Origin of the sequence: Pantoea ananatis LMG 2665, assembly GCF_000710035.2 — a bacterium.
GTDB classification, from domain to species: domain Bacteria; phylum Pseudomonadota; class Gammaproteobacteria; order Enterobacterales; family Enterobacteriaceae; genus Pantoea; species Pantoea ananatis.
Genome location: NZ_JMJJ01000009.1, coordinates 57,672 through 173,014 on the forward strand (window position 1 = coordinate 57,672; position 115,343 = coordinate 173,014).

At 52.6% G+C, this 115,343-nt stretch carries 98 protein-coding genes, 1 tRNA gene, 1 other RNA gene and 2 pseudogenes (1 of these 102 only partly in view); 62 read left to right on the top strand and 40 right to left on the bottom strand.

All coding sequences use genetic code 11. The features are described from left to right. Positions 1-29: 29 nt before the first annotated feature. The gene (locus EL29_RS18240) at positions 30-1,016 is read right to left on the bottom strand and encodes an iron-containing redox enzyme family protein (protein WP_028716104.1); all 987 of its coding nucleotides are present in this window, start codon (positions 1,014-1,016) and stop codon (positions 30-32) included. 642 nt (positions 1,017-1,658) lie between these two features. On the opposite strand from EL29_RS18240, the gene EL29_RS18245 reads away from it, so the two are divergent. The 4 genes from EL29_RS18245 to psrA all read left to right on the top strand — a co-directional run bounded on the left by EL29_RS18245 (position 1,659) and on the right by psrA (position 5,092). Beyond that, complete coding sequence (locus EL29_RS18245; RefSeq protein ID WP_014332946.1) at positions 1,659-1,847, top strand: YjfB family protein; 189 nt, start codon at positions 1,659-1,661, stop codon at positions 1,845-1,847. Between the two features lie 333 nt (positions 1,848-2,180). Continuing rightward, positions 2,181-2,396 carry a YdgH/BhsA/McbA-like domain containing protein gene (locus tag EL29_RS18250; protein ID WP_013023962.1) on the top strand — a complete coding sequence of 72 codons (216 nt, stop codon included), beginning with the start codon at positions 2,181-2,183 and terminating at the stop codon, positions 2,394-2,396. A 307-nt stretch (positions 2,397-2,703) separates the two neighbouring features. Next, positions 2,704-4,026 (top strand): methyl-accepting chemotaxis protein, encoded by a 1,323-nt coding sequence (locus EL29_RS18255; protein WP_028716105.1) that lies wholly within the window; start codon positions 2,704-2,706, stop codon positions 4,024-4,026. Positions 4,027-4,192: 166 nt separating this feature from the next. Then, positions 4,193-5,092 carry an L-proline-binding transcription factor PsrA gene (gene psrA / locus EL29_RS18260; RefSeq protein ID WP_014332944.1) on the top strand — a complete coding sequence of 300 codons (900 nt, stop codon included), beginning with the start codon at positions 4,193-4,195 and terminating at the stop codon, positions 5,090-5,092. Here psrA and EL29_RS18265 read toward each other — a convergent pair. The 7 genes from EL29_RS18265 to EL29_RS18295 form a co-directional block, all read right to left on the bottom strand. Further along, a complete protein-coding gene (locus EL29_RS18265; protein WP_014594946.1) occupies positions 5,067-5,873 on the bottom strand; it encodes a substrate-binding domain-containing protein in 807 nt (268 codons plus the stop codon). The genes psrA and EL29_RS18265 overlap by 26 nt on opposite strands. Before the next feature lie 15 nt (positions 5,874-5,888). After that, a complete protein-coding gene (locus EL29_RS18270) occupies positions 5,889-7,190 on the bottom strand; it encodes an MFS transporter (protein WP_014594947.1) in 1,302 nt (433 codons plus the stop codon). Positions 7,191-7,691: 501 nt separating this feature from the next. After that, the gene (locus tag EL29_RS18275) at positions 7,692-9,071 is read right to left on the bottom strand and encodes a carbohydrate porin (RefSeq protein WP_014594948.1); all 1,380 of its coding nucleotides are present in this window, start codon (positions 9,069-9,071) and stop codon (positions 7,692-7,694) included. Positions 9,072-9,254: 183 nt separating this feature from the next. Next, on the bottom strand, positions 9,255-9,557 hold the full coding sequence (locus EL29_RS18280; protein WP_014332939.1) for a PTS lactose/cellobiose transporter subunit IIA: 303 nt from the start codon (positions 9,555-9,557) through the stop codon (positions 9,255-9,257). Positions 9,558-9,568: 11 nt separating this feature from the next. Then, entirely contained in the window at positions 9,569-10,951 is a 1,383-nt protein-coding gene (gene gmuD, locus EL29_RS18285) for a 6-phospho-beta-glucosidase GmuD (protein WP_013023970.1), read from the bottom strand. A 12-nt stretch (positions 10,952-10,963) separates the two neighbouring features. Next, positions 10,964-12,301 (bottom strand): PTS cellobiose transporter subunit IIC, encoded by a 1,338-nt coding sequence (locus EL29_RS18290; protein ID WP_013023971.1) that lies wholly within the window; start codon positions 12,299-12,301, stop codon positions 10,964-10,966. Positions 12,302-12,313: 12 nt separating this feature from the next. Next, positions 12,314-12,628, bottom strand: a complete 315-nt coding sequence (locus tag EL29_RS18295) for a PTS sugar transporter subunit IIB (RefSeq protein ID WP_013023972.1) — start codon at positions 12,626-12,628, stop codon at positions 12,314-12,316. Positions 12,629-12,918: 290 nt separating this feature from the next. Between EL29_RS18295 and EL29_RS18300 the strand changes: the two genes are divergently transcribed. Beyond that, entirely contained in the window at positions 12,919-13,875 is a 957-nt protein-coding gene (locus tag EL29_RS18300; RefSeq protein ID WP_014594951.1) for a LacI family DNA-binding transcriptional regulator, read from the top strand. 6 nt (positions 13,876-13,881) lie between these two features. On the opposite strand, the gene EL29_RS18305 is transcribed toward EL29_RS18300, so the two are convergent. The 4 genes from EL29_RS18305 to EL29_RS18320 form a co-directional block, all read right to left on the bottom strand. Further along, entirely contained in the window at positions 13,882-15,015 is a 1,134-nt protein-coding gene (locus EL29_RS18305; RefSeq protein WP_019104662.1) for an ROK family transcriptional regulator, read from the bottom strand. A gap of 215 nt (positions 15,016-15,230) precedes the next feature. Then, complete coding sequence (gene dnaC, locus EL29_RS18310; RefSeq protein ID WP_013023975.1) at positions 15,231-15,971, bottom strand: replicative helicase loader DnaC; 741 nt, start codon at positions 15,969-15,971, stop codon at positions 15,231-15,233. Then, complete coding sequence (gene dnaT, locus EL29_RS18315) at positions 15,971-16,507, bottom strand: primosomal protein DnaT (protein WP_019104663.1); 537 nt, start codon at positions 16,505-16,507, stop codon at positions 15,971-15,973. The genes dnaC and dnaT overlap by 1 nt, the downstream gene beginning before the upstream one ends. A gap of 172 nt (positions 16,508-16,679) precedes the next feature. Continuing rightward, positions 16,680-17,285 (bottom strand): hypothetical protein, encoded by a 606-nt coding sequence (locus EL29_RS18320; protein ID WP_019104664.1) that lies wholly within the window; start codon positions 17,283-17,285, stop codon positions 16,680-16,682. 210 nt (positions 17,286-17,495) lie between these two features. Between EL29_RS18320 and EL29_RS18325 the strand changes: the two genes are divergently transcribed. The 10 genes from EL29_RS18325 to EL29_RS18370 all read left to right on the top strand — a co-directional run bounded on the left by EL29_RS18325 (position 17,496) and on the right by EL29_RS18370 (position 27,693). Next, on the top strand, positions 17,496-18,056 hold the full coding sequence (locus EL29_RS18325) for a DNA-3-methyladenine glycosylase I (protein ID WP_026020892.1): 561 nt from the start codon (positions 17,496-17,498) through the stop codon (positions 18,054-18,056). 115 nt (positions 18,057-18,171) lie between these two features. After that, a complete protein-coding gene (locus EL29_RS18330; RefSeq protein ID WP_028716106.1) occupies positions 18,172-18,834 on the top strand; it encodes an OmpA family lipoprotein in 663 nt (220 codons plus the stop codon). A 160-nt stretch (positions 18,835-18,994) separates the two neighbouring features. Then, a complete protein-coding gene (locus tag EL29_RS18335) occupies positions 18,995-19,978 on the top strand; it encodes a LacI family DNA-binding transcriptional regulator (protein ID WP_028716107.1) in 984 nt (327 codons plus the stop codon). A 68-nt stretch (positions 19,979-20,046) separates the two neighbouring features. After that, positions 20,047-21,072 carry a LacI family DNA-binding transcriptional regulator gene (locus tag EL29_RS18340; protein ID WP_028716108.1) on the top strand — a complete coding sequence of 342 codons (1,026 nt, stop codon included), beginning with the start codon at positions 20,047-20,049 and terminating at the stop codon, positions 21,070-21,072. 137 nt (positions 21,073-21,209) lie between these two features. Then, positions 21,210-21,959 carry a sugar phosphate isomerase/epimerase family protein gene (locus tag EL29_RS18345; protein ID WP_014332930.1) on the top strand — a complete coding sequence of 250 codons (750 nt, stop codon included), beginning with the start codon at positions 21,210-21,212 and terminating at the stop codon, positions 21,957-21,959. Positions 21,960-21,968: 9 nt separating this feature from the next. After that, a complete protein-coding gene (locus EL29_RS18350) occupies positions 21,969-22,922 on the top strand; it encodes a sugar kinase (RefSeq protein ID WP_028716109.1) in 954 nt (317 codons plus the stop codon). Between the two features lie 33 nt (positions 22,923-22,955). Next, positions 22,956-24,236 carry an MFS transporter gene (locus EL29_RS18355; RefSeq protein ID WP_013023984.1) on the top strand — a complete coding sequence of 427 codons (1,281 nt, stop codon included), beginning with the start codon at positions 22,956-22,958 and terminating at the stop codon, positions 24,234-24,236. Positions 24,237-24,307: 71 nt separating this feature from the next. After that, the gene (ghrB, locus tag EL29_RS18360; protein ID WP_013023985.1) at positions 24,308-25,282 is read left to right on the top strand and encodes a glyoxylate/hydroxypyruvate reductase GhrB; all 975 of its coding nucleotides are present in this window, start codon (positions 24,308-24,310) and stop codon (positions 25,280-25,282) included. 81 nt (positions 25,283-25,363) lie between these two features. Further along, a complete protein-coding gene (locus EL29_RS18365; protein ID WP_028716110.1) occupies positions 25,364-26,614 on the top strand; it encodes a valine--pyruvate transaminase in 1,251 nt (416 codons plus the stop codon). Between the two features lie 167 nt (positions 26,615-26,781). Then, positions 26,782-27,693 carry an EamA family transporter gene (locus EL29_RS18370; protein ID WP_028716111.1) on the top strand — a complete coding sequence of 304 codons (912 nt, stop codon included), beginning with the start codon at positions 26,782-26,784 and terminating at the stop codon, positions 27,691-27,693. Positions 27,694-27,750: 57 nt separating this feature from the next. Here the strand turns inward: EL29_RS18370 and EL29_RS18375 are convergent, their stop codons facing one another. Beyond that, positions 27,751-28,689 carry an amidohydrolase family protein gene (locus EL29_RS18375; protein ID WP_028716112.1) on the bottom strand — a complete coding sequence of 313 codons (939 nt, stop codon included), beginning with the start codon at positions 28,687-28,689 and terminating at the stop codon, positions 27,751-27,753. A 531-nt stretch (positions 28,690-29,220) separates the two neighbouring features. On the opposite strand from EL29_RS18375, the gene EL29_RS18380 reads away from it, so the two are divergent. Next, positions 29,221-30,135: an Rpn family recombination-promoting nuclease/putative transposase gene (locus tag EL29_RS18380; protein ID WP_080695309.1), complete on the top strand. Its 915-nt coding sequence runs from the start codon at positions 29,221-29,223 to the stop codon at positions 30,133-30,135. A gap of 186 nt (positions 30,136-30,321) precedes the next feature. Here the strand turns inward: EL29_RS18380 and ibpA are convergent, their stop codons facing one another. Continuing rightward, a complete protein-coding gene (ibpA, locus tag EL29_RS18385) occupies positions 30,322-30,738 on the bottom strand; it encodes a small heat shock chaperone IbpA (protein WP_014332924.1) in 417 nt (138 codons plus the stop codon). Between the two features lie 282 nt (positions 30,739-31,020). Here ibpA and EL29_RS18390 point away from each other — a divergent pair, with 282 nt between their 5' ends. Continuing rightward, positions 31,021-31,383 (top strand): YceK/YidQ family lipoprotein, encoded by a 363-nt coding sequence (locus tag EL29_RS18390; protein ID WP_013023991.1) that lies wholly within the window; start codon positions 31,021-31,023, stop codon positions 31,381-31,383. Here the strand turns inward: EL29_RS18390 and EL29_RS18395 are convergent. The 6 genes from EL29_RS18395 to dnaA all read right to left on the bottom strand — a co-directional run bounded on the left by EL29_RS18395 (position 31,364) and on the right by dnaA (position 39,896). Then, complete coding sequence (locus EL29_RS18395) at positions 31,364-32,617, bottom strand: YidR family protein (protein WP_028716114.1); 1,254 nt, start codon at positions 32,615-32,617, stop codon at positions 31,364-31,366. The two genes, EL29_RS18390 and EL29_RS18395, sit on opposite strands and share 20 nt — an antisense overlap. A gap of 109 nt (positions 32,618-32,726) precedes the next feature. Further along, positions 32,727-33,536 carry a sugar-phosphatase gene (gene yidA / locus EL29_RS18400; RefSeq protein WP_013023994.1) on the bottom strand — a complete coding sequence of 270 codons (810 nt, stop codon included), beginning with the start codon at positions 33,534-33,536 and terminating at the stop codon, positions 32,727-32,729. A 191-nt stretch (positions 33,537-33,727) separates the two neighbouring features. Then, entirely contained in the window at positions 33,728-36,136 is a 2,409-nt protein-coding gene (gyrB, locus tag EL29_RS18405) for a DNA topoisomerase (ATP-hydrolyzing) subunit B (protein WP_028716115.1), read from the bottom strand. 17 nt (positions 36,137-36,153) lie between these two features. Continuing rightward, positions 36,154-37,239: a DNA replication/repair protein RecF gene (gene recF / locus EL29_RS18410; RefSeq protein WP_014332921.1), complete on the bottom strand. Its 1,086-nt coding sequence runs from the start codon at positions 37,237-37,239 to the stop codon at positions 36,154-36,156. 145 nt (positions 37,240-37,384) lie between these two features. Beyond that, positions 37,385-38,485 carry a DNA polymerase III subunit beta gene (gene dnaN / locus EL29_RS18415; RefSeq protein WP_028716116.1) on the bottom strand — a complete coding sequence of 367 codons (1,101 nt, stop codon included), beginning with the start codon at positions 38,483-38,485 and terminating at the stop codon, positions 37,385-37,387. Between the two features lie 4 nt (positions 38,486-38,489). Next, positions 38,490-39,896, bottom strand: coding sequence for a chromosomal replication initiator protein DnaA (dnaA, locus tag EL29_RS18420; RefSeq protein WP_014332919.1), 1,407 nt, complete (start codon positions 39,894-39,896; stop codon positions 38,490-38,492). A 596-nt stretch (positions 39,897-40,492) separates the two neighbouring features. Here dnaA and rpmH point away from each other — a divergent pair. The 7 genes from rpmH (at position 40,493) to EL29_RS18455 (ending at position 46,078) form a co-directional block, all read left to right on the top strand. Continuing rightward, positions 40,493-40,633: a 50S ribosomal protein L34 gene (rpmH, locus tag EL29_RS18425; protein ID WP_000831330.1), complete on the top strand. Its 141-nt coding sequence runs from the start codon at positions 40,493-40,495 to the stop codon at positions 40,631-40,633. Between the two features lie 14 nt (positions 40,634-40,647). Further along, a complete protein-coding gene (rnpA, locus tag EL29_RS18430; protein ID WP_013023999.1) occupies positions 40,648-41,007 on the top strand; it encodes a ribonuclease P protein component in 360 nt (119 codons plus the stop codon). Next, the gene (yidD, locus tag EL29_RS18435; protein ID WP_014607035.1) at positions 40,971-41,228 is read left to right on the top strand and encodes a membrane protein insertion efficiency factor YidD; all 258 of its coding nucleotides are present in this window, start codon (positions 40,971-40,973) and stop codon (positions 41,226-41,228) included. Before rnpA ends, yidD begins: the two co-directional genes overlap by 37 nt. Before the next feature lie 2 nt (positions 41,229-41,230). Next, positions 41,231-42,877: a membrane protein insertase YidC gene (gene yidC, locus EL29_RS18440; protein ID WP_013024000.1), complete on the top strand. Its 1,647-nt coding sequence runs from the start codon at positions 41,231-41,233 to the stop codon at positions 42,875-42,877. An 89-nt stretch (positions 42,878-42,966) separates the two neighbouring features. After that, positions 42,967-44,331: a tRNA uridine-5-carboxymethylaminomethyl(34) synthesis GTPase MnmE gene (gene mnmE / locus EL29_RS18445; protein ID WP_028716117.1), complete on the top strand. Its 1,365-nt coding sequence runs from the start codon at positions 42,967-42,969 to the stop codon at positions 44,329-44,331. Between the two features lie 239 nt (positions 44,332-44,570). Further along, the gene (locus EL29_RS18450) at positions 44,571-45,161 is read left to right on the top strand and encodes a malonic semialdehyde reductase (protein WP_022623752.1); all 591 of its coding nucleotides are present in this window, start codon (positions 44,571-44,573) and stop codon (positions 45,159-45,161) included. Positions 45,162-45,334: 173 nt separating this feature from the next. After that, on the top strand, positions 45,335-46,078 hold the full coding sequence (locus EL29_RS18455) for a 4'-phosphopantetheinyl transferase family protein (RefSeq protein WP_015701322.1): 744 nt from the start codon (positions 45,335-45,337) through the stop codon (positions 46,076-46,078). A 39-nt stretch (positions 46,079-46,117) separates the two neighbouring features. Here EL29_RS18455 and EL29_RS18460 read toward each other — a convergent pair whose 3' ends face one another. Then, complete coding sequence (locus EL29_RS18460; protein ID WP_028716118.1) at positions 46,118-47,431, bottom strand: NCS2 family permease; 1,314 nt, start codon at positions 47,429-47,431, stop codon at positions 46,118-46,120. Positions 47,432-47,580: 149 nt separating this feature from the next. On the opposite strand from EL29_RS18460, the gene yieH reads away from it, so the two are divergent. Then, the gene (gene yieH / locus EL29_RS18465; RefSeq protein WP_014607031.1) at positions 47,581-48,243 is read left to right on the top strand and encodes a 6-phosphogluconate phosphatase; all 663 of its coding nucleotides are present in this window, start codon (positions 47,581-47,583) and stop codon (positions 48,241-48,243) included. Between the two features lie 2 nt (positions 48,244-48,245). On the opposite strand, the gene EL29_RS18470 is transcribed toward yieH, so the two are convergent. Further along, positions 48,246-49,241 carry an acyltransferase gene (locus EL29_RS18470; RefSeq protein WP_028716119.1) on the bottom strand — a complete coding sequence of 332 codons (996 nt, stop codon included), beginning with the start codon at positions 49,239-49,241 and terminating at the stop codon, positions 48,246-48,248. 281 nt (positions 49,242-49,522) lie between these two features. Between EL29_RS18470 and glyQ the strand changes: the two genes are divergently transcribed. Both glyQ and glyS read left to right on the top strand, forming a co-directional pair. Further along, positions 49,523-50,434, top strand: a complete 912-nt coding sequence (gene glyQ, locus EL29_RS18475) for a glycine--tRNA ligase subunit alpha (protein ID WP_028716120.1) — start codon at positions 49,523-49,525, stop codon at positions 50,432-50,434. A gap of 9 nt (positions 50,435-50,443) precedes the next feature. Continuing rightward, entirely contained in the window at positions 50,444-52,513 is a 2,070-nt protein-coding gene (gene glyS, locus EL29_RS18480; protein ID WP_028716121.1) for a glycine--tRNA ligase subunit beta, read from the top strand. 229 nt (positions 52,514-52,742) lie between these two features. On the opposite strand, the gene EL29_RS18485 is transcribed toward glyS, so the two are convergent. Further along, positions 52,743-53,483, bottom strand: coding sequence for a MipA/OmpV family protein (locus tag EL29_RS18485; protein WP_015701319.1), 741 nt, complete (start codon positions 53,481-53,483; stop codon positions 52,743-52,745). A gap of 592 nt (positions 53,484-54,075) precedes the next feature. On the opposite strand from EL29_RS18485, the gene EL29_RS18490 reads away from it, so the two are divergent. Then, on the top strand, positions 54,076-54,636 hold the full coding sequence (locus EL29_RS18490) for an Ail/Lom family outer membrane beta-barrel protein (RefSeq protein WP_024472027.1): 561 nt from the start codon (positions 54,076-54,078) through the stop codon (positions 54,634-54,636). Positions 54,637-54,757: 121 nt separating this feature from the next. Here the strand turns inward: EL29_RS18490 and EL29_RS18495 are convergent, their stop codons facing one another. Next, on the bottom strand, positions 54,758-55,369 hold the full coding sequence (locus EL29_RS18495) for a glutathione S-transferase (RefSeq protein WP_014607026.1): 612 nt from the start codon (positions 55,367-55,369) through the stop codon (positions 54,758-54,760). Positions 55,370-55,405: 36 nt separating this feature from the next. After that, positions 55,406-56,329, bottom strand: a complete 924-nt coding sequence (gene fdhE / locus EL29_RS18500) for a formate dehydrogenase accessory protein FdhE (RefSeq protein WP_014607025.1) — start codon at positions 56,327-56,329, stop codon at positions 55,406-55,408. Between the two features lie 496 nt (positions 56,330-56,825). Between fdhE and fdhD the strand changes: the two genes are divergently transcribed. The 3 genes from fdhD to EL29_RS18515 all read left to right on the top strand — a co-directional run bounded on the left by fdhD (position 56,826) and on the right by EL29_RS18515 (position 59,750). After that, positions 56,826-57,599, top strand: coding sequence for a formate dehydrogenase accessory sulfurtransferase FdhD (gene fdhD / locus EL29_RS18505; RefSeq protein ID WP_246870856.1), 774 nt, complete (start codon positions 56,826-56,828; stop codon positions 57,597-57,599). Positions 57,600-57,861: 262 nt separating this feature from the next. Then, positions 57,862-58,479 carry a superoxide dismutase [Mn] gene (gene sodA / locus EL29_RS18510; protein WP_019104682.1) on the top strand — a complete coding sequence of 206 codons (618 nt, stop codon included), beginning with the start codon at positions 57,862-57,864 and terminating at the stop codon, positions 58,477-58,479. Positions 58,480-58,787: 308 nt separating this feature from the next. Then, positions 58,788-59,750, top strand: a complete 963-nt coding sequence (locus tag EL29_RS18515; RefSeq protein ID WP_028716122.1) for a VirK/YbjX family protein — start codon at positions 58,788-58,790, stop codon at positions 59,748-59,750. A gap of 7 nt (positions 59,751-59,757) precedes the next feature. Here EL29_RS18515 and EL29_RS18520 read toward each other — a convergent pair whose 3' ends face one another. The 5 genes from EL29_RS18520 to EL29_RS18540 form a co-directional block, all read right to left on the bottom strand. Further along, positions 59,758-60,120 (bottom strand): YibL family ribosome-associated protein, encoded by a 363-nt coding sequence (locus tag EL29_RS18520; protein WP_013024016.1) that lies wholly within the window; start codon positions 60,118-60,120, stop codon positions 59,758-59,760. A gap of 102 nt (positions 60,121-60,222) precedes the next feature. Then, the gene (gene mtlR, locus EL29_RS18525) at positions 60,223-60,825 is read right to left on the bottom strand and encodes a mannitol operon repressor MtlR (RefSeq protein ID WP_014594981.1); all 603 of its coding nucleotides are present in this window, start codon (positions 60,823-60,825) and stop codon (positions 60,223-60,225) included. Positions 60,826-60,832: 7 nt separating this feature from the next. Then, complete coding sequence (gene mtlD, locus EL29_RS18530; protein ID WP_028716123.1) at positions 60,833-61,981, bottom strand: mannitol-1-phosphate 5-dehydrogenase; 1,149 nt, start codon at positions 61,979-61,981, stop codon at positions 60,833-60,835. Positions 61,982-62,074: 93 nt separating this feature from the next. Further along, entirely contained in the window at positions 62,075-64,009 is a 1,935-nt protein-coding gene (locus EL29_RS18535) for a PTS mannitol transporter subunit IICBA (RefSeq protein WP_014607019.1), read from the bottom strand. A gap of 435 nt (positions 64,010-64,444) precedes the next feature. Further along, positions 64,445-65,161, bottom strand: a complete 717-nt coding sequence (locus tag EL29_RS18540; RefSeq protein WP_015701314.1) for a DUF3053 domain-containing protein — start codon at positions 65,159-65,161, stop codon at positions 64,445-64,447. Positions 65,162-66,178: 1,017 nt separating this feature from the next. Between EL29_RS18540 and EL29_RS18545 the strand changes: the two genes are divergently transcribed. Continuing rightward, positions 66,179-66,472, top strand: a complete 294-nt coding sequence (locus EL29_RS18545; RefSeq protein WP_014607017.1) for an HTH-type transcriptional regulator — start codon at positions 66,179-66,181, stop codon at positions 66,470-66,472. A 114-nt stretch (positions 66,473-66,586) separates the two neighbouring features. Here EL29_RS18545 and tnaB read toward each other — a convergent pair whose 3' ends face one another. The 4 genes from tnaB to EL29_RS18565 form a co-directional block, all read right to left on the bottom strand. Then, positions 66,587-67,834: a low affinity tryptophan permease TnaB gene (gene tnaB, locus EL29_RS18550; protein WP_014607016.1), complete on the bottom strand. Its 1,248-nt coding sequence runs from the start codon at positions 67,832-67,834 to the stop codon at positions 66,587-66,589. Between the two features lie 112 nt (positions 67,835-67,946). Then, a complete protein-coding gene (tnaA, locus tag EL29_RS18555) occupies positions 67,947-69,365 on the bottom strand; it encodes a tryptophanase (protein WP_028716124.1) in 1,419 nt (472 codons plus the stop codon). A 265-nt stretch (positions 69,366-69,630) separates the two neighbouring features. Beyond that, positions 69,631-69,708 (bottom strand): tryptophanase leader peptide, encoded by a 78-nt coding sequence (gene tnaC / locus EL29_RS23460; protein WP_104933743.1) that lies wholly within the window; start codon positions 69,706-69,708, stop codon positions 69,631-69,633. Positions 69,709-70,119: 411 nt separating this feature from the next. Further along, complete coding sequence (locus EL29_RS18565) at positions 70,120-70,713, bottom strand: HD domain-containing protein (protein WP_013024024.1); 594 nt, start codon at positions 70,711-70,713, stop codon at positions 70,120-70,122. 59 nt (positions 70,714-70,772) lie between these two features. Here EL29_RS18565 and EL29_RS18570 point away from each other — a divergent pair, with 59 nt between their 5' ends. The 19 genes and pseudogenes from EL29_RS18570 (at position 70,773) to EL29_RS18660 (ending at position 95,759) form a co-directional block, all read left to right on the top strand. Continuing rightward, entirely contained in the window at positions 70,773-71,237 is a 465-nt protein-coding gene (locus EL29_RS18570; protein WP_013024025.1) for a MarR family winged helix-turn-helix transcriptional regulator, read from the top strand. A gap of 93 nt (positions 71,238-71,330) precedes the next feature. Then, on the top strand, positions 71,331-71,759 hold the full coding sequence (locus EL29_RS18575; RefSeq protein WP_013024026.1) for an organic hydroperoxide resistance protein: 429 nt from the start codon (positions 71,331-71,333) through the stop codon (positions 71,757-71,759). Between the two features lie 260 nt (positions 71,760-72,019). Next, complete coding sequence (gene eptB / locus EL29_RS18580; protein ID WP_014607014.1) at positions 72,020-73,711, top strand: kdo(2)-lipid A phosphoethanolamine 7''-transferase; 1,692 nt, start codon at positions 72,020-72,022, stop codon at positions 73,709-73,711. Between the two features lie 124 nt (positions 73,712-73,835). Continuing rightward, positions 73,836-73,912 (top strand) — tRNA-Pro (locus EL29_RS18585). Positions 73,913-73,945: 33 nt separating this feature from the next. Further along, positions 73,946-74,075: non-coding RNA, RtT sRNA (locus tag EL29_RS18590), on the top strand. Between the two features lie 881 nt (positions 74,076-74,956). Further along, the gene (dppA, locus tag EL29_RS18595) at positions 74,957-76,567 is read left to right on the top strand and encodes a dipeptide ABC transporter periplasmic-binding protein DppA (protein WP_014594987.1); all 1,611 of its coding nucleotides are present in this window, start codon (positions 74,957-74,959) and stop codon (positions 76,565-76,567) included. Positions 76,568-76,770: 203 nt separating this feature from the next. Next, a complete protein-coding gene (gene dppB / locus EL29_RS18600) occupies positions 76,771-77,790 on the top strand; it encodes a dipeptide ABC transporter permease DppB (protein ID WP_014607013.1) in 1,020 nt (339 codons plus the stop codon). A 9-nt stretch (positions 77,791-77,799) separates the two neighbouring features. Continuing rightward, entirely contained in the window at positions 77,800-78,702 is a 903-nt protein-coding gene (dppC, locus tag EL29_RS18605) for a dipeptide ABC transporter permease DppC (protein ID WP_013024030.1), read from the top strand. A 12-nt stretch (positions 78,703-78,714) separates the two neighbouring features. Next, positions 78,715-79,701 carry a dipeptide ABC transporter ATP-binding protein gene (dppD, locus tag EL29_RS18610; RefSeq protein ID WP_013024031.1) on the top strand — a complete coding sequence of 329 codons (987 nt, stop codon included), beginning with the start codon at positions 78,715-78,717 and terminating at the stop codon, positions 79,699-79,701. Further along, positions 79,691-80,719 (top strand): dipeptide ABC transporter ATP-binding subunit DppF, encoded by a 1,029-nt coding sequence (gene dppF / locus EL29_RS18615; protein WP_028716126.1) that lies wholly within the window; start codon positions 79,691-79,693, stop codon positions 80,717-80,719. The genes dppD and dppF overlap by 11 nt, the downstream gene beginning before the upstream one ends. Positions 80,720-81,558: 839 nt before the next feature. Continuing rightward, positions 81,559-82,146: a cellulose biosynthesis protein BcsO gene (gene bcsO, locus EL29_RS18620; RefSeq protein WP_013024033.1), complete on the top strand. Its 588-nt coding sequence runs from the start codon at positions 81,559-81,561 to the stop codon at positions 82,144-82,146. Next, on the top strand, positions 82,137-82,940 hold the full coding sequence (gene bcsQ / locus EL29_RS18625; RefSeq protein WP_014594990.1) for a cellulose biosynthesis protein BcsQ: 804 nt from the start codon (positions 82,137-82,139) through the stop codon (positions 82,938-82,940). Before bcsO ends, bcsQ begins: the two co-directional genes overlap by 10 nt. Positions 82,941-82,994: 54 nt before the next feature. Beyond that, positions 82,995-85,100 (top strand): UDP-forming cellulose synthase catalytic subunit, encoded by a 2,106-nt coding sequence (bcsA, locus tag EL29_RS18630; protein WP_013024035.1) that lies wholly within the window; start codon positions 82,995-82,997, stop codon positions 85,098-85,100. Beyond that, entirely contained in the window at positions 85,097-87,928 is a 2,832-nt protein-coding gene (gene bcsB, locus EL29_RS18635; protein WP_029571471.1) for a cellulose biosynthesis cyclic di-GMP-binding regulatory protein BcsB, read from the top strand. Before bcsA ends, bcsB begins: the two co-directional genes overlap by 4 nt. Positions 87,929-87,939: 11 nt before the next feature. Beyond that, positions 87,940-91,746, top strand: a complete 3,807-nt coding sequence (locus EL29_RS18640) for a cellulose biosynthesis protein BcsC (protein WP_028716128.1) — start codon at positions 87,940-87,942, stop codon at positions 91,744-91,746. After that, positions 91,746-92,192 (top strand): cellulose biosynthesis protein BcsD, encoded by a 447-nt coding sequence (bcsD, locus tag EL29_RS18645; RefSeq protein ID WP_013024038.1) that lies wholly within the window; start codon positions 91,746-91,748, stop codon positions 92,190-92,192. The genes EL29_RS18640 and bcsD overlap by 1 nt, the downstream gene beginning before the upstream one ends. A 9-nt stretch (positions 92,193-92,201) precedes the next feature. Beyond that, positions 92,202-93,008 (top strand): annotated as a pseudogene (locus tag EL29_RS18650) (family 8 glycosyl hydrolase); the annotation flags it as partial. Then, positions 93,007-94,005: pseudogene (locus EL29_RS18655) on the top strand (dicarboxylate/amino acid:cation symporter); the annotation flags it as partial. The pseudogenes EL29_RS18650 and EL29_RS18655, both read left to right, overlap by 2 nt. Before the next feature lie 245 nt (positions 94,006-94,250). After that, entirely contained in the window at positions 94,251-95,759 is a 1,509-nt protein-coding gene (locus tag EL29_RS18660; RefSeq protein ID WP_013024042.1) for a M16 family metallopeptidase, read from the top strand. 4 nt (positions 95,760-95,763) lie between these two features. Here EL29_RS18660 and EL29_RS18665 read toward each other — a convergent pair whose 3' ends face one another. The 3 genes from EL29_RS18665 to kdgK all read right to left on the bottom strand — a co-directional run bounded on the left by EL29_RS18665 (position 95,764) and on the right by kdgK (position 98,492). Then, positions 95,764-96,636 carry an alpha/beta hydrolase gene (locus EL29_RS18665; RefSeq protein WP_014607005.1) on the bottom strand — a complete coding sequence of 291 codons (873 nt, stop codon included), beginning with the start codon at positions 96,634-96,636 and terminating at the stop codon, positions 95,764-95,766. A gap of 435 nt (positions 96,637-97,071) precedes the next feature. Then, positions 97,072-97,383 (bottom strand): VOC family protein, encoded by a 312-nt coding sequence (locus EL29_RS18670; RefSeq protein WP_028716129.1) that lies wholly within the window; start codon positions 97,381-97,383, stop codon positions 97,072-97,074. Positions 97,384-97,559: 176 nt separating this feature from the next. Then, complete coding sequence (kdgK, locus tag EL29_RS18675; RefSeq protein ID WP_014594997.1) at positions 97,560-98,492, bottom strand: 2-dehydro-3-deoxygluconokinase; 933 nt, start codon at positions 98,490-98,492, stop codon at positions 97,560-97,562. Positions 98,493-98,760: 268 nt separating this feature from the next. On the opposite strand from kdgK, the gene pdeH reads away from it, so the two are divergent. Both pdeH and EL29_RS18685 read left to right on the top strand, forming a co-directional pair. Then, positions 98,761-99,534: a cyclic-guanylate-specific phosphodiesterase gene (pdeH, locus tag EL29_RS18680; RefSeq protein ID WP_024472018.1), complete on the top strand. Its 774-nt coding sequence runs from the start codon at positions 98,761-98,763 to the stop codon at positions 99,532-99,534. Positions 99,535-99,597: 63 nt separating this feature from the next. Continuing rightward, a complete protein-coding gene (locus EL29_RS18685; RefSeq protein ID WP_014594998.1) occupies positions 99,598-101,655 on the top strand; it encodes an AsmA family protein in 2,058 nt (685 codons plus the stop codon). On the opposite strand, the gene ppiC is transcribed toward EL29_RS18685, so the two are convergent. After that, positions 101,656-101,937 (bottom strand): peptidylprolyl isomerase PpiC, encoded by a 282-nt coding sequence (gene ppiC, locus EL29_RS18690; RefSeq protein ID WP_013024048.1) that lies wholly within the window; start codon positions 101,935-101,937, stop codon positions 101,656-101,658. 147 nt (positions 101,938-102,084) lie between these two features. Here ppiC and rep point away from each other — a divergent pair, with 147 nt between their 5' ends. After that, positions 102,085-104,106 (top strand): DNA helicase Rep, encoded by a 2,022-nt coding sequence (gene rep / locus EL29_RS18695; RefSeq protein ID WP_026021045.1) that lies wholly within the window; start codon positions 102,085-102,087, stop codon positions 104,104-104,106. 16 nt (positions 104,107-104,122) lie between these two features. Here rep and gppA read toward each other — a convergent pair whose 3' ends face one another. Further along, positions 104,123-105,607: a guanosine-5'-triphosphate,3'-diphosphate diphosphatase gene (gene gppA, locus EL29_RS18700; protein WP_014594999.1), complete on the bottom strand. Its 1,485-nt coding sequence runs from the start codon at positions 105,605-105,607 to the stop codon at positions 104,123-104,125. A gap of 7 nt (positions 105,608-105,614) precedes the next feature. Beyond that, the gene (gene rhlB, locus EL29_RS18705; RefSeq protein WP_013024051.1) at positions 105,615-106,907 is read right to left on the bottom strand and encodes an ATP-dependent RNA helicase RhlB; all 1,293 of its coding nucleotides are present in this window, start codon (positions 106,905-106,907) and stop codon (positions 105,615-105,617) included. A gap of 117 nt (positions 106,908-107,024) precedes the next feature. Here rhlB and trxA point away from each other — a divergent pair, with 117 nt between their 5' ends. From trxA to rfbA, 8 genes are all read left to right on the top strand, one after another. After that, positions 107,025-107,357: a thioredoxin TrxA gene (gene trxA / locus EL29_RS18710; protein WP_006121430.1), complete on the top strand. Its 333-nt coding sequence runs from the start codon at positions 107,025-107,027 to the stop codon at positions 107,355-107,357. Positions 107,358-107,698: 341 nt separating this feature from the next. Beyond that, positions 107,699-108,958, top strand: a complete 1,260-nt coding sequence (rho, locus tag EL29_RS18715) for a transcription termination factor Rho (RefSeq protein WP_006121431.1) — start codon at positions 107,699-107,701, stop codon at positions 108,956-108,958. A gap of 278 nt (positions 108,959-109,236) precedes the next feature. Further along, positions 109,237-110,325 carry a UDP-N-acetylglucosamine--undecaprenyl-phosphate N-acetylglucosaminephosphotransferase gene (wecA, locus tag EL29_RS18720; RefSeq protein ID WP_014595000.1) on the top strand — a complete coding sequence of 363 codons (1,089 nt, stop codon included), beginning with the start codon at positions 109,237-109,239 and terminating at the stop codon, positions 110,323-110,325. A gap of 23 nt (positions 110,326-110,348) precedes the next feature. Then, positions 110,349-111,398 (top strand): ECA polysaccharide chain length modulation protein, encoded by a 1,050-nt coding sequence (gene wzzE, locus EL29_RS18725; RefSeq protein WP_013024053.1) that lies wholly within the window; start codon positions 110,349-110,351, stop codon positions 111,396-111,398. A gap of 10 nt (positions 111,399-111,408) precedes the next feature. Further along, positions 111,409-112,539, top strand: coding sequence for a non-hydrolyzing UDP-N-acetylglucosamine 2-epimerase (gene wecB, locus EL29_RS18730; RefSeq protein WP_013024054.1), 1,131 nt, complete (start codon positions 111,409-111,411; stop codon positions 112,537-112,539). Continuing rightward, positions 112,536-113,795, top strand: coding sequence for a UDP-N-acetyl-D-mannosamine dehydrogenase (gene wecC / locus EL29_RS18735; RefSeq protein ID WP_013024055.1), 1,260 nt, complete (start codon positions 112,536-112,538; stop codon positions 113,793-113,795). The genes wecB and wecC overlap by 4 nt, the downstream gene beginning before the upstream one ends. Continuing rightward, on the top strand, positions 113,792-114,862 hold the full coding sequence (gene rfbB / locus EL29_RS18740) for a dTDP-glucose 4,6-dehydratase (RefSeq protein WP_014595002.1): 1,071 nt from the start codon (positions 113,792-113,794) through the stop codon (positions 114,860-114,862). Before wecC ends, rfbB begins: the two co-directional genes overlap by 4 nt. 18 nt (positions 114,863-114,880) lie before the next feature. After that, positions 114,881-115,343 carry the 5' portion of a glucose-1-phosphate thymidylyltransferase RfbA gene (gene rfbA, locus EL29_RS18745; protein WP_013024057.1) on the top strand. The gene runs 419 nt beyond the window's last position, so only the first 463 of its 882 coding nucleotides appear in the window; it begins with the start codon at positions 114,881-114,883; its stop codon lies beyond the right edge, outside the window.

Here is a 115,343-nt window from a genome sequence, read left to right on the forward strand (position 1 = left end):
AAGCGCCGAGAGCAGGACAGGAAACATAGTCAAATCCCGAAGTAGTCGACCCGCTGCCGAGGAATATAGTTACCTTCTTTCGAATAATACTCCTCAATTTCAAGGCACTGAAGATCGATGGCATGCTTGATATCGTGTAGGGCATTCAGTATGAAGGACGTTTCTTCCATGTTAGCCAGGGTAACAAGATGCAGATGATCGTCCAGAAGACGTGAATGGCCTAATTCATAATCAATTTGAGAGTGTTTGAAGAAAGGTTCAAGAGTTCCAGGCTGAAGATCGTAATGGCTATTAATGTCCTGAATGGCATTTTTCACCTCAGTCTCGTCAAAATCGTGAGACTCGATCACTTTTGCAATCAGAAAGACCGTCGAGGGATGTGTTATGAACAGCGCCTTCATCATATTAATCAAATTCAGTGTTGAAACGAGCGGAATGGCATTTTCAACTTCTTCCTGCTTCATACCCAATTTAATTAGAGTTTCTAATATGAATGATTCGTGGCCAGTTTCCTGTAGCTTATAAGTCATCAGTACAGACTGAAGTTCAGGGTTGTCTGTACTCTTAATGGCGACGTTAATGATGTCCGGAAAGGCCTTAATGTAATGCCAGGTTTCTATGAAGAAGCCTGTCAGAACGTTACGGTGCGTATCGCCATAAAGAAATTTATTGAACAGATGCGTTTCTTCAACCTGCTCGGCCCACATTTCACATGCCTGAATTGTTTTTTCAAGGATGTCTTCATTGTGCGGTTTTTTTTCGTTTCTGAGCATCCCAATATCGCTAAGAGAAGTCACCATCTCCTCAATGCGCTGAACGGGAACGTTGGTTTTTTTAGCAATGTCAGCGATGGTATTATGGCCGGTGCAGTAACCACGTATTTTATAAAAATCTTGCGCATCCCCTTGTTCTACTTCGTATAGCCCACCCGTGAAGCGAAGGTAGTGCTCACCATCTTCGTTAGTGGTCCAGAGGTTATGAACAAATTTGGGTGAGGTTTGATAATTTTTTTGCATGGCATTTTTTCCTTCAGCGCGGACAGCAGGGCCGGTGCAAACGACCGGCCCCGATTTTTATATGCATGGGTTAGCCGCAGGTTGCGCCGCCCAGTTTTTTCGTGGATTTCTTGCTAACTTTTTTCAGTTTCATGGTTAGTTCCTCTGTTTAGGATCGGTAAGCCTGATAACAGGCGTTCAGATTGTTTACATAAACTGATGTTTTGGTAAAGTTACTGTACGTTTTTTTGTTGGAAATATTAGACATACTTCTCATTTATGCAGGATTCTGACTGGTTGAATCGCAGTAATTCTGCGCATCAGGTCGCGTTGGGATAAGGATGACTTTTGGTGGAGGTGATGCTGCCGGGACGGGGTTGAAGACAGGCAAGGTCGACAGGGGTTCTTAACTCGACGCGGGGCGCGGTCAGGAAGGCATGAGCGTGGGATGAAACGAGACGAGAGTTGACGACATGTATCATTTCCGTCTGAGGGTTAGCGCGAATCATTGTTCTGTCGGCGTCCAGAGGTCGTGCTTAAAAAAACACCGACCATCCTCAAGTTTATCTCATCATTGCCGATACTTTATGCGCAACTGGCGAAATCCGTCGCCGGTATTATGTGACCCCCATTCGGGGCTCAGTCAACATAAGGAGCAACTGCATGGATATTCAGCAACTCACAACGCTGTCTGCAGGGTTGGAGCAATGGCAGGCACGTGGTGAAGCCAATGCGACGCTGTTAAAGAAAACCCTGAACCAACAGGCAGATACCATCACGACACTGGTTGAAGGCGTCACCGCGCTTCCTGCTAACCCGGCGGTAGGGCGCAATATCAACACCACCGCCTGACGGATCCCCCGGGCGGCTTTTGTTGTGTCGCCCGTTTTAAATGCACCACGCAATCAATTGTTTTGCGTTGAGTGTGCCCGGCTAACCGCCTTCTCAACGCCTCCATGACAAGCAACTCATCCCTCATCCGCTTTCTAAAACCTGCTATGGCAACCATTACCCATGTTCTTCAGTCAATCCGGCAGAACCAAAAGCAGCAAAGCGCTATCAGTGCGATAGATAGCATGATCACAATAACGGCACTTATTGTTAACTATGTATTAATAACAGTGGTTATCATTATCCCCATCGAAAGCGAACCGCTTTCCCGCTTACAAGATAAGGAACAGGATTATGAAAACCATGAAAACACTTTCACTTGCCGCCGTTGCTGCGCTCTCACTGATGTCAGCTTCCGCTTTTGCACAAACCGTTACCGCCACCGGTTCAACGCTCGATGGCACAGAAGCGAAAATTGCTGCCCAGGCTGAGCAGCAGGGCGCACAGTATAAAATCATCGAAGCCAATACCAACGATCGTGTTCACATGACTGCTGAGCTGTATAAATAACAGCGTTATGTTGAGCAAAGCGAAAGAGCTGCCTGATGGCAGCTTTTTTTTTGGGCTTTTATCGCGGACGATGAGAACGTCTTCTTTCGCCGATAGCGCGATTGACCTGAAGTGCACATGTTTCTCAGCACAATGACAGTTTTCCCCTTTTAACGCGGTCATCAGGCAGCGCTGCGTCCGGTATTCAGCCCTGTATCGAAGTTATTAACCTTGTCACAATCTGTTGCTTGTTTATTCGCCATTGTCTCAAGCCCGTTCTTTATCCTGCCGATAACTCATCCAGACCACTCAATATGGCAGTATAAAAATGACAATATTAAAAAAACTATTTTCTGTTTTTCCTAAACACCAGCATAAACACGCCGCCGATTCGCTCAGAGCACTGGACGATGCGGTTCCGATCATCGAATTTACCCCAGATGGCATCATTCTTCGCGCAAATGCCCTGTTTCTGAGCAAGATGGGTTACGACGCGAAAGAGATTGTGGGTCGTCACCACAGTATGTTTTGCCCGCCATCAATGGTGAACTCAGCCGAGTACCGCCAGTTCTGGCTGCGCCTTGCCAGCGGCAAGAGCTTTAGTGGTAAATACCTGCGCCTGGGCAAAGACAGCCATCCGGTCTGGCTGGAAGCCAGCTATGTGTCAGTAAAAGACAAACATGGCCGCGTCATCAAGGTGATTAAGCTGGCAGCAGATATCTCCGAGCGTATCAGTGAGGCACAGCAGCAGGATGCGCTGGTGCAGGCCATCAGCCGTTCAATGGCGGTCATCGCGTTTAATAAAGCCGGTGAAGTGCTGGAGGTAAATGAAAACTTCCTCAAAGCAACGGGCTACAAGGCAGACAAGGTACTGGGCAGGCATCACCGGATGTTCTGCTCTGAGGAGCTGCGTAACAGCCAGGAATATCAGCAGTTTTGGCAGCGTCTGAATCAGGGAGAATTTTTCTCTGGGCAGTATCCGCGGCTCAATCGTAATGGCGAAACTATCTGGCTGCGCGCAACCTATAATCCGGTTTTTGATGCAGAGGGGCGGATGTACAAGATTGTCAAATTCGCCAGTGACGTCACCGAGCAGGTATTGCAGAACCAGCAGGAAAATGAGGCGGCTCAACACGCGTGGAAGATGGCGCAGCAAACCCGCGAAAGCTCGGTAACGGGCGCGGATGTGATTGAAGACAGCGTCAGAACGATGGCCGAAATTGCGAAAGAGATGAACAGCGTATCCGCAGATGTCTTTGGCTTAAACGGACAGTCGGATCGTATTGCTGATATGGTACATACCATTCGCAACATCGCCGAGCAGACGCGTTTCATCGCCCTGAATGCGGCAATAGAGGCGGCCAGGGCCGGCACGTCCGGACGCAGTTTCGCCATTGTGGCAGCTGAAGTCCGGACCCTGGCGGCCCGAATTAATGAAGCAACCGAAGAGATAGGGCGCGTGGTGTCCAGCAATAATCAGCTGGCCAAAAAGGTGCTGGAAGATATCGAAAATAACCTGAAAAACACGGCTCGCGGCGTTAATTTGATGCGTCAGGCCGGAGAGGTGATAGCCAGCATTCAGAGTAATTCAGCGCGAGCCGAGGAAGCGGTCAGAAACGTGTCTCGTTCAGCGTCGCCGCGTGTCGCGTAGTTTTTGTTATGCCGGATCGCCTGTTTGCACAGGCGATCCCCCTTTTGACCTGCCGTTTTCTGTTACCCGTCCCGTCAACATTTCACTTTGTTTGCCGCCATTCGATAAGGCACTATGAGTTCCCTCTGTCTTTGCTTCTCCATCGTTGAAAGGAACGTCAGCCGCTATGCCCGTTAATTTCGATCTTAACGATCTCTATGCGTTTCGCGCATTGGTCGAATATGGCAATTTCCGTATTGCAGCGGAATCCATCTGCCTGTCTCAGTCGGCGCTGAGCCGCAGGATCGAGAAGCTTGAAACGGCACTGGGAATCAGGCTGTTTGACAGAACCACTCGCCGGGTCACGCTGACGCTTTATGGTCAGACGTTTGCCGCACGTTCAGAGCAGCTTCTGATCAACTTTGAAGAAGTTATGGCGGATATCAGTAAAGTCAGTCAGGACAGAACAGGCCTGGTGACGGTGGCCACAGTGCCGTCTGCTGCCTATTACTTTATGCCGGATGTGATCCGCCGCTTTCAGGCCCGCTATCCCAGAGTACGTGTCAAAATCATTGACAGTAGCGCAGGCAACGTCATAGAGGCCGTCACCAGCGGTCAGGCAGATTTTGGCATTTGCTTCTCGGGTAATCCGCCGCCTGACACTGAATTTTTACCGCTGGTTGAGGATGTTTACGTGGTTGCCTGTCGGCACGATCATCCTCTTGCCAGCCGTAAAAGTCTGACGTGGCAAGAGTTTTATCAGCAGGATTACGTGGGGCTGGATAAAACTTCAGGCAATCGTAACCTACTTGATTCCGCGCTGGGCCATGTCGTTCCCGCGCGTCCGAGTATCTGCGAAACCCGGCATGTCACAACCATGTTAGGGATGGTTGAAGCGGGAATCGGCATTGCTGCCGTTCCCGCGATGTCGATGCCGTCATCAGGCCATTCGGTGCTGGTTCATCTGCCGCTTACCGATCCGGTAGTGAAACGCACCGTTGGCCTGATCCGGCGCAGCGGACGCATTCAGTCCTACATTGCCGCTGAACTGGAAAAGCTAATTACTGAACGGTATCACTCTGCTTAGCAGGCTGCTGCGCTTTGACCGAGTGCAGGCCCGTGGCATGGACCACTTCCTGAGCCGGAGCTGACGCCAGGAAATCAAGTAGCGCTTTGCCTTCCTCTGGATGCTCAGCTTTGGCTGGCACGGCGCCGGCAAATCGGGTGATGTACTGCACGTCGTCAGGCAGTTCGCCTACAAAGGTCACGCCCGGCACCGGCAGGAGCTCACTCACCTGCTGGAAGCCCAGCGCATAGTGGCCTTTTGCCACTTCAGACGCCACCGGAATGCGCTCCACTTCGTGGGCTTTGCCTTTGACCTTGTCTTCAATGCCTAACTTTTTAAACAACTGATTGCTAACGTATTGACCGCTGGCGCTGTCGGAATAGGCAATGGATTTAGCATTCAGCAGGGTTTTACGCAGTGTGTCATCCGTTTTGATATCGGGTTTGGCATCTCCCTTCTTCACCACAATGCCGATCGGCGAATCGGCCAGCTCAACGCGTGAACCTGGTTTGATCCACCGGTCTTTTTCCAGCTGACTGAGCGCATCGCCCACCATAATCACCACGTCGGCTTTTTCCCCGCGCGCCAGTCGGTTGGGGATCGCCTGCGGGGTTTTGCCCATGGAAGGCCCGGACACCAGAATAATTTTATCGCCACTTTTCGCTTCAAACTGAGGCGTCAGTTTTTCCAGCGCGGCTTTGAAGCCGCCAGAAATCATCACGGTCACATCTTTTGCCAGCACCGCGGTGCTGACCGACGAAAGAACCAACGTGGCAAGGAGTGAACGGTAAATTATTTTCATTATGTAAGCCCTGACTTAATGTTTAACGGCGGTTTGCAGATTGACCGTGCTGCGACGGTACAGGTACAGCGTTGCCAGTAAGGCGCAGACGGCAGCGAAGCTCATCCAGTAACCCGGAGAGGCTTTATCGCCGGTGTACTCAATTAATGCTGTTGAAATCACCGGCGTGAATCCGCCAAAGATGGCGGTCGCGAGGCTGTAAGCCAGTGAAAAGCCTGCTACTCGCACCTCAGCTGGCATGATCTCGGTAAGTGCCGGAATCATCGCGCCGTTGTACAGGCCATAAATAAATGACAGCCACAGCAGGACAGTGAGCATCATAGAGAAGCTGGGGGCAGCAGCCAGCATCGTCAGGGCAGGATACGCGGTCGCCAGCGCGATCAGCGTCATGCTGACCAGGACGGGTTTACGTCCAAAACGGTCAGACAGCGCCCCGCCAACCGGCAGCCACAAAAAGTTAGAGATGGCGACCAGCAGCGTAACCAGCAGGCTGTCCGAGGCGCTGAGCATCAGCACTTTCTTGCCGAAAGTAGGCGCATAAACGGTGATCAGATAGAACGCGGTGGTGGTCATCGCCACCATCAGCATGCCGGCAATCACAACCTGCCAGTTGGCCAGAAGGGTTTTAAACACGTCGCGCATCGCCAGGTGATGACGACGGGCGTTAAATTCCTGGGTTTCTTCGAGCTTGCGGCGCAGAAAGAAAATGAAAGGCACAATCATGCAGCCAAACAGGAACGGAATGCGCCAGCCCCACTCACGAATCGCGCTCTCTTCCAGCACGGCATTCAGGGCAAAACCCATCGCGGCGGCAACCATAATGGCAACCTGCTGGCTACCGGACTGCCAGCTGGTGTAAAAGCCTTTACGGCCCGGCGTGGCGATCTCAGCCAGATAAACGGAAACGCCGCCCAGTTCGGCTCCGGCAGAGAAACCCTGTAACAGGCGGCCGGTTAACACCAGCATCGGTGCCCAAAGCCCAATGCTTTGGTAAGACGGAATCAGGACGATCAGGAAGGTGCCCGCCGCCATAATTGACAGGGTAACAATCAGACCTTTACGTCGGCCGACCTTATCAATGTATGCGCCCAGCACTACAGCACCAATGGGGCGCATCAGGAAACCCGCGCCGAACACGGCAAAGGTCATCATCAGTGAGGCAAATTCACTGCTCGCAGGAAAGAAGGTGTGAGCAATATAGGTGGCATAAAAGCCGAACAGGAAAAAGTCGAACTGCTCCAGAAAGTTGCCTGAGGTAACACGTAATATGGCGCCGGTTCGGGCGCGGGTGGTCATAGGTGAAGTCGAGGAATGCATCGGTATCTCCAGTTTATCATTGACGCTTTTTGCCGCGTCTGTTGCTGAAGACTGGATCAGGAAAATAAAGTAAATAAGCGCAATAAACTCATCGACTAATGCGTACTGTGCATCAATAACCCTAAGCCATTACCTGAGGCTATGTGTAACAAGCCTTTAACAACATGGCGGGATAAACGGTCACCGGTAAACACGGAAAAACGGAATGCGTGTTTTGTGACAAGGTTCATACGGGTTTTTGAAGGCGAGCGGGCAGCGTAACGCGATTGTCAGGTTTTATCGGGCGTGCCGGGCGCTGGCCTGGCAGGAGCTAAACTCGCAGCCCGTGGACCTGATCTCCCGCCCTTACCTGAGACCGCCAGGGGATGACAACATGCCGTTTGCAACGCGCCAATGCCGATCGGCCCTATACGGGAACCTCCGATCGGCAATGGGTTATCGTTGTTGGAGACAGAATGCGCGTCTGTTATCCGCAGGATGAGATCACTGTTAGGGTTATGCCTAAAACCAGGCTTCCCACATCGCGCCTAGATTAAAGTCGTCCAGTATTTCGTTCTCCCTGCCGTTCACGCGAGCGGTGCGCGCATTGTCCACTTTGCCCCCGGTGACATAGAAGCGCAGCATAGGACGAAACTCCGGCCCCATGGCAATGGCGATATTTTGCGACAGAGTCAGCTTCCAGCCATGGTTACTGCCGCCTTCATCGTAGTTAACGCGCTGATAACCGGCTTCCAGCCAGGTGGAATGGACGTCATTCCAGAAATACATTGGGCGGACAATTGCGGCGTAGTTCTTCCGGTTATCGCTTTTCAGCCGACTGTTATCGTAGTCGTGATAACCCAACAAATACTCGACCTGTGCCTGCGGGCTAAACAGATGCTTACCCTCAAAGCTGGTATACACAGTGCTGAGGCCCTCGGTTTTGCTGTAAACGCTGTTATCCGAATTGTCAGAATAGCGGGCAATCACTTTATTCACGCCATGGTCGTTAGTGTGGCTCAGTACAAACGCACCCTGCCAGGCTTTCAGGCGGTCCTCACTGTCTACGGCTTTAGAGTCGAAACCGTAATTAGCGTACAGCTCCAGATCGAGTGCGCCCAGCTTGATGCCGTGAATTTTAGAGGTGGCAGCGTAGTTGCCTTTATCCCCGGTACCTGAACCTCCCGTACAGGTGATGCGCGAGGGATTAGACTCATCGCTGAGCACTTCAGGGCTACAGGATTCCACGGCAGCGACGGCGGCCACGTCAAATTTTATCCCGCCCACATCGAAGTTCTTCACGCCCGCGCCTTGGCCATCATGGTTCATCCAGAAATAATCATTGATGTTCTGCTGCGGGCGCTGATGAAAGTCCCGTCCGGCCCAGAGATAAGCATCAGGATTTGATGCAAGCACATTCGTCACGCCGGCATAGGCCTTTTTCAGATTCACCTCGTCGCCCCAGTGATCGATCATCACATTGACATCCCAGATAGCCCCACTTTGGCTTTTAAACGCCTTTGAGAGCTGGAATTCGCCACCGTTGCCTTCGTTGCCCAGACGGCCAATGCCGGAGGCACCGTTATAAGAACCGTCCACGGCTACATATTTCTGATCGCCGCTTTGATAGTGCGCACCGTAGCGCGCATAGCCGCTGAACGTGACGCCAAAGGGGATTGCCATATCCGGTGACTGGGCCGGGCTTTGCGGGTCGGTCACCACGTCCGTTTTTTTCGCTACGGCCGCATCCATTTTCGCCTGACGTTCGGCCAGGGCTTTATCAACGGCTTTGGCGACGATGGCGTCGATCTGTTCCTGCGTAAACTCCTGTGCAGCGGCGACGGCAGGGCACAGCGCGGCGATCACCGCCAGAGGTAATGGAAGTTTTCGAATAATATTCATGGCTATCTCGTTTGCACAGCGTTATTCGGGTTGATGATGTTCAACCCGAATAACGACGTGTGTTAATGATCAGACAATAACCATCCTGCGCGGGTTTATTGATGACCAGGGCAAGTTGATTTTTATATTATGTTATTTCCAGAGGTTTTTTGTTTTTCAGCCGATCTCCTGTCATGTTTTTTATTAACGTTGGTAGAGATAAACAATTTCTTCTGCCAGTTCACGTGCCAGCATTGAGGTCATTAAATGATCCTGAGCATGGACCATAATTAAGGTCATTGGCTGGCGGGCTTCACCTGCGTCCTGCTCTATTAATCGGGTTTGCATTTGATGCGCGGTGCGGGAATAGTCGTCGGCCTCCTTTAGCCGGGCTTTTGCCTCATCAACGTCACCCTTTCGCGCTGCCTGAAGGGCTTCAAAGCACAGGCTGCGGGCATGCCCGGCATTGACAATAATCGTCATTACCGCGTCTTCAAGTTCAATCATGATCGTCGCTCTCAATTAAAACCGTTATTTTCGGCAACCTCAGCAAACCATTTGCCACTCTTTTTAATCGTACGTTTTTGCGTGGCTAAATCTAACTGCACAAAACCGTAACGATTTTTATAACCGTTTAGCCATGACCAGTTATCAATAAATGTCCACATATGATAACCCAGGCAATGACAGCCTTCGCGAATCCCTTTATGCAGCCATTTAAGATGTTCGGAAACAAATTCGATACGATAATCATCCAGAATTTCACCGTTCTGAATAAATCGCTGTTCATTCTCAACGCCCATACCATTTTCAGAAATAAAACAGCGCGGGTTTCCATAATTAACCCGCAGGTTAGTCAGAATATCGTAAATACCGGGCGCGTAAATTTCCCATCCACGATACGGGTTCATCTGACGGCCTGGCATTTCATAGTGGTCGAATAACCACTCCGGCATAAAGGGCGCTTCAGCATTGACGGCGCTGTCCCGACACTTCACCCGGCGCGGCTGATAATAGTTCACGCCCAGAAGGTCGATAATGCCGTCGGCAATCAACGCAGCGTCGCCAGGCTGGCAGCGCGGAAGCTGGTGGTACTGACTCAGTAAGCTCAGCAGATCCACGGGATATTCTCCCTTCAGAACCGGATCCAGAAAGCTGCGGTTAAACAACAGGTCAGCATGATGTGCGGCTTGCACATCGGCCGGATTCGCCGATCGTGAATAGGACGGCGTGAGGTTCAGCACCACACCAATGTCACCGTCGTAGCCGCCGTTACGCCAGGCGCGTACTGCCAGCGCGTGTGCCAGGACTGTGTGCAAGGCCACGTTAGCCGCTCGTCTGAAGTCCACAACGTTGGGATAATGAAAATCGTACAGATAGCCACCTTCGACCGGCACAATCGGTTCATTGAAGGTAAACCAGTGTTTCACCTTATGGCCGAACAGCGCGAAACAGCGCTGGGCATAGCGGCCAAACGCCTCAACAACCTCACGGTTCTCCCAGCCGCCTTTGTCCTGCATAGCCAGAGGCATATCGAAATGAAACAGGGTGATAAACGGTGTAATGCCCTGCGCCAGTAATGCATCGATGACCTTGTTATAAAAAGCCACGGCGTCAGGATTCACGGCGTCAGTGCCGTCTGGCATCAGGCGCGCCCAGCTCAGCGACGTGCGAAAGCTGTTGTGCCCTAACTGCTTTAGTAATGCGATATCGTGCTGCCAGTGCTGATAAAAGCCCGAGGTGTCTTGTGGGCCAATGCCTTGATGGAAACGGTGAGGCTGTTGCGCAAACCAGCGATCCCAGGTGGTAGGGCTTTTACCGCCATTCAGGCTGTCCCCTTCGGCTTGTAACGCCGAGCTGGCGCTGCCCCACCAGAAATTTTCAGGAAAACGGTAGTTCATTTTATGGGCTCCTTAAGCCTGTGGATGACCGGGCACGGGTTGGCCTGCAGGGGGCGCATCCTTGATTTTTTTCTCTTCTGCTTTAATCAGGCTGCGTTCATAGGCACGCAGGAAGGGTAAGTACATCAGCGCCGACATCAGCATACAAATCAGGCACATCACCAGCGGGCTTAGCGCCCAGTTAGCGGCCCAGGAGGCACCGATCGGGGCGGGCGTGGTCCATGGCGTAAGCGAAACCACCTGGGCGATCCAGCCGAGTTTCGTGGCGGTATAAGCCAGCACGGCATTAATCATTGGAACGCAGACGAAGGGGATAAACAGCAGCGGGTTCATGATGACCGGCGCACCAAACAGGATGGGCTCATTGATATTAAAAAAGCTGGGCACCACGCCCATTTTGCCAATGGTGCGTAAATGTAGCACCCGGCTACGCAGCAGTAAGAAGGCCAGCGGTAAGGTGGAGCCCACTCCGCCAATCAGCAGGTAGTGATCCCAGAACCCCTGTAGATAGACATGCGGCAGCGCGGCTCCCGCCGCCAGGGCGGCCTGGTTAGCAGAGAGGTTAGCCATCCAGAAGGGATTCATAATGCCGGTGACGATCAGTGCACCATGAATACCGGCAAACCAGAAAATCTGACACAGCAGGACGGAAAGCAAAATGGCTGGCAAAGAGTCCGAAGCCGAAACCAGCGGCTCCAGCAAATGCATGATCGCCTGTGGCATAATCATGCCGGTTTGCGCTTCGATAAACAGGTTGAGCGGATGTAACGTTGCGATAATCACCAGTACCGGGATCAGAATCTCGAAGGAGCGTGCCACGCCGGTAGGCACTTCTTTCGGCAGGCGGATCGTGACATTATTTTGTTTTAGCCAGGCATAAACCCGGGTGGCGTAAATGGCGGTAATCAAGGCAGTAAAAATTCCCTGACCGGAAAGATACTGGGTAGAGATCTTTTCATCCGCATAAGGCGCGGCCACCAGTAAAAACGCCATAAATGCCAGCAAACCCGACATGATGGGGTCCAGATTAAACTGGCGGCCCAGGCTGGCACCAATCCCGACCGAGATAAAAAAGGTCATAACGCCCATGCTGAGATTAAACGGCAGCATCAGCTGTTGGCGATAAGTGATGGAAAAGTCCAGCCAGGCACGGGCAACGCTGTTGGTGGTGTCCGCTGAAAACGGCGGGAAGATAAATACCAACATAAACGATCCAATAATCATAAACGGTAGCGCCGCCGTAAAGCCGTCACGAATCGCTATCACATACTTTTGCTGACCTAACTTTCCGGCGAGTGGCGTAATGGACTGTTCAATTACCGTCACCATCGACTGATATAACGAACTCATAATGACACCTTTCTAGTGTGCCGCTTCAATAAGCGACAGAGCGTAATCCAGCACCTTGTCACCGCGTTGCATGCCGTAGTCCGTCATATTGATGGCCTGGACAGGAATGCCGTGGGTGGCAGCTTTTTCTGAGAGCGTGGTTAACATGTACTTCACTTGCGGACCGAGCAGAACGACCTGATAGTTTGGAAACTGCGCATCAAATTCGGAAACGCCCCAGGCATCGATCTGCACACTCAGCCCGCGCTGGTTCGCAACGTCGACCATCTTGCGGACTAAAAGACTCGTGGACATTCCTGCTGAACAACACAACATAATCCTGATCATGAGTAACCCTCCTTTGCGTATAAAACGTGTTACAGACTTGATTTGATATGATACGGAAACCGGTTTCCATTTGATGCAAACGGAAGTGTGACAGGCATCATGATCCCCGTTAAATAAACATTTTTCTTACGATTCAGATCACGTAATTTCAAGCTATTGTCGATAATTGAGAAGAAATGGAAAATCGGTTTCCATGAAAAAACGAAAAAGCTATACTGCCGGTGATGATTATTTGAGCCGCAGGATTAGGGCGTTTTTCAGGGATTCAGCGGGGTTTTCAGGGGAAAAGAATGTCTACTATCAACGATGTATCGCGTCTCGCGGGTGTGTCAAAAGCCACGGTGTCGCGCGTGTTGAGTGGGTCACGCGGTGTAAAAGAAGCCAGCCGCGTTGCGGTATTAAAAGCGGTGGATGAACTCAGTTATCGTCCAAACGTGATCGCTCAGTCATTACTCAGTCAAACCACCGGCTGTATTGGCGTAATTTGCGCACAGGACAACATTAACCAGACCACCGGTTACCTCTATGCGCTGGAAAAACACCTCAGCCAGCACCAAAAACACCTCTTGCTCCGTTTCGCGAACAGCAGGATGGAAGTGATGACCTGCCTTGATGAGCTGACCTGTGGGTTGTGTGACGATGTGTTGATTATCGGCGCGCGCTTCCCGCTGAACCTGAATCAAAAAAACGTTATCCTGGTGGATTGTCTGGAAGCCGGGGACGACGTTAACAGCATTCAGTTCGATCACGCCTTTGCCGCCGAAACCGCCTGCAACTACCTGATAAGCCAAAATCGCCGACAGATTGCTCTGATTCATCCTGACAGAATGGGATTTTCCGATCGGGTTCTGTTGGGTTATAAACACGCGCTGGAAAAAAACTTTCTGCCGTTTAACCGCAACCTTGTGTTTATGGACGCCACATCCTCCTCGGTAGCACTCCAGGAGTTGCTGAATAACGCGTCCACGCTGAATTTCAGCGCATTGCTGGTAGCGGATGAACAACAGGCGCAGAAAGTCATTCCCCAGTTGCAGGCGTTCAACAAAAAGGTTCCCGACGACATTATGGTCTTCAGTCTGGCGGGCTCGTTGAACTTGCCCGGCATTCCGACTATTCCGGCGATTGAGTACTCGATGGACGCGATGGCAGCGCGCATCGTTAAGGCACTGACTGAACAGACGCGTAGCGTACTGGACTCTTATGTCATGCGGGGTGACCTGATTATCCCTGACTTTCGCCAGCGCTGAGCGCCCTTAGTCCGTTCGCTGCTCTTGTTGCTCAATAATCGCCAGCGCCAGTCCCGTTGCCGGTGCAAGGTGCGACGTCAGAAAATGTACCTGAGTGTGAGCGGCAATGAATGCCAGCTTGTTGGCCTGGGTTTGATTAAGTACGGCCTGACAAAATGTTGGGCTGACGCTCCAGGGGCAATCAATGATGATGTTTGCCGGATTGAGCAACAGCATGATCTGGCTGAGCGCGATACCCAGATAGTTTCCCGCCAGTTGCATCACTTCGTTTACCACGTTAGGCGCGCTGTCGCGGTTGTGCCAGGTCAGCCCCGGCTGACGCTGGGCCAGCTGTTGATTAATGGCAGGTTTACTGATCATGGCTTCCAGACAACCCTGACGGTTGCAGCTACAGCGAGGCCCGTTCGGCTGGACAGTGAGGTGGCCGGCTTCGCCCGCCGTCCAGCTGTTGCCGGTAAAAACGACACCGTGCTGTACCAGTGCGCCGCCAATTCCTTCGGCAATTCGTAAATAAAAATGCCCGCTTTCGGCGGGCAAGTTGAGTTGTTGCACAGACAGCAGCGCAGCGGCTTTAACGTTATTCATAATGCGAATCGGTAATCTGATCTGTTTACGCAGGTTGCTCGCCAGATCAACGTCCTGCCAGCCCAGATGGGTAGATAAATGCATCCAGCCCCGTCTGGGATCGACGACGCCAGGAAAGCCCAGCCCGATGCCCAGCAGGCCCGGCCAGGATTCGGTGAGTTTTTCACATAAGGCGGTCACCTCCGCTAACAGTGGCGCCGGTCGGCTGGTATCTGTCCGCAGGGTTTGTTCCGCCAAGGGTTGAGAGAAATAATCGCAAACCTGCCAGTGGATCAGGTTCTTTTCCACCATGATGCCGGCGCTGACCAGCTTTTCCGGACGCAGGGTAATCTGGATTTTAGGGCGACCTGCCGCAGAGACACTGGCTTTTCCCAGCTCCTGCACGAGATCCTGTTCCAGCAGATCGTCAATAATCTGCGACACGGTATTTTTACTGATTGCCAGGATGTGCGCGAGGTCCTGCCGCGACGTGATACGGCGCTGGCGCAGTTGCGCCATGACCCGCTTTTGATTATTCAGCCGCATTAATGCAGGCCCTTTGCCAGTCACTTTCATGGCGGATTACCCCAGGTGTGGAAATCGGCAGCAGATTTGCCACCAACGATGAAGTCTTATTAGTTTGATGTCTAATCAAAACTTAGCATCGTGCAGATAAGCCTGCCAAACGGCGACGGCCTCAGGGCGAGAGAATTAAGTCAGAAATGGGTGCCAGGCCACAGGATTGTGTAACGGTAAGGTAAAGAGCTGGCCCGCGTTCGCGGGCAGCCAAATCAGTATTCATCACCGCGAACGCGGCTACGGTAGCTTTCCCAGTCAAAGCGAACCCACAGGCTATTGCCCAGCCGCATGCGATCCATAACGCGTTCACCCAGCAGCGCATTCATCCCGGCGTGATCGAGGTTAGACAGCATGCCCGTCGGGCGTTTCGAGGAGGAACGGCGGTCCACAATCTGGTTGATAATCACTTTCTCGTAGCGCGATTCACTCTGCATACCGATCTCATCGATCACCAGCAAATCAACGCTGCTGAGATCCTGAATCAGCCGTTCTTCCGTAATATTGCTGCTGCCGCTGAAGGTGCCCTTCATGCTCGACATCAGATCTGCCACCGTAACGATTAGCACGCTCTTGCCACGTAAAATCAGATCGTTACCAATGGCGGCTGCCAGGTGGTTTTTGCCAGTGCCTGGACGGCCAGAAAAAACAAAGCTGGCAATACTGCCATCAAATTCGGCCGCATACTGGCGAGCCAGTTCCAGCGCTTTGCGTTGGCCTTCGTTTTCAACCCGATAGTTATCAAACGAGCAGTTGATGTGTAGCTCGCGAATGCCGGAACGGCCCATGATGCGCTGCATTTTCATCGCACGATTTTCGCGCACGATAGATTCTGATCGCAGACGGCCCTGTTCCTGATTCCAGGCCAGTAATTCTTCACCGTTTGTGAACTTGGGTCGGGTACCCGCGGGCATCATTCGTTTCAGACGGTTAAACAGATCGTTCGGCGTTTTCATTATTCACCCCGGAAACCATCAGGAATTGTGCTGTCAGGATTTGGCAACTGTGTAATGTCACGTCTGGGTTGTCCGCCATTGGCCGCCCGATTCATTTGCAGGCTGCGTGCCAGCTTCTGCTGCCACTGCACATGATGAAACAAACGCCCTTCCGCCTGCCAGTAGGCCACAAAGGCAGCCAGTTCAGCTGGCGTCACCGGTTCGCTTAGTGCAACGCCCCAGATGGCCGCCTGTCGCGTAAAGTCAGCGTCCGGCTGCCAGCCATCATACATGGCGAATTTACCCACCGGCGTATGCAGCGTAGCAGAAACATCGTCATACAGGCTGTCGTCCAGCGCCACATCACTGGGTTGCTGGGCGGCGGCCTCAAGTGCCAGTAGCCGCGCGAGGCGCGCTGGCGTAATGGCATACAGTACGGGCGTATAATTTTCCAGCACCGCCAGCGTGCCGTCTTCAGCCTGCTGCAAGGCGCTGAGCGGATCCTGACGGAAAGCCTCAAGACCAATAAGCGTTGACGTTAAGATTTTGACTGACATGAAAAGACCTGCGGTTAACTTACACCGAACACCGGATAAAATTTCCAGTGCAGAAGCGGATATTGTACCTTTTTTAACGCGCGGGATCGCTGAAAAAGCGTTGAGGTTTTCCACCCAACCGGATGCGTTCACACAATGGCTGGGCGGACGTGGCGTAAGCTGTCTTACGCTTTTAGCGACGGGTTTGCCACAGATAGCGGAGCCCGGCCAGCCAGCACAGGCTGTAGCCCAGTAATTCCACGCCTTCTTCGGCCATGTTTTTTACGCCACGATTGTAGTGATCGGGCATCAGGTGAGACCACAGCGTGTTCATCCCAAACAGTCGGGAAAAAACCAGCACGATCATCAATCCGGCAGCCATAACGGGCCAGCGGTTGTGCCTGAGGAGATCGGCCAGCGCGCTCAGGGTCTGCTTTGGGGTACGCATGGCCACCGCTAAACTGCCCAGCGCGATCGCCAGCGCAAACCACATCCAGCTACCATGACGGATGAGATCGAAGAAAAAATCCAGCTCACGAATAAGCATGCAACTGTAAAAACCGGCAATTAGGGTTAATCCACCGCGTTGTGCAGGCCGATGACGGGCGGCAATAAAAAACAGTGCGGCAAGACTGAATAACAACAGTTCCTGCGCGGTTTCGGTAAAAGACGCTTCGTGCAGCGCATTATTCATCCAGACCACATCGATATAGATGGGGCCGATCATGAAGGTGATAAACAGAGAAGCAAAAAGAAATACGGTGAGCTCACGCCCAATAAGGATGACATTGTTACGCATGGAGTTACCTGAAAATGACTATCGTTATCATTGTATTTACATTCGTTATCGCTGCCTTCGCTTTTTATGCGTGATTGGTTCAGCTAAATGCATGAGTGCAGCGGATAACCGAAGCGGCCTCGCAATTTACTGTGACTCGGGTTCAAATGTTGGAGGATTCCCTCTACTATCGAGGCAATAAACATGGCCTGGCATAAAAGGAAAAACACGATGCAACGATGTGGCTGGGTAACGCAAGATCCTGTCTATCTGGCGTATCACGACGACGAGTGGGGCAGACCACAGAGGGATAAGCAGGCGCTGTTTGAAATGCTCTGTCTGGAAGGCCAGCAGGCTGGGTTATCCTGGATTACCGTACTGAAAAAACGCCAAAATTACCGCGCCGCGTTTCACCAGTTTGAACCGCAAACCATTGCGCAGATGGACGATCAGGATATCGCCCAACTGATGCAAAACAGCGGCATTATTCGTCATCCCGGAAAAATTGCGGCCATTATTGCTAATGCCCGGGCGATGCTGGCAATGGAAGCAAAAGGGGAGGATTTTGCCCACTTTGTATGGCAGTTCGTTGATAATCAGCCTGTCGTCAATCATGTTGCCGATTACAAACAAAGCCCCACCACCTCTGCGCAGGCTATCGCGCTTTCAAAAGCGCTAAAGACCCGTGGTTTTAAATTCATCGGCCCGACAATTTGTTATTCATTTATGCAGGCCTGCGGCCTGATAAACGATCATCAAACCAACTGCTTTTGTCATCCTGACAACATTTAACGTCGATCCTTTACAAAATAAGACATTGTCTCAGGATTTTCCTCACTTTTGCGCGGCATAATCAATGCCAACCGGGGACAAGGTGCCTCGTTGTGATGAATCTAAGGGACAAATAATGCAGAAAAAGTTAATTGCTCTCACCCTGCTGTTGAGCGGTAGTTTGGTGGTATCAGGTTGTACAACTAATCCTTATACCGGTGAGTCTCAGGCGGGAAAATCCGGTGTAGGCGCAGGTTTGGGCGCATTAGTGGGTGCTGGCGTTGGCGTGCTTTCCTCTTCGAAGAAAGATCGGGGCAAAGGTGCGTTAATCGGTGCAGCAAGCGGCGCGGCGTTAGGCGGCGGCGTGGGCTATTACATGGATGTTCAGGAAGCGAAGCTGCGTGACAAAATGAAGGGAACCGGCGTTAGCGTTACGCGTCAGGGCGATAACATCGTGCTGAATATGCCGAACAATGTGACCTTTGATTCCAGTAGCAGCAGCCTGAAACCGGCGGGCGCTAATACGCTGACCGGCGTCGCTATGGTGCTAAAAGAGTATCCTAAAACCGCCGTGAATGTCGTGGGACACACGGACAGCACCGGCTCGCGTGCTTTAAATATGCGTCTGTCGCAGCAGCGTGCAGAGAGTGTGGCCAGCGCGCTGATCGTTCAGGGTGTAGCCGGCAGCCGCTTGCATACCCAGGGGGCAGGTCCAGACAGTCCAGTTGCAACCAACAGCACTGAAGCCGGTAAGGCACAGAACCGCCGCGTTGAAATCACGCTCAGTCCGTTAAATTGATCATCTCGCCCCCGTCGCCGGGGGCAAAGTCAGACTCGCTGTCCTTTTTTCGACGGCTTTTGGTAATAAAATGGGTAAGGTTTCCAGTTGGGAACCTGCGCACGGTGCCTGTCAACGCTTTATGCAAGAATGGTTCAAATTGAACAATGGATAACGCATCATGTCACTTAAAGCCATTGCGTCAGTACTGGGTCTCTCCGTTACCACAGTGAGCCGGGCACTCAACGGCTATGAAGATGTGGCAAAGCAAACGCGGCAGCGCGTGGAAGAAGAAGCGCAGCGGCGCGGCTACCGTCCCAACGTTGCAGCGCGACGGTTGAAAACCGGCCGTGCCAATGCGGTTGGCCTGGTTTATCCAATGACCACACCCGCTTTCAACGATACGCACTTTAACAAGATATTACTGGCGCTCGATCAGCGTCTTTCCCAACACGATATCGATCTCGTGTTGTTAACAGATAAACCGCATGACGGGCAGCGTTCACTGATTCGCATGCTGCGCAGCCGGGCAGTGGATGCCATTGTTGTTACGCACACGTCACCTCATGACGCGCGCCTGCTCAGCCTGCAGCAGAAAGGCGTGAGTTTTCTTACGCTGGGACGCAGTGATTCAGAGCAGAATCATGCCTGGTTCGATGTTGATAACGCCGCAGGTTCGGCGTTGGCGGTAAAACACTGCCTGGCGCTGGGTATGCAACGCATCGCCTGGCTCGGAGGCAATACAACCTGCACCTTTGTGCGCGATCGTCGCCAGGGCTACCTCAACGCAATGGATTCCGTGCCGCCCTATGCCACGGCGGTGGTTGCGCCGTCGCGCCGGGCGGGCTATCAGCAAACCACAGACTGGCTGGCACAGGGGCTGCAACCTCAGGCCATTATCACCGATTGCAGCGCCCTGGCGGAAGGCGCGCTCGTGGCCTTACAGCAGGCGGGCCGCCTGGAGGGTGATACTGCTGTTGCCTTAGTGGCATGGGATGGGCTACCGGTCGACGCCATTATCGATCATCCGGTTATCGCCATTCGGCAGGCCAGCGAGCAGCAGAGAGGCGAGCAGGTTGCGATGATGGTGATGCGGCTGCTGGAAGGAGCACCGCTGGCGGAGTTACAAGTACTGTGGCAACCCTGGCTGCAATTTCCCCAGTAACGCGAACGTTTTTGCCATGTTGTATGGCTGTGGTAGTCTCGCGGGATGCTTAATTTGCGGAATACTTTATGAAAATCAGGCCGCCTCGCGCCACTATCAGCGATGTTGCTCATGCGGCAAAAACCGGTAAAACCAGCGTCTCGCGCTATTTAAACGGCGAGCAACATCTGCTTTCTGCCGATTTAAAAAAGCGCATCGAGCAGGCGATTAGCGATCTTAACTATCGGCCAAGCCAGATGGCACGTGGCCTGAAACGGGGGCGTACCCGACTCATTGGCCTGATCATCGCCGATATCACCAATCCCTATTCTGTAGACGTCATGTGTGGCATTGAAGCGGCCTGCCGTGAATGTGGCTTTACGTTACTGATGTGTAATACCAATAACGAAGTCGATCTGGAGCAACATTACCTGCAATTGCTGAGCAGCTATCAGGTTGAGGGCATTGTCGTTAACGCCGTTGGCATGCATGAAGCGGTACTGAGCCGACTACAACAGTCTTTACTGCCCATGGTGCTGATCGACCGAAAAATCCCTGATTTCCCCTGCGATGTGGTCGGGTTGAATAATGCCGAAGCGGCAGAAACGGCCACAGCCCATCTTATTGACAACGGTTATGAGTCGCTGCTGTTTCTCAGCGAACCCTTAGGCAGCGTGAATACGCGCCGGGAGCGACTGCAGGCGTTTCGGCAACGTCTTGCTGCACATCCCGCAATCGCCCATGAGAATGCGGAAGTCGCGCTGCACCAGCCCGGGATAATGGATAAGATTCTGCGCGACTTTCATCAGCGGCACGCGGGAAAACGCTGTGCGGTAATGGTAGCCAATGGCGCCCTGACCTTGCAGGTGGCTCATTCTCTGCAGCGTCTTGCCCTGCGCTGGGGTAGAGATATTGGCCTGTTAGGGTTTGACGAGCTCGAATGGGCTGCGTTGGCTGGCGTCGGTATTACCACCTTAAAGCAGCCCACCTGGCAAATCGGTTATCGCGCGCTCGAACGTCTTATATCCCGTATTGAGGGGCACGACCATCCACCTTGTGAACAGGTTTTTTCAGGCGAACTCATCGTGCGCGGTTCCAGCCAACGCCTCGGCTGATTTTCAGACTCTTCCCTTCGATTACGTGCTCGCTTCGTGAGCACGATCATACTTCCGCATTTTGCTACTTTGCTTTGGAACCGGTTCCATTTAACGTTTTTATAACGTTAATGCAGATTTTCACATCAGGAGTCGTAATGAAGCCCGAAATCATCGTCGTGGCCGCCGCGTATGGTCATCAACAGATTGCTGAGCTGGGCGGGCAGGCCGCGCTATTGCCCCTTATCCAGCAGGCGGGCGCCGACGGTGTGGAAATCCGCCGTGAACTGTTTGATGAGACCACGTTAGCCCATTTACCCGCGCTGGCGCAGGCAGCGCAGGTGCACCAGCTGCGCATCAGTTATTCGGTACCCGACACCTTGTTCTGTGAGGACGGCAAACTTAACCCCTTACTGGACGGTTACTTTTCCGAAGCACGTCAGTTGAATGCACAGCGGCTGAAAGTGGCGCTGGGTAACTTTACGGGCGCGCTGTACAGCGAAAAGCTACGTGGCTTGATGACAGAATATGGCGTGCCCCTGACTGTGGAAAACGATCAAACCCGCTTCGGCAAACAGCAACCGATGGTAGGGTTCTTTAAGGCCGCCGGTGAGGCGGCGCTGCCGATTACCATGACATTTGACATGGGTAACTGGTGCTGGACAGGTGAAGACCCGATCCAGGCGGCTGGTCTGCTGGCTGAGCATGTGGGTTACGTGCATGTCAAAGCGGCGGTGCCGCAGGGGACAAGCTACCGCGCCATCGCGCTGGATGATGCCGGCCCTGGCTGGCAAAGCCTGTTACACCGGTTGCCAGCAGCAGTGCCTCGCGGCATTGAGTTTCCGCTGGAAGGCGACGATTTGATTGCGGTGACGCGCCATTATGTGACGCTGCTGCGTAACGTCTGAGGAGTACATATGACTACCCATCCAAACGGCACGCTTGATGTAATCACCATCGGTGAGGCCATGGCCATGTTTGTCGCCCGTGAAACGGGCGATTTGGCCGCAGTAGACACCTTTGTGAAGCGCGCCGCTGGCGCAGAGCTGAACGTCGCTATTGGTCTGGCGCGACTGGGGCTGAAAGTGGGCTGGGTGAGCCGCGTGGGGCAGGACGCCTTTGGTCGCTTCATCTGTCAGGTGCTGGATAAGGAAAATATCGATCATCGTCAGGTGACCGTTGACCCGCGCTATCCGACCGGCTTCCAGCTGAAATCCAAAGTCGATGACGGTTCAGATCCGCTGGTGGAGTACTTTCGTAAGGGCTCCGCCGCCAGTCATCTGTCGCCAACAGATTTTGATCACGACTATTTTGGCGCTGCACGTCATCTGCACCTCAGCGGGGTGGCAGCAGCGATTTCAGACAGCTCACTTGAGCTGGCAAAGCATGCTGCGAAAGAGATGCGGGCGCGAGGCAAAACGCTTTCGTTTGACCCCAATCTGCGTCCAGTACTGTGGCGCAGCGAAGGCGAAATGCGCAAGCAGCTCAATCTGTTAGCAGAATACGCAGACTGGGTACTGCCTGGCGAAAAAGAAGGCTATATCTTAACTGGCTATCGCCAGCCGCAGGATATCGCTGACTTTTATCTTGATAAGGGCGTAAAGGCGGTGATCATTAAAACCGGCTGTGAGGGGGCCTGGTACAAGACGGCCAGCGGTGAACAGGGCCAGGTGGAGGCGATGAGAGTGGATAACGTCGTCGATACTGTAGGGGCAGGGGATGGCTTTGCCGTGGGTGTGATTAGTGCGTTGCTGGAAGGGAAGCCACTGGTGCAGGCGATCCGCCGGGGTAACAAAATAGGTTCACTGGCGATTCAGGTTATTGGCGACAGCGAAGGGTTGCCGACGCGTCAGCAGTTAGGCGATGCATAGCCCAGCCCTCAAACACAGACAGAGGAGTTCCCGATGAAAACGCAGACGATCGCGCCAAAACGCTGGTGGTTCATCATGCCCATCGTGTTTATTACATACAGCCTTGCCTACCTTGACCGTGCCAATTTTAGTTTTGCCTCAGCAGCGGGCATTAACGACGATTTGGGCATCACGAAAGGCATGTCGTCATTACTGGGCGCCTTGTTCTTTCTGGGATATTTCTTTTTTCAGATACCCGGCGCGATTTATGCCGAACGCCGCAGCGTAAAAAAACTGATCTTCTGGTGCCTGATTCTGTGGGGTGGCTGCGCCTCACTGACCGGCGTAGTCAGTAATATTCCCATGCTGGCGGCCATTCGCTTTATCCTCGGCGTGGTTGAAGCGGCCGTAATGCCTGCGATGCTGATTTATATCAGTAACTGGTTTACTAAATCTGAACGCTCGCGGGCTAATACCTTTCTGATCCTGGGCAATCCGGTCACGGTATTATGGATGTCAGTGGTCTCCGGTTATCTGATTGAGGCCTTTGGCTGGCGGGAAATGTTTATTTTTGAAGGCATTCCTGCGGTTATCTGGGCCGTAGCCTGGTGGTTTATGGTGCAGGACAAACCCTCACAGGCACGCTGGATGAGTGAGGTCGAAAAAGCCGCGCTGCAGGCCGAGTTGCAAAAAGAGCAGGAAAGTATCAAGGCCGTGCGTAACTATGGGGAAGCCTTCCGTAACCGCAATGTGATCATTCTTTGTATGCAATATTTTGCCTGGAGCATTGGCGTTTACGGTTTCGTGCTGTGGCTACCTTCAATTTTGCGTAACGGTACGCAAATGGGCATGGTGGAGGCGGGCTGGTTATCGGCAGTGCCTTATCTGGCGGCGACCATTGCAATGGTGCTGGTGTCCTGGGCGTCAGACAAAACCCAAAACCGTAAGTTATTCGTCTGGCCTTTATTGCTGATTGGGGCGCTGGCCTTCCTCGGCTCCTACCTGGTAGGATCGGGCAATTTCTGGCTATCCTATACGTTGTTAGTGATCGCCGGGGCTGCGATGTACGCGCCATATGGCCCCTTCTTTGCCATTATCCCGGAAATGTTGCCACGTAATGTTTCAGGTGGCGCAATGGCCCTGATTAACAGTATGGGTGCGCTGGGTTCCTTTATCGGCTCATGGATTGTGGGTTATCTGAATGGCGCGACCGGGAGTCCTTCTGCCTCCTATATCTTTATGGGAGGGGCGTTACTGCTGTCAGTGGTACTGACGCTTATCGTCAAACCTGCACAAAATAAGGCGCCGTCGCTTCATGGGGCGAAACCGGCCTGAAAGCGTAAGCGTTAGCCTCTTCTCCGGGCGACCTTAGCGTTGCCCGTCATCTATTTACAGGAAGCTATCTGATGAAACCCGCCGTCATTCTATACAAAAAATTGCCTGACGATCTGCGTGCGCGTCTTGCTGAACATGCCACGGTGACTGAAATGAAGGATCTGTCGCCAGAAAGCCAGCAGCAGCACGAAAAAGCGCTACAGGAGGCAGAAGGATTACTGGGCTCGGGCGGCAAAGTTAATCGCGATCTGTTGGCAAAAATGCCCAGACTGCGGGCCTGCTCAAGCGTGTCTGTGGGCTATGACAACTTTGATGTGGATGCGTTAAATCAACGAGGCGTGGTGCTGATGCACACGCCGACGGTGCTGACTGAAACGGTCGCCGACACCATCATGGCGCTGGTGCTCAGCAGCGCGCGCCGCATTCCGGAGCTGGATGCCTGGGTCAAGGCTGGCAACTGGCAAAAAAGCATCGGTCCGGCGCATTTTGGTATTGATGTACACCACAAAACGTTGGGCATTCTGGGGATGGGCCGCATAGGCATGGCGCTGGCCCAGCGGGCGCATTTCGGTTTTGGCATGAAAATTATTTATCAGGCTCGCCGCCAGCACGCGCAGGCCGAGTCACAGTTCGCCGCAGAACGGTGTGAACTGGAAACGCTATTGAAACAGAGCGACTTTGTATGCATCAGCCTGCCGCTGACTGAAGAGACTTACCATTTGATCGGCGCGGAACAGCTGAAACTGATGAAATCCAGTGCGGTACTGATCAATGCCGGCCGTGGGCCAGTGGTGGATGAAAACGCCCTGATTGCCGCCCTGCAGGAGGGCACTATTCACGCCGCCGGGCTGGATGTCTTCGAAAAAGAGCCTTTACCCACTGACTCGCCGCTGCTGTCGTTACCGAATGTCGTGACGCTGCCGCACATTGGTTCAGCGACCCACGAAACCCGATACGGAATGATGCAGGATGCGGTTGAAAACCTGATTGCAGCCCTTAACGGCAATGTAGAGAAAAACTGCGTTAATCCGCATGTCCTGACGTAATCCCCACGGCTTTCCATTGCGCCCGCCGGGAGCGGGCGTTATGGTGGTTCTCCCATTATTCATTACAAATTTTTAACCGCTATGGCCTTTTCTCAGTTCGGCGACAAATTTACTCAGCATTCCGGCATCTCACGTCTGATGGAAGACATGGGTGCAGGCTTACGCACGCCAGGCACTATCATGCTTGGCGGTGGCAATCCCGCGCAGATTCCGGAGATGAACGACTATTTTCAGCAGTTGCTGCAGCATATGCACGATGAAGGCAAACTGAGTGAGGCCTTGTGTAATTACGATGGCCCTCGCGGCAAGGCGGTGCTGTTGGATGCGCTGGCGACGATGTTGCGAGAGCAACTGGGCTGGTCTATCACTGCACAGAACATCGCCCTGACCAACGGCAGCCAGAGCGCGTTTTTCTATCTGTTTAACCTGTTTGCAGGGCGCCGCAGTGACGGCAGCAAAAAACGCGTGCTGTTCCCTCTGGCCCCCGAATATCTGGGCTATGCCGATGCGGGTCTGGATGACGATCTGTTTATTTCGGCCAAGCCGAATATTGAGTTACTGCCGGAAGGGCAGTTTAAGTACCACGTCGATTTTGAACATTTGCCCATGAATGATGACGTCGGCCTGATTTGTGTATCACGCCCGACGAATCCAACCGGTAACGTGATTACCGATGACGAACTGCTGAAGCTGGATGTGCTGGCGCAGCAGCATGAGGTTCCGCTGCTGATCGACAATGCCTATGGCGTCCCCTTTCCGGGCATTATTTTCAGCGATGTCCGACCTTTGTGGAACCCCAATATCATTCTCTGCATGAGCCTGTCCAAACTCGGCCTGCCTGGCGCGCGCTGCGGAATTATCATCGCTGATGAAAGTACCATCACGGCGATTAGTAACATGAACGGCATTATCAGCCTGGCACCGGGCAGTATTGGGCCCGCTATCGCCTGTGAAATGACCCAGCGTGGCGATCTGTTGCGGCTGTCTGAAGGGGTGATCAAACCCTTCTACCAGCGCAAGGTCATGGAGACGATTAACATTATTCGTCGTTATTTGCCCGCAGAACGTTGTCTGATACATAAACCCGAAGGGGCGATTTTCCTGTGGTTATGGTTCCGCGATTTGCCGATCAGCACGGAGCTGCTGTATCAACGGCTTAAGGCGCGAGGCGTACTGATGGTGCCCGGGCACTTTTTCTTCCCGGGGCTGGAACATGACTGGCCGCACACGCATCAGTGCATGCGTATGAACTACGTGCCGGATGCGGAAAATATTGAACGAGCCGTACAGATTCTTGCAGAGGAAGTGGAGCACGCCTGGCGGGACAGTTAGACCTGCTCCCGGTCTGAACACGGACAGCCCTATGTGAGGTTACCTGGTTATACGCCACGCTGCCTCAACCTGATATTGAGGGGCTGCCGAGACCTGTTTTTGCATTATCGATAGATGCGATTGAGCTCAGCGCTATTGTGGCCTGAGACGGGCAAAAGGAGTGTGCTGTGTCGGGAAAAGATATGCTGTTGGCCCTGTGCGTGGTGGTTGCCTGGGGCGTGAACTTTGTGGTGATCAAACTGGGCCTGCAGAATATGCCGCCCTTCCTGCTGGCCGGGCTGCGTTTTGCCCTGGTCGCCTTTCCTGCCATTTTGCTGGTGCGTCGTCCTGCCGTGCCACTGCGCTGGATTTTACTCTACGGGATGACCATCAGCTTTGGACAGTTTGCGTTTCTGTTTTTGGCGATCAAGCTGGGCATGCCCGCAGGTCTGGCCTCGCTGGTGCTACAGGCCCAGGCGTTCTTTACGTTGCTACTCGGCGCGCTGTTCCTGGCAGAGAAACTCCGCTGGAACCATATCGCGGGCATTATTATCGCCACGCTGGGCATTTTTTTGTTAGCGACCTCAGGAATGGTGGGCCAGAGTGCGGCTGGTATTACGCTCACCACGATGATGCTTATGCTGGCAGCGGCATTCTCCTGGGGGCTGGGGAACATCACGAATAAGATCATTACGCGTCACTATCCGGTGCCGGTGATGTCGCTGGTGGTCTGGAGCGCACTGGTACCGGTTATCCCCTTTATTGGCTGTTCGCTGCTGTTCGACGGTAAAGCCGCGATAGTCAGTAGCCTGGCGCAGATTAACCTGCAGACGATACTGGCGCTCGTTTATCTGGCCTTTATCGCGACTATTTTGGGCTATGGCATCTGGAGTACGCTGCTTAGCCGTTATGAAACCTGGCGCGTGGCACCGCTTTCTCTGCTGGTTCCGGTTGTTGGAATCGTCAGTGCAGCCTTGTTGTTGAACGAAACGCTGTCACTCCAGCAGGTTGTCGGCGCTGCGATCATTATTGTCGGCCTGCTGGTGAATATGTTTGGTGGCATGATCAGGCAGCGGTGGTTTATGCGCCCGCAGATCTAAAGTATCAGGCTGAGGTTGCAGGCCTCTGACGAGCATACAACCTCATTTTCTGATTGTTTATCCGTGGGCGTGATGATCAAAGCCATAGAGCTCTGATGGATTATCGCGCAAAATCAACAACCTGTCCGCAGACGAAGGTGCCCAGTGCGCCAGTAAATCGAGCATAGCGGCATCATCGGGCTTATCATTTTCTGCTTTTGTCGGATGGGGCCAGTCACTTCCCCATAACAGGCGGTCTGGCCGGCGCCTGACCAGTTCCGCAGCGACCTGGCCGACATCCTCATAACCCGGTGGTCCGATGCGCGACTTGATATAGGGTCCAGACAGTTTTATCCAGGTATTACCCGCGTCAAGAAGACGGGTTAATGTCTGGAAACACGGCGCTTTTGTTCCCTCGGGTTGCGGAACATGTCCCATGTGATCGATAACCAGCTTTGTCGGCAATGCTCTCAGGCGCGATGCCAGCTCAGCCAGTTTTTCACCGGGCGCAACAACCTGAATATGCCATCCCAGTGGTGCGATTCGAGAAGCAAGAGGCTCCAGACTGTCCAGAGAGGTTCCCCATCTGCTCAAATTAAAACGGATACCACGCACGCCCTGCCGGTCCATTTCTTGTAGCTCTGCATCACTCACCGAAGCGTCGACAACGGCCACGCCCCTTGCCTGTCCACCACTCTGTCTGAGACCCTCAATTAAAAGCCGGTTATCTGTGCCGTAGGTCGAAGGTGTGACAATGACCATGCGGCGAAGTCCCAGCCGGGTTTGTAACTGATGGTAGTCGGCAAGAGAGGCATTGGCGGGCCGTAAGCTGGCACCGGGCGCAGCAGGGTATTTATCGTTATAAAGGTGCATATGGCAGTCAACGCTGCCTTCGGGAACGTCCAATACAGGTTGTTTTTCTCCTGAGCTAAAAGGTGTGCTGCCGAGGGCGTTAAAAACCGTTAGCGCACCCAGCGCACCGCCGGCCTGTAATATAAAGCGTCGGGTTATAGCCATTAAGAGACTCCTTACATGTTGGAAAGAGTATTTAATGCATCGTCGTGTAACGTTATATTCTAATCTGTCGTTACGGTTAAGTTTATCGCTAAGCGTTTTTGGTCAGCATGATTTATAAAAATAAATTTAATCCTGTGTGAGTGTATAGGTGATGAAATGTTATAGAAAAATTTTTAAGGAAAATAAGTGATGAGAATGGCCAGGGTTGAAGGGGATGTTATTGCATGCGTGTTTTTACGTGAAGCATATAAAATGATTGGTTATCACACATGAGTGGTCATTATTTTCATTGGTAGGGCGTTTAAATATAGAAGTCGGCGCGGCATTATATTTATCAACGACGGGTCAACAGGCATAAATATGGAACGCACTCCTCAGAAAAGATAATTAGCCTGGACAGCCCGCCGGGGAGATGAAAGTATCAATCCACCAAGGCAATGAAAAACCAGAAAAATTGCACGATTTCCTCAGCCTCAAACGTTACTTCCGGGCCGGGGACCTGTGCTTATTATCATTCACAGGCCGGATGTGATGAAAAAAAACACTACGCCAACACCGCACGATGCGACTTTCCGGCAATTTTTAACCCAGCCCGAAATTGCCCGCGATTTTATGGATATTCATCTTCCTGAAGAACTGCGCGCTGTTTGTGATCTCAACACGTTAAAGCTGGAGTCAGGTTCTTTTGTCGAAGCGGATCTTCGTCAATATTTTAGCGATGTGCTTTACAGCCTGAAAACCGCAGGCGGTAAGGGTTATGTTCATGTGTTGATCGAGCATCAGTCTTCACCCGATAAACATATGGCGTTCAGGCTCCTGCGCTACGCGGTAGCGGCAATGCAGCGCCATCTCGAAGCTGGCCATAAAGCCTTGCCGCTGGTGATACCCGTACTGTTTTATATGGGGAGACGCAGGCCATATCCTTATTCCACCTGTTGGCTGGATGAATTTACCCATCCCGCGCTGGCCGGTAAATTGTACAGCACCCGCTTTCCGCTGGTTGATGTCACGGTAATATCGGATGACGAAATAGCGGGCCATCGCAGTATGGCTGCGCTGACGCTGTTACAAAAGCATATCCATCAGCGCGATCTCGCCGATCTGATGGACAGGCTTGTTCCTGTGCTGCTGTCAGGTTATCTTTCATCATCACAGGTCGTATCATTGGTACATTATATCATGCAGGCGGGGGAAACCCCGGCCGTCGAGGCTTTCATTCAGGAACTCGCCCTGCGGGTGCCGCAACATGGAGACGCGCTAATGACCATTGCACAGCAGCTTGAACAAAAAGGGATTCAGAAAGGCCTTGAGCAAGGTATTCAGAGAGGCCGCGATGAAGGGAAACGTGAAGTCGCGCGAACCATGCTACAGAATGGTCTCGATCTTTACACCATAATGAAAATGACAGGCCTGAGCGAGGAAGAACTGGCGCAGATTCAACACTGATTTCTGTGCAGTTGGTCGTTCAGGGCGGTTGTATTCCTGCCTTATTTAGCGCGTTCTCCTTTTTTCAGTCAGTTTCCCTGACCGCGGCGCTTCTAAGTGACGCGTTATCGCCATCGTATCCAAAAAAAACGGCCACAGCACGTATGCTGTGGCCGTTTTCAAAATGACGTAGCCATTACGGCCGCTTTATTTCAGAATTTCAATCCGGCGAGGTTTCGCTTCTTCAGGCACCAGGCGCTCGAGATCGATGCTTAACAGACCATTTTCCAGACGCGCATCGCGTACGACGATATGGTCAGCCAGCTGGAACTTGCGCTCGAAATTACGCTCGGCGATGCCCTGGTAGAGATACTTACGTTCAGTCTGCTCTTCTGGGTGGGCACCGCGCACGATCAGCACGTTGTCGTGGGCAGTAATATCAAGTTCACTCTGGGCAAAGCCAGCCACCGCAATGGTAATGCGATAATGGTTTTCATCAACCAGTTCGACATTATAAGGAGGATAACCGCCATTGCTCTGATTTTGATTGGACTCAAGCAGGTTGAACAGGCGATCAAAACCGATAGCAGAGCGATAAAGTGGAGACAGATCAAAGTTACGCATAAAAATACTCCTGAATGTCAGCAAGTTTTGGCAACCTTCCACCATTGGACAGGTTGTGTCGTACCGCATTGCCCCTTACGGCGGCAACCTTAACGGCCTGCTATAAAAATGGGTGCGGACAACATCCTTTCAAGGGCCTGTGCGTAATTTTTTCGCCAAATCGGTGAAATGACATACACTCAGGGGTAGATTGCCGGACCAGAACGGACTTCACTATCAGGTGGGAAGGTACGCTGGCGAGCCAACTCAGCCAGGTGTGACCAGGACTGAAGGGATGACGATATGAAAATGATGAAAAGGTTACCGCTGGCTGGCGTTATGTGCTGCGCAGTCGTTTCAAGCGGCTGTTCGAGCGTGATGTCGCATACCGGAGCAAGCCAGGGCTATTATCCGGGCACGCGCGCCAGCGCGGATATTCTGACCGACAGTAACACCAGTTGGGCGCTTAAGCCGCTGGCCCTGGTTGACCTGCCGTTTTCTGCGGTCATGGATACGCTGTTATTGCCATGGGATTACTATCGCAGTGACAGCGACCAAAGCCTGGACTCTCCGCGCGCTCGGGTGCTGCAGAGCGAAAAGCTGGCGCACACTGAAGAAAATCTGGCGCATGCCCAGCCCATGCCCACTATGCAACCGCAACGGTAAACAACTGTCGCCAGCCCTCAATCTCACGCATGAAGGCAATCAGCTTCCCGTCTGGTGACCAGACGACCGCATCACCAGACGGTGCTTCACTGCTTCGCACCGTTAAACGCTCACACTCGCCCGTTACCACATGGCAGCGCATAACGCTGTTGTCGCAGATAAAGGCAATGGCTTCGCCGCGAGGCTGCCAGCTAAACGCCGACTGAATACTGTGGGTAAGCCGGGTCACCTGATGTGGTTCGCCGCCATTGGGCGACACGACCCAGAGCTGGATGACCTGCTGGTTATCCGCCATCAAAAACGCAATTTTGCTGCCGTCTGGCGAGCTGCGCAACCAGTGACGAGGCTGTGATGCCAGGCCCCGGGTAGTCGTTATTCGACGTTGCCGGACGCCAGCGGGTGGAGCCGGTAAACGATCGCTGCTACCTTCCAGCGGGAAAAAGCCGGGTTTTGCGAAGTCTTCCAGCTTCTCTGGCAGATCGACCACGAACACCTCAGGGCACTTTTCGCCTGAAGCGGAAAGGGTATCGCCTGTAAAGGCGATGGCCCAGCGCTGCCAGCTACCGTCAGGTTTTTGATAGCCTTGGTTGCCAATCCATCCCTCTTCATATGCCCGACTGATCTGATCGCTGCCCGGCTGCGGATTGACGTGGGTTTCACTGACCAACACACAAAAATGGCTACCGTCATATTCTCGTGGGTGCTGCTTTTCTGGCGTAACCGCCCGCAGGGGAACGGCGACGCCAACGTTACGCAGGTCGAGGCGCCGATCCCGCTCGTGCATCACATGATCGTTATAGGTGAAACTGAGACGTGTCCCATCCGGGCTAAAAACATGTACGTGGGAGCCGCCCCGCAAGGCTCCGGCAGTAAAGGGCGGAGTAATGTCACATGCATCCAGATTTTCTGCCTGACCCTTTTCAACGATCACGCCACGGCGATGATGAAAATCGTACTGCCAGTTGTCATCGGGATGTTCAGGCCCATGAATACAAACGTAACGTGGGGGCAATGTCGGACTCACGGTGACAACCCCAACGTGCGCGCCATCCCTTGCCTGATATAACACCTCCACGTCGCCGGTGTTCACATTGACCCGCTCAATGGTCTGGCTGGTAAAAGAGGCACCGGAGGGCCGCACATCAAATGCCAGCCACTGGCTGTCGGCTGTCCAGACGTTGATGTTAGTCAGCTGATGATGGCGTGATGCAAATGTGATCTGTTTTTCAGACATGACAAAATCCAGTGAGCGGTAATGTTCAGACAAGTTACGCGCGTATTTACCGATGAAACGGCCGCGTCAGGTGCTTTCACTCGCCGTTTCATCCTGCGTCAGGAAAGAATTAAAGTACCCATTTTTCAATCGCGTGCGCGACGCCATCTTCCCTGTTGGTTTTGGTAATAAACTGGGCAATTTTCTTCACCGACTCAATTGCATTGCCCATCGCCACGCCAGTGCCCGCGTAGTCAATCATGGCCAGATCGTTTTCCTGATCGCCTATCGCCATGACGTCTTCCGCTTTCAGGCCCAGTTTTTCTGCCAGCATTTTTACGCCATAGCCTTTGTTCACCCGGCGATCGAGAATCTCCAGGTAATAAGGCGCACTTTTCAGGATGGTGTAAGTCTGATGCGCCTGCTCAGGCAGTTTTGCAATCGCCGCATCAAGCAGGCCGGGTTTATCAATCATCATCAGTTTCGGGAAACGCGTGGCGGGATCCATCTCTTCTACTGCGCGATAACGTACCGGAATACCGGTCAGGCTGGCTTCGTGAATAGTGAATTCGCTGATGTCTTTGTTTGGCGTATAGAGGTGGGATTTATCAAAGGCCTGAAAATGTACGCCCAGTTCTCGCGCCAGCTTCTCGACATACAAATAATCGTCAAAGCCCAGCGTCACATCCGCCACGACCTCGCCATCTTCGGCCTGATGAACCAGTGCGCCATTATTGCTGATGCAGTACTGTCCGTGAGCCTGCAGATCAAGCTCCTTCAGATAACGCTCAATGCCAACGAAAGGCCTGCCGGTCGCTAACACAATGGACACCCCTTTTTCCCGGGCGCGGTTCAGGGCGGTTTTTACCGCAGGTGTGATCTCATGCTGCGGATTAAGCAGCGTGCCGTCCATATCAATTGCGATCAGTTTTATAGCCATAGCATCCTCGTTGTGTCGGGTTTACTGCAATGCTAGCGCGATTCAGCTCACATTGACCAGTTTGTCGACGCTTTACAGCACGCGTAAACCATTATCTTGTTGCAGCGGGTTCTGCCCCACGCAGGGCAGTCAGACGTATCGGGCAAAAAAAAACCCTTCCGGTGGGAAGGGTTTTGTCTGTCGCTGGGCGATTAGATATCAATATTTGCGGCTTTCAGCGCATTCTCTTCAATGAAGGCGCGGCGCGGTTCAACCGCGTCACCCATCAACGTGGTGAACAGCTGATCGGCGGCAATCGCATCTTTGATGGTCACGCGTAACATACGGCGGCTGTCCGGATCCATGGTGGTTTCCCACAGCTGCTCTGGGTTCATTTCGCCCAGACCTTTATATCGCTGCACTGACAGGCCGCGACGTGACTCTTTCTCCAGCCAGTCAATCGCCTGTTCAAAACTGCTGACGGGCTGACGGCGTTCGCCACGTTCGATATAGGCATCTTCTTCAAGCAGGCCGCGAAGCTTGCCGCCCAGTGCACAGATCTTGCGGTATTCGCCACCCTGCAGGAACTCGGCATCCAGAGGATAATCCGTGTCCACTCCATGTGTACGAACGCGTAAAACCGGCTCAAAGACATTCTGCTCACTGTTCTCACGCACCTGGGCCAGATAGGTACTGCCGTGCGCCTCGCGTGCTGTCAGGTAGCTAACCAGACCGTTAATCCAACTGGTCACCTGCGCTTCGTTGCTGATATCGCTCAGTGTATCGTGATAAATCAGCGCACGCAGCATGGCCATCGGATAACGACGCTCCATGCGTTTGATCATCTTCTGAGTGCTGTTGAATTCAGCGACCAGTGTTTCCAGCGGTTCGCCGCCTAGCGCGGGTGCGCTGGCGGTGGTATGCAGCGAGGTACCGTCAAGGGCGATAGCAATCTGGTACTGCAGCATGGCTTCGTCATCCTTGATGTATTGCTCCTGCTTACCTTTTTTCACCTTATACAGCGGCGGCTGCGCGATATACACGTGACCACGCTCGATAATCTCTGGCATCTGACGATAGAAGAAGGTCAACAGCAGTGTGCGAATGTGGGAGCCGTCGACGTCCGCATCGGTCATGATGATGATGCTGTGGTAACGCAGTTTATCCGGATTGTATTCATCGCGGCCGATGCCACAGCCCAGCGCGGTAATCAACGTGGCGACTTCCTGAGAAGCCAGCATCTTATCGAAACGCGCCTTCTCAACGTTCAGGATCTTACCTTTCAGCGGCAGAATGGCCTGATTCTTACGGTTGCGGCCTTGCTTGGCAGAACCGCCAGCAGAGTCACCCTCCACCAGGTAAATTTCTGACAGCGCCGGGTCGCGCTCCTGGCAGTCCGCCAGTTTGCCTGGCAGGCCAGCAAGATCCAGCGCGCCTTTACGGCGGGTCATCTCACGGGCACGGCGTGCGGCTTCACGAGCGCGTGCGGCGTCAATAATTTTGCCCACAACGATTTTTGCATCGCCCGGATTTTCCAGCAGATATTCAGCCAGCAGTTCATTCATTTGCTGCTCAACGGCCGATTTCACTTCTGAAGAAACCAGTTTGTCTTTGGTCTGTGAAGAGAATTTCGGGTCCGGCACTTTGACCGACACGACCGCAATCAGACCTTCACGGGCATCGTCACCGGTCGCGCTGACTTTGGCTTTTTTGCTGTAGCCTTCTTTATCCATGTAGGCATTCAGCGTACGCGTCATCGCGGCGCGGAAACCCGCAAGGTGTGTACCGCCGTCGCGCTGTGGAATATTGTTCGTGAAGCAGTAGATGTTCTCCTGGAAGCCGTCATTCCACTGCAGTGCGACTTCCACGCCAATGCCGTCTTTCTCGGTTGAGAAATAGAATACGGTTGGGTGAATAGGCGTTTTGTTTTTATTCAGGTACTCAACAAAGGCGCGGATACCACCTTCGTAGTGAAAGTGGTCGTTTCTTGCATCACGCTTGTCTTCCAGACGAATCGATACGCCAGAGTTCAGGAAGGACAGTTCGCGCAGGCGTTTCGCCAGAATGTCATATTCGAAATCGGTAACGTTGGTGAAGGTGTCATGGCTTGGCCAGAAACGAATGCGGGTACCGGTTGCATCGGTATCTCCCGTAACCGCCAGCGGCGCTTCAGGTACGCCGTGCAGATAAATCTGCTGATGCACTTTGCCTTCACGACGAATGGTCAGTTCCAGTTTCTGGGACAGGGCGTTCACAACGGAAACACCTACGCCGTGCAGGCCGCCAGACACTTTGTAGGAGTTGTCGTCAAACTTACCGCCAGCGTGCAGCACGGTCATGATAACTTCAGCCGCCGACACACCTTCTTCTTCGTGGATACCGGTTGGAATTCCGCGTCCGTCATCCTGAACGGAAACCGAATTATCGGCATGGATTGTCACGACAATATCTTTACAGTGACCGGCGAGCGCTTCGTCGATTGCGTTATCCACGACCTCGAATACCATGTGATGCAGACCGGTTCCGTCATCGGTATCGCCGATGTACATGCCCGGGCGTTTGCGTACCGCATCAAGCCCTTTCAGGACTTTGATACTTGAAGAGTCATAAGAATTCGACATCAACGTTTCTCGCTCATTTAATCTTTAGGTTGAACCGCTATTTTACCCTGTTCCACGCGGAACATCTTGCCCTTTTCGTCAGTCATGTCGATTACATGCTCCGAAGAGATGGCGCTGACAAAAACCTGTGCCTGGGTTGCTTTAAGTCGTTCCGCCAGCAGGCGGCGACGGCTGTCATCCAGTTCAGAAGCAAAGTCATCAATGAGGTAAACACAGCGGCGTCCGCTCTGGCGGGTCAGGAACTCGCCCTGTGCCAGACGCAATGCGCACATCAGCAGTTTAAGCTGACCGCGTGAGAGTAAATCTTCCACCGGCGTGCCCTCGGCACGAATACGAAAATCCGCTTTGTGCGGGCCGCTGGCGGTATAAGTCAGGGCGCGATCGCGTTCGAAGTTGCGCTCAAGCAACTCGGCATAATCGCTTTCTTTGTCCCAGCCGCGCTGGAACGAAAAACGCAGATCACATTCGGGCAGGAACTGTGCACAGGTGGTGACAATTTCGGCCGAGATGGCTGCGCTGTAGTCGGCGCGCCACTGGCTGATTTGCTCCGCCAGCGGCACCAGCTCCTGATCCCAGGGACGAATCTGGCTGTAGCGCGTTACCTGGCGCAGCGCCGCATTGCGTTGCTTAAGCAGGCGTCGCAGATTGCTCCAGGCATTAAAAAAACCGGGTGTGTTATGAAAGCAGCCCCAGTCGACATAGGCTCTACGATATTTGGGACCGCCGTTGAGTAAGGTAAAACCTTCCGGCGTGATCAACTGCATTGGCAGCAACTGTGCCAGCTCAGCGACTTTGTGGCCATCGCTGCCATCAATACGCACTTTGCTTTCGCCTGCGCGATTTTTACTGAGCCCGACCGAAAACTCACGTTCCTGGCCTTCCAGCCTGCCGTGCAGCACAAATGCTGCCTGATCGTGACGAATTACCCGGCCGGCCTGCAAACTGCGGAAAGCACGGCCGTGACCCAGCGTGTAAATCGCCTCCAGCACGCTGGTTTTACCGCTACCATTCGCCCCTACCAGAAAGTTAAATCCTGGCGCTAACGCTAAGTCGGCCTGTTCAATATTACGAAAATCTTTTATCAGCAGGCGGGTTAAAGCCATGAATCAATCCAGCGTGAAGGGCAAATGAGGTTTATCGAATCTCAGTGAGTAAGGACGTCAACGGCACCGCACCTTTTCGCACGGGCAGTGCGCCTGACGCATACAGCGTACGTGCCAGGTGCACTGCCCGAATAAAGCCCGTGTGCTACAGACGCATCGGCATGACGACATAGGCCGCTGCCGGACTCACCACATCTTCAATCTGCACGCTCGAAACGGAATCCGTCAGCAGCAGGCGGACATTCTCGCACTTAAGTGCATTCAGCACATCCAGTACGTAACTGACGTTGAAGCCGATTTCCAGCTCGCTGCCGGTATAGCTGACATCCAGCATCTCTTCCGCTTCTTCCTGCTCAGGATTATTAGCGGTAATTTTTAGCTGATTTTCGGTGATATGGAGACGAACGCCGCGGAATTTCTCATTAGAGAGGATCGCCGCACGGGCAAAAGCCTGCTTGAGCAGATCGCAGCCTGCTTCCAGCGCTTTATCCGGATTTTTTGGCAGCACCCGACGATAATCCGGGAAGCGACCATCCACCAGCTTAGAGGTAAAAATATAGTCGCCAACGTGCGCGCGGATGTTGCTGCTGCCAATCTGCACCTGAAGCGGTGTATCACCGCCGTCCAGCAGGCGTAACAGCTCGATAACCCCTTTACGCGGCACAATGACTGAATGGCTGGGAAGCGCCTGGCCAATGGGCATGGAGCAGACCGCCAGACGGTGACCGTCGGTGGCGACCGTACGCAGCTCTTCGTCTTCCGTCTCAAACATCATGCCGTTCAGGTAGTAACGTACGTCCTGATGGGCCATAGAGAACTGCGTGGCTTCGATCAGGCGTTTTAGCGTGGCCTGAGGCAGGGTGAATTCCACCTCGTTCTGCCAGTCATCCAGATTTGGGAAGTCGCTGGCGGGCAGGGTAGAGAGCGAAAAACGGCTACGGCCGGAACGCACTAACATGCGCTCGCCTTCCAGCGTCACGTTTATCTCCGCCCCTTCCGGCAGGCCACGGCAAATATCCAGGAATTTGCGTGCCGGAACGGTCGTCGCACCCGTCTCGTGCGGCTGGGTTAAGGCAACCCGTGCAACCATTTCCATTTCCAAATCGGTGCCGGTCAGTAACAACGATCCTTCATTAACCTGCATCAGCAGATTGCCGAGGATAGGCAACGTCGGGCGACCGCCTAGCGGACCGCTGACTTGCTGCAGCGGCTTTAGCAACTGTTCACGTTCAACAATAAATTTCATAGCGTCACGAAGATAATGTTCTGATGAGATTTGAGAAATCTTCTTTGATGTCGTGGCTTTCTTCACGCAGTTGCTCAATCTTACGGCAAGCGTGAAGTACCGTGGTATGGTCGCGACCACCAAAAGCGTCGCCGATCTCCGGCAAACTGTGGTTAGTCAGCTCTTTAGCCATCGCCATCGCCATTTGACGCGGACGCGCTACCGAGCGCGAGCGGCGCTTAGAAAGCAGGTCAGCGACTTTAATTTTGTAGTACTCAGCAACGGTCTTCTGAATATTATCAATAGTGACCAGCTTCTCCTGCAGGGCAAGCAGATCCCGCAGTGCTTCACGAACGAAGTCGATGGTAATCGCCCGGCCGGTAAAGTTGGCGTTGGCGATAACCCTGTTCAGTGCCCCTTCCAGCTCACGGACGTTAGAGCGTAAACGCTTGGCAATAAAGAAAGCCACTTCGCCCGGCAGGCGGATATCGTTTTCATCCGCCTTTTTCATCAGGATCGCAACGCGTGTTTCCAGTTCCGGCGGCTCGATCGCCACCGTTAAGCCCCAGCCAAATCGCGACTTCAGACGATCTTCAACACCGTTGATCTCTTTTGGATAACGATCCGAGGTCAGGATGATCTGCTGATTGCCTTCTAACAGCGCATTAAAGGTGTGGAAAAACTCTTCCTGAGAACGCTCTTTGTTGGCAAAGAACTGAATGTCATCGATCAGCAGAGCGTCAACCGAACGGTAATAGCGCTTAAACTCTTCGATAGCATTATTTTGCAGCGCTTTAACCATGTCCTGCACAAAGCGCTCAGAGTGCATATAAACCACTTTGGCATTGGGTTTACGCGCAATAATGCCGTTGCCGACTGCATGCAACAGGTGAGTTTTCCCCAGGCCCGTACCGCCGTAAAGAAACAGTGGGTTGTAGGCGCCGCCAGGGTTATCAGCCACCTGACGTGCCGCCGCGCGTGCCAGCTGGTTCGATTTACCTTCAACAAAGTTATCGAAGTTATGACGATTATTAACGTTAGAGCGATAAGTGACATCCGCAGGCGCAGGGACGTTGTCCCAGCTTGGGCGGACAATTTGTGCCGGTGCCGGACGGTTTTGAACCGGTGCAGCCGGCGCGCTGACGCTGGCCATCGCTGGCTGACTGACCGCTGCGGCTTGTTGAACCGGGCGCGTGCCCACCTCAAAACGCAACAGAGGTACATTCGCACCGCAGAACTCATTCAGTAGTGCATTGATGCTGTTGAGGTATTTATCCCGAACCCAGTCGAGTACGAAGCGGTTAGGAGCATATAAGGCAAGCGTATTGTCGTTTAATTCAGCCTGAAGTGGACGGATCCACATGCTGAATTCGGTGGCAGGAAGCTCATCCTGCAAACGGGCAAGACACTGTTGCCAAAGCGTAAGTGACACGGCGGACTCCACTCGTACAAATTCGATAAGAAAAGTAGGTGCTAATCTAAGAAACGTTCATTTTGACACAGACGAAAGAAAGCGCCTGCGACCGCTATCAGCGGTTTTCCATCCTGCAATCATTAGAGGATCGTCAGAGGAAGGGCGGATCATAGCGCAAAGCGCGACAGAGATCTTCCCTTTCTACACAGTTTTTATCCTTTTTATCCACAGGACATGAACGCGAAGGAAAGTCTACGCCTGTGGCAGAAAAAACCACCTGGGATCGCGCTGAATGATTCAATTTTTCGGACGATCTCTCGTTTTTGTCTGCGCCTGCGGCAGGTCGATCGCAATAAGATCCTGCGCGATCCTTGCGCTTTAACGCAGACCCCGTATAATTCTTCCCCCGGCGTTGTCGCGTAAAGCTCAATGCCCGGACTCAGCGGGCTGTATCCGGGTTATCTGGTACCGCGACAAGCGAAGTAAATTGACTCGGGACTGTACAATTATTACAATCCCGCCTCTTTATTAAAGACACATTGAGGCGTCGGTCTGTTTTTTGGTCCGGAAACGCGTCACCCAGTGAAAATTTTCAAGTTTAGGTAGAAATCGCCATGAAACGCACTTTTCAACCGTCCGTACTGAAGCGCAACCGTTCACACGGCTTCCGTGCTCGTATGGCTACTAAAAATGGTCGTCAGGTTCTGGCACGTCGTCGTGCTAAAGGCCGCGCTCGTCTGACCGTTTCTAAGTAATAAAGCTAACCCTGATGGGTAAGCTCGCATTTCCCAGGGAGTTACGTTTGTTAACTCCCACTCATTTCACTTTCGTCTTTCAGCAGCCACAACGGGCTGGCACGCCGCAAATTACTATTCTCGGCCGCCTTAACGCGCTGGGGTATCCCCGCATCGGTCTGACCGTCGCGAAAAAACATGTGAAACGCGCTCACGAACGCAACCGGATCAAGCGATTGACCCGCGAAAGCTTTCGCCTGCGTCAACATGAATTGCCGTCGATGGACTTTGTGGTGGTTGCGAAGAAGGGTGTTGCCGATCTCGATAACCGTATGTTGGCGGAAGCGTTGGAGAAATTATGGCGTCGTCACTGTCGCCTGGCGCGCGGTTCCTGATCGTCCTGATACGCGTCTATCAACGCGGCATCAGTCCATTACTGGGGCCACACTGTCGGTTTCATCCGACCTGCTCTCAATACGGAATTGAGGCCTTGCGCAGGTTTGGGTTGATAAAAGGCAGTTGGTTGACTTTAAAACGCGTATTAAAATGCCACCCTTTGAACCCGGGTGGTGACGATCCTGTGCCGCCAAAAACCTTTGATACCAGAGAACATTAACGATGGATTCGCAACGCAATCTCTTTCTCATCGCTTTTCTGTTCGTGTCTTTCATGATCTGGCAAGCCTGGCAGACGGACCATGCTCCGAAGCCTTTGCAGACCCAGACCACGCAGAACACAAACAGTGCAGCCGGTGATGCTGCAGGCCAGGGTGTACCGGCCAGCGGCCAGGGTAAAACGATCACCGTTAAGACTGATGTCCTGTCATTAACGATCAACACCCGCGGTGGCGATGTTGACCAGGCTCAACTGCTGACTTACCCGGATAAGTTGGGTTCTGACAAGCCGTTTGAGCTGCTGGAAACCACACCGTCGTTTGTTTACCAGGCGCAAAGTGGTTTAACCGGGCGTAATGGTCCGGACAACCCGAATAATGGTGCGCGTCCGCTGTATAACACGGCTCAGGATCACTTCGAACTGGCTGAGGGTCAGAGCGAACTGCGTGTTCCGATGACGTTCACCGCTGAAAACGGCGTTGTTTACACCAAGACATTCGTGTTCAAGCGTGGCGACTATGCGGTTAACGTTGACTACAACATTAACAATACCAGCCAGCAGCCGCTGGAATTGTCGATGTTTGGTCAGTTAAAACAGACGATCGATTTGCCTAAGCACCGTGATACCGGCAGCAACAACTTTGCGTTGCACACCTTCCGCGGAACGGCTTACTCCACCAGCGAATCGAAATACGAAAAGATTAAGTTCGATACCATCGCCGATAACGAAAACCTCAATACCACCACCAGCAATGGCTGGGTGGCAATGTTGCAGCAGTATTTCGCGACCGCATGGGTACCGCGCACACAGGGGACAAACACGCTTTATACCAGCAATCTGGGTAATGGCGTTGCTGCAATCGGCTATAAATCTGCGCCGGTAACCGTCGCACCAGGTGCGCAACAGACGCTGGATGCCACGCTGTGGGTAGGGCCGGAAATCCAGGACAAGATGGCCGCGATTGCGCCTCACCTTGACCTGACGGTTGACTACGGTTGGTTATGGTTCATCTCTCAGCCACTGTTTAAACTGTTGAAGTTCATTCACAGCTTTATCGGTAACTGGGGCTTCTCCATCATCATTATCACGTTCATCGTGCGTGGCATCATGTACCCGCTGACAAAAGCGCAGTACACCTCGATGGCGAAAATGCGCATGCTACAGCCGAAGATTCAGGCGATGCGTGAGCGTTTAGGTGACGATAAGCAGAAGCAGAGCCAGGAGATGATGGCGCTGTATAAGGCAGAAAAAGTGAATCCGCTGGGTGGCTGCTTGCCGCTGGTCATTCAGATGCCTATCTTCCTTGCCCTGTACTACATGCTGTCTGGCTCGGTAGAACTGCGTCATGCGCCGTTTATATTGTGGATCCACGATCTGTCAGCACAGGATCCGTACTATATCCTGCCGATTCTGATGGGTATCACCATGTTCTTCATTCAGAAGATGTCACCGACCACCGTGACCGATCCGATGCAGCAGAAGATCATGACGTACATGCCTGTGATTTTCACCGTGTTCTTCCTGTGGTTCCCGTCAGGTCTGGTGCTGTACTACATCGTCAGTAACCTGGTAACCATTCTCCAGCAGCAGCTGATTTATCGCGGCCTGGAAAAACGTGGCTTACACAGTCGCGACAAGAAGAAAGCGTAAGACCGTCGCGGGAGGTTTCCCGCGATAAATACGGTTATGCTCAGGCGGTCAAAGCGACCGCCTTTGTTTTTTGTAGTGAGAGAGAATTTATGAGCCATAGCGATACCATTGTTGCTCAGGCAACCCCGCCCGGACGGGGCGGCGTTGGCATTTTGCGCATTTCCGGTCCGCGAGCCGCAGAGGTTGCCCAGCAGATACTGGGTAAACTGCCCAAACCGCGTTACGCCGACTATTTATCGTTTAACGATAGTGACGGTAGCGTGCTGGATCAGGGAATCGCGCTATGGTTTCCCGGCCCTCACTCTTTTACCGGTGAAGACGTGCTGGAGTTACAGGGCCACGGCGGCCCGGTGATTCTGGATCTGCTGCTGAAACGTATTGTGGCGCTGCCTGGCCTGCGCATTGCCCAACCGGGCGAATTCTCTGAGCGGGCTTTCCTTAACGATAAACTCGATTTAGCCCAGGCAGAAGCGATCGCCGACCTGATTGATGCCAGCTCAGAACAGGCGGCACGCTCGGCGGTCAACTCGCTGCAGGGAGCCTTCTCTGTTCGCATTAATCATCTTGTGGAAGCCCTGACGCACCTGCGTATCTATGTTGAGGCGGCCATTGATTTCCCCGATGAGGAGATCGATTTTCTGTCTGACGGCAAAATCGAAGGGCAGTTGAATACGGTCATCAGCGATCTTGATGCCGTGCGTGCCGAAGCCAAACAGGGCAGCCTGTTGCGCGAAGGCATGAAGGTGGTGATTGCCGGCCGCCCCAATGCAGGAAAATCCAGCCTGCTGAATGCGCTTGCCGGTCGTGAGGCGGCCATCGTGACGGATATTGCCGGCACAACGCGCGACGTGCTGCGTGAGCATATTCATATTGACGGTATGCCGTTGCATATCATTGATACCGCAGGGTTGCGTGAGGCCAGCGATGAAGTGGAACGTATTGGTATTGAACGCGCCTGGCATGAAATCGAACAGGCCGACAGGGTGCTTTTTATGGTGGACGGCACAACGACGGACGCAACCGAGCCCGCGGAGATCTGGCCGGATTTTGTCGCGCGTCTCCCGCCTCAGTTGCCGATTACCGTCGTACGCAATAAGGCGGACATCACCGGTGAAACACGGGGACTGACCAACGCGAATGGCCACGCGCTCATCAGGCTGTCAGCCCGAACCAGCGAAGGCCTGGATACACTGCGTGACCATCTGAAACAGACCATGGGCTTTGCCGATAATATGGAAGGCGGTTTCCTGGCTCGTCGCCGCCATTTGCAGGCACTGGAGCTTGCCGCTACGCATCTTGAACAGGGCAAATCCCAACTGTTGGGTGCCTGGGCTGGCGAGTTGCTGGCAGAAGAACTGCGTCTTGCGCAGCAGGCGCTTAGCGAAATCACTGGTGAATTTACGTCAGACGATTTGCTGGGGCGAATTTTCTCCAGTTTCTGTATCGGCAAATAACACAGCACATGGCCCGTAAGCGGCCCGGTAAAACGAAGCCGCCGCCGTTTACGGGCCAACGCGTCATGTGTTGCTTATTGGTTGTTGTGGCGTAGATTATTGTAGAGTTGGATGTTATGACGCCGTGTTTTCAGCTGGACGTCGACAAGCACATCACGCAATGAGACGGGCTGAAACGCATCCAAAAACGTGAACTCACCGTATAGGTTGAATACTGGATGTTTTCCCTGGAGAGTTATATGACTACATCGCTTGATAATGCCGCGCTAGACACCCTTTTTTACCACGCTCGCACCCATAATCACTGGCAGCAAAAACCCGTCGAACAGGCCCTGCTGGAACAGCTCTACCAGCTCGTTGCCCTGGCCCCAACTTCAGCAAATTGCTCCCCGGGACGCTTCGTTTTTGTCACCTCAGCCGAGGGGAAAGAAAAGCTGAAACCGGCGCTGGCGTCCGGCAATCTTGAGAAAACCCTGAGCGCACCGGTCACCGTTATTATTGCCTGGGACAGCGAGTTCTATCAGCATCTGACGATGCTGTTTCAACATGCCGATGCGCGTAACTGGTTTACTAACACGCCAGATTTAGTCAAAGAGACGGCGTTTCGCAACAGTAGCTTACAGGCAGGCTATCTAATTCTTGCAGCCCGAGCGCTGGGGCTGGATGCGGGACCCATGTCGGGCTTCGATCCGCTAAAAGTTAACGATGCCTTTTTTGCCGATACCACCTGGCAGGCGAATCTGTTAATTAATCTGGGCTATGGCATCCCGGATAAACTTCCTCCCCGTCTGCCCCGCTTGAGTCTTGAGCAAGCCTGCCAGTTCGTCTGATATCCCAGCGCGTTACGACTTTTTCGTAACGCCCGTTTCTGCTGGTGACTTCTGCCTGTAGTGAGGGCTCCAGCCTGCTGCTTTTCTGAAAAAAGGGCAAGCTGTATGCGGTAGCCTGGGAAAGCGCTTATAATGGGATTGATGATTATTTGACCATTTTCATGGAGAGACAGATGGCGGGTCATTTTGTTCGTTGGACAGGCAATCCCGGGCAGTTGGTGGCTGATAGCGCCATCCCGCAGGACATCATCGACAGCGCGCAGCATCTTGCGGATAAACGTCGAGGGCGATTTCTGGCGGCCCGTATCCTGCTGGCACAGCTCATGCAGCGTATTTACGGCCTTCATCGTCTTCCGCCTATCGTTAAGCGTCATAACGGCCGCCCGGCCTTTGCGGATCGCGATCTTCCTGATTTCAATATTGCCTACGCGGGGAATACCGTGGGCGTCCTGCTGGCTGAAGAGCGCAGTCAGGTCGGCCTGGATATGGATATCGTGCGGGCACACAGTCGTCAGACGCAGGCGCTGATGGTACAGGGGTTAAGTTCAGGAGAAATCGCCTGGATCAATGCTCAACAAGATGTGCCTGAGGCCGTGACGCAGATCTGGACGCTGCGCCACAGCGTAATGAAACTGCAGGGCGCAGGTGAAGAAGGGCTGCGTTCGCTACAGCTATTGCCCGGCGCCGGGCGCCTGCGTACAACGCTGCCCACCGACCTGCAGATTCTGTGCGATGCGGAGCCCACGCTGGTGTGGTCCTGTGCTTTATCACCCCATGTGCGGCGCCTGTACTTATGGGAAATCACCGGCGGCGGCCAGTGGTCTGCACTGCGTGATATCGCGTTAGATAAGCCGGATGACGGGACAAAAATGATGCGTCTGACGACGCTGCATGGACGCGCGCTGGCCTCATACTGACCCAGTAACAGGCCGCCAGCGCACGACTTCCCAGGGCGCTCAGTGTGCGTCGATAAACGCGATTTTAAGCACAAACAGTAACGCGACAACCACCACGCAGGGGCTGATTTCACGCCAGCGCCCGGTGCCAAGTTTCATGACACAGTAAGCAATAAAGCCCAGCGCGATGCCTTCCGTAATGGAGAAGCTAAACGGCATCATAGCGGCCGTAACAAAAGCGGGAACGGCCTCCGTCAGATCGTCCCATTTAACCCGCGACAGGCTGGCGGTCATCAGCACGCCAACGTAGATCAGCGCGCCCGCTGCGGCATAGGCCGGAACCATGGCTGCCAGCGGTGATAAAAATGTGACCAGCAGGAACAGAAGGCCGGTGACGACCGCCATCAGTCCGGTACGACCACCTACGGCGACGCCAGACGTACTTTCAATATAGGCCGTAACGGAAGAGGTCCCTGCCAGCGCGCCAGTAACGGAACTGATGCTGTCGACATAGAGCGCCTGTTTCATCCGTGGGAAAGTCCCTTTTTCATCGACCAGGCCGGCTTTATCGGTGACGCCAATCAGCGTACCTGATGAGTCAAACAGATTGACCAGCATAAAAGAGAAGATGATGCCGGCCATGCCAATATTGAACGCGCCCTTGATATCGACCTGACCGACCACAGAGGTGATGGACGGAGGCGCAGAGAACAGACCCACAAACTTCACGTCGCCCAGCATCCAGCCAATCGCCGTGGTGACGATCATCGAAATCAGCACGGCGGCGTGAATATTGCGTGACGCCAGAATGGCGATAATAAAGAAACCCAGGGCACCCAGCAGCACGTTATGCGAGCTGAGGTTGCCCACAGTGACCAGCGTATCCGGGTTGGCCACAATGATGCCGGCGTTTTTCAGGCCCATCATGGCAATGAACAGGCCAATGCCGGCGGTAATGCCCACGCGCAGGCTAAGTGGAATATTGGCGATCATCCAGTAGCGAATACGCAGCAGCGTCAGGATAAGCAACCCCAGCGCGCCCCAAAAGATGGCGCCCATACCGACCTGCCACGAGTAACCCATAGCACCCACGACGACGAAGGCAAAAAAGGCATTGAGGCCCATTGCCGGTGCCAGTGCGACCGGAAGATTGGCGAACAGGCCCATCAGGATGCTGCCGAATGCGGCAATAAGACAGGTCGTTACGAACACCGCCTGGGCGTTCATCCCTGCCACACCCAAAATTTGTGGGTTTACAAAAACGATGTATACCATGGTCAAAAACGTGGTAACGCCAGCAATGACCTCGGTACGAACCGTTGTACCGTGTTCCTGCAATTTAAATACGCGCTGAAAAAGGCTTTGTTTGTTCATGCCGTTTATCCGGAAGAAAATTTCACCGGCGCGTATCCTGGCGATTTTGCCCGGGCAATACAATGATTTTTCGCAACCGATTGCCATTATCACAACGCGTCAGGCTTAGGGTAGAGTGTAGGGGCACCCAACTAAAAGGATGGAGTCAGATGTCAGCAGAATGCGTCTTTTTCGATTGTGATGGTACCCTGGTAGACAGCGAAGTGCTTTGTACACGCGCTTACGTCACCACCTTTGCCCGTTACGGTATTACGCTCTCCTTACAGGAGATGTTCGAAAAGTACAAAGGGGTGAAACTGTATGACATCATCCGTGACGTTAGCGAGTCGCATGGGGTCAGATTACCGCTGGACGAACTTGAACCCGCCTACCGGAGTGAAGTTGCCCGACTTTTCGATCTGGAGTTGAAGCCGATAGCCGGGGCGAAGGCGTTGGTGGCGCAGATGAACGTCCCGGTGTGCGTGGTATCCAACGGTACGGTCAAGAAGATGCAGCACTCGCTGGGATTAACCGGCATGCTGGACTACTTTGCCGAGCGCCTTTACAGCGGTTACGACATTGGTCACTGGAAACCCGAGCCTGAGCTGATGTTTCACGCCGCAGAGCAAATGCGAGTGCCTGTTGAGCGTTGTATTTTAGTGGATGATTCTGAAGCGGGCGCGCGGGCCGGAATCGCCGCTGGCATGCCAGTGTTCTACTACTGTGCCGACGCGCACAACCCGGAACTGGATCACCCGCTGGTCACGGTGTTTACGGATATGGCGGCGCTGCCTGAACTGTGGCGTGCGCGGGGTTGGAACCTGACAACCTAGCCTCAGGTTACCCAGTGGCGCCTGTCCAGCCGACTGAGCAGCATCGCCAGAAGCAGGCTGCCTGCCAGGGTGACCATAAAGACGGCGGGCAGATCCAACCAGGGACGCGTCATATCATCATAGTGATTTGTACGGATGAAATGGATAAACAGCGCGTGAAAACCGTAGATGGGCAGCGAGTAGCGCGAAATCGTCGCCAGGCCAGGCAGAGTGCGTTGATTAAAGGCATTTTTGAACACCAGCAGGGCGCTGATGGCCGCAATAAACACCAGCGGTCCACAATAGAGATACCAGGTATCGTTAAATGCGCCGTTGACGATTAATGCCCGTTTGGTGCCCAGCATAATACCGGTCACGCAGGCCAGGAAGGCCAAGACCGCCAGCGCAGTTACGCCGCGCCTGTCTGTTTCCATGGTGCCGATAGCGCGCCCCAACAGCGCGTAGAGCAGGTAATAAATACTGTCTCCGCTCAGATAGAGGTTGATCGGTAACCAGTGAAACCGCCCCCATGACTGATCCATGGTATTGGGATTAGCCAGCACCGCCACAACCAGCACCAGCACCGCCACATAGCGGGGGCGCACGCGTTTCACCTGAATTAAGGGCGACAGCAGGTAAATGCCGATCAGCGCGAAGAAAAACCACAGATGATAAAACACCGGTTTCTGTAGCATTTTCAATATTGAACGGCCTTCACCGATGGGCGTTAGCAGGCTGATATAGACCAGCGCGACGGCGCTGTAAAACAGCAGGCATCCGACGAGTCGCCATAGATGACGGGGTTGTGCGCTGCGTTCGCCAAAGAACAGGTAGCCGGAAATCATAAAAAACAGCGGCACACAGATGCGTGACGTTGAGTTGAGCAGGTTGGCGATGTCCCACCAGTGACCTTTTATCGCCATCGGCCCGGCCAGATACCAGGTGGTGGTATGGATGACGATGACCATCAGGCAGGCAACTGCCCGCAAATTATCTACCCAGTAAATCTTTTGCGACATGGTTTCCTCTGGCGCAGTGCGTCCCGGTGCAAAGCGTAGCCAGTCGCGTTGCAGTCAACAAGCGCGCCGACAGGGATTCAGAACCCTCTGTGCGCAAGATCGCATGAAAAAAGCCAAACGGCACAGGTTAATTTTGCCGTTCAGCATCGCTGTGGCGCTGAACGTCATCCTAAAATCCACTCTCCAGGCTGCGCGGCAGGATTTCCGGCTGCACATCGCGCGGTCAAAGGGTATACTGTCGCACTCTTTTTTTATCTAGCCGAACCGCGTGCGAACTCATCATGCAAAAGTTTGATACCAAGACCTTTCAGGGCCTGATCCTGACATTGCAGGATTACTGGGCGCGCCAGGGCTGCACCATTGTTCAACCACTGGACATGGAAGTGGGCGCTGGTACTTCACACCCAATGACCTGCCTGCGCGCACTTGGCCCGGAGCCGATTGCCGCCGCCTATGTGCAGCCGTCCCGCCGTCCTACCGACGGCCGCTACGGCGAAAACCCGAACCGCTTACAGCACTATTACCAGTTTCAGGTGATCATCAAGCCATCGCCGGACAACATTCAGGAGCTGTACCTTGGGTCGCTGAAAGAGCTGGGTATGGATCCCACGGTGCACGATATTCGCTTTGTCGAAGATAACTGGGAAAACCCTACGCTGGGTGCCTGGGGACTCGGCTGGGAAGTGTGGCTTAACGGCATGGAAGTGACGCAGTTTACCTATTTTCAGCAGGTAGGTGGCCTGGAGTGCAAACCGGTTACCGGTGAGATCACCTACGGTCTTGAGCGCCTCGCGATGTACATCCAGGGCGTTGACAGCGTTTACGATCTGGTCTGGAGCGACGGTCCGTTAGGTAAAACAACCTACGGCGACGTGTTCCACCAGAACGAAGTCGAGCAGTCTACCTACAACTTTGAATACGCCGACGTGGATTTTCTCTTCACCTGTTTTGAGCAGTATGAGAAAGAAGCGCAGCTGCTGCTGGCGTTGGAAAAACCTCTTCCGCTGCCTGCTTACGAGCGCATTCTGAAAGCCGCACACAGCTTTAACCTGCTGGACGCGCGTAAAGCGATCTCGGTGACGGAGCGTCAGCGCTACATTCTGCGTATCCGCACCCTGACTAAAGCCGTGGCTGAAGCCTATTACGCTTCTCGCGAAGCGCTGGGCTTCCCGATGTGCAATAACAAAAAGTAAGAGGCAGCCATGACTGACAAAACGTTCCTGGTGGAAATCGGCACCGAAGAGCTGCCACCGAAAGCATTACGCAGCCTGGCGGAAGCCTTTGCTGCTCAGGTGACTGCCGAGCTGGATGCGGCTAATCTGAACCATGGCGAGGTAAGCTGGTTTGCTGCCCCGCGCCGTCTGGCGTTGAAAATCGCCAGCCTGAGTGCCTCCCAGCCCGATCGTGAATTAGAAAAGCGTGGGCCTGCGGTCGCGGCGGCCTTCGATGCAGAAGGCAATGCCACTAAAGCAGCGGAAGGCTGGGCACGCGGTAACGGTATTACGGTTGAGCAGGCTGAACGCCTGAGCACCGACAAAGGCGAATGGCTGGTTTATCGTGCCCAGGTTAAAGGTGAGGCTGCTCAGGCATTGCTGCCAGGAATGGTTGCCACTGCTCTGAGTAAACTGCCAGTACCTAAACTGATGCGCTGGGGCGACAGCGACGTACAGTTTGTGCGTCCGGTGCATACCGTCACCCTGCTGCTGGGCGATGAACTGATTCCCGCCACGATCCTTGGCATTAAGTCAGATCGCGTTATTCGTGGTCACCGCTTCATGGGCGAAAGTGAGATCACGCTGGAGAACGCCGATCAGTATCCGGATGTGCTTGAAAAGCGCGGTCAGGTCATTGCTGACTATCAGGTTCGCAAGGCCATGATTAAAGCCGATGCAGAAGCCGCGGCGCGTCGTTTAGGTGGGGTCGCTGACCTCAGCGACAGCCTGCTGGAAGAGGTGACGTCGCTGGTGGAATGGCCGGTCGTATTGACCGCCACCTTTGAGGAAAAATTCCTTAAGGTGCCGTCTGAAGCGCTGGTTTACACCATGAAAGGCGATCAGAAGTACTTCCCGGTTTATGATGCGGAAGGCAACCTGCTACCAAACTTCATTTTTGTGACCAACATTGAGTCCAGCGATCCGCAGCAGATCATTTCCGGTAATGAGAAGGTTGTACGCCCGCGTCTGGCGGATGCCGAATTCTTTTTTGATACCGACCGCAAAAAGCGCCTTGAAGATCACCTGCCGCGCCTCGAAACCGTGCTGTTCCAGAAAGAGCTGGGTTCGCTGCGTGACAAAACCGATCGTATTCAGGCCCTTGCCGGTTGGGTCGCAGCGCAGATTGGTGCTGATGTGAATCACGCCACGCGCGCGGGCCTGCTGTCCAAATGCGACCTGATGACCAATATGGTGTTTGAGTTCACCGACACGCAAGGCGTGATGGGCATGCACTATGCGCGTCATGACGGCGAAGCCGAAGATGTTGCGGTGGCGCTGAACGAGCAGTACCAGCCGCGTTTCGCAGGGGACGATTTGCCGTCCAGCCCGGTTGCCTGTGCGCTGGCGATTGCCGATAAAATGGACACGCTGGCCGGGATTTTTGGTATTGGTCAGCATCCAAAGGGCGATAAAGATCCCTTTGCACTGCGTCGTGCCGCGCTGGGCGTGCTGCGCATTATCGTAGAAAAAAATCTGCCACTCGATCTGCAAACGCTGACCGAAGAAGCCGTGCGCCTGTATGGCAGCAAGCTGAGCAATGCCAATGCGGTTAATGACGTCATCGACTTTATGTTGGGTCGCTTCCGCAGCTGGTATCAGGAAGAAGGCCACAGCATTGATACGCTGCAGGCGGTACTGGCACGTCGTCCAACCCGTCCGGCCGACTTTGATGCCCGCATGAAGGCGGTCTCACATTTCCGCACGCTGGATGAGGCTGCCGCGCTGGCCGCTGCCAATAAGCGCGTCTCTAACATTCTGGCTAAATCGACCGAACCGCTGAATGACAGCGTGCAGGCGTCGTTGTTAAAAGAGAATGAAGAGATTCAGCTGGCCACCTTCGTGACCGCTCTGAGCAGTAAACTGCAGCCTTACTTTGCAGAAGGTCGCTATCAGGATGCGTTAATTGAGCTGGCGCAGCTGCGCGAAGCCGTAGACAACTTCTTCGATAAAGTGATGGTTAATGCGGAAGACGAGGCGGTGCGGATTAACCGTCTGACGCTGCTGTCGAAACTGCGCGGACTGTTCCTGCAGGTCGCTGATATTTCGCTACTACAGTAACCGGCCTCGACGATGTTGAAAAGGGACGAGAAATCGTCCCTTTTTTATTCTGTGTGTCCCGTCCTGAATAATCGAGGTACGTTGCCCATCGACAGGGCGATATGTGAAACCTCATCTGTAGAGCATGTTTATATTCAGGCGCTGCAGCCGGTTACCGGCACAGGCGGCGCTATCCGCGAGTCTATCTCAAGCCGCCAGGCATCGTGGCGGCACAGCCCGAATGCCCGCTTTAAAATGTCCAGGTAACGCCTGAAGAAAGCGTCCAGTAATACTGTTGATCCGTCATCGGACTGTCGCGAAGTGCGCCAGTCAGGAAGGTGACTTTGGGCTGAAGATAAATATGCAACGGCGTAACCGGGTGCCAGTCAAACGCCAAAGCAAGCCACGGCGTAATGCCCTGATGACGCCAGGAAGGTAAACCGCTGCGCTCGGATTCCTGAGCGTTCACGCCGTAGTAATAGCTTGCCTGCTGCTTATTCAGCCAGTCCACCCCAACCTGCGGATAAACGTCCAACTGCATGAACGACACCTGGCCCGCCCATGCGACGGTTCCCAGTAATCCCCGGCTTTCATTCAGCGTATCCGCAGAGAGTTCCGTTCTGAAAGCACCGACGGGGGTTATCTTTTGATAGCTGATGCCGCCCATCATGGTGCTGTGGCGGATGTCTAGCTGCCGAAGCGCCGGGTCAGATGACTGGCCGGGATCGAATTCGTTATCCAGATACCACCAGCGCGCCTTTAGCTGTGTGGTGTCATCTTTGATCAAATAGGCGCCGACTTCGGTGCCGTCAATATAGACATGGTTGTTGTCATATCCTACATAAGGCAGACCTGAAAACTGCGTTTTATACTGGCGATAAGGCGTAAAGTTCGCCTCGCCCTGGGCGCCCAGCGTCAGCCCCTCAGCCCAGGCCTGTGTGATATTACCGACCAGGAGGCAGCACAAGGCCATTCTGAAGTGTGATCGCATGATAGTGATTTGTCCGGTTTTCGTCTGTCTGAGGCAGTGGGCTGCCAGGTCTCACAGCCCATGACGAGGCCGGAGCGTAAATAAAAAAACTGAGCGTGGTAATGAACTGCCTTTTACCCTGGCTTACGGCCCGCGCGCGCCGGGCCGCTTCAGGACAGGGCCTGAGCGAAAGATATAGCGGACTCGCTGCAGCAATGCAAGGCGCGGCGATGCTTATTCTTACCGGGTTCATCCCCTGATTACCGCTACCTTCTCTGACTACTGGGACGTAACATCAATCAATCGTCAATCGGTCCTGAATTCCGTCAATGTTATCCCTTTATTTATTGTGGGAATAAGGTGTTTTTGTTAAGGTCCCGTTCCGCCAGATAACCGTTAATTTCGCAGGTTTACCGCGATCTAATGATGTTTTTCCCGTGAGTGGCAAGGCTTAAAAAGAAAATATCTGGTGCAAACAGGCTGTTTCATTTCGGATGAGACAGGGCTGAATAATACTGAACTCACAGCCCTGTCTTGAAAGGATAAGGCTGTCTGTATCAGAGAATTAACAGGGTGCGATGCGCCACCTGTTTTTTATTATCAGGATTGTTGTATGAACAAGGTGATTATTTCCGCTATTTTCTGTGCGCTGCTGAGTGGTGCGGTGCCCGCAGTGGCAAGTCAAACGCTGTCTGTAGGCTATGCGCAGAGTAAAGTTGAAGATTTTAAAAATATGCCCGGTATGAATCTGCAATATCGTTATGAGTGGGACTCGCCGGTTAGCGTAGTGGCCTCTTTCACCACTCTGGAGAACAGTGAGGACAGCAACAGTTCTTTTTTTCAGCGCCATACGTCCGATCACGTAAGCGCAAAATATTATTCTTTACTGGCGGGGCCGGCATATCGTCTGAATCAACGGGTCAGTGTTTATGCGCTGGCCGGCTTTTCCCATGCCGCGATGAGCCGCCAGTATCACGGCTATGATTCTCAGGGAATGCCTCAGGACATCCAGTTTTCGGAGACGACCAATGCGTTGGCTTACGGGGCCGGTATTATCATTAACCCGGTTGATTATCTGTCTGTAACCCTGGGTTACGAAGGTTCCCGCACCCGGGTTGAAGGAGAGCAACGCGCTGTTAACGGCGTTAATCTGGGGGTGGGTTACCGTTTCTGATTGCACGTTTATGCAGATTTGCTCTGCATCCTTCGCGGCGTGCCTCTCACCGTTTCAGAATACGCATAACGCCGCTGGCCCTTCAGAAACCCGGCTACTGGCAACTTGCTGCGCCGAGTGATCAGGATGCGGGCGGCGTGGTTCGGGCAAAGCTTTCGCGCTGAAACAGGTTTTCTGCCAGCTTGACTAACGCCGGGCGGCCAACGCACCAGTTCGGCACGACGCGACGGAAATTCAGATAACCGATCATGCAGCCCGTCGCAATATCCGCCAGATTAAGTGCGCCAGTGTTGATCCATTTTCCTTCGTTCACGGAGGCTTCCAGGCTGTCCAGGCCACGCTGAATCTTTTCACGATTACGCAGTAAAACCTCTTCTGACTGCATATCGCCCGGACGTAACTGCTCACGCACAATCACCAGCGCCGCGTCACTGATACCGTCAGCTAACTTCTCGAGCTGACGAACGTTTAACGATGCGAGGGAAGTGTCAGGCAATAAAGCAGGCGTCGGGCTGCGCTGTTCCAGGTACTCAGCGATGATGCTGGAATCGAACCAGATCTGATCGTCCTCCGCGACCAGTGCAGGTACTTTTCCCAACGGATTATATTGCGGAACGTGGCTGTCATCGCTGTAAGGCGAAGCATTAACGAATTCAAACATCATACCTTTTTCCAGCATGATGATAGATATCTTGCGTACAAAAGGGCTGGTATAGCTGCCAATCAGTTTCATTGCGTAGCTCCGTTTAGCGAGGTTTTTTAGCAATAGCTATTCACCAGGGAACATAAAGGGATTCAGACTGCTTCGTGTAAAGCCTTCCTGCTCCATACGGGCATCCAGCACCAAAGAAGCGAGATCGTCCGCGACGGGTTCAATTGCCGGATTCTTTTGCTGGTACAAGATTTTCAGATAGCTACCACAGTCACCACAGCTTTCAGCTTTTACTGCTGCATGTTCACTGTCCAGCGACCAGTAGTGAAGATCGCGGGATTGTTCGCAGTTTGTGCATTTGCTACGCACCACGTACCACTCACTTTCGCACAGATTGCAATGCAGGTAACGTGCGCCTTCGTCGGTGCCCATATGAACCATGCTGGCAACGGGCATGCTGTTGCACACCGGGCAGTACTGGCGTTGATTGCCCATCTCTGCCTGTGCTTTACCCGGTATCAACGCCGCCATTTGCGCCCAGTAAATTGACAGTGACGCCCAGATAAAAGGCGCTTTGTCGCTACTGACCTGAGCATACTCGCCCGCAAAGAGTGCGCTGGCCATCGTTTCCAGCTCGCTGGCAGAGGCTTTTTCCAGGTTCTCCAGCACTGCCAGCGCCTGGCCGCTCATCTCGGGTTTAAGTTCCGCAATCAGCGAATGCAACAGGCGGTGCCAGTGCGTATCCCGCGGTAAAGTATGAATATCCAGCGGCGGTTTGCCTTCCTGAGCACTCTGTACCAGGCGGGCATGAAGATTCATCTGCAGCGGATGGTCATACAGCACAATTTCCTGCGCCTGGGCTATGACGGCGGCAAAGCGTAAATAATCGCCCAGTGGATTTTTAGCGGCCAGATCACGCAGTCGCGCGGCGCGGCGGCTGTATAAACGCTTCAACTGGGGGAAAAGTAACGGCGGGATTGTCTCCGCTGGATTTTTTTCGCTCTTCTCCAACTGATCTTGCGGGATAATGCGGATGCTCATAGAGGGCATTTTCCTGTTTTGTTGGCTGATTACGCGATTCACGACACCAGCAAGAATAGGTTTTCAGTCGTGGCTCAGGCCATTCGGACGGTGGCTTTGTCGCCGGTTTTACGTTTTTTCTGTTGCGGTTATCTCCATCATGACAGGACTCGTCGTCAGTCAGAAGATTGCAGCATTTCAGGATCTCATCAATGTTCCCGACAGGCTGATCATAGCAGTCCAAATCCCGCCCTTGTGGATGAAATGTATTTTTCCCGAGGCTGGATGATTTCATACAGATAGACATCGAGCATGCCGGGCCAGCCGCGCGCCATTTCACGCTTTATGCTATCAGGGTGCCATGCGCTTGTTGCTCTCTGTCAGCAGGTTCAGAATAGGCACTATTCAGCATAACGGAATACTATTACCTTTCAATCATTGCGGAATCAGCCAGGATCAGAAAAAAGTGAATAAAAACGAGGCGAGAAGTGATGCTGATGTAATCGGGAATGCCGGTCTGCGTGAAACTCTGGTGTGGCAACGTGACGATTTACATCACTCCCGGGCTGACTGGCTAGCGGAAGAGGTTCCCGTGGCGCTGGTTTATAACGGCATTTCCCACGTCGTGATGATGACAACGCCCAAAGACCTGGAGGCTTTTGCCATCGGTTTTTCTCTCTCTGAAGGCATTATCGATGCGCCGGCAGATATCTTCGGTATGGATGTGGTCGCGGGTTGCAATGGCATTGAGGTACAGATTGAGCTATCCAGCCGTCGTTTTATGGCGCTGAAAGCGCAGCGACGGGCCCTGGCGGGGCGGACCGGCTGTGGCGTTTGCGGGGTTGAGCAACTGGACCAGATTGGTAAGCCGCTTACGCCGTTGCCGTTCACCCAGCGGTTTACGTTAGCGCATCTGGATCGCGCACTGGGGCAACTTAACCAGTTTCAGCCAGTGGGGCAAAAAACGGGCTGTACCCATGCAGCGGCCTGGATACAGCCTGATGGTGTGCTGATTCACGGCTGCGAGGACGTCGGTCGTCATGTGGCGCTGGATAAGCTGTTGGGCTATCGCAGTCAGGCCGCCTGGGGCGAGGGCGCCCTGTTAGTTTCCAGTCGCGCCAGCTATGAGATGGTGCAGAAATCTGCAATGTGCGGCGTGGAGATTCTGTTTGCCGTCTCCGCTGCGACCCGACTGGCTGTTGAGGTTGCAGAACGCTGCAACCTTACCCTTGTCGGTTTCAGTAAGCCGGGCCGGGCGACCATTTACACTCATCCACAGCGGCTGATGTAAATGCTGAGCAGCGCGAATGAGTGCCTGCAGAAGCGGTTATCAGGCCGTCACGGGCTCGCTGACTGCGCCTGCGCGAAGCCCGTTTTGCGGTCAGCATCAAACGAAAAATGCGCAGTCTTTGCATGTTTTTTCAAAACCTTATGTTTAATAGGGCATTGATTACGCTTTTACCGATCATGAATTTAACTATAATGATAAGACTGCTTACGCGGCACGTGCCGACATTGTCGTGCTGCTCAAACACTAAATGGAGAGGAAGAACATGAGTTATTCACTGCCATCCCTGCCTTACGCCTACGACGCACTGGAACCGCACTTTGACAAGCAGACGATGGAAATCCATCACACCAAACATCATCAGACCTATGTCAACAACGCCAATGCGGCGCTGGAAGGCACTGAATTTGCTGATCTGCCCGTTGATGAACTGATCACTAAGCTGGATCAGCTGCCAGCAGACAAAAAAGGCCCGCTGCGCAACAACGCAGGTGGTCATGCTAACCACAGTCTGTTCTGGAAAGGCCTGAAAACCGGCACGGCCCTTCAGGGCGAACTGAAGGCGGCTATTGAGAAAGATTTTGGTAGCGTTGAGAAATTCCAGGAAGAGTTTGAGAAAGCGGCGACCACCCGTTTCGGTTCAGGTTGGGCCTGGCTGGTTAAAAAAGGCGACAAACTGGCCGTGGTTTCCACTGCTAACCAGGATAATCCACTGATGGGCGAGGCCGTCGCTGGCGTTTCTGGCTATCCGATCATTGGTTTGGATGTGTGGGAACACGCCTACTACCTGAAGTATCAGAACAAGCGTCCGGACTACATCAAAGCGTTCTGGAACGTGGTTAACTGGGACGAAGCGGCAGCCCGCTTTGCATCGGCTAAGTAAGCGATAACCCAAGAGACCTGACCGGCAGAACCTGTTCTGCCGGTTTTTTTTCGCCTGAATATCTGGTTTTCGTCCTTTTCCGGTCTGAATGTTGCCATTGCCATTGCCATTGCCATTGCGATAGCTGATGCTGCGCTGCCCGCACCGCTTCCCACCTTTAAAGCCCAACGTTCGAAGTCAGTTAAACCAGAATTAAACGAAGCGTCAGTTTATCCCGGTAAGTTTTTAACAATTTGAGTCATTAACCTGTCGTTGATGTGGCTCGTTTTATCATCAGCGCCACTATCAAATTAATAAGAACTTATGCCATGTCTATTTATACTACACACGAGCCGGTTGCTGATTCGTATGCCTCTCTTTTTTTTCAATTGGTCAGCGGAAAGTACGTGCCAAATAAACGTTGGCTAAGCCGTCAATTCCGTTTTAAATTTGCCTTAAGGACGCTGATTGCGCCCGTGACCACATTGCGCTATTTACAGCAGCTCTCAGAGTTACCCCGGTTTTCGCAATTAATGCGTGTGCAGGGAGTCTTACCCGCGAAGTTACATCGCCCTTATCTGCGTGCCGGAATGGGTGTAGCTGCACGCGCCCAGGCTATTCTCGACCATTATCATTTAATGAACAGCCTGGATAATCTTCAACTTCGCCAGGTTTTACAAAGTGGCGAAGAGAGCGTGCTGGCCAGGCTGAAGGGTAAAAATGATGAAGATTTTGTCATTGCCTGTAGCTCAGGTTATTACGATCGTGAAGGTGAAATAACCTTAGTCTTGCGTTATCAGGGAGAAGGCTTAGCCTCACTTTCATTCACGATCTTGAACGAGGAAAACGCGCGCACACTCTTAATCGGTGGCTTACAGGGACCGCGTAAAAGTATCAGCAATGATGTTATTCGTGATGCAACCAAAGCGGCACATGGTTTATTTCCTAAACGCTTATTGATGGAAGTCGTCTTTATTTTATCTCAGCAATGTGGTGTCAGGAAAATAGCGGCGGTAGGGGATGAAACGCATGTTTTTCGCAGCCTGCGTTATCGCCAGAGTAAAGAGGATAAATTCCATGCCAGCTACAGCGATTTCTGGCTGACGATCAACGGAAAGGAGCGTGCTGACGGCGTCTTTATGCTGCCGCTGGCGCTGCCGCGTAAAACGCTGGAAGAGATTGCCAGTAAGAAGCGCGCGGAATACCGCCGTCGTTATACGCTGCTGGATACGCTGGCAGAGCAGGTTGGGACTGCTACTGGCCAGCAAAACAGCGGTCGGGCCGCCGCCTGAAACATGATCAAAAGGCGTTTTTAGCAAATCCGGTCATAACGCTAAGCCCCATTTCTCGTCCCAGCGCGGTCATTGGATGCACCACCACCAGGCCGCGCACGCTTTTCTTCAATGCGCCTAAATTTGCCTGCTCTTTTTTCGTAATTTCGCGGCTGAACGGCAATTTTTGCAGTTTTTGCGCTTCCAGGCTCAGCTTAACGTCACGCTGACTGCGAAGGCGCTCAATTTCCGTTACCAGCGTTTCTTTCTCTTTCAGCAACGCGCCCAGCTTTTCAGCATCACCGGATTCGAGTAACTGAGGCTCTTTACGATTCAGCGCGTCAAGTTGATCGCTGAGACGTTTAATTTCGTTTTTTTCTTGCTCTTTCATGACAACAACTCGTTGAGGAAAACAGGCTAAGGATACACCAAATTTAACGTAGATTCTCGGTGGTTAGCGTGAAAAGGGGAGCCTTGAGGCTCCCGGCGGGATTTAGCTGACTGACTTTTTAAACGCCTGTTTCATACTAATGCGGGAAATCAGTTCGGTGAGTGACAGGACCATAGTGGAGCGTACCATCTGCAGATAACGTTGCTGCTGCATCGCCTGTAGTGCTGCATCTTCAGCATGAAATGTGGGAACGGGGGGCCAGGCCGCCACGCAGTGCAATTCACCAAAGGGTCCCAGAATTTCATCATCAGTAAAACGGTAATCGCCCGCGTCATGATTGAGTTCTTCACGCAGCGCCAGCAGTAACTCACAGTCTTCATATTCATGCCGACTAATCACGCCAAGGCCATAGATCAGCTTGAGCCTGACGGAGAGCTCACCTAACGGACCGTCGCCCAGCAGCAAGGGCTCTACGGCGTATTTCACCGCGTAGTCATCTTTACGGAATACCTGCAGCACCAGCACATTGACGGCTTCAGCTAACAACTCGACAGCGGCGAACAAAAAGCTTCTCACCGAGCGTCCAGCGTTCAGGCGTTCAAGCACCCGGTTTTCAAAAGCCTGCTTTTCTTCCATTCTTGCCTGCATCAGTGTAGTGCTGCTGTCGGGGGCCCGTTTATTGCCCCCGATCTGGGTCGCTAACATGGGGCTATTATGCCATGGCGTGCCAGGCACTCACGGCCTCTTTTATTATTTCACTCTCAGCATCCAGTCCTGAAACCTGCGCTAAGGTTGCCTGCGGACCTTTTTCCGCCAGCAGCGCGGCTAACTCCTGCGCCTGGGGATCCTGATCGCTATGATAATGCATTGCAGCAGCAATGCCCTGAACCAGGTTGGCATGCGGCAGGCCATATTCCAGCGTGCCGAGTGTCGGTTTAATCAGGCGGTCGCCTGCGCTCAGCTTGCGGATTGGCTGACGACCTACGCGTTCAACGTCATCTTTCAGATAGGGATTTTCAAAGCGGCTAATAATTTTTTGAATATAAGCAGCATGCTTGTCTGCTTCGAAGCCGTAGCGTCTAATTAGTACCGCGCCACTTTCTTCCATCGCACCCTGGACGACCGCGCGAATATTCTCATCGAGAATGGCATCGCGAATAGTCTGGTGCCCCGCCTGTTGCCCCAGATAGGCCGTAATTGCGTGGCCGGTATTCAGGGTGAAAAGTTTACGTTCCACAAAGGCCATCAGGTTATCGGTCAGTTCCATGCCCGGAATGGTGGGCAATTCGCCTTTAAACTGGGTTTTGTCCACAATCCATTCGCTGAAGGTTTCCACCGTGACTTCCAGCGGATCCTGACTGCCTGCTTCAGAAGGGGGAACAATACGGTCTACTGCTGAATCCACAAAGCCAACGTGTTGTTCGAGCCAGACATGATATTCAGAAGGCAGCGCCTGTAGCACGTGCTGCTTAAGCTGGCTGGTTCCACGCACCATATTTTCACAGGCGATAATATTTAACGGCCGAACATTGCCGTTATCACTGCGTTTGGCCAGACCTTTTGCCACGCTGGCAGCGATGCGCTCAAGGATTTGCGGACCAACGGCAGTGGTAACGAGATCGACATCCGCGATCAGTCCAGTAATGTCGTCGCTGGTGCTGTTCACGGCGCTGACGCCCTTAACCACTTCAACTTTGGCCTGTTCACCTACCACATGCACGGGATATTCATGACGTGCATTAAGGGCATCCAGCACTGCCTGATTCACATCTGCAAAAATCAGCTCAATACCGGCATCTGCCAGCAGTTTGCCGATAAAACCACGACCGATGTTGCCTGCTCCAAAATGTAACGCTTTCATAAAATTGACCCATATCAAATAACGATGGGGCGGGCATGTCCGCCCCCAAAAAATGGGACGGGCACAACCGCCCCAGGGAAATGTCGGACCCGGTTATGCTACAGCGGGTTTGCCTGATAACAGATCCAGAACATCCTGTACGCTTTCTGTACGTGCCAGTTGTTCAATGACCTGCTCATCATCGAGCGCGTTCGTCAGGCTGGTAATCACCTGAATGTGCTCGTTATTGCGGGCAGCTATACCAATCACCAAACGTGCCACTTCATCAGGTTCCTCGCCAAACTGAACGCCGGCAGGGTACTGGCAGAAAACCACACCCGTTTTCAGTACACGGTCTTTCGCTTCAACGGTACCGTGCGGCACAGCAATCGACTCGCCAAGATAGGTTGGCGTCAGCTTTTCGCGCGCCAGCATGGCATCAATGTATTCGGGTTCTACGTAGCCGCCTTTGACTAACTGCTCACCGGCAAAGCGAATCGCCTGCTCTTTATTGCTGGCACTCAGCCCCAGGAAAACGTTGCTCTGGCCGAGTTTAAACAGGTTGGCATGGCTGTCATCGTAGCTGTCACCCAGCGTCTTCTGTACGGCTTCGCGGTTAGCTTCACTGCGATTAGCCGCCACCAGGCGCTCGGTCAGCGTGCTATAAAGTGCACTGTCCAGGAAGTTATTTAAGGAAATGTGCTGGGCATGAGGCGCCTGACGGATGGCTCGTTCAGTAAGATCGCGATGGGTAATCACCAGATCAACGTCACCCGGTAAGGCATTAATCGCGCTGTTGGTGACCGACACGTTACTCAGACCTGCATCATGGACCTTCTTACGCAGGACACCAGCGCCCATGGCGCTTGAGCCCATACCTGCATCGCAGGCCACAATGATTTTACGCACATGGTCCAGATCTACGCTCATCGCGTCGCTCGCAACCGGCGCACCTGTCAGACTCTGACCTTTTGACTGCGCTTTCATATCACGCATACGCTGCGTAGCCGCTTCAATATCGTCATCTTCTTTCACTTTGCTGGTCTTCAACAAAATGGCAGAAATCACAAACGACACCGCAAATGCAGCAAAGATGGCGGCGATATTGGCAAAGTAAGCCCCTTTTGGGGTCATGGCCAATACGGCCAGGATAGAACCTGGTGAAGCAGGCGATACCAGACCACCGTGCAGTACGGTCAGCGTAAAGACACCGGTCATTCCGCCAAGGATGACGGCCAGCAGCAGGCGTGGTGCCATCAGCACGTAAGGGAAGTAGATCTCGTGAATACCGCCCAGGAAGTGGATGATCGCCGCGCCCCCAGCAGACTGTTTAGCACTGCCGCGCCCAAAAAACATATAGGCCATCAGCACGCCCATCCCCGGACCCGGGTTGGCTTCGATCAGGAAGAAAATTGATTTCCCTGCTTCACTTGCCTGCTGAATACCCAGAGGTGAGAAAATCCCGTGGTTAATCGCGTTGTTCAGGAACAGGATTTTTGCAGGTTCAACGAAGATTGACGTCAATGGCAGCAGGTTGTTCTGCACCATCAGGTTAACGCCCGTGGCAAGAATGTGTGAAAGACCTTCAACCAGCGGACCAATCGCCATAAAAGCCAGCATGGCCAACAGCATACCGATAATACCGGCAGAGAAGTTGTTCACCAGCATCTCAAAGCCGCTTTTGATTTTACCGTCAACCATACGGTCAAAAGATTTGATCGCCCAGCCGCCAAGTGGGCCCGCAATCATTGAGCCGAGGAACATCGGCATATCAGCACCGACAATTACCCCCATCGTAGTGATTGCGCCAACCACCCCACCGCGATCGCCACCGACCAGGCGTCCACCGGTATAACCGATCAGGAGTGGCAGCAGGTAAGTGATCATTGGGGCGACCAGTTTCGCCAGCGTTTCGTTAGGGATCCATCCTGTTGGAATAAACAGCGCGGTGATAATACCCCAGGCGATAAATGCGCCAATGTTAGGCATCACCATATTACTCAAAAAGCGACCAAAGCTTTGTACTTTGACCTTTACTGATGAGGACATAAGCCCACCCCTTGTTGAGACGCGCTGCAACAGGAGCGCGCGTTTGTTTTTGTTTAGCCACTACGGCGATGAGCCGTCAGTATTACTGTATGCAGGCGGACTTTATCACGCGAATAGTGGACTGCGTAGTGCACGAGGCTTAGTGTGATTTAGGTCACATTTATGTCGGGGGGATGGGGGGTTATTGAGTGACTTTTATCACAGAAATGAGCCATTACGGCGAGAAGACGACGGATTTTTAGCCATCGAAATCGATTTATAGTGATTGCGATCACATTTATGGCGTTGAGCTTTGTTTGATAAATGAGACTAAGATCACAATTTAATTTAATGAAAAACGGGCCGGATCACATTTTGATCAGGCCCGTTTGAATGCGGAATCATGATTTCACGTGGCTCAGGTTAGGCGGTGAATGACCCGTCCCTGCACGCCGATTATTGCAAATTACCCTGTACTGCACTTTTAGCCTGGCTCAGCGCTTGCACATTAGCTGATAAGCTCGTCATTAAGTCATTATATTGCGTCGCCTGTTCCTGAGTTGGGAACTGAACGCCACCGTTATTGAAACTGACGCGTGTTCCCTGAGCCTGCAAAAACTCACCTGTCTTTACAGCATCCTGGCTAAGTGCCTGCAGTTTGGGTAGCAATGGGATCAACTGGCCAGCAGGCTGCGTCACCACTTTGTCATACGCGGTATCGAAGACTTTTTTCAGGTCGTCGTTTTGCTTAAGCGCGCTTTTACTTTTATCTGCCTGCATTTTTGCGGTTTCCAGTTGCTGGGTAGCCACCGTCAACGCGCTGTTGGCCTGGGCCAGTGAGTCGTGGCGGCTCAGATAGTCCTGCGGCACATGAATAGCAGAAAGTTCATCCACCACCGGACGCATCCCCTGATCCACAGCTTTGTTCGCCTGCTGCGAGAAGCCATAAAGAATGGCGTAATCACCGGTGAAAGGGCCAAAACTTTGTTTCTGATTTTCACTCAGGCTGGGTAGATGTTCACCGCTACGCATAACGGTATTTTGCAAAAAATCGATAAACGCTTTGCGCTGTTCGCCCTCTTTATCACCACATGCGGTAAGTTGCAGCACAAGAAGCACGCCAGTCAGCAAAATGCCGCTGCGTGCCAGGATACGGGAAATGCCTGAAGCCATGGGTTCAACTCCTGTCGGTAAAACTGGCTGATGTCCGGATAAGCAGTGGCCTAAAGAATAGAACAAAGGATAACGGCCACACAATGCGAAAGCGCGATGTAAGGCCATAACCTGTAAGAAAGTTTGCCTTAAGCGTGTTTAAGATGATGTTACAGGCTTATGGTGTCAGAAAAGAAGGCCAGCGCATCCGCGACTCGGGCTTTTTTGCACCGATAACGAGCCCGCGCGAAGGGAAGCTAACGGATCCGTAAGTATAGGTCATAAATAATTAATTCCATCTTATGTTTCTAGCGACACAGATGTTCCATCTGAATCGTTAACGTTAAACGTCCATTAACGAGTTGCCCTAAAATTGTTCGTCTGCATTAAAGTGGTGCAAACGCCTGCATGAACGCAATCACTGGCACGAATCGCACAAATTATCGTGTTCACTATAATTAAAACGTCATGTTGTCCTTCGATGATAAAGCTGACTCCCTTTTTAGCGCTTCCGGCGCCACCTACGTCAGGCCTGGCAAGTGTTTTTTTATTTTGGAAGCAAGAAAGGCGTGATGGCTGACAGCATACTCCAGCCTGTATATGTTCAAAAAATGAAAGTCTGGCGCATATTTTGCAACCAACTCACAGAGCCGGTGCGGTTATCCTGGCCAGTTCATCACCTGATTGCCGGCCATAGAGAAAACGCGACCAGCGCTGTTGACAGACGCTGTGGTAACAAAACCAATCGCTTCAAAAGGTTAAGTTGCTTAACCATTTTTCAGAATTGTAAAGTTAAAAAAAATGTTTAATTTGCGCTGCAAATTGTCAGGTATCTATCCATACTTAGTCTCCCGGCATTTGTGGCATTGTGTTGACATGTTTAACAGCAATGCAGGTCAGGCTGTGTCCCATAAGGGTTTTCTTACAATAAAAACAAACTCTTAAGGGATGCAGCTTGCTTAATCCGGTTTCTGAGCCTGATTTCAGGTTCTTGTACCTTCTTTCACGTGATTCATAGTGAGTTTTAAGGAGTTCTCTATGGAGTTAAAAGACCCAATGTTTGAATTGCTCAGCAGCCTTGAGCAGATTGTTTTGACACGTGATAACAGCCCTGTAGCGCTGCAAACTCAGCGTCAGCCAGCCGTGCCAGAGCCACAGCGTTTACGCGAAATGGCAGGAATGCAGGTAGATGAGTTTGCCAGGATTATGGGCGTTAGCGTTTCTTCGGTTAAAAGCTGGGAAGCCCAGCGTACGCGTCCTTCCGCAACTGCACAAAAATTGATGAAATTACTTCACGCCAATCCTTACCTTGGGCGTCAGTTACTCGATTAAGTCACTAAGTCGTATCCCGGCTTTTGTTGGCGCCGGTCACGTGAGTGACCGGCCGTTCAATACCTCTCCCTGTTGACAGGCTTCGTTAAACCCGTTTCCAGTCCGTCCTGTCGGTCAGCTAAACTTTGGCAAGATGTTAAGCACATTGCCAAACCAGCAGATGATGACGATAACACCAAATAAAATGACCACAGCCGGAATAACCTTTCCGCCCCAGACAGTGAATGTTTTATCGGGAAAGCGTTTTCTCGATTTTAATGCCAGCAGGGCAGGGACGATAACTGCCCAGATTGTTGCGCACAATCCTGCGCCACCGATACCGTAAATAAAACCATTCGGGAAGAGCAAATATAAGATGCTGGGAGGTAGAAAGGTTAACAGCACCGTTTTAAATCGTCCAAAGTGGGAATTATCGATTTTAAACAGATCCGCCAGATAGTCGAACAACCCCAACGTGACCCCAAAGAAAGAGCTGGCCACGGCGAGATTAGAAAAAACCAGTAAGAAAAATTCAATGACGCCGCCAGGATGCGTTCCCATAAAAGACTTCACCAGCGCGTCAACATTTCCGCCCGAAGAAATGATTTCTTTGAATTTTTCACGTGGGATATTCCCCATGGTGCAATACAGCCAAAAAAGATAGATAAACAGCGCCAGCAGTGAACCAAGAACAATGCTTTTAACCAGCTTATCTTTTCGTTTTCCATAACAAATGATCAGGCTGGGGATATTACCGTGAAAGCCAAAAGAGGCAAGGCAAACCGGAACGGCCATAAATATATAGGGAAAATAACGATTGCTTTCACTGATACCGCTAACATCGCTAAGGATTGAAAAATCAACTTTGAAAAATAAAGAGCCAAAAACAATGACGAAGGCTAAGATTTTAATACCCAAAAAGAGCGAGGTGATTCTGCTGGCTGCCAGAGAGCTAATCCATAACACGCTGGCAACGAAAACCGCTGTACCGATGCCGATAACACGTGAAGGTATCGTCATGCTGGAATGCATGGACAGGGTTTCGCTAATAATCGCGCCGTTAGCGGAGATATAAGCGTAAGTCAGTATATACAACACAAAAGCAACGGTAATACCGCTTATTACATTCCATCTTTTACCCAGCAGATCTTTGGTCAATGTATTGAAGCTTGAGCCTGTTGGATAGTTCAGGTTAGCTTCCAGTAACAGCAGACCGGAATGAAGCATGGAAAACCAGGCGATGATCAAGATGAAAGCGCCCCAGAAGAACCACGCGCCCGCAAGATCGACAGGGAGTGCAAACATCCCCCCACCGATTACGGTTCCAGCGATAACCATCACGCCCCAAAAGGCGGAGTGTTTCTGATCTGTATTTTCTTCCATGGTGTCCTCTCAACAATATTCTTCGCTTTTATCGTTGTTATAATTTTTATGCCTGACAGGCAGGGTAATGGAGCAGCCGTGGCCAAAACAGCTGCTCACTGTACAGGTATGACTATGAAATCTCTTTAAGTTTTGCGGTGAAATGGCGCAAAACCTTAGGCTCATAGGTAAAGGCTAATCCTTTTATGGTGCTCGCATTCTCTTTCACATGCTCAAAAGCTTCGATAATGAAGTCCATATGCGTTTGTGTGTAGGTGGCTCTGGGAACGGTTAACCGCAACAGTTCGGCCGGACAGGGCAGTTGTTCTCCTGATTTAGGATCGCGGCCTAGCAAAAACGAGCCGATCTCGACTGCCCGGATACCGGCCACTTTATATAACTCGCAGGCGAGTGCCTGAGCCGGGAACTGATGCCCCGGAATGTACGGCAATAATTTTCCGGCATCGACAAAGGCAGCATGGCCACCGGCTTGCTGGCAGGTCACACCAATCGATTCAAGGCCATCAACCAGGTATTGAATTTGACTGATACGATAAGCCAGCCAGTCTTGATTCATGCCGTCATAAAGGCCTACCGCGAGGCGTTCCATTGCGCCGCCTTCTAACCCACCATAGGTGGGGAATCCTTCCTGAACAACGCAAAGTGTTCTGCAGTCTGTGTACACATCAAAGAAGCTGTCATCTTTGAAAGACAACAAGCCACCCATGGGGACCATCGCATCTTTTTTTGCCGACATGGCCAGCATGTCAGCATATTTATAGCTTTCCCGGGTAATCGCTTCGATTGTCCAGTTTTTGTACGCTTTTTCCCGCTGCTGAATAAAGTACGCGTTTTCAGCAAAGCGGGCTGAATCCATGACCACCGGAATGTCATATTTTTTTGCAATCTGGTACATGGCTTTTAAGTTTGCCAGCGACACGGGCTGCCCGCCGGCGGAATTGCAGGTAATAGTGGCAACAATATAGGGCACATTCTCCGCGCCGACATCCTGGATGCCTTTCTCCAGGCGCTCAAGATCAAAGTCGCCTTTGAAGTCATGGCGAACCGCCGTATCGAAAGCCTCTTTGATATAAACATTCCGCACGGTACAGCCATTTATCTGGCTGTGGCCCTGTGTGGTATCAAAAAAGTAGTTCGAGAAGGCCACCATTTTTGTTCTGTCCAGACCTTTTTCTTGCTCCCGTTTTTTTATTAATACCGGAATATAAATTTGTTCTGCGCCACGGCCCTGATGTGTTGGAATAGTATAGGCATAACCAAAAATAGCTTTTACCGCTTCCGCTAACGCGTAATAACTGCGGCTGCCACTGTAAGATTCATCGCCTCGCATCATAGCAGCCTGCATATTTTGCGTAACGGCGCCGGTTCCGCTATCGGTGAGAAGATCAATAAAAACATCTTCGCTATCCAGCAAGAATGGATTCATTCCGGCTTTTATCATCGCTGCATCACGATGCTCTCGTGTAGTGCGTTTGACGGGTTCAATAACACGAATACGGAATGGCTCAGGTAAGTGTCTAAAGTTATTCATCATCATGTCCTTTTATTCAGACGTGCCGATGCCGTAGGTTTTTTAATGAGTGAATTAAAAACCCGGGCAAATGTTTTATACTATTTCAGCCGATAAGAAACGTGACTGCATTGTATGTTGCATCGCGTTTTCAATAGCCAGTTTTGCGCAAGTAAACGGATCGCACCCATAATGCAGGGTTTTTAAAGTCTGAATGAGTGAAAATGCGCCCGATAAATTACGACCTTGTCAGTCGAAAGAGATGGGCGATTGTAAAAAGAAGACGTTAAGGCAGGTGATTGACAATAACATTATCAATATTAAACCATTTGGATATTACGCTGCTGCTGTTTAAGATGATCATAATATTTCAACTCTCATTAAACATAGTGCCACCCTATTATATTAATTCTTTATGTCTAGCATTACGTTTAGTTATCGTGACTGATATCACATGAAACCTTCTTTCTGTCTTAATAGTTATTTATTTTTTATTTTAAAAATACATTTTTTTGACAGCTTCCCTGCTTGCTAATTACTTTTTAAAAACCCGATTTTTTCTACACATTCATATGCCCTCTCTGATCGCTGTAAAAGAGAAAGCCGTGCTGATCGTAATCGATTGGGGATCCCCAGGTCGGGCTTATCGTTTCCTGTAAGCCTGTAAGCCTGTAAACCTGTAAACCTGTAAACCTGTAAGCCATATAATCGGTTCCTGATGACTGGCTTACCCTGTGCAGTTTACTTCAAAGGCGACCGCATGCAGCGGCGGGTTTTAGCTCAACCCACCGTATTTCGCGGCTTGCTTCACAAACCACTTTTCGGGCACGTTATAGGGAGCCTCAGCCAGTTGCGCAATGCCATTTTCAATATTGGCAGAAGCCTGACGCCAGAGTTCTGTGTTGCCCTGTCTGAGTAATTGAATTTGCACCCTTTTTTCAATCAGATAAACACGGGCGAAATGGGGATCGAAACGAACAATTGAACGTGTATTGTCAATAATGTCAGCCAGCTTTATCGTTTGTGCCTCTGGGCTGGCCTGAGCCGTATGGCGAAAATCGGCCACTTTACGTGCCGCACGGTTCTTTGCACTCTGTGGTGCCGTGTTGGTCAGCATCTCAACCAGCTTCGCGACCTCGTCACCAAAATGCGTCTGGATATCATTGAGGGTGGTCGCCGTATCTTCCACGGTATCATGCAGCCAGGCGGCGGCCAGCATCACAGGATTATCGGTAATGCTTCTGACCAGTTCCACAACGGCAGCGGGATGCACGATGTAGGGCTCATCGGTATATTTGCGTCGTTGACCCGTTTCGGCATGGGCTTGTGTGGCATAGCGACGCGCCCGTTCTTCCAGAGAATCCTGCATGCACTACCTCATTTCATAAATTGCTTGCAATTAACTAGCGCGCTATTTATATTGCGTCTATGAACAGTAATCAAAATGACAAAAAAGTGAAAGCTGCGCCACTGTTGCTCGATCAGCAACTTTGTTTTGCACTTTATTCCGCCAACCTGGCGATGCATAAAGTATACCGTAAGTTGCTCACACAGATGGATATTACCTATCCGCAATATCTGGTGATGCTGGTACTGTGGCAACAGGATTCACTGACCGTATCAGAAATTGGTGAACGCCTCTTTCTGGATTCTGCAACGCTGACGCCGCTGCTGAAACGGCTGGAAAATGCGGGCTTACTTAATCGCCAGCGTTCCCGTCAGGATGAACGTCAGGTCGTCGTGAGTTTAACGGATGCAGGGCGTTCGCTGCGCCAGCAGGCTGAAAGCATTCCTGATGAGATTCAGTGTGCATCTGACTGCAGCGAAGATGAAATGAATTCGCTCAAACTGCAGTTGAACCAGTTACGTGACAAACTCATGGTGCCGCGCTAAATTTTTAATCTGGATGTAGAAACGAGTCAAACTTCGCAGCTCGGTGCTTATTGATAAGTCGCGAGCGATTAAATAGTGTAATGGAGAGCAGATATGTCTTTAGAACAAGTGGTTTATCGTGCAAAAGCTAAGGCTACCGGTGGTCGTGATGGTCGTGCAACTTCATCTGACGGCGTTCTGGATGTGAAACTGGGTGTACCGAAAGAGATGGGCGGTGCAGGTGGCGAAGTCACTAACCCGGAGCAGCTTTTTGCCGCGGGATATTCAGCTTGCTTCCTGGGCGCAATGAAGTTCGTTGCTGGCCGTGACAAAATTGCGATGCCAAAAGATGCATGGATTGAAGGCGAAGTGGGTATTGGCCCTATCCCCAATGGTTTCGGTATTGAAGCAACGCTGAATATTCACCTGCCTGAAATGGACGAAGCCGAAGCGCAGAAACTGGTTGATGCGGCTCATATCGTTTGTCCCTATTCAAATGCCACACGCAACAACATTGATGTCACGCTGAATATCATTCGCTAAACGTTTAAGGGCCTGAATACAGGCCCTTTTTTCTCTCTTCGCCTTTCTGAGTGACGTTTTTGAAACGTCCTGTCCGGGATTATTTTCTGGTCTAATTTGTTGCCGCATGGTTAACTGTGCCACTTCGCATTATGACGTCTAAAAACGTTCAGAATACTCTTCTTATTTATCCGGCCCGCTTAATTCGCGAACTCTGCCGAAATATGGCAGTCAGATTAACGTTTAGTTAAGCGCTTCGCTCCGGGGAAACACCATTTTTCATGAATTACATAAAATCATTAACACAGCAAAAGCTGTCGCTCTTGCTGGCTCTGTATCTCGGTATCTTTTTGAATTTACCAATCTTTTATCGCCGATTTGATGGCTTTCTGACCCGATCAACCGTGACAAATTGGCTGACCGCGTTTACCGAGGTCGTCGCTATCGTGGTGCTGACGTTTTTCCTGATGCGGTTGTTATCGCTAGGCGGAAAATGGTTCTATCGGATACTGGCCACCCTGATTGTCCTGATCTCTGTTGCTGCTGGCTATTATATGGCCTTTTTCAATGTGGTCATTGGCTACGGAATCGTCGCCTCAGTCATGACGACAGATACCGATTTGTCAAAAGAGGTGGTGGGTTATCACTTTATCCTGTGGATGGTGCTGGTCAGCGCGCTGCCACTGTTCATGATTTGGCGCAACAACCTTAGTATGACGCTCAATGAGCAGTTACGTACGCCAGGACAGCGCCTGAAACCCACTTTGATTATGCTGGCCTGCGTTGCGCTCGTGTGGTTACCCATCCGTTACTTCGACAAGTTGCAAAAGGCGAATGAGGAAGTGACCAACGTCGATCTGCCAAGCTATGGCGGAATTGTCGCGCACTCATATCTCCCCTCTAACTGGCTGGCCGCGCTGGGTTTGTTTACCTGGACCAAGATTGACGAGACGCTGGAAAATCAGGAACTCCTGGATCCTGCCCAGAAATATACCTATGTTGCTCCTCCGGGGTTAGATGATACCTATGTGGTGTTTGTTATTGGCGAAACCACTCGCTGGGATCATATGGGCTTGCTGGGCTATGAGCGAAACACCACCCCTAAACTCTCTAAAGAGAAAAATCTGGTCGCATTTCGTGGCGAATCTTGTGATACCGCGACCAAGTTGTCTTTGCGTTGTATGTTTGTGCGCGAAGGCGGCACTATGGACAATCCCGGGCGAACATTGAAAGAGCAAAATGTGTTCGCAGTGATGAAAGAACTGGGCTTCACTTCTGAGCTGTTTGCGATGCAAAGTGAGGTTTGGTTCTACGATAACATCAACGCCAATAATTTCTCTTTCCGCGAGCAGATTGGTTCTGAGCCACGTAACCAGGGTAAATCAGTAGATGATATGCTGCTGGTGCCTGAGTTACAGGCCTCACTGCAGCGCTACCCGAAGGGTAAGCATCTGGTTGTCCTGCACACCAAGGGCTCACATTATCTCTACTCACAGCGCTATCCGCGCAGTTTTGCACGCTATCAGCCAGAATGCATGGGCGTGGATGAAACCTGTAGCAAAGCGCAACTGATCAACGCTTACGATAATTCCGTCCTTTATGTGGACAGCATGCTGGACAGCGTTCTGGATCAGCTGCGTGATAAAAAAGCGATCGTGTTTTATGCATCCGACCATGGCGAATCGATCAGCGACAATATGCATCTGCATGGTACGCCGCGTGAAATGGCACCGCCGGAGCAGTTCCGTGTTCCTATGATGGTCTGGGCGTCAGATAAATATCTGGCTGACCCGACAAACCGTGAAAACTTCGAACGCCTGCAGGCGCAACAGCGCGTCGGCAAAACCCATCGTCATGTCGAGCTGTTTGATACCATTATGGGCTGCCTGGGTTACACCTCGCCAAATGGCGGGATTAAGCAGGCTAATAACTGGTGTCAGGCACCTGCCGGGACAGCGTCAAAAGCGCTATAGCGGTAAGGCAATTTTTCGCGGCAAGGCATAAAACTCGCTGGCCGCCTGCTTTCCAGGCGATTGGGCGGGAAAGCGCAAAAAGCGGTTGACGCTTCCTGGGGGGAGCAGTAACATGCGCCCCCATCGGCGAGTAGCGCAGCTTGGTAGCGCAACTGGTTTGGGACCAGTGGGTCGGAGGTTCGAATCCTCTCTCGCCGACCATATTTAAGAAACCTGTCTGCAAAGACAGGTTTTTTTTCGCCTGAATAAAAGAGGATGAGAACCTCCGAAGGAGGGTTGCGCCGAGCGCAGCGAGACAACGTTGCGAACGCAACGGCCCGAAGGGCGCGTCCCGCAGGGGCGCGTAATCCTCTCTCGCCGACCATATTTAAGAAACCTGTCTGCAAAGACAGGTTTTTTTTCGCCTGAATAAAAGAGGATGAGCACCGCCGAAGGCGGTTCGCGCCGGGCGTCAGCGAGACAACGTTGCGAACGCAACGGTCCAAGGAGAGCCGGGCCTGTCGCAATCGATTCAGGCACACAATTTGACCGGCGCAATTCGTATAAAAGGAGGCCGTTTCTCACAGGCATAAATAACACCTCTGCCAGACGCTATTGCCCCGCCTCGGTTATTAGAATATCTCATGTCAAACTTTTTTCGGGACCGCCATAATTCCTCCTTGAAATCAATTTCTGCTCCAGACAGCCTGTTTTATTGTCTCATCGCTATGCAGGCCTTCTCATCAGAGGGTTACAGAGGGATAAAAGATAAGTTTTGGTTATGCCACAAAATGGCAAATTGGTCATTTTCAACCCAAAGTTAACAGCATTTTTCGCTGTGTGAACGTCATAACGCACAGTAAATCGTTCAGATATCCAACATTTGGCGCTAAATGATGTCTGTTTTTTTTTAGCGCAAATCACTGCTCATTTATGACCTGTGTAGCAGAATACATGGCATATAAACCCATGCCGCTGTGCATTATATGGCATTGCGTCTGTATGGGTTTTTTTTATCGTTGCTTGCTATTCCTCACACTCTGTGTAAATAAGTAACCGTTGTATTGACGTTCTTTGCAACTGTTGACAAATTGATGCGTCAATAACAGTGCAGATACAGATTTTTCTGATGGGTGCTTATCAATCAGGATTATCCAAACAAACTATCTCACTCTTATCACACCCGCAGGGTGGACCGCCTGAACCGCATAAAAAAACCAGAGGTCGGGCAATGCACACAACAACACATCACAATGGAGCAAAAGCATGATCAACTCCCTGGCCAAATCCAGGATGCTGAAGGTCGGTCTGAGCCTCGTCGCCATGACCGTAGCCGCAGGTGTTCAGGCAAAAACCCTGGTTTATTGTTCGGAAGGTTCTCCGGAAGGGTTTAACCCGCAGCTCTTTACCTCGGGTACAACCTATGATGCCAGTTCTGTACCTATCTATAATCGCCTGGTTGAGTTCAAAACCGGTACGACCGAACTGGTGCCGGGCCTGGCCGAAAAGTGGGACGTCAGTGCTGATGGTAAAACCTATACCTTCCATTTACGCAACGGCGTGAAATGGCAGACGACGAAAGATTTCAAACCTACGCGTGAGTTAAACGCTGATGACGTGGTGTTCTCTTTTGAGCGTCAGTTAGATAAAAACAACAAGTACCACAACGTCTCTGGCGGCAGCTATGAGTACTTTGAAGGTATGGATATGCCAAAGCTGATCAGCAAAATCGAAAAAGTGGACGATCATACCGTACGCTTCGTGCTGACGCGTCCTGAAGCGCCTTTCCTGGCTGACCTGGGGATGGATTTTGCTTCCATCATGTCTAAAGAATATGCCGACAACATGCTGAAAGCCGGTACGCCAGAGAAAGTTGACCTGAACCCGGTTGGCACGGGCCCATTTGTGCTCCAGCAGTACCAGAAAGACTCGCGTATTCTGTATAAAGCTAACCCGGATTACTGGGGAACCAAGCCAAAAATCGATCGGCTGGTTTTCTCAATCACTCCAGATGCCTCAGTGCGCTACGCCAAGTTGCAGAAAGGCGAATGTCAGATCATGCCTTATCCGAACCCGGCTGATATCGCCAGCATGAAAAAAGATAGCAAAATTAATCTGATGGAACAGCCTGGTCTGAACGTCGGTTATCTGTCGTTTAATACTGAGAAGAAGCCGCTGGATAACGTGAAAGTGCGTCAGGCACTGACCATGGCGGTTAACAAACAAGCCATCATTGATGCGGTATATCAGGGCGCGGGCCAGCCAGCGAAAAACCTGATCCCACCGACAATGTGGGGCTACAACAACGACGTTAAAGATTACGCCTACGATCCGGAGAAAGCTAAAGCCCTGCTGAAAGAAGCTGGTATGGCTGACGGTTTCTCAATCGACCTGTGGGCGATGCCGGTTCAGCGTCCATATAACCCGAACGCACGCCGCATGGCTGAGATGATTCAGTCTGACTGGGCCAAAATCGGCGTTAAAGCCAAAATCGTGACCTATGAGTGGGGCGAGTACCTGAAACGCGCCAAAGCGGGCGAACACCAAACTGTGATGATGGGCTGGACCGGTGATAATGGGGATCCAGATAACTTCTTCGCGACGTTGTTCAGCTGTGCGGCGGCCAAAGACGGTTCTAACTACTCCCGCTGGTGTTACAAGCCGTTTGAAGATCTGATCCAGCCAGCCCGTGCAGAATCCGATCACAACAAGCGTATTGAATATTACAAGCAAGCTCAGGTAGTGATGCACGATCAGGCGCCTGCACTGATCATTGCGCACTCAACCGTTTATGAGCCTGTGAGTAAGAAAGTCACCGGCTATGTGGTTGATCCATTAGGTAAACATCACTTCGAAACCGTCGATATTCAGGAATAACCTTTCGGATTATTGCAGTAAGGGCCGGTTTTTCCGGCCCTCAGGCGATCGCCACCGATCGCCTGTTGCCTGCTCTTTTTTTCCGGCTAATTACTTTTATTAAAGAAGCGCTTCTTGCGTCGCGTCCGGCTGTCGCCGGGTGCGGTTAATGAGCAATGTTATCTCTGGCCAGGGCCAGGGGAAAACGACTGAGAATTACGCCTATGCTGCAGTTCATACTCCGGCGTCTGGGGCTTGTCATCCCAACGTTCATCGGTATTACATTATTGACCTTCGCGTTTGTGCACATGATTCCGGGCGATCCGGTGCTTATCATGGCAGGCGAGCGCGGTATTTCCCCTGAGCGCCATGCTGAATTGATGGCGATGATGGGGCTCGATCAACCCCTGTGGAAGCAGTATCTGCACTATATCTATGGCGTTCTGCATGGGGATTTAGGCATTTCACTGAAAAGCCGCATTCCTGTGTGGACCGAATTCGTTCCGCGCTTTAAAGCCACACTTGAGCTGGGCATCTGCGCCATGATGTTTGCCGTATGCGTAGGGATCCCGGTCGGCGTCATGGCTGCGGTGAAACGTGGCTCGGTGTTTGATCATACCGCGGTGGGCATTTCACTGACCGGATACTCAATGCCGATTTTCTGGTGGGGCATCATGCTGATTATGCTGGTATCTGTTCAGCTTAATCTCACGCCCGTTTCCGGACGTGTTGCAGATACCGTGTTCCTGGATGACAGCCATCCGCTCACCGGTTTCATGCTGATCGATACGTTAATCTGGGGTGAGCCTGGCGACTTCAAAGATGCGGTCATGCACATGATTCTGCCCGCTATCGTGCTGGGTACGATTCCGCTGGCGGTCATCGTACGTATGACGCGTTCTTCCATGCTGGAAGTGCTGGGGGAAGACTATATCCGTACGGCGCGTGCGAAAGGCCTGACGCGTATGCGCGTCATTGTCATTCACGCGCTGCGTAATGCGATGTTGCCGGTTGTCACCGTTATCGGCCTGCAGGTCGGTACGCTGCTGGCAGGCGCAATCCTGACTGAAACCATTTTTTCCTGGCCGGGCCTTGGCCGTTGGTTAATCGAAGCGCTGCAACGCCGTGACTATCCCGTTGTGCAGGGCGGTGTGTTACTGACGGCTATTCTGATCATCCTGGTCAACCTGCTGGTTGATCTGCTGTATGGCGTGGTGAATCCGCGCATACGCCACAAGAAATAAGGGGGCATCATGTCTGTTGTTGATCCCGCAAGCGTAAATGTTGCACCCAAGCCGATGACCCCGATTCAGGAATTCTGGCACTATTTTAAACGTAATAAAGGCGCAGTAACGGGCCTGGTTTATATCGTGTTAATGCTATTGATCGCCATCTTTGCTGACGTCCTGGCGCCGCACGGGCCGGCGGAGCAGTTCCGTGACGCTCTGCTGCATCCGCCTGTCTGGCAGGAAGGCGGAAGCTGGAGCTATATCCTTGGCACTGACGACGTGGGTCGCGATATTTTGTCGCGTCTGATGTATGGCGCCCGCCTGTCATTGCTGGTTGGCTGTATGGTGGTCGTACTGTCGCTGATTTTTGGTGTCATTTTTGGTTTGCTGGCCGGGTATATCGGCGGGGCGGTCGATGCCACCATTATGCGCCTGGTCGATATTATGCTGGCTTTGCCCAGCCTGCTGTTGGCGCTGGTGCTGGTCGCCATTTTTGGCCCGTCGATTGTTAATGCGTCCATTGCGCTAACGTTTGTCGCGCTTCCCCACTATATCCGTCTGACGCGCGCAGCGGTGCTGGTTGAAGTGAACCGGGACTATGTGACGGCTTCCGGTGTAGCGGGGGCAGGCATGTTGCGTCAGATGTTCGTCAACATTTTACCTAACTGTCTGGCACCGTTGATCGTTCAGGCTTCATTAGGCTTTTCCAACGCCATTCTCGATATGGCGGCGTTGGGCTTTCTCGGAATGGGTGCGCAGCCGCCAACGCCGGAGTGGGGCACCATGCTCTCCGACGTCTTACAGTATGCGCAAAGTGCCTGGTGGGTGGTGACGTTCCCTGGATTAGTCATTCTGCTTACCGTGCTGGCATTTAACCTGATGGGCGATGGTTTGCGTGATGCCCTCGACCCGAAACTCAAGCAGTAAAGAGGCACCGAGATGGCATTATTAAATGTAGATAAATTATCGGTGCATTTCGGCGACGATAAGGCACCGTTCCGCGCAGTTGATCGCATTAGCTACCAGGTTGAGCAAGGCCAGGTGGTGGGCATTGTTGGCGAATCCGGCTCGGGTAAATCCGTGAGTTCTCTGGCCATCATGGGATTGATCGATTTTCCCGGAAAAGTCATGGCGGAAAAACTCGAGTTCAATCAACGCGATCTGAAGCGGATTTCTGAAAAAGAACGTCGTCAGTTAGTGGGCGCCGAAGTTGCAATGATTTTTCAGGACCCGATGACCAGCCTGAATCCCTGCTATACCGTGGGCTACCAGATCATGGAAGCCATCAAGGTGCATCAGGGCGGTAATAAAAGCACCCGCCGCCAGCGGGCAATTGACCTCCTGAATCAGGTGGGGATTCCCGACCCCGCTTCGCGTCTGGATGTTTATCCTCATCAGCTTTCGGGCGGGATGAGCCAGCGCGTGATGATCGCCATGGCTATCGCCTGTCGTCCAAAGCTGCTGATTGCTGACGAACCCACAACCGCGCTGGACGTCACAATTCAGGCACAGATCATTGAGTTGTTGCTGGATCTGCAAAGGCAGGAAAACATGGCGCTGATCCTGATTACTCACGATCTGGCGCTGGTAGCGGAAGCCGCACACCACATTATTGTGATGTACGCCGGGCAGGTTGTGGAAAGTGGCAAAGCGACGGATATCTTTAAAGCGCCGCGTCATCCTTACACCCAGGCACTGCTCAGGGCGTTACCGGAATTCGCGGCGGACAAAGCACGGCTGGCCTCATTACCCGGTGTCGTGCCTGGAAAATACGATCGTCCGTCAGGCTGCCTGCTTAATCCGCGCTGCCCTTATGCCAATGACCGCTGCCGTAAAGAAGAACCTGAACTGCGGACGATTCCGGGACGTCAGTCCAAATGTCACTATCCGCTGGACGATGCCGGGAGACCAACTTATGAGTCCTGATAATACAAAGCACGAGTATCTGCTGCAGGCTATCGACCTGAAAAAACACTATCCGGTGAAGAAAGGATTGTTTGGTCAGGAACGCCTGGTTAAAGCGCTGGATGGCGTCTCTTTTAATCTGGAGCGCGGTAAAACGCTGGCGGTTGTCGGAGAGTCTGGCTGCGGTAAATCCACACTGGGCCGTTTACTCACCATGATTGAAACGCCAACAGAAGGTCAGCTTTACTGGCACGGTCAGGATTTGTTAAAACACGATCCCCACGCCCAGAAGCTGCGTCGGCAGAAGATTCAGATCGTCTTTCAGAATCCGTATGGTTCTCTGAATCCACGCAAAAAAGTCAGCCAGATCCTGGAAGAGCCGCTGGTTATCAATACTTCACTCAGTAAAGCGGAACGTCGCGAGAAAACGCTGGAGATGATGGCAAAGGTAGGATTGAAAACCGAGCATTACGATCGTTATCCCCATATGTTTTCGGGTGGCCAACGTCAGCGTATTGCCATTGCCCGTGGCCTGATGCTTGAGCCAGACGTGCTGATTGCTGACGAGCCGGTTTCAGCACTGGACGTGTCCGTACGGGCACAGGTGCTTAATCTGATGATGGATCTGCAGCAAGAGATGGGGCTGTCCTATGTGTTCATTTCTCACGATTTATCCGTGGTCGAGCATATCGCAGATGACGTGATGGTGATGTACCTGGGGCGCTGCGTGGAAAAGGGCAGCAAAGAGGCGATTTTTGCCAATCCACGTCATCCTTACACCCAGGCCCTACTTTCTGCCACGCCGCGGCTCAATCCTGATGAGCGTCGTGAACGTATTAAGCTGACCGGGGAACTCCCCAGCCCGCTGAATCCACCGCCCGGCTGCGCATTCAATGCCCGCTGCCGGCGTCGTTTTGGCACCTGTGTCCAGCTGCAGCCCCAACTCAAGCAGTATGGCGACCAACAGATAGCCTGCTTCGCGGTTGACCAGGATGAAAGCCAGCTAACGGCATCAGTCGAGTCTGCCAGCCAGCCTTAATCAGTGACAGGCGGAATCCTCGTGGGGTTAACCACAGGGATTCCGCCATCACCGCCGTACGTTCATTTCGTTATTCTGTCTGTTTAACGACACAACGTTTTCATTCGCCTTCGCCTGTGAAAGTCCAGCAACGTGCGATGTGCGTTCCAGATTCCGTGCCACATCCTGCCGGCGAAACGTGCTGCCTGGGCGCTGCTGCTGCGCCTCCGAAGCCTGTTCATCAGCGTAACCTTTTCGTACCGGCACAATCATTAGCGGGTGGTCATGAGGGAAAACGAGAGGTCTTCACCCTAATTGATACATTAGCGACATGAACAGGGGCGTTTTCAGTGCCAGCGTTCTACTGTAGCAGGATGAAGTCGCTTTATTTTTTTACCCCGTGGATGGATTAAACAAACCGACCCCTGAGATAAATGTCCTAAAAGATAATGATTTCAACAGCGATCGGTTTTTTAATTAGCGATAATTAGCAGGGTAATACTTTACCAGCCGTAATTTGAAAACACGGAATCTGTCCAGGGAAAAGGCACACCAGCCGGTAAAATGCCGAACCGAACGAAATTTTTTTTGCCTAAAAATACAAAGGGTTGGAACAGCGGCTATCCTGATGTAAGCGATCGCTAAGATGTTAATCACCTGTGAAAATATTTAACTTAAGATGGTCTCAACAATTTTTACGGATATATGTGAAATAGTACTCATTTTTTGCTAAAGAGTAGTGATTAGTATTAAGCTTTCTTATTGAATTCGTCGGTTTTGTAATCAGAATTATCTCACTGTGTTTAAATTATTATGATATATTCCTGGAAAAATCCCCCCTTAGTTGTAGGCCAGGGTCTATGAAAAATTACGACGACTTGCAGCGTTTTAAGGAAAAGACAAAAACGCTCGACATCGCCTTTCAGGATATGTCAGGCCAATCGCAGGAAGCGGCGGATAAAAGCAAATGGTCTCTCATTCGTCAACTGGCGAGCGAAGACCAGCACATGCCTTTTAGTGGGGGACAACGTATTGATCTGCCTCAGCCCCAGCCGATTCAGGGTGACGAATTCAGCATGCCTGAGGTGACGGAGCGTTCTCAGCCTGTCACGCCGCCTGCTGCTGTGTCTTCGCATTCTATTATGGATAGCCTGACCAATAGCGAACCCGATGTTGACGTTGTGGCGCCCGTTGCCCCTTCTTCTGCCTCACCTCTCTTCCCGGCTCCCTCCGCGCAGTCTGTTGCACAGGATGCGGTGAGGGTTTCGCCCGTAACTGAGAAAGAAACGCGGATACCACAGGTAACGGCGCAGCCGAATACTGACGTTCCTGCCACAGATCATAGCCGTTTTAGCGGGCTCTTCCGCGCGCGCAGCAGTGGGTCAGAAAATTTACCAAAAGAAACGTTATTAAAACCGCTACTGGAGAAGATTGCCTTATGCCGTTAGTTTGTGTGTGCTCGCCCAAAGGTGGGGTGGGGAAAACGACGTTGGCAGCGAATCTGGCCTGGAGTCTGGCCCGTTCAGGTAGCAAAGTGTTAGCAATCGATTTTGATGTTCAGAACGCCCTGCGCCTTCATTTTGGCGTGCCGCTGCACGATGGACGCGGCTTTGTTGCGCGCTCGGAGGAACAGGCGGACTGGAGCCAGTCTATTCTGACTACCGGCGGAAATATTTTTGTCCTGCCCTACGGCAACGTGACCGAATCCCAGCGCGAACGGTTTGAAGAAAACCTGACCAAAGATCCTCACTTCATTAAGCGCGGCCTCGACACGTTACTGAACTATCCCGGTCTGGTCATGGTCGCGGATTTTCCGCCGGGCCCCAGCCCTGCGCTTAAAGCGATAAAGACCTTAGCCGATATGCATCTGGTCGTGATGTTGGCCGATACCGCCTCAGTATCGTTATTACCGCATATTGAAGAAAATCGCCTGATTGGTCAGCCGCTGAACAGTAAACACGGACATTATTTTGTTCTGAATCAGTGCGACAATCGCCGGAATATTAATCGTGACGTGACGGCTTTTATTCAGCAACGTCTCGGCGATAATCTTTTGGGCCAGATTCATCGCGATGAAAGTGTGGGTGAAGCGAATGCCTCACAGCAATCTGTTTATGATTTCAGCCCGTCATCCGCCGCTGCCTTTGATATTGAACTGATCGCTAAACGCGTCGCCAGTATTCTGAATGTCAATGTAGGGAATGGCGAAGTTCAGGCACAGATTCACACCAGCAACTATTAAATGTAATGACCTGGCCAGGCCAGGTTTAAAAAAACAGCTCTTTCAGGGTGGAACATGGGTAAAATCGGGTTTTACCTGCTGCTGCTGGTGCTTGCACCTGTTGCTGCGGTGATCATTATCACGCCAATGGATAGCCAAAAGCAGTATATTTTTGGCTTGATAAGCATCGGTATGGTGTTTTTATTGGGGGTCAGTAAAAGCCGTAAAATAACGGTCGTAATGGTTATTCTTTCCGCCCTGATGTCGTCCCGATATATATGGTGGCGAACAACGGAAACCCTGTATTTTAATTCTGAAATCGAAGCGATACTTGGCATCGGCTTATATATTGCTGAGCTGTACGTCTGGCTGATTTTAATCCTGGGTTTCCTGCAAACCACATGGCCATTAAAACGTACTATTGAACCCTTGCCAGAAGACACCCACTTATGGCCAACGGTCGATGTCTATATCCCGACATATAATGAAAGCCTCGACGTGGTGCGCGACACGGTTCTGGCTGCCCAGTGCATCGACTATCCACGCGATAAAATTAAGGTTTACCTGCTTGATGATGGTAAACGCAGAGAATTTGCCGTTTTCGCTGCCGATGTGGGAGTGGGCTATATCACTCGTGATGATAACAGCCATGCTAAAGCGGGTAATCTTAATCACGCGATGAAGATTACCAAAGGGGAGCTGATTTGCGTCTTTGACTGTGACCACGTCGCCACCCGGACTTTCCTGCAGGCAACGGTGGGGCCGTTTTTGAAAGATCCTAAGCTGGCACTGTTGCAGACGCCACACTACTTTTACTCGCCGGATCCGTTTGAGCGTAACCTGAGTGCCGCTCGCAGTATTCCTAATGAGGGATCGCTGTTCTATGGCCCGGTTCAGCAGGGTAACGACAACTGGAACGCGACCTTCTTCTGTGGTTCCTGTGCTGTAATTCGTCGTTCAGCTCTGGAAGAGATCGGCGGCTTCGCAGTAGAAACGGTTACCGAAGATGCGCACACCGCGCTGAAAATGCAGCGTCTGGGTTGGGGATCCGCGTTTCTGGCGATTCCGCTGGCTGCTGGCCTGGCGACCGAGCGCCTCGGGCTGCACGTTATTCAACGTACACGCTGGGCCCGTGGTATGACGCAGATTTTTCGCGTGGATAACCCGCTGTTCGGCCGTGGCTTAAAATGGCAACAGCGGCTGTGCTACCTGAATGCCATGTTGCATTTCCAGTTTGGTCTGCCGCGAGTGGTCTTCCTGACCGCGCCGCTTGCCTATCTGCTGTTTAATCTGAATATCATCCATTCGTCGGCGTCGCTGATTTTCGCCTACGTTTTGCCGCATCTTGTCCTCTCCTTGTATGTTAACTCACGCATGAATGGCCGTTTCCGTTACACCTTCTGGGGTGAAATCTATGAAACGGTCATGTGCTTTCATCTGGTCATCCCGACTATCCTCACGTTGCTTTCACCCAAACACGGAAAATTTAACGTGACGGATAAGGGCGGCGTACTGGATCAGGGATTCTTTGATTTCCATATCGTTCGTCCTCACGTCATCGTTGCATTTCTGCTCAGCATCGGCATTGTGGCGGGCATCGTGCGCGCCACCATGCATGACTATTTTGGCGTGGATCCCTACGTGATTGCGCTCAACGTCGGGTGGGCAGTCTTTAGCTTAATCATTTTGATGGCAGCCATTGCCGTGGCACGCGAAACCAAGCAGGTACGAAAAACGATTCGTATCGAGGTACAGATTCCGGCCATTATCCACTATGCCAGCGGCATCTCATCCCGCACGATGACCAGCGATCTGTCGATGGGCGGCGCGAATCTGGATGCGCCAGATAATCGTCATGAGCACGATACGATTGAAGAGATCGATCTGATACTGAAATCAGGCACCATTACTATTCCGGCGACCAAAATATCGGGCGATGAAGAAAGCATTCGTCTGAGCTTTGGTGCCATGCCGTTGGCACGTCGCCGCGAACTGGTGCGCGTGGTACTGGCGCGTGCCGATGCGTGGATCCAGCCTGAATATAAGCAGGACAATCCGTTAACCTCTCTGGGCACCATCATTCGAACGGTTTTTGAACTGTTCTGGCTGACCTGGCGAGATCGTCGTGAGAAGCGTAAGAGCGGCCCAGACGTTGCGGCGAAAGAGGACAGCGCAGTATGAGGATCTTGATACAGTCGATGCTGGCCGGTTCTCTCTCGGCGGTGCTGTGGGTCATTCCGGCCTCGGCTGAAACGCCCCTTGCAGACAACAGTGTGATGCCAAACAGCAGTGCGGCACCAAATAACAGCGCGGCTCCGACCGACAGTGCGGTACCGCATAACAGTGCGGCTCCGACCGACAGTGCAGTACCGAATAACAGTGCGGCTCCGAGCGACAGTGCGGTACCAAATAACAGTGCGGCGTCGGTACCGAATAACAGTGTGGCGCCAAATAACAGCGCGGCCCCGGGCAGCGACCCTGCACTTAGCAGCCAGATCACGCCTGCGGACAGCAGTGCGGCGGATAACCGCTCGGCATCGAGTGTTGCGACTGGCGCGCCTGAGAACAGTACGGTATCTGCCAGCCCGACGGCGCCCGTTAAGGGTGCCGCCGTTGCCGATTCGGCCACACAGATCGGAGAAAAGGTTCCCGCAACGGCGGATGCACAGCCTGCCGGCAGCGCTTCGCCCGTCACTCAGGACAGCAGCGCGTTATCCAGCGTGCCACCGCCAGCCGGCCTCGGTAATGCGGAAACGGGTCTGGAGGCCGCCGCAGGCGAAACGCCCTACAGACCAGGCCAGGCCGCTTCCTCCGTCGACACAACCTCAATGGTCAGCAGCATGCTCAACCAGCCGGTGAGCAGCACGCTAAACGTGGCACAGATGGGACAACGTCAGGGCATTACGCTGACTGGCGGACAACTGCAGTCAGGCATCATTTTTACCCTACCGGGCGACGAGGTGGTGACCAACGCGCGTCTCAACCTGTCCCTGCGCGTTTCCCAGGCGCTCGCCGCGCGCAATACCTCATTGCAGCTGATGTTAAACGGACAGCCGCTTGGCACGCTGCCGCTGGGGTCGGGTGACAGCGATGAAAGCGATTATCAGCTGGACATTCCGGCAGCGATGATTGTGTCCAGTAACAATTTGAGTTTCAAAATTAACGACGCGGACAAGCTGCTGTGTGAAAAAGACAGCGCAGAGCAGTACCAGGTCACTATTCTGCCTAAAACGATGCTGAGCCTTGAAGGCCAGCAGTTAAATATTGGCACCAGCCTGCGTAATTTCCCGCGTCCATTTATCGATCCTCAGCGTATGACTGCGGCTGACGTGACGTTTAGCTTTGCCGACAATGTCACGCCGGATACGGTGACTGCGGCGGTGCTGGTGGCCTCCTGGTTGGGTATTCAGAGTGATTATCGTGGCATCCATTTTCCTGTCGTGCGCGGTAATCTGCCGGAAAAAAACGGCATCCTGTTTGGTCATCCTGGTGACAGGATCGGTACGCTAACCTTCCCAGCCAGTCGTGGTCCATCCCTGCAGATGGTCGATAATCCGGGTAATCCGGTTTATAAGCTCCTGCTGGTCAGTGGCGAAGATGAAAGTCAGCTGCGCCAGGCCGCTTATCGTCTGACCACCCAGCCACTGGCGACCGATAGCAACAGCATGCAGGTCAAACCGCAGTCCATTGTCCTGCGCAGTCCTTACGATGCGCCGCACTGGATCAATACGACGCATCCCGTGCGACTGAGTGAACTGCTGCGTAAAGATCAAAGCCTGACGGCGACCGGCATCTGGCACGATGCTATGCGGGTGAATTTCCGCGCTGCACCCGACCTGTTCCTCTGGGATGGCGATACGGTCCCACTCTATTTGCACTACCGTTTCCCGTCGGAAAACTGGATTGACGAGAAAAACTCGCTGCTTAACGTCACGTTGAACGGCACGTTTTTGCGCAATCTGACGGTGAATAAAGTGGGCTTACTTGAAAGCGCCTGGCATCGCTTAGGGGGAGATGCGCGTCAGGAACATTACCAGATTAACCTTGATCCCTATTTGATTTATGGCGACAACCAGTTGGCGCTTTATTTTAACATCAAGCCTAAAGCCGATGCGCCCTGCGGCGTTTTGCTGAACAACAATATCAAAAGTCGAATCGAAGACGATTCCTGGATTGATCTCAGCCACACGCGGCATTTCAGTATGCTGCCCAATCTCTCCTATTTTGTGGGTGCCTCTTTCCCGTTTTCCCGGCTGGCTGACTTTTCGCAAACCACGCTGCTGTTGCCTGAAAATCCAAGCGATGCGGAGATCTCAACACTGTTAAACCTGTCTGCCAGGGCAGGAAATGCTACCGGCGTGGCGCTGGCACAAAATCAGGTTCTGTTTGGTCTGCCAGTCGGCGGCAATAACCTGGCTCGCGTTCAGCAAAGTGACATACTGGCAGTGAGCACGACAGGCAACAGTGCGTTTAACCAGGCGATGCTGGCGAACTCCCCGTACGAGGCCAACGGCAGTGCGTTAGGGGTTAAAGAGCCGTCTGCGCTCGAAAAATTACGTAGCTGGCTGGTGGGCGACTGGTATCGCCAGCCGCTGGATGCCGATCGCTACTTCTCTTCGAATGAGTCCTGGCGTGGGTTTCTGAGCTACCGCTCAATGTGGAATCCGGATCGTCTGGTGGTCATGGCAGTGGCGACCAGCGACGATCAACTGCTGCGCCTGCACGGTGATTTAGGCTCGGCCCGCATCAACGCGGCGGTACGCGGTGATACGGCGATTATCACCGATGAGAACGGTATCCGGAGTTTCCGGGTGGGGCCACAGTTCCCTAGCGGCGAGATGCCGTGGTACATGATGGTGGTGTGGTACGCGAATCAGCATTCGGTATTAATGGCGCTGGCTGCACTGCTGTTCTCCGCCATCGTGGGGAGTGCCGCGTGGGTGATGCTGAAACGACATGCGTCGCGGCGTCTACAGTCAAAACACAATCGCGATGCCGGTAAGAAGTAAGGGTCATCATAATGAATAAAAACCAAATCAGCGCCGGTATCTGTCGTGCGTTGTTACTGGGCGGGGCGCTCTCGCTGTCTTTGCCATTGCAGGCGGCGGAGAGCAGCAACCCGGCCTTGCAGGCGCTCTTTGATCAGGCGGCCTACTGGCATCAAAAGGCTCATGACGACCTGGCGAAAGCGTCACTGCAAAAAGTGCTCATGGTTGAGCCGAACAATACTCAGGCGCTTTATCTGCTGGCGCTCTATTCGCAACAAAGCGGTGACAACGCAGGAGCGATGCAGTATCGCACGCGTCTCAGTCAGGTTTCACCTGACAATCCGCACCTTGCTGAACTGGATAATGCCCGTCAGTTGCAGACGATTCCCCAGGCGCAACTCTCGCTGGCCCGTCAGCAGGCCAGAAGCGGAAATATTGCGGCGGCCTTGCAGACCTGGCGCAATACCTTTAGCGGCAACGAACCGCCCGCCAGCGTGGCTGCCGAATATTATCTGACCATGGCCGGCGATCGCACGCTGCTGCCACAGGCGATTGAAGCGTTGCGCGAGTTTTCAGCCCAGCATCCTCAGGATACGGGGGCCAAACTGGCGTTGGGCAAGGCGCTGACTTATCAGGACTCGACCCGACGTGAAGGCATTGACTTGCTGAGTACGCTGGCAAGTGGCAATCAGGATGCCGATCGTTCTCTTCGTCAGGCGCTGTTGTGGCTGGGTCCACAGGCATCGGATGCCTCGCTTTACCAGACCTGGCAGCAGCGACATCCCCAGGATAATGCGGTAATGGACTATTACCGCAAGAACGTGGGCGGAGCCGAAAAAGGCGCGGGATTTAGCGCGCTTAACAGCGGCGACGTGAACACGGCAGAAAGCAATTTCGGCAAAGTGTTACAGGCTAACCCGCAGGATGCGGATGCGCTGGCCGGGATGGGATACGTCGCGCAGCGAGAAGGCCGTTATCAGGACGCAGCGGATTATCTGCAGCGCGCGGCGCAACTGGGTGGCGATCAAAGCGCCGATCGCCAGAAGCAGGCTGCTGATGCGCGTTTTTATGCGCAGTTAGCCAGCGCCCAGCAGGCCTTTAAAAATGGCGACAGCGCGCAGGCACTGGCGCTGAGCGAACCGCTGACGCATGCCGAAGGTGAGAAGGGCGTTGCGGCCGGCTTATTCCGTGCCGATATTTTGCGCCGCAGTAATCAGCCCGATCAGGCAGAGCAGGCTTACCGCGCGATTCTGAAAACCGATCCCGATAACCGGAGCGCACGCGAAGGATTGTTCTACGTGCTGCGTCAGCAGAACCGCAGCGCTGAAGCCAATACGTTACTGGCCTCATTGCCGGAAAGCGTCAGGCAAAGTGTGGCGCCGCGAGGCAGCAGCGTTGATCCGATTCGCCAGCAGGCGAAACGTCAGGTCGCGGCAGGCAATATCAATGCCGCGATTGCCACCCTGCAGCAAGGTATCCAGCGTTATCCGCAGGATGGCTGGTTACGCCTCGACCTCGCCCGCCTTTATCGCCAGCAAGGGAATACCCTGCTGGCGGCAGGCGTCATGCAGCCGGTGATGCGGAGTGGTGCCAGCACCACGGAACGCTATGCGGGCGCTATCAACGCCAGTGAAAGTGGAGCCTGGCAGCAGGCAAGTTCCCTGTTGGCGGGTATCCCTGCCCGCGAGCAAAACCGTGATATGCGGGAACTGGCGCAGCGTGTGAATTTCAATTTGCAAATGGCCACGGCCGACCAGTATCTGGCGCAAGGATCGAATGCCGCAGCGGCAAACACGCTGAAAGCGCTGGCGGTGAATCCGCCTGATAATCCTGTTGATGCCGGGAACCTGGCACAAAAGCTGGCCAAGGCCGGCGATATCAACAGTGCGGTGGCGGTGGTTCGCGGAAATATGCAGCGCGGTGTTCAGGGGAATGCCGGAGATTATGCCGCTCAGATAGCCGTACTGAATCAGGCCGGGCTGGACAATGAGGCACAACGTTTTCTTAGCCTGCCCGAACTGCAGACACGCAGTACACCAAAGCAGCTGGCAGAGATACGTGAAGGTTACCTGATTAACGACGTTGATCGGCTGCGACAGCAGAAGCAGTATGCAGCTGCCTACGATAAGCTGATTGGTGCACTGCAGCGCGATCCGCAGAACCGTGATTTGATGTTCGCCATGGCCCGTCTGTATCAGGACGGCAAAATGAATAAAGACGCGGGCGTCGTCTACGACTATTTGATGACCCAGGATACGCCATCCCAGGATGCGCGCGTTGGCGCAATCAATGTCGCGCTGGCACAAAATAACGTGCAGCGTGCCAATGAACTGGCAAAAGGACTGACGTCGAGCCAGACGCCACAGCGTCAGTTGCTCCTGGCGCAGGTCGCCGAGGCCAATGGCGATCACATGCAGGCCATGCGCTATCTACGCTCGGCGCGCGGTCAGATTATTGGTTTGCAAGGCGCACAGCCGGGTGCCACGCCGACCATTGGCGGACTGGCCCTGGCCGACAATCCCTTTATCAATCGCAGTACCTCGCCCGTGGGGCGCACGCCGTCCAGCTATGGCACCGTGCTGCCGTGGCAGGTTGCGCCGGTATCCGCAGAGGGCGCGCAGGAGGGCACCCTGGCCAGTGCCAACACGGTTTCCTCTCAGCAAGCTCAGACGCTGCACGATGTTGACGCCATGATGGAGAGGTTGCAGGAAAAGACCGGCACCTGGGCGCAGGGCACCGTGCAGGTGCGCGGGCGTGACGGTGAGTCAGGGTTGAGTCAGTTAACGGAAGCCAAAGCACCGCTGACCTTCTCTACCGTGCCGTTTGGCGATGCGCGTTTCAACTTTACCATGACACCCGTTTCACTCACGGCGGGTAGCGGTGCAGGCGATGCCTGGCGTCGCTTTGGCACGAATGCGCTGGAGCAGGGCAAAGTGGTCGCGGCCGGTCTTGCCAAAGTCGACGATGTCCCGACTGCCACAACAGATTCGCAAAGCGCATCCGGTGTGGAGCTGAATCTTGCCCTTCAGGGCGACAGCTATAAAGTCGATCTGGGCAGCACGCCACTGGGCCAGGATCTCAATACGCTGGTGGGAGGGGTGCAATGGTCGCCGAAACTCACGGATTTCCTGACGCTGATTCTGACCGGTGAGCGCCGGGCTATTACCGACAGCCTGCTGTCTTATGTTGGCGCGGAAGACAAATCCAGCGGCAAACGTTGGGGGAACGTCACCAAAAACGGCGGCAATGCGCTTCTGAGTTATGACAACGGCGATGCCGGATTATTTGTCGGGGCAGGCGCTTACAGCTACGTGGGGAATAACGTGGCCAGTAACAATAACCTGCAAGCCAATGCGGGTGTTTATGTCCGTCCTTTCTATGCTGACGATCGTGAACTAAAGGTCGGCATGAGCCTGTCCTGGATGAATTTCTCGAAAAACCTCAGCTACTTTAGCTATGGTCAGGGCGGTTATTTCAGCCCTCAGGACTATGCGTCGATTTCTTTCCCAGTCGACTTCTCACGCACGTTTGACGATCTTAAAGTTAACATTGGCGGCGCAGTGGGTTACCAGAGCTACAGTCAGGATAAAAGTGCTTATTTCCCGGGCGATGCGGGCCGTCAGGCGCAGCTGGAGCAGCTGGCTGCCAATGGCAATGTGAAAAGCGCCTTCTATGACGGCAACAGTAAAAACGGTGTAGGTTATAACCTGCATGCGGGCGCGGATTACAAAATTGATAAAGATGTCACGATTGGCGGACAGCTGGGTTATGACACCTTTGGTGACTATAACGAGAGCACGGCGCAGCTCTATTTCCGTTATTTATTCGGAGAGAAGTAATGAGTGAAGCATTTAGCGGGATGACCCACCCGTATCAGCCTGGCTGGTTTGATCTGGTCAGCGTTATGGTCGAAGGAATGATCGCCAACGCAGGCCAGGAGCAGGCGGAGGCGTTTCTACACAGCATGGGCGAATCGCTGGCGACACGCTATCCTTTACCTGAATCGCGTACGGTGCAGGATTTCGAACGAGAAGTGAACCTGCAGCTGGCCCGGTTCAGTTGGGGATTTGTGCAGTTACAGCCGCAGGAAAACGCCCTGTTGATTAAGCATCATGCTCTGCCTGTCGGCGACAGCACACAGTCGGTCGCTCACTGGCAGGCGGCATTGAGCGCCATCCTGGCGGGGATGTTTTCCGGCTGGCTTCAGGGCCAGGGCGGCAGTAAAACCGTACCGGTTGTGCTGGAGCTGAACGATGGTCATACCATGCATTTTCGATATCAATAAGGTGCTCTGATGAGAGTTAAGCCAGTGTGGTCCGGTATTCTGGTCTTGTTTATGATGTTTTTTAGCACCCAGGCGATGGCAAGTGGTTGGGATACCTATAAAAGCCGCTTTCTTCAGTCAGACGGACGCATTATTGATACGGCAAATAATAATGTCAGTCACACGGAAGGCCAGGGTTACGGCATGTTGCTGGCGGTTGCTTATAACGATCGCGCGACCTTCGATAAACTCTGGAAGTGGACGCGCACGAACCTGCGCAATCCGCAAAACGATCTGTTCTACTGGCGCTACATTCCTGATGCACAGGATCCTGTCGCGGATAAAAATAACGCGTCCGATGGCGATGTGCTGATTGCATGGGCGTTGCAACGGGCAGCGCAAAAATGGAATGCAAGCGATTATCAGCAGGAATCGGACCGCATTCAGCGTGCGATAGTCAAACTCGATGTGACGAACTTCGGTGGCTACACCGTAATGATGCCGGGCGCGCAGGGATTCAATAAGAACAGCTATGTGGTTTTGAATCCCTCTTATTTCCTGTTTGTCGCCTGGCAGGAGTTCGGCCAGCGCAGCCATTTGCAGGTCTGGAACAAGCTGATTGACGGCGGGATGGCGCTGCTGGGCAAGATGCATTTTGGCAACAGCGATCTGCCGCTTGACTGGGTCGCGCTGAACGCCGATGGCTCCGTCGCGCCCGCGGTGGGTTATTCAAATCGCTTTAGTTACGATGCCATCCGCGTGCCGCTGAATATCTGGTGGTACGATCCGCAAAGCCTGGCGCTGGGGCCTTTCCAGCGACTATGGCAGGGCTATGGTTGTACAGCCTGGTGTGGGCATGAACGTTGATCCCGCGACGCTGGATGCGAAAGCTGTGGCTATTTATGCCCAGCAGGCCGAGCAGCAAGGCATCGTTGCCTTCCTACTGGATGTGATTCCGGGCAGCGTGATTGGTGCTTTTGCCAGCGGTAACATTTTGCAGGTCCTGTTATTTGCCGTCCTGTTCGGTTTTGCGCTGCATCGTCTGGGCAACACGGGCACGTTAATTTTCAACGTGATCGAAAGCTTCTCCAAAGTGATTTTTGGCATCATCAATATGATCATGCGCCTTGCGCCTATCGGGGCATTTGGTGCCATGGCCTTTACCATCGGTAAATATGGCGTAGGTTCACTGGTCCAGCTTGGACAGCTGATTATCTGCTTCTATATCACCTGTATTCTGTTTGTGGTGGTGGTGCTGGGACTCATCGCTCGCGTCTTCGGTGGCTTCAGCATCTTTAAATTCATTGCCTATATCAAAGAAGAGCTGCTGATTGTACTGGGCACCTCTTCATCGGAATCTGCACTGCCACGTATGCTGGATAAGATGGAACGGCTGGGTTGTAAGAAGTCCGTGGTGGGGTTGGTGATTCCAACAGGATATTCCTTTAACCTGGACGGAACCTCAATCTACCTGACGATGGCGGCTGTCTTTATCGCCCAGGCCACCAATGCCCACATGGATATCTTCCATCAAATTACGCTGCTGGTCGTGCTACTGCTGTCTTCCAAGGGCGCAGCCGGGGTAACGGGCAGTGGGTTTATTGTGCTGGCGGCAACGCTTTCAGCAGTAGGACATTTACCGGTTGCTGGCCTGGCGCTGATTTTAGGTATTGACCGCTTTATGTCCGAAGCGCGTGCGCTGACCAATCTGGTCGGTAACGGCGTCGCCACGGTGGTGGTGGCAAAATGGGTTGATCAGCTGGATAAAAAACAGCTGGGTGACACGCTGGCGGGCAAAAATAAGGCAGAAAATCCCTCAGAATCTGCGATTTAACCTTTGAATGTGATTTAATCCTCTCAAATGCCCGCTGTCACTTGCCCTGACAGCGGGCATTTGGATAATAAACCCCACTTGTTTTTTTCAACGTTTTTCACTTCGTTGCGTGACATCCCGGTCTTCCTGTGGTCAAACCTGTTGTTAATGATCGGCAGCGCGAATCGGCCATGTCCGGTTTGCTTATAAACGCGGCTAAACGCGCCAGTGATAACGATTTTTGAATTGTTTGAGTAGGGGTTCACATGCAGGGCACCAGAATTCGGCTTTTGGTTGGTGGATTAGTACTGGCAGCGACCAGTTACGGTGCGCCGGCAGAAACGCTGCAACCTGATCCAGCCTGGCAACAGGGAAGACTGGACAACGGATTTAACTGGCAACTGTTGGCAACACCGCAACGGCCAAGCGATCGCATTGAGTTACGCATGGTGGTTAATACCGGTTCACTGGTGGAAAGCGCCCAGCAAACCGGTTTTAGCCACCTTTTGTCACGCCTGGCGCTGGTACACAATACCGCCCTGGATACGAATCAGCAGCGCGCATTATGGCAGCAGAGTATCGATCCACAGCGGCCTCTGCCGCCGGTTATTTCATCGTATGATTACACGCAATACAATTTAAGCCTGCCCAATAACCGCCCTGAGTTACTGAAAGAAGCCCTGAACTGGCTGGCGGCCACGGCGGGTGATATGGCGATTACCAATCAGGTTGTCGATACAGCCCTGTCCGCTTCCGATCCGGTAAGAACCTGGCCTGCGGATACTCAGGATGTCTGGTGGCGCTATCGGCTGAAAGGATCGGCGTTGCTAGCGCACGATCCGGCTGAGAAGCCGCGTGCCCCCGTTGACGTCGCGCAGCTGAAAAGTTTCTACCAGCAGTGGTATACACCAGATGCCATGACACTTTATGTCGTCGGCAATGTCGACAGCCGTAACCTTTCCGAACAAATCAACAAAGCGTTTTCACCGCTGGAAGGCAAGCGCAGCGCCCCTGCATCCATGCCCACCTTGTCTCCTTTACCGCATGATCCGGTTAATCTGGTCAGCGGCACGTTAGCGCAGGATCGCCTGTCCCTTGTCTGGGATACGCCGTGGCAGCCCATCCGGGACTCACAGAACTTGCAGCGTTACTGGCGTAGCGATCTGGCGCGCGAAGCGCTGTTCTGGCACGTGCAGCGCGCGATGAGCAATAAAAAAGTTCAGGGTGTGCAGGTGGGATTTGACTGTCGGGTGCTTTACCAGCGTGCGCAGTGTTCCATTAATATGGATACGCGCAATGACAGCCTGGAACAGAATATGAACCTGGTTGCCCGCGAGCTGGCTGCCGTGCGCGATAACGGTTTGCCACAGGAAGAGTTTGATGCCCTGATGGCCCAAAAACTTCTGGAGCTGAATAAGCTGTTCACAACCTACGCGCGCACAGATACTGACGTGCTGATTAGCCAGCGTTTACGATCGCAGCGCAATTCAGTGGTAGATATTGCCCCGGAGCAGTATCAAAAGCTGCGGCAGGATTTTCTCTCCGGCCTGACGCGCGATCAGCTCAATCAGGAGTTGCGGCAGCAACTTAGTCAGGAGTTAATGATGGTACTGATTCAACCGGAAGGTGAATCAGAAACCAACGTTAAGAGCCTTAAAACGGGCTGGGATAAGCTGATGACGTTGCCTGCGACAGCATCTGCACCAGCGGCAGGCGGGGACGTCAGCCAGCCGGACAGTAACGCTGCCGGTGATGCAGCGCCACCGACCTCCTGATCCATCAGGTTTTTGCCCTGAGCCATTCGGTCACTAACATTGGCCAACTGGCGAGGGGCAAATCCGCGACGCCACGGATGCCAAAACCGTGCCCGCCTTTCTGGTAAAAATGCACTTCGACGGGAACATTGTGTTCCCGTAATGCGCTGAAAAACACCATGCTGTTATTCACCGGGACGGCATCATCATCGGCGGCATGAATCAGCAAGGTCGGCGGCACCTGGTTGTGCACCCGGGTTTCGAGTGAATAGGCATCAATCGCTTTCTGGTCAGGCCATGCGCCTAATAAACGGGTGCGCGAGCCTTCATGGGCCAGGCCATCACGCATACTGATCACAGGATAAACCAGCACCATAGCGTCCGGACGAGGCGAAAAATTCTCTGCGTTGTCCTGAACGGGATAAATCTTCTCCGCAAACCGCGTGCCGAGACTTGCGGCAACGTGGCCGCCAGCCGAAAAACCCATCATAACAATGTATTTGCCGTTCAGCCCACGCTGCGCCCGCTCACGCAGGACGCGCACGGCTCGCTGCGCATCGGCGAGTGGAGCATCTGGTCCTTCATGATGTCCGTCATAGGGCAGGCGATAGGTCATGACGGCCAGGGTGTAACCCATAGAGGTGAAAAAGGTTGCCAGCGCGCTGCCTTCACGGTCAATCATGATGCGATGGTAGCCACCGCCGGGCGCGACCAGGAGCGTAATCCCGTTGGATTCCACAGGATGCCAGATAGCCATTTCCGGGCAGCGAACGCCGGTTGCCACGCGATCGTAGGGTTCGTACTCTTTTGCCGTATCGACGATTTGTGGCTGAGCGCGAGAATCGCTGGCACCGGGCGCATCACCATTAGGCCAGATATTAATGATTTCAGTATTCATAGCTGTGTCCTGATGCGAGAGATGTTGTCGTTGTTTTGTTCGCGGCCGTGAAAACAGCATCCTGCTGTCGCTGTTTAAAAGATGGCCTGTTTTGGCCTAATCGTCCAACTCAAAACCGCTAAAATGCCGAGATTCAGACTATGCCTGGCATGCTGAACATGGTGCTAAGCCGATAATTTTAAAGGAATAAAAATGAATTAAGATTAGCCAGCATTAACGGACGAGGGCAGGATAAAGCAGGAAGAAAACGGGTTGGCTGACTTAAGTAAAATGAATGGATTTTCCTTTTGCCATGACGGAAACGGAGGACATATTTATCGTGTTTTTATTTAAAGAAAGTGATGTGTTGCTGCGCGGTTAATCGCTGTGCAAGCGGGAAGTCTGGCACGGGCTGCACTGCGCCAGAACGCGAGCGCTACGCGCTTTCATCAATAATTAGCCTGTTTCGAGCGTTAAACTTCCAGAAGGATGCCCAGGCAATCTCCCAGTAATCGCCATCGGGATCGCGAAAATAACCGCTGTAGCCGCCCCAGTGGACTTTTTGTGGCGGCTTGACCTGGTTCCGCCGTGATGTTGTACCAAAGCTATGAGATCATCGACCTCCTGCTCTGACTTAACATTTATGGCAAAAGTAATCCCGTTGAACCCGCCGTCAGCCAGCGCAGGCGGATGGCTTTCATTGATATCTTTTGCCAGATTTTGCAGCGGATAAAGCTCAAGCCTGGTGCCGGCATGATTGAAAAACACAATGGGCGGATTCTGCTCAGTCACCTGCGTTTTAAAACCGATGCCTTTATAAAAGGCCTGGGATTTTCCCTATAACGCCCGCCCAGGCAGACCAGATTGATGCGATTCATACTGACTCTGTTTACAGTCAGGCATGGCCAGGATACTCGTCTCACCCTGGCCACGCGACAGAGCAATTATGCAGGCATATCTTCCTGCGGAATAATCGCCCCACGAAACTGAATAACCGTGCTGGCAGTGAGATGACCACGCTGGGCGGCCTCCTCGACCGAGGCGCCAACCAGACGCTTAGCCAGATAGCCCGCACTGAACGAATCGCCCGCCGCCGTGGTGTCAATAATCTTTTCTTTAGCCAGCATGATTGACGGAACCTCTCTAACAGGCTGGTCTTCCGCGGCAATCAGGCAGGATTCCGCACCGCGCTTGATGACGATCTCGCTAACGCCTGCCTGACGTGCCCGGGCAATGACGTCTTCGACAGGCTGCACGCCCCATAACAGATGCTCGTCATCCAGCGTCAGGAAGGCAATATCCGTGTTGTCGAGCATCTTTTGATAGGCCTGGCGAGTACTGGCATTGTCTTTCCACAGGCGAGGCCGGTAATTATTATCGAAAATCACCTTGCCCCCGTTTTTGCGGCAGTTTGCCAGCAGCTGCATGAGCTTTGCACGGCTGGCGTCAGTCAGGATAGCAAGACTGATACCGCTGAGATAAAGGTAGTCGTAATGTTCCAGCTGCTGGCAAATGTCTTCTGCCAGAGGGCCATTAAGCCAGTAGCGTGCCGCCGCGTCATTGCGCCAGTACCAGAATGTGCGCTCGCCCTGGTCGTCTGTCTGGATCATGTACAGACCGGGCATTTTATCCTCAAGGCGTTGGATAAGGTCGGTATGCACGTTTTCCTGCTGCCAGCGGGCGATCATCTGTGCGCTAAAGGGATCGTTTCCCAGCGCCGTCACGTAATCCACCCGGATTTTGTGTTGATCGACCTGTCGGGCAAGGTAAACGGCCGTATTGAGCGTATCACCGCCAAAGCCGCGTTTAATGTTGTCGCCTTTTTCGGACAGTTCAATCATGCATTCACCGATAACGGCGATTTTTTTATGCGTCATGGTTTAAGGCCTGTAGTTTACATTTGCTTCAGTCTCGCGTTTGTTAGCGTCATCGTCAACTTTTTAAAACAGCGTTTTAATTTAATTTAGGGTGAGGTAAAGCGATAATTAACCCGATAAAGCGGCTTGTTTCGGCGATTGTCGCACTAAAAGAGGCGTAGACTCGTTGCTTCAACGTGGCCGGGTTTTCACTAAGTTGTCGAATGTTAAACGATAAACGCTGCCAGGCCGCCAGATGAAGGCGCTTACTATCAACCAGGAAAAGACCATGGTTATGGAGAATTTTAGTCAATGGCTACCTTCTTCAATTGACATCAATCCGCAGCAAAAAAAACGTCTCATCTGGCAACAGTGTCAACGCAGCTATACCTTTCAGCCCATCTATAAGGTTTCGGGGCAACTGCTGGCGATTGAACTGCTGACGGCCATCACACATCCGTCTGAACCAGAGAAGAAACTGTCTCCTGAAGCCTATTTTTCTGAGCTGGAAATAGCACAACGCCTTGATATTGTTCAGGAGCAGTTAGAATTACTCACCCAGTGGGAATCGTTCTTTGGTCGCAATAACGTCATGGCATCAGTGAATATTGACGGCCCTTCGTTGTCGTTGATACAAAACCATGTACCGATTCGCAGTCTGATTACCCGTTTACCCTGGGTTCGCTTTGAGCTGACCGAGCACCACGTCCTGCCTCAGGAGGAGATGGTCGCGCAAATGCCTGAACTGGGGCCGTTGTGGCTGGATGATTTCGGTTCGGGCATGGCGAACTTCTCTGCACTGACCGAGCTTAAATACGACTACATTAAGCTGTCACGTGAACTTTTTATTCTCTTACGTGCGTCAGATGAAGGCCGGATACTTTTTCCCATGCTGTTGTCGCTGATAAATCGTTACTGCAACGGCGTGATTGTTGAAGGCGTTGAGACGCAACAGGAGTGGGATCAGGTTAAATCGTCCCCGGCGATGGCGGCTCAAGGGTATTTTTTTTCTCGTCCTGCTCCCTTTTCCGAACTGGAAAGCCTTCCTGTCCAGCTTGATTGATCCCTTCCCGCGCGCTCTCGACTATCTTTAACGGAGACCGTGAAAGAGCAGGGAGGAAGCCTAATGTCACGCGCCGGAAAAATTGTAAGCTGGATTGGCGGGATTGTTGTATTGCTGATCGTCGTTGTAGTGATAGTCATTGCAACATTCGACTGGAATCGCCTGAAACCCACTATTAATCAGAAAGTGTCTGCGGAACTTAACCGTCCCTTTGCCATTCGGGGGGATTTGGGCGTCGCATGGCAGCGTAATCCTGAAGAACCCGGATGGCGCGGCTGGTTACCCTGGCCTCATCTGCACGCCGAAGACATTATGTTGGGCAATCCCCCTGATATTCCTGACGTGACCATGATCCACCTGCAACGCGTGGACGCCACACTTGCCCCTCTGGCCCTACTGCACAAAGAAGTCTTTATCCCGTGGATAAAACTGCAGCAGCCTGATGCCCGCCTGATTCAGACCGCCGATAAGAAAAACAACTGGACCTTTACCCTCGCTGACAGTGACAGCAAAGATGATAATGCGCCACCTTCAGCCTGGTCATTTCGTCTCGATAATATTCTGTTCGATCAGGGCACCATTCTCTACCGCGATGCCGTTAACCAGGCCGATGTCACGCTGAAGGTTAACCCGCTCGGCAAGCCTGTGCCCTATTCACAAATCGCGGGCGGAGACGATAAACAACAAGGCGCGGGTGATTTTGTCTTTGGCTGGCAGGCAAGCGGCAGCTACCACAATGAAAAACTCACGGGTCAGGGCAAGATTGGCGGCATGTTATCCCTGCGTAGTCAGACCACAGCGTTCCCGATTCAGGCAGACGTCCGGAACGGTAGCACGCGCGTACAGCTGACCGGTGGCGTTCAGGATCCCCTGAATCTGGGCGGGCTGGACGTGCGTCTACGTTTTTCTGGCGATACGTTGGCAAACCTCTATGGTCTGACCGGCGTTCTGTTACCGGATACCCCGCCTTATGAAACTGATGGCCGCCTGATTGCCAAATTTACCGGCAAAGACGGTGCCGTTTTTCGTTACCAGGGATTTAATGGTCATATTGGCGACAGCGATATTCATGGCTCTCTGACCTACAGCCAGGGCAAGCCACGGCCAAAACTGGTCGGTGAACTCAGATCGGATCAGTTACGTATGGCGGATCTGGGCCCGTTGATCGGCGTTAACTCGGGCAAGGGCAGCGAGAAAACCGAACAGGCCAAGGCAAAACGCGGTGAAAAAACCGTACAGCCTGCGGATCGCGTTCTGCCTCACGACAGGTTCGACACCAAAAGCTGGGACGTTATGGATGCGGATGTGAAGTTTAGCGGCAAGCGCATCGAACACAGCAGTTCACTACCGTTGAGCGATCTTTATACCCATTTGCAGCTCGATAACGGAAACCTGCTGCTTGATCCACTGCGTTTCGGTATGGCGGGCGGTAATCTGAACAGCACCATCCGCCTGGAAGGGAATCGCTCACCGATGCGGGGCCGGGCCGATATTCATGCCCGTAAACTTCGCCTGCGCCAGCTGTTCCCCGACGTACAGGCAATGCAAAACAGCCTTGGGCAGCTGAACGGCGATGCCAGCCTGACCGGCACCGGCAACTCCGTTGCTGACCTGCTGGCAACCAGCAACGGTCAGTTGAAACTGCTGATGAACGACGGACTGATCAGCCGCAACCTGATGGAAATTGCCGGACTCAACGTCGGCAACTATCTGGTCGGTAAGCTGTTTGGTGATGATGAAGTTCGTATTAACTGTGCGGCCACCGATCTTAAACTGCAAAACGGTCTGGCCACGCCAAACCTGTTCGTGTTCGATACGGAAAATGCCGTCATTAACGTGTCAGGCAACGCGAACTTTGCCAACGAGCGGCTGGATCTTTCAGTCAATCCAGAAAGTAAAGGCATCCGAATCGTGACCCTGCGCTCGCCCTTGTATGTTCGGGGCACCTTCAAGCATCCGGACGCTGGCGTGAAAACCGGTCCCTTACTGGCACGCGGGGCGGCGGCGGTGGCATTAGGTGCTGTGGTCGGGCCTGCGGCAGCGCTGTTGGCGCTGATTTCACCCAGTGATACTGACGAGAATCAGTGCAGCCGGGTCCTGCAGCAAATGAAGAAGAAGTGATCAGTTGCGATAGAGCACTTTGATAATGTGATAACCAAAAGCGGTTTTCACCGGCCCGAAAGGTTGTAGCAACGGGCAGGTGAATACCGCTTTATCAAAAGCCGCGACCATTTTTCCCCGACGAAACTCGCCTAAATCTCCCCCGTTCCGACCAGAAGGGCACACAGAATGCTTGCGGGCAAGCTGCTGGAAGTTTTCGCCTTTTTGCAGTTTTTCCAGCAGGGCGATAGCCTGCGCCTCGTGTTTCACCAGAATATGTAAAGCTGCGGCAGTTTTCGCCATGATAATGTCTCTGTTGTGTATAATCGTCCCCCATTATAAACCTGTCTTTTCAAATCGCAGATGCGTTTACCGCACCTGTTCACTGAGCCTGTACATGCCGGCTTGCGGTTTGAAATCGGTATCTTATTTCAACAGAGCGATGTCCCGATGCGTTTAAACTCCAGCCAACAACGAGCCGTCGAATTTGTTACCGGTCCCTGTCTGGTGCTGGCAGGCGCTGGCTCGGGAAAAACCCGCGTAATCACCAACAAAATCGCGCATCTGATTCGTGAGTGTGGCTATCAGGCCCGCCATATCGCCGCCGTGACCTTCACCAATAAAGCCTCACGCGAAATGAAAGAGCGCGTGGCGCAAACGCTGGGGCGCAAAGAGGCGCGCGGCCTGATGATCTCCACGTTTCACACGCTGGGTCTGGAAATCATCAAGCGCGAATATGTGGCGCTGGGCATGAAATCCAACTTTTCCCTGTTCGACGATCAGGATCAAATGGCGTTACTCAAAGACCTCACCAGCGAGTGGCTGGAAGAGGACAAGACGTTACTGCAGCAGCTTATTTCTACCATTTCGAACTGGAAAAACGATCTGGTCGATCCGCCGCAGGCAGCCGCGCTGGCCCGCTCGGAGCGGGATAACGTGTTTGCCCATTGCTATGCCCTGTATGACCGGCATCTCAAATCCTGTAACGTGCTGGATTTTGACGACCTCATTCTGTTGCCTACGCTTCTGCTACAGCGTAATCAGGACGTCCGCGAGCGCTGGCAACAACGTATTCGCTACCTGCTGGTGGATGAATATCAGGACACAAACACCAGTCAGTACGAACTGGTGAAGCTGTTGGTCGGCACCCGTGCGCGTTTTACCGTGGTAGGAGATGACGATCAGTCGATTTACTCCTGGCGCGGTGCCCGGCCACAAAATCTGGTCCTGCTTAATGAGGATTTTCCGGCGCTGGAGGTGGTCAAGCTTGAGCAAAACTACCGCTCTTCACAGCGTATTCTCAAAGCCGCGAATATTTTGATCGCCAATAATCCCCATGTGTTTGAGAAGCGTCTTTTTTCTGAACTGGGTCTGGGCAGTGAACTCAAGGTGCTGAGTGCCAATAGCGAAGAACATGAGGCTGAACGGGTAACGGGCGAACTCATTGCCCATCACTTTATTAATAAAACGCAGTATAAAGATTACGCGATCCTGTACCGCGGTAATCATCAGTCCCGCGTGTTCGAAAAATTCTTGATGCAGAACCGCATTCCCTATCGCATTTCAGGCGGGACCTCGTTTTTCTCTCGTCCTGAGATCAAAGACCTGCTGGCTTATCTGCGGGTGCTGACCAATCCCGATGATGACAGCGCTTTCTTGCGTATTGTGAATACGCCACGGCGCGAGATTGGTCCGGCAACGCTGCAAAAACTCGGTGAGTGGGCCAATATCCGCAATAAAAGCCTGTTTAACGCCAGCTTTGATGTGGGCCTTGGGCAAACGCTGACGGGGCGCGGCCTTGAACATCTGCAGCGCTTCACCCACTGGCTCAACGACATTATCCAGCTCAGTGAGCGTGAACCGGTTAATGCCGTGCGCGATCTGATTCGCGGCATCGATTACGAAAGCTGGCTGTTTGAGACATCGGGCAGCCCCAAAGCCGCTGAAATGCGGATGAAAAACGTCAATACGCTGTTTCAGTGGATGACGGAAATGCTGGAGGGCAGCGATCTGGATGAGCCGATGACGCTGGCGCAGGTTGTCACCCGCTTTACGCTGCGCGACATGATGGAGCGCGGTGAGAGCGACGAAGAGCTTGATCAGGTACAGCTGATGACGCTTCATGCCTCAAAAGGGCTGGAGTTCCCCTACGTGTTTCTGGTCGGCATGGAAGAAGGGCTGTTGCCGCATCAGAGCAGTATCGATGAGAACAACATCGAGGAAGAGCGCCGTCTGGCCTACGTTGGCATTACCCGCGCGCAGAAAGAGCTGACGTTTACCTTGTGTCGGGAGCGCCGTCAGTATGGTGAGCTCATCCGCCCTGAACCCAGCCGCTTTCTGCTGGAGCTGCCGCAGGACGACGTAGTGTGGGAAACCGAGCGCAAAGTGGTCAGTGCAGAAGAGCGCATGAAAACCGGCCAGAGTCGGGTGGCCGGATTACGTGCAATGCTGGAAAAGGCGAAAAAGAGCTAATCCGTCGCAGACGGGATCAGGAAAGCGTTAACGACCAGTGAACATATGACTGATAGTGGCTTTCCTGTTCGAGCAGCTCGGCCCGCAGAGGATGTGCTTCCAGCCAGCCCGCCGGTAACGTAACGTGCAGTGCTTCATCATCCGCCTGCATACGAACGGCGGGTAACGTGTCATCACGACGCCGAGTCGAGAAGATAATGGACAGCCGTAGCAGACGGCACAAACGCTCGGCCAGCCTCGGCGGCAGGGCGTTTTGTTGCGTGAGTAGCGCAAGGTCGATGCTGCCACTTTGATTTTGCAGTAAACAGGCCAGCAATTTTTTCTGCGCTGGGGTGAAACCCGGAAGATCAAGGTGGCGGACCAGATAGGCCGCGTGCTGCGGTGCCTGACGGAAATCGACGCTCAGCCCGATTTCATGAATCGCACAGGCGCTTAGCAGAAGCTCCCGACAGCGCTGATCCAGTTTCCAGTGAACACTGACCTGGCGAAAAAAACTTTCCGCTAGCTGCCGGACTCTGTCTGCCTGGCAGACATCAATATTGAACCGGCGCTGCACATTTTGCAGCGTGCGGCTGCGAATATCGCGATCGACAGGCAGGTGCAGCATTCCGTACACCAGCCCTTCGCGCAGCGCGCCGCCGGCCAGCGTCATGCTGTCAATATTGAGTTCCTGAAAGATGGCGATAAGAATGGACAAACCGCTTGGAAACACTAACGCCCGCTCCAGCGTCAGGCCTTCGATTTCAAGCTCTTCAAGTTTGCCGCACTGAATGGCCCGCTGTTTTAACTGCTGTAGCTTACTCAGGGTGATGCGCTCATCCATGCCTTGGGCGACCATGATTTCCTGCAGGGCCTGAACGGTTCCGGACGCACCAACGCACACCTGCCAGCTCTGTTTGCGCAGTTCTCCGGCAACAGGTTTCAGCATCGCTTTGGCAGCCTCTTCAGCCTGGTCAAAATTCTCTTTAGCCAGGTGGCGATCGCCAAAGAATCGCTCCAGCCAGGTGACACAGCCCATCTGCAGGCTAAACAACACGTTGGCATGGGAGCCATCGCCGGTGGCTAACTCTGTGCTGCCACCGCCGATATCCACGACCAGGCGTTGATCGGAACCCCCGGTAGTATGTGCTACGCCTTGATAAATCAGACGCGCTTCTTCTTCGCCGCTAATCACATTGATGGTGCAACCCAGAATCTGTTGCGCCTTATCAAGAAACGCCTGCGCATTAGCGGCAATGCGTAACGTGGCGGTTGCCACTACCCGAATTTGATCGGGAGGAATATCCTGAAGCTGTTCAGAGAAAAGCCGCAGACATTGCCAGCCCCGGGCCATGGCTTCGGCGGACAGGCAATTGGATTTATCCAGGCCTGCTGCCAGGCGCACCTTGCGCTTGATTTTGGCGATGGTCTGGATACTTCCTGACACTTCGCTGACGACCAGCATATGAAAGCTGTTAGAGCCTAAATCAATTGCAGCATAGAGAGTCGATGCGCTTAGCATGGTCAACTTAACCCGAACGTTTACGGTTGCTATGACGGGGTGCACCGCGACGGCCGGTATTGTTGCCTCCGCGACGCTGACCGTTGCCTGAGCGATTGCGCGTCAGACGTTTCGGTGGCGGTAATTCAGTTAACAGCGCGTCGCTGTTGTATTTACTCACCGGAATGCTGTGACCAATGTACTCTTCAATACCGGGCAGGTTTAATGCGTACTCTTCACAGGCCAGGCTGATGGAGTGACCGCTTGCGCCTGCACGTCCCGTACGGCCAATGCGGTGAACATAGTCTTCGCGATCGTCCGGCAGGTCATAGTTAAATACGTGCGTCACCGCAGGAATATGCAGGCCACGAGCCGCAACGTCGGTCGCGACCAGAATATCAATATCGCCTTTGGTAAAGTCATCCAGGATACGTAAACGCTTCTTCTGTGCCACGTCACCCGTCAGCAGGCCGACCCGGTGACCGTCTGCAGCCAGATGGCCCCAAATGTCTTCACAGCGATGCTTGGTATTCGCAAAAATGATTGCTCGGTCAGGCCACTCTTCTTCTACCAGCGTCTGTAACAGGCGCATTTTCTCTTCATTCGAAGGGTAGAAAAGCTCTTCTTTAATGCGATGACCGGTTTTTTGCTCAGGTTCAACTTCAACGTATTCGGCGCTGTTCATGTGCTCGAATGCCAGCTCACGCACGCGGTAAGAGAGCGTGGCGGAGAACAGCATGCTCAGGCGTTGCGTGGCCGCAGGCATGCGACGGAACAACCAGCGGATATCTTTTATAAAGCCGAGATCGAACATGCGATCGGCTTCGTCCAGTACCATGACCTGAATGGCACCGAGATTGACGTGATTCTGCTTGGCGTAATCGATTAAACGGCCGGTGGTACCCACCAGAATGTCGACACCGTTTTCCAGTACTTTTAACTGTTTGTCGTAGCCATCGCCACCGTAAGCCAGACCTAATTTAAGGCCGGTTGATGCCGCCAGTGGTTCAGCATCGGCGTGAATTTGCACCGCAAGTTCACGGGTTGGGGCCAGAATTAAAGCGCGAGGTTGGTTAACCTGGCGGCCCTCTGGAGCAGGGTGAGAGAGAAGATGATGAAACGTTGACGTTAAAAACGCCATCGTTTTGCCGGTACCGGTTTGCGCCTGACCTGCGACATCACGCCCTGAAAGCGTAAACGGCAGTGCTAACGCCTGGATAGGCGTGCAGTTATGAAACCCTTTTTTATCAAGGGCTTCCACCACCAGAGGGTGCAGGGCGAAGTCGGAAAACTTCTGTTCAGTTAAGTGTGTTTTGCTCATAGTGTGGTAGAATATCAGCTTACTATCGCTTTACGAAAGCGTATCCGATGAAATAAAGTCAACCAACATTGGTTTATATTACGCCAATTCGCCAGGCACAATCTTGTGGAGTAAAACATGAGCAGCGATAAAATCGTTCATCTGACCGATGACAGTTTCGACACCGACGTGCTAAAAGCCGACGGCGTTATACTGGTAGATTTCTGGGCTGAATGGTGTGGTCCTTGTAAAATGATCGCGCCAATCCTTGATGAAGTTGCAGAAGAGTATGATGGCAAACTGACCATCGCTAAGCTGAATATTGACGATAACCCAGGCACTGCGCCTAAATACGGCATTCGCGGCATCCCGACGCTGCTGCTGTTCAAAAACGGTGAAGTCGCTGCGACAAAAGTGGGCGCATTGTCCAAAGGTCAGTTAAAAGAGTTCCTGAACGCCAACCTGGCGTAATCGGGCCGGGCGTCCGGCAGTGGTTAAATTTTTGCCTGCTGCTGGACGTTCGCTTTTAAGCGTGCTAACTTATTTTCACTGCACTATGAACATACCTTGTAGTTAGCATTCAAAGTTTTCTCTTGTTAGACCCTGTCATACTGTACCTACCAGCGGTTTAGCAATCTAACGACTAGCTCTACTCTGACTAAGTCGACCGTCTCCTCGCTCCCAGTCATTATTCAAGACGATGATCGTTGAGAAGAGTTGAAAAAGTCATTAACAGAACAGGCATGGACTAACTGCCATACCATTCACGACAAACATTTCGAGTATTACCCCGAGTTTAAGAACCCATCAATATGAATCTTACCGAATTAAAGAATACGCCGGTTTCTGAGCTGATTACCCTCGGCGAGAATATGGGGCTGGAAAATCAGGCTCGTATGCGCAAGCAGGACATTATTTTCTCAATCCTGAAGCAGCACGCGAAAAGCGGCGAGGACATCTTCGGTGATGGTGTGCTGGAGATATTGCAGGATGGATTTGGATTCCTCCGCTCTGGAGACAGCTCCTACCTCGCCGGTCCTGATGACATCTACGTTTCTCCCAGCCAAATTCGCCGCTTTAACCTCCGCACTGGTGACACCATCGCCGGCAAAATCCGTCCACCAAAAGAAGGTGAGCGCTACTTTGCCCTGCTGAAAGTTAACGAAGTTAACTACGACAAACCAGAAAACTCGCGTAACAAGATTCTGTTCGAAAACCTCACGCCGCTGCACGCTAACAGCCGTCTGCGTATGGAGCGGGGTAATGGCTCAACTGAAGACTTAACCGCTCGCGTACTGGACCTGGCGTCACCGATTGGTCGTGGTCAGCGTGGTCTGATTGTGGCACCGCCGAAAGCCGGTAAAACGATGCTGCTGCAGAATATCGCGCAGAGCATTGCTTACAACCATCCAGACTGTGTGCTGATGGTGCTGCTAATCGATGAGCGTCCGGAAGAAGTGACAGAGATGCAACGCCTGGTAAAAGGTGAAGTGATCGCGTCTACCTTCGATGAACCGGCTTCGCGTCACGTTCAGGTGGCCGAGATGGTGATCGAAAAGGCCAAGCGCCTGGTCGAGCACAAAAAAGACGTCATCATTTTACTCGACTCCATCACGCGTCTGGCCCGTGCCTACAACACCGTCGTTCCGGCTTCCGGTAAAGTACTGACCGGTGGTGTGGACGCCAACGCCCTGCATCGTCCTAAGCGTTTCTTCGGTGCGGCACGTAATGTGGAAGAGGGCGGTAGCCTGACCATCATTGCGACGGCACTGGTGGATACCGGTTCGAAGATGGATGAAGTGATTTACGAAGAGTTTAAAGGCACCGGTAACATGGAGCTGCATCTCTCACGTAAGATCGCCGAAAAACGTGTCTTCCCGGCGATTGACTACAACCGTTCAGGTACCCGTAAAGAAGAGCTGTTAACCTCTCAGGAAGAGCTGCAGAAAATGTGGATCCTGCGTAAGATTATCCATCCAATGGGTGAAATCGACGCGATGGAATTCCTGATTAACAAGTTGGCCATGACCAAAACCAACGACGAATTCTTCGATATGATGAAGCGTTCTTGATCCTGTAGAGCGTCATCTGAGCAAGATGGCGTTTTTTTACTTTAAAAGATCATAAAATAGCCCTGACGCCACGTTCTGACGTGGCGTTTTTTATTTTCGGGCTATAGGATTGAGTGCTGGCAGACGTAATAATAATGACGGTGGCAGTGGTGGACGATTAACCGTTCGTGCACCTCTTCATGCCGAATTCGGAATCTGGAACGGTAACAGGCGTGATTTTTAGCGTATGGTGAGTTCCAGGATGATAGCTGAGAGCGTTTAACGTGAATTTACTCACTATGAGTACTGAGCTTGGTTTAGTTTTTATCTTTTCCCTTGTGTTTCTTTTCCTTGCTCGTAAAGCAGCTAAAAAGGTTGGTCTGGTAGACTCACCTAACTCGCGTAAACGCCATCATGGCGATATCCCACTGGTTGGCGGTATTTCTGTTTTTGCTGGCATTGCTTTCACCTTTGCCATCACTAACTATTATTTGCCCCATGCCACGTTGTACCTGGCCTGCTCAGCAATTTTAGTCATCGTCGGGGCGTTGGATGATCGGTTCGATATCAGCGTCAAAATCCGTGCCGTGATACAGGCTGCGGTGGCTATAGTGATGATGGCTGGCGCGAAACTCTATCTGTTGAGCCTGGGATTCATTATTGGTCCGGTTGAGTTAATTGTGGGGCCCTTTGGTTATGTGTTAACGCTCTTTGCCGTCTGGGCGGCAATCAATGCTTTCAATATGGTTGATGGTATTGATGGGTTACTGGGAGGGCTCTCTTCAGTGACCTTTGGCGCAATGGGCCTTATTCTCTCACTGGATGGTCAATACAGCCTGGCGATGTGGTGCTTTGCAATGATTGCCGCCATCCTCCCTTATATCATTCTCAATCTGGGTTTACTGGGTCGCCGCTATAAAGTTTTTATGGGCGATGCAGGCAGCACGATGATTGGCTTCACCATTATCTGGATTTTGCTGGAAACGACCCAGGGGCTGAGTCATCCCATTTCGCCAGTGACCGCATTATGGCTGATAGCCATCCCGTTGATGGATATGGTCGCCATTATGTACCGCCGTCTGCGCAAGGGGATGAGTCCCTTTTCTGCCGATCGCCAGCATATTCATCATTTATTAATGCGTGCCGGGTTTAGCTCGCGTCAGGCTTTCGTACTGATAACTGTCGCTGCTGCCTTACTTGCAGGCGTGGGTGTGTTGGGTGAGTACCTCGCGTTTGTTCCTGAGTGGGTCATGCTAGTCCTTTTTCTGCTAGCGTTTATGGCCTACGGCTATTGCCTGAAACACTCCTGGCGTATAGCGAGACGCATACGGCGCTTTAAGCGTCGGATGAATACTCCTGGTGATATTGATAAAGAAAAGTTTGATTAGACTTAACAAAGGATAACGCTCTGATGCGCGCTAACGTTGTGGAGAACGAACTGGATATTCGCGGCCTGGGCTGCAGCCTATGGCGTGGAAAGCGCTGGATAGTCGGCTGTGCAATCGTGTTTGCATTGGTAGCCTGGATAGCAACGCTGCTGATGAAACAGGTGTGGAGCACGACCGCGATAACAGGGCGGCCTACGGTGAATATGCTGGGATCCTACTATTCCCAGCAACAGTTCCTGAACAATCTGGATATGCGCAATAACGCTTTAACGTTAAATACGGCGTCACCTACCGTGATGGACGAGGTGTATCAGGAGTTCCTGATGCAGCTCTCATCCTGGGATACCCGCCGGGAGTTTTGGCAGCAAACCGATTATTATAAAACGCGAAAAAGCGGCAATGCCCACAATGATGCTGCCTTGTTGGACGATATGATTGATAACATTCAGTTTACGCCAGCGGATAGCGCACGAAATATTTTCGACAGCGTCAAACTCAAGGCAGAAACTGCTGCGGATGCGAACAATTTGCTGCGCCAGTATATTGCCTATGCCAGTGAACGCGCTGCACGCCATCTCAATGCAGAGTTAACGGGGGCGTGGCAGGCACGGACCAGCCAGCTTAAGGCGCAGGTCAAACGTCAGGAAGACGTAGCGAATGCGGTATTCCTGCGACGGCAACATCGGCTGGAACAGGCGCTGAAAATTGCCAGCCAGCAGGGCATTAATGAAAAGCAGACGCGTGAGGTGAGCGAAAACCTGGCTGACAGCGATCTGTTTCTAATGGGCCAGCCTTTATTGCAGGGGCAGTTAGAAACCCTGAGAGCAACCGGGCCGAGCTTTGATATCAGCTACGACCAAAATAAAGCGATGCTGACCACACTGGATGCAGGCCCGACGCTTAACAGCAAATTCCAGACCTACCGTTATTTGCGTACGCCGGAAGAGCCGGTTTCACGCGACAGTCCCCGCCGGGCATTTATGATGGTGATGTGGGGCGCGGTAGGTGCGCTGGTTGGTGCGGGCGTGGCGCTAGCGCGTCGTCAGCGTCCGATGTCAGATACACAAGATTGAGAGAAACAGTGTGAAAGTTCTGACAGTTTTTGGCACCCGACCTGAAGCCATTAAGATGGCACCACTCGTGCAGGCACTGGCACAGGACCCTGCTTTTGAATCACGGCTGTGCGTCACTGCGCAACACCGTGAAATGCTTGATCAGGTGCTGAGCTTGTTTCAGCTGCAACCTGACTACGATCTCAACGTTATGCGACCCGAACAGGGATTAACGGAGATAACCTGCCGTATTTTACAAGGCATGCATACCGTACTGCTCGATTTCAAACCCGATATTGTACTGGTCCACGGGGATACGACGACCACGCTGGCGGCCAGCCTGGCGGCTTTCTATCAGCAAATCCCCGTCGGGCATGTCGAAGCAGGTTTACGCACGGGCGATCTGGCTTCGCCGTGGCCGGAAGAGGGGAATCGTAAGCTGACGGGACATCTTGCCCGTTTACACTTTACGCCCACACTGCGTTCCCGACAGAACCTGCTGGATGAAAACCTCGCCGACGACAGTATTGTTGTCACCGGTAATACGGTAATTGATGCCTTGCTATGGGTGCGAGATCGGGTGCTGGACGATAATGAGATAAACGCGCAGCTGGCTTCACGCTATCCCTTTCTTGATGACAGTAAAAAGCTGGTACTGGTGACGGGTCATCGTCGTGAAAGCTTCGGCGAAGGTTTTGAGCGCATCTGTAGCGCTCTGGCCCAGATTGCGCGCCAGCATCCTCATGCGCAAATCGTTTATCCGGTCCATCTCAATCCTAACGTACATGAACCCGTTAACCGCATTCTGCGCGGCATTGATAACATTGTGTTGATTGATCCTCAGGAGTATCTGCCGTTTGTCTGGTTGATGAACCGGGCGTGGCTGATTCTCACCGATTCTGGCGGTATTCAGGAAGAAGCGCCTTCACTGGGTAAACCGGTTTTGGTGATGCGTGAAACCACCGAGCGTCCAGAGGCCGTCGAAGCCGGAACGGTGAAGCTGGTTGGTACGGACACGGCAAGAATTGTTAATGAGGTCAGTACATTACTTAACGATGATGAGGCCTGGCAGACCATGAGCCGTGCCCATAACCCTTATGGGGATGGCGAAGCCTGCGGGCGAATATTGCAAGCCTTAAAAGATAACAGAGCCAACTTATGAGTTTTGAAACCATTTCCGTTATTGGACTGGGTTACATTGGGCTGCCAACCGCAGCCGTTTTTGCCTCAAAGGGAAAGAAAGTGGTGGGCGTCGATATCAATGCCCACGCAGTTGACACCATCAATCGTGGTGCCATTCATATTGTCGAACCCGATTTGGATCGGGTGGTTCAGGCTGCGGTCGAGCGTGGAGATTTACGTGCTACGACGCAACCCGAAGCCGCTGATGCTTTTTTGATCGCCGTGCCCACGCCCTTTATGGCGGAGCGCCAACCGGACTTACGCTTTGTGCGTGCGGCTGCGCTGTCGATTGCGCCGGTACTGAAAAAAGGCGATCTGGTGATTCTGGAATCGACTTCTCCGGTTGGCAGTACAGAGCAGATGGCCGACTGGCTGGCCGCGGCGCGACCTGATTTGCGTTTCCCACAGCACGACGGGGATCCTGACGTCTTTGTCGCCTACTGTCCCGAACGCGTTTTACCCGGTCAGATCATGACTGAGCTGATCAGCAACGATCGCGTGATTGGCGGCATGACGCCAGCCTGTTCTGCCCGTGCGAGTGATTTGTATCGTATTTTTTTACAGGGCGAGTGCGTCGAGACAAATGCACGCACCGCTGAAATGTGCAAGCTGACAGAAAACAGCTTCCGCGACGTAAACATCGCCTTTGCCAATGAGCTTTCACTAATTTGTGCTGCGCAGCAGATTAATGTCTGGGAGCTTATTGCACTGGCGAATCGTCATCCGCGCGTCAATATCCTGCAGCCTGGGCCAGGCGTCGGCGGGCACTGCATTGCGGTCGATCCCTGGTTTATCGTGGCGCAGAATCCGGACTTAGCACGCCTGATTCGTACCGCTCGCGAAGTAAATGATGCCAAGCCGCACTGGGTGCTGGACCAGGTAAAAAAAGCGCTGGCAGACTGCCTGATGCAGACCGGAAAACGTGCCAGCGATCTGACCATTGCCTGCTTTGGCCTGGCGTTTAAACCGAACATTGATGACCTGCGTGAAAGCCCAGCCATGGAAGTGGCGCACCTGATTGCCGACTGGCATCAGGGCCGCACGTGGGTAACCGAACCGCATATTCAGCAGATTCCCGACATCCTGGCGACACAGGCCACCCTGGTTTCAACCGAGCAGGCGCTGCAGGAGGCGGATATTTTGGTGATGCTGGTCGATCACCATGCATTCCGCCGTGTTGATGCTGCGCACATTACTCAGCAATGGGTTGTTGATACGAAAGGTGTCTGGCGATGAAAAATTTTTTGATTACGGGTGGTGCCGGGTTTATCGGCTCGGCGCTCGTGCGATTCCTGATAAACGAAACAGAACATAACGTGGTTGTTGTTGATAAGTTGAGCTATGCGGGTAATCTCTCATCGCTCGCCTGCGTTACAGAGAATCCTCGTTTTAAATTTGAACGGGTCGATATATGCGATCGCGCGGCGCTCGACAGCGTTTTTAGTCAGCATCAACCGGACTGCGTTATGCATCTGGCGGCAGAAACCCATGTTGATCGCTCAATTGATGGGCCAATAGCGTTCATAGAAACAAATATAGTTGGAACGTATCAGTTACTGGAAGCGGCCCGTCATTACTGGAATGCCTTGACGGGTGACAGGAAAAAAAACTTCCTGTTCCACCATATCTCAACGGATGAGGTTTTTGGCGATCTAGATGATACTTCGGCATTTTTTACTGAGGATACGCCCTACGCCCCCAGCAGTCCTTACTCAGCAACGAAGGCAAGCAGCGATCATTTGGTACGAGCCTGGTTACGCACTTATGGATTGCCCGTCATTGTGACCAACTGTTCAAATAATTATGGTCCTTATCATTTTCCAGAAAAGCTGATCCCGCTGACAATTATCAATGCGCTTGCAGGAAAATCCTTACCTGTTTATGGAAATGGGCAACAGGTGCGCGACTGGTTATACGTTGAGGATCATGCTCGCGCGCTTTATACGGTGGTCACGCGTGGTAAAACTGGGGAAACCTATAATATTGGCGGTCACAATGAGCGTCAAAATATTGAAGTGGTTGAAACCATTTGTTGTCTGTTAGAAGAACTTGCACCAGAACGTAAACTAACAGGTCTGCATAACTACAAAGATTTGATTAGCTATGTCACCGATCGTCCCGGCCACGATCAGCGCTACGCGATTGATGCCCGTAAAATTGAACGCGAACTAGGCTGGACGCCGCTGGAAACGTTTGAAAGCGGGATGCGTAAAACCGTCAGTTGGTTTCTGGATAACGCCACGTGGTGGCAAGCTATCCTCAATGATCGCTATGACGGTGAACGTCTTGGTCTGAAAAAATAGTCAACAAAAGGAGCAGAGATGAAAGGCATCATTCTCGCTGGCGGCTCAGGGACACGATTACACCCGATAACACGTGCCGTATCGAAGCAACTCTTACCCGTCTACGATAAACCGATGATTTATTATCCCTTGTCGGTACTGATGCTGGCGGGTATCCGCGACATTTTGTTGATCACGACACCTGAAGACAAGCCCCATTTTGAACGTTTGCTAGGAGATGGCAGCGAATTTGGCTTGCGCCTGAATTATGCCGTGCAGCCCAGTCCTGATGGACTTGCTCAGGCCTTTATCATTGCCGAATCGTTTATTGCCGGAGAGTCATGTTGCCTGGTGCTGGGCGATAATCTTTATTTCGGTCAGGGTTTTAGTCCTAAATTGAAAAAAGTGGTTATGCATAATAAAGGTGCCACTGTATTCGGTTACCAGGTCATGGATCCTGAGCGTTTTGGCGTAGTGGAGTTTGATGAAAACTTCAATGCGA

Bases quoted from the DNA above. Each gene is read 5' to 3' on its own strand.
- rpmH (WP_000831330.1), top strand. From the start codon at position 40,493: ATGAAACGCACTTTTCAACCGTCCGTACTGAAGCGCAACCGTTCACAC.
- EL29_RS18570 (WP_013024025.1), top strand. From the start codon at position 70,773: ATGAACAGTAATCAAAATGACAAAAAAGTGAAAGCTGCGCCACTGTTG.
- ibpA (WP_014332924.1), bottom strand. From the start codon at position 30,738: ATGCGTAACTTTGATCTGTCTCCACTTTATCGCTCTGCTATCGGTTTT.
- EL29_RS18290 (WP_013023971.1), bottom strand. From the start codon at position 12,301: ATGAGTTCGTTATATCAGTCGATGGTGACGGTAATTGAACAGTCCATT.
- EL29_RS18495 (WP_014607026.1), bottom strand. From the start codon at position 55,369: ATGAAACTGATTGGCAGCTATACCAGCCCTTTTGTACGCAAGATATCT.
- kdgK (WP_014594997.1), bottom strand. From the start codon at position 98,492: ATGACGCATAAAAAAATCGCCGTTATCGGTGAATGCATGATTGAACTG.
- EL29_RS18685 (WP_014594998.1), top strand. From the start codon at position 99,598: ATGTCACGCGCCGGAAAAATTGTAAGCTGGATTGGCGGGATTGTTGTA.
- EL29_RS18305 (WP_019104662.1), bottom strand. From the start codon at position 15,015: ATGAAAGTGACTGGCAAAGGGCCTGCATTAATGCGGCTGAATAATCAA.
- EL29_RS18375 (WP_028716112.1), bottom strand. From the start codon at position 28,689: ATGGCTATAACCCGACGCTTTATATTACAGGCCGGCGGTGCGCTGGGT.
- EL29_RS18545 (WP_014607017.1), top strand. From the start codon at position 66,179: ATGGAGTTAAAAGACCCAATGTTTGAATTGCTCAGCAGCCTTGAGCAG.
- bcsA (WP_013024035.1), top strand. From the start codon at position 82,995: ATGGGTAAAATCGGGTTTTACCTGCTGCTGCTGGTGCTTGCACCTGTT.
- dppF (WP_028716126.1), top strand. From the start codon at position 79,691: ATGAGTCCTGATAATACAAAGCACGAGTATCTGCTGCAGGCTATCGAC.
- EL29_RS18345 (WP_014332930.1), top strand. From the start codon at position 21,210: ATGAAGCCCGAAATCATCGTCGTGGCCGCCGCGTATGGTCATCAACAG.
- EL29_RS18275 (WP_014594948.1), bottom strand. From the start codon at position 9,071: ATGAATATTATTCGAAAACTTCCATTACCTCTGGCGGTGATCGCCGCG.
- glyQ (WP_028716120.1), top strand. From the start codon at position 49,523: ATGCAAAAGTTTGATACCAAGACCTTTCAGGGCCTGATCCTGACATTG.
- bcsQ (WP_014594990.1), top strand. From the start codon at position 82,137: ATGCCGTTAGTTTGTGTGTGCTCGCCCAAAGGTGGGGTGGGGAAAACG.
- EL29_RS18395 (WP_028716114.1), bottom strand. From the start codon at position 32,617: ATGTCTGAAAAACAGATCACATTTGCATCACGCCATCATCAGCTGACT.
- EL29_RS18255 (WP_028716105.1), top strand. From the start codon at position 2,704: ATGACAATATTAAAAAAACTATTTTCTGTTTTTCCTAAACACCAGCAT.
- EL29_RS18660 (WP_013024042.1), top strand. From the start codon at position 94,251: ATGCAGGGCACCAGAATTCGGCTTTTGGTTGGTGGATTAGTACTGGCA.
- EL29_RS18485 (WP_015701319.1), bottom strand. From the start codon at position 53,483: ATGCGATCACACTTCAGAATGGCCTTGTGCTGCCTCCTGGTCGGTAAT.
- EL29_RS18295 (WP_013023972.1), bottom strand. From the start codon at position 12,628: ATGATCAGGATTATGTTGTGTTGTTCAGCAGGAATGTCCACGAGTCTT.
- EL29_RS18665 (WP_014607005.1), bottom strand. From the start codon at position 96,636: ATGAATACTGAAATCATTAATATCTGGCCTAATGGTGATGCGCCCGGT.
- dnaC (WP_013023975.1), bottom strand. From the start codon at position 15,971: ATGAAAACGCCGAACGATCTGTTTAACCGTCTGAAACGAATGATGCCC.
- EL29_RS18365 (WP_028716110.1), top strand. From the start codon at position 25,364: ATGGCCTTTTCTCAGTTCGGCGACAAATTTACTCAGCATTCCGGCATC.
- EL29_RS18640 (WP_028716128.1), top strand. From the start codon at position 87,940: ATGAATAAAAACCAAATCAGCGCCGGTATCTGTCGTGCGTTGTTACTG.
- EL29_RS18265 (WP_014594946.1), bottom strand. From the start codon at position 5,873: ATGAAAATAATTTACCGTTCACTCCTTGCCACGTTGGTTCTTTCGTCG.
- EL29_RS18540 (WP_015701314.1), bottom strand. From the start codon at position 65,161: ATGGCTTCAGGCATTTCCCGTATCCTGGCACGCAGCGGCATTTTGCTG.
- fdhE (WP_014607025.1), bottom strand. From the start codon at position 56,329: ATGAGCATCCGCATTATCCCGCAAGATCAGTTGGAGAAGAGCGAAAAA.
- EL29_RS18320 (WP_019104664.1), bottom strand. From the start codon at position 17,285: ATGCGTAACAATGTCATCCTTATTGGGCGTGAGCTCACCGTATTTCTT.
- EL29_RS18335 (WP_028716107.1), top strand. From the start codon at position 18,995: ATGTCACTTAAAGCCATTGCGTCAGTACTGGGTCTCTCCGTTACCACA.
- rho (WP_006121431.1), top strand. From the start codon at position 107,699: ATGAATCTTACCGAATTAAAGAATACGCCGGTTTCTGAGCTGATTACC.
- EL29_RS18390 (WP_013023991.1), top strand. From the start codon at position 31,021: ATGAAAATGATGAAAAGGTTACCGCTGGCTGGCGTTATGTGCTGCGCA.
- glyS (WP_028716121.1), top strand. From the start codon at position 50,444: ATGACTGACAAAACGTTCCTGGTGGAAATCGGCACCGAAGAGCTGCCA.
- EL29_RS18355 (WP_013023984.1), top strand. From the start codon at position 22,956: ATGAAAACGCAGACGATCGCGCCAAAACGCTGGTGGTTCATCATGCCC.
- dnaN (WP_028716116.1), bottom strand. From the start codon at position 38,485: ATGAAATTTATTGTTGAACGTGAACAGTTGCTAAAGCCGCTGCAGCAA.
- wecA (WP_014595000.1), top strand. From the start codon at position 109,237: ATGAGTACTGAGCTTGGTTTAGTTTTTATCTTTTCCCTTGTGTTTCTT.
- EL29_RS18340 (WP_028716108.1), top strand. From the start codon at position 20,047: ATGAAAATCAGGCCGCCTCGCGCCACTATCAGCGATGTTGCTCATGCG.
- gyrB (WP_028716115.1), bottom strand. From the start codon at position 36,136: ATGTCGAATTCTTATGACTCTTCAAGTATCAAAGTCCTGAAAGGGCTT.
- tnaA (WP_028716124.1), bottom strand. From the start codon at position 69,365: ATGAATAACTTTAGACACTTACCTGAGCCATTCCGTATTCGTGTTATT.
- mtlR (WP_014594981.1), bottom strand. From the start codon at position 60,825: ATGTTAGCGACCCAGATCGGGGGCAATAAACGGGCCCCCGACAGCAGC.
- dppC (WP_013024030.1), top strand. From the start codon at position 77,800: ATGTCTGTTGTTGATCCCGCAAGCGTAAATGTTGCACCCAAGCCGATG.
- dppD (WP_013024031.1), top strand. From the start codon at position 78,715: ATGGCATTATTAAATGTAGATAAATTATCGGTGCATTTCGGCGACGAT.
- bcsO (WP_013024033.1), top strand. From the start codon at position 81,559: ATGAAAAATTACGACGACTTGCAGCGTTTTAAGGAAAAGACAAAAACG.
- yidC (WP_013024000.1), top strand. From the start codon at position 41,231: ATGGATTCGCAACGCAATCTCTTTCTCATCGCTTTTCTGTTCGTGTCT.
- EL29_RS18455 (WP_015701322.1), top strand. From the start codon at position 45,335: ATGGCGGGTCATTTTGTTCGTTGGACAGGCAATCCCGGGCAGTTGGTG.
- rfbB (WP_014595002.1), top strand. From the start codon at position 113,792: ATGAAAAATTTTTTGATTACGGGTGGTGCCGGGTTTATCGGCTCGGCG.
- tnaB (WP_014607016.1), bottom strand. From the start codon at position 67,834: ATGGAAGAAAATACAGATCAGAAACACTCCGCCTTTTGGGGCGTGATG.
- EL29_RS18245 (WP_014332946.1), top strand. From the start codon at position 1,659: ATGGATATTCAGCAACTCACAACGCTGTCTGCAGGGTTGGAGCAATGG.
- dppA (WP_014594987.1), top strand. From the start codon at position 74,957: ATGATCAACTCCCTGGCCAAATCCAGGATGCTGAAGGTCGGTCTGAGC.
- mnmE (WP_028716117.1), top strand. From the start codon at position 42,967: ATGAGCCATAGCGATACCATTGTTGCTCAGGCAACCCCGCCCGGACGG.
- EL29_RS18350 (WP_028716109.1), top strand. From the start codon at position 21,969: ATGACTACCCATCCAAACGGCACGCTTGATGTAATCACCATCGGTGAG.
- bcsB (WP_029571471.1), top strand. From the start codon at position 85,097: ATGAGGATCTTGATACAGTCGATGCTGGCCGGTTCTCTCTCGGCGGTG.
- yieH (WP_014607031.1), top strand. From the start codon at position 47,581: ATGTCAGCAGAATGCGTCTTTTTCGATTGTGATGGTACCCTGGTAGAC.
- trxA (WP_006121430.1), top strand. From the start codon at position 107,025: ATGAGCAGCGATAAAATCGTTCATCTGACCGATGACAGTTTCGACACC.
- EL29_RS18250 (WP_013023962.1), top strand. From the start codon at position 2,181: ATGAAAACCATGAAAACACTTTCACTTGCCGCCGTTGCTGCGCTCTCA.
- ppiC (WP_013024048.1), bottom strand. From the start codon at position 101,937: ATGGCGAAAACTGCCGCAGCTTTACATATTCTGGTGAAACACGAGGCG.
- EL29_RS18280 (WP_014332939.1), bottom strand. From the start codon at position 9,557: ATGATTGAACTTGAAGACGCGGTAATGACGATTATTGTCAATGCCGGG.
- EL29_RS18515 (WP_028716122.1), top strand. From the start codon at position 58,788: ATGTCTATTTATACTACACACGAGCCGGTTGCTGATTCGTATGCCTCT.
- bcsD (WP_013024038.1), top strand. From the start codon at position 91,746: ATGAGTGAAGCATTTAGCGGGATGACCCACCCGTATCAGCCTGGCTGG.
- rnpA (WP_013023999.1), top strand. From the start codon at position 40,648: ATGGGTAAGCTCGCATTTCCCAGGGAGTTACGTTTGTTAACTCCCACT.
- yidD (WP_014607035.1), top strand. From the start codon at position 40,971: ATGGCGTCGTCACTGTCGCCTGGCGCGCGGTTCCTGATCGTCCTGATA.
- psrA (WP_014332944.1), top strand. From the start codon at position 4,193: ATGCCCGTTAATTTCGATCTTAACGATCTCTATGCGTTTCGCGCATTG.
- dppB (WP_014607013.1), top strand. From the start codon at position 76,771: ATGCTGCAGTTCATACTCCGGCGTCTGGGGCTTGTCATCCCAACGTTC.
- sodA (WP_019104682.1), top strand. From the start codon at position 57,862: ATGAGTTATTCACTGCCATCCCTGCCTTACGCCTACGACGCACTGGAA.
- EL29_RS18490 (WP_024472027.1), top strand. From the start codon at position 54,076: ATGAACAAGGTGATTATTTCCGCTATTTTCTGTGCGCTGCTGAGTGGT.
- EL29_RS18575 (WP_013024026.1), top strand. From the start codon at position 71,331: ATGTCTTTAGAACAAGTGGTTTATCGTGCAAAAGCTAAGGCTACCGGT.
- wecC (WP_013024055.1), top strand. From the start codon at position 112,536: ATGAGTTTTGAAACCATTTCCGTTATTGGACTGGGTTACATTGGGCTG.
- EL29_RS18240 (WP_028716104.1), bottom strand. From the start codon at position 1,016: ATGCAAAAAAATTATCAAACCTCACCCAAATTTGTTCATAACCTCTGG.
- EL29_RS18300 (WP_014594951.1), top strand. From the start codon at position 12,919: ATGTCTACTATCAACGATGTATCGCGTCTCGCGGGTGTGTCAAAAGCC.
- mtlD (WP_028716123.1), bottom strand. From the start codon at position 61,981: ATGAAAGCGTTACATTTTGGAGCAGGCAACATCGGTCGTGGTTTTATC.
- EL29_RS18325 (WP_026020892.1), top strand. From the start codon at position 17,496: ATGCAACGATGTGGCTGGGTAACGCAAGATCCTGTCTATCTGGCGTAT.
- yidA (WP_013023994.1), bottom strand. From the start codon at position 33,536: ATGGCTATAAAACTGATCGCAATTGATATGGACGGCACGCTGCTTAAT.
- EL29_RS18565 (WP_013024024.1), bottom strand. From the start codon at position 70,713: ATGCAGGATTCTCTGGAAGAACGGGCGCGTCGCTATGCCACACAAGCC.
- EL29_RS18520 (WP_013024016.1), bottom strand. From the start codon at position 60,120: ATGAAAGAGCAAGAAAAAAACGAAATTAAACGTCTCAGCGATCAACTT.
- tnaC (WP_104933743.1), bottom strand. From the start codon at position 69,708: ATGATCATCTTAAACAGCAGCAGCGTAATATCCAAATGGTTTAATATT.
- EL29_RS18330 (WP_028716106.1), top strand. From the start codon at position 18,172: ATGCAGAAAAAGTTAATTGCTCTCACCCTGCTGTTGAGCGGTAGTTTG.
- EL29_RS18450 (WP_022623752.1), top strand. From the start codon at position 44,571: ATGACTACATCGCTTGATAATGCCGCGCTAGACACCCTTTTTTACCAC.
- wzzE (WP_013024053.1), top strand. From the start codon at position 110,349: ATGCGCGCTAACGTTGTGGAGAACGAACTGGATATTCGCGGCCTGGGC.
- gmuD (WP_013023970.1), bottom strand. From the start codon at position 10,951: ATGAACTACCGTTTTCCTGAAAATTTCTGGTGGGGCAGCGCCAGCTCG.
- EL29_RS18380 (WP_080695309.1), top strand. From the start codon at position 29,221: ATGAAAAAAAACACTACGCCAACACCGCACGATGCGACTTTCCGGCAA.
- rhlB (WP_013024051.1), bottom strand. From the start codon at position 106,907: ATGAGCAAAACACACTTAACTGAACAGAAGTTTTCCGACTTCGCCCTG.
- dnaT (WP_019104663.1), bottom strand. From the start codon at position 16,507: ATGTCAGTCAAAATCTTAACGTCAACGCTTATTGGTCTTGAGGCTTTC.
- gppA (WP_014594999.1), bottom strand. From the start codon at position 105,607: ATGCTAAGCGCATCGACTCTCTATGCTGCAATTGATTTAGGCTCTAAC.
- rep (WP_026021045.1), top strand. From the start codon at position 102,085: ATGCGTTTAAACTCCAGCCAACAACGAGCCGTCGAATTTGTTACCGGT.
- EL29_RS18535 (WP_014607019.1), bottom strand. From the start codon at position 64,009: ATGTCCTCATCAGTAAAGGTCAAAGTACAAAGCTTTGGTCGCTTTTTG.
- eptB (WP_014607014.1), top strand. From the start codon at position 72,020: ATGAATTACATAAAATCATTAACACAGCAAAAGCTGTCGCTCTTGCTG.
- EL29_RS18470 (WP_028716119.1), bottom strand. From the start codon at position 49,241: ATGTCGCAAAAGATTTACTGGGTAGATAATTTGCGGGCAGTTGCCTGC.
- pdeH (WP_024472018.1), top strand. From the start codon at position 98,761: ATGGTTATGGAGAATTTTAGTCAATGGCTACCTTCTTCAATTGACATC.
- ghrB (WP_013023985.1), top strand. From the start codon at position 24,308: ATGAAACCCGCCGTCATTCTATACAAAAAATTGCCTGACGATCTGCGT.
- EL29_RS18270 (WP_014594947.1), bottom strand. From the start codon at position 7,190: ATGCATTCCTCGACTTCACCTATGACCACCCGCGCCCGAACCGGCGCC.
- recF (WP_014332921.1), bottom strand. From the start codon at position 37,239: ATGGCTTTAACCCGCCTGCTGATAAAAGATTTTCGTAATATTGAACAG.
- EL29_RS18460 (WP_028716118.1), bottom strand. From the start codon at position 47,431: ATGAACAAACAAAGCCTTTTTCAGCGCGTATTTAAATTGCAGGAACAC.